A 112,043-nucleotide genomic window follows, 5' to 3' on the forward strand; every position below is an offset into this window, starting at 1 on the left:
GGACTCGCGGCTCGTCACGAGCAGCGCCGTGCCGAAGGGCGCCGACAGGAAGGGCCGGACCTGCGTCAGATCGGCGGCGTCGTCCAGCAGGATGAGCAGGCGCTTGTCGTGCAGCCTGCTCCGCCACAGCGCGGCCGCCTCGTCGGCCTCGGCGGGGATGGCGTCGTCCGGCGTGCCGATGCCGCGGAGCAACCGGCTGAGGATGTCGTGCGACGAGAGCCGGGCGACGTTCGGCGTGCCGCCGCGGAGGTTGACGTACAGCTGCCCGCCCGGAAAGCGCTCCTTCACCATGTGCGCGACGTGGACGGCCAGCGCCGACTTGCCGACGCCCGGCGGCCCGGAGATCACCACGAACGGATGCGGCGGGCCGTCGCCCTCCGGCACCAGCAGGGCCTTCAGGCGCGCGCTCTCGTCCGCCCGGCCGACGAAGCCGATGAGGTCGCGGGGCAGCTGCCGGGGAACGGGCGGGGCCGGCACCGCGTCGCCGCCCGTGCCGGACAGGACGAGCTGATGCGCCCTGCGCAGCCCGTCGCCCGGGTCCACGCCGAGCTCCTCGGACAGGAGGCGCCGGGTCTCCTCGAAGACCGCCAGCGCTTCCGCCTGCCGGCCGCATCCGTACAGAGCGAGCATGAGCAGCTCGCGGGGGCGTTCCCTGAAGGGGTGATGGCGGCTCAGGTCCTGGAGGCCGGTGAGCGCCTCCTGCGGGCGGCCGAGCCGGATGAGGGCGTCGGCCCGGTCCTCGGCCGCGGTCAGGCGAAGCTCTTCCAGGCGGGCGCGCTCCCTCTCGGCGAAAGGGCCTGGCACGCCGCTGAGCGCCGGACCGCGCCACAACGCGAGAGCCTGGTGGAGGTGGCGTAACGCGGCGACATGGTCGCCGACTCTCCCCGCCTCGCCGGCCGCGTCGAGGCGCTCGGCGAAGACGCGGGAGTCGACCTGACCGGGATCGACCTGTAATCGGTAGCCGCCTGCCGCGCCGATCAGCAACGTCGACGGCTCTCGCCGTCCACGGCCGGGTTCGAGGACGCGCCTCAAACCGGCGACATAGGTGTAGACACTCTGTTCGGCGCTGGCAGGCGGCGCCTCGCCCCACAGGCCTTCGATCAACTGGCTCATGGTGACGACTCGCCCCGCGCGGGTGGCGAGCATCACCAGGACGGCCTGCTGGCGCGGCGACCCCAGATCGACCTCGTCGTCGTCCAGGGCGCCGGCCACCGGCCCCAGGAGGCGGAGAGTCAGGCCCGCGGCCGGTACGTCTCTCGCATGATCACGGTGGGGAGCCACTCAGGCAGCTTAGTCATCGTCACCACGACGTGAAGGGCCTGTAGATCAAATGTAGACAGGCCCGGTACCGTCCGAGTCTCTCCGGAAGAAAGGGGGGTTGTTTCCGTCGGGCCAGGGGAGACCGTGCCCGTTGCATGGAGACCTCAACTCCACACTGGCGGGCGCCTGCGCCAGGACCCCTGTCTTTCAACCGGCGGCGATGGTCAGCAGCAGGCTGGAGTATCGAACGCAATTTGGAGAGGCGAATCCGCGTTTGCGGCCGTAGCATTGCCTCCAACGGTCGTAACGACCGCAATCAAGGCAGCAAGTGCGGACAGGGCAATACGCGTAAACATGGGGTTCTCCCTCGACTAATCGTGTTGCTCGGGCGCAATCATCTCAGGGAGCGGCAGCTGTGACCACATCTGACCTGGTGGGACTCCGAATCAAGACGGTCAGGCGACAGCGCGGCCTATCTCAGGCGCAGCTCGCGCACCCTGAATTGTCTGACAGTTACGTCTCCTTGATCGAGAGTGGCAAGCGTACCCCCACCCCGGCCGTGCTGGAGCTCCTGGCCCAGAAGCTCGACTGTTCGCTCTCCTATCTCGTGAACGGCGTGACCGCCGAGCAGATGGAGAACATCGAGCTCGCGCTCGGCTACGCGCGGCTGGCGCTGGAGAACGGAGAGATCTCCGAGGCGCGTACCCGCTTCGCTGAGCTGCTGGCCGACAACAACCTGACAGGTCTCACCAGGCTCCGTCAAGATACGGAATTCGGCTTGGCCCTGGCTACGGAGGCGGCAGGCGACCTCGACGAGGCGATCTCCATCCTCACCCGGCTGCGCGAGGAGGAGAACACGCCGGAGCGCGAGATCGAGCAGGCCATCGCGCTGTGCCGGGTCTACCGCGACAGCGACAGGCTCACGGAAGCGGTGGAAGTCGGAGAGCGGCTCCTGCGCGGCCCGTCCCGCCCGGCCTGGACGGACCTGCTCGTCGAGCTGGGCGCCACGCTCCTGTCCGCCTACCTCTTCCGCGGCGACCTGCTCAGGGCCAGGCAGTTCGCCGCCGAGCTGCTGAACGCCGCCGACATGCTCGGCACGCCCAGGTCGATCGTCGCCGCCTGCTGGAACGCCGCGTTGGTGGCCGAGAGCACCGGGCACGGCGAGGAGGCGCTCGCCTTCGCCGAGCGCGCCCTGGCCGTGCAGTCCGAGACCGGCCAGCCGCGCAACCTGGCACGCATGCGGAACGCGTTCGGCACGCTGCTGCTGCGGGTGCGTCCCCACCAGGCGCGGGAAGCGCGCGACATCATGCAGCGGGCCGCGGAGGAACTGGCGCAGACCTCGGCGAGCACGACCGACCTCGCCCGGTGCCAGGTGGAGATGGCCCGAGCCGAGATCATCCTGGGCCAGCCCGACAAGGCCATCGGCCACGTCCAGGCCGGGCGGCGGGTCCTTCCGGGCAACGTGCGCGCTCTCGGCGCCGAGGCCGACCTGCTGATCAGTCGTGCGCACGCGGCCCTGGGCGACCACGCCGTGGCCGGGCTGCACGCGCACTCGGTGCGCGACAGGCTCACGCCGCTGCCCGACTCCCGGCGGGTCGCCAGCACCTGGTACGCCGCCGCCGAGACCATGGAGCAGCTCGGTGACGTCGACGGCGCGGTCGAGGCCTATCAGCGAGCGCTGGCCTGCACGGGGCTGTAGCGCGGAGTCGGGACCGGGTGACGGCGTCGGTAGCCTTGGGGATGTCATGAAGAGATCCCCGCTCGCGGTCCTGACCGCGCTTCTCGCCGCCCTGCTCGTGCTCGGCACCGCCGGGCCCGCGCTGGCGCACGACTCGCTCAAGAGCAGCGACCCGGCCAAGGGCGCCACGGTCGGGAGCCTCGACCGGGTCAGGCTCGAGTTCAGCTCGAAGGTGCGCATGCCGTTCGTGATCGTGCGCGGCGCAGGCGACCAGACCGAGCACCAGCTCGGCCGGCCCGCCCTCGACGGCGCCGTGGTCACCCAGGACCTGAAGGGCGAGCTGCCCAGCGGGAAGTACACGATCGCCTACCGCGTCGTCTCCTCCGACGGCCACCCCATCGAGGGCGAGATCCCCTTCAAGGTCGAGGGCCCGACACCAGGCCCCACAGCCGGCCGGCCCGCCGAGGCCACGGCTTCCAGCCGGCCCGTCCCGAGTCAGGTCTCCACGGCTTCCGCTCAGCCGCTCCCGAACCAGGTCAGCTCTGCTCCCGCGACCCCGCTGGCGGCGGAGGGAGGCGGTTCGGCGTCGTTCCCCGTCTGGCTGCTGATCGTCGTCGGCGCGCTCGTCGGCGTCGGCATCGGCTTCCTGCTCAGCGTGCGAGGTAAGAAGTCGTGACCAGGGCCGCGCGTCTCGCGTTCGCTGCGGCGGCGGCCGCGCTCGTCGCGCTGGTGGTCGCCATGGTCGCCGGCGGCTCGGCGTTCCCGCGGATCATCCCCGGCCTGCCCGACGCGGGGGCGCTCACCCGGTGGGCGCTGCCGGCGTCGAAGCTACTCTCCGACGCGGCCGGGGTGGTCACCGTCGGGCTGCTGCTCGCCGCCGCCTTCCTGCTGCCGAACGACAAGGGCATGCTCGGCAAGAGCGCCCTCGGCTACGTCAAGGCCGCCTCCTGGAGCGCGCTCGGCTGGGCCGGCGCGGCCGTCGCCACGATCGTCTTCGAGACGTCCGAGACCTGGGCCAGGCCGATCACCGAGCTGGGCGGCGACGGCAACTACCTGACCGGCTTCGCCACCCAGACCAGCCAGGGCATCGCGCTCACGCTGGTGGTGCTGTTCGGAGTGGCGATCGCGCTGTTCTCGCGCGGCGCCATCACCGCCGGAACCTCGGCGGGGCTGCTGGTGTTCGCCCTGGTGACGGTGCTGCCGCCCGCGCTCACCGGTCACTCGTCGTCCTCGCCCAACCACGACCTGGCCACCTCGGGCCTGTCGCTGCACCTCGTCGCGGTCGTGCTGTGGGTCGGCGGCCTCGGCGTGCTCACCCTGCACGCCGTGCGCGGCCAGCCGCAGCTCGCGATCGCCGCCGCCCGGTTCTCCCGGATGGCGATCTGGTGCTTCGTCGTGGTGGGCCTGTCCGGGGTGTTCAGCGTCCTGGCCCGGCTCTCCGACATCACCCAGCTCTGGACGACCGCGTACGGGGTGCTGCTCGTCGCCAAGACCGTCGCGTTCGTGCTGCTCGGCTACGCGGGCTGGTGGCACAGGCAGCGCACGCTGAGCGGCCTCCAGGCGGGCAAGCCGGGCGCGTTCACCCGGATGGCGATCGGCGAGCTGCTGGTCATGTCCGCCACCGTGGGCCTCGCGGTCGCGCTGTCGCGCACCAAGCCACCGGACGTCTCACTGCCCGCCGACCGGGCCTTCGAGCTGCTCGGTTTCCCGATGCCGCCGCCGATCTCGATGGCCAACCTGGTGTCGATGTGGTGGTTCGACCTGTTCTTCGCGATGGTGGCCGCCGTCCTGGCCTGGCTCTACGGGGCCGGGGTGGTCAGGCTGCTGCGGCGCGGCGACCGCTGGCCGTGGGGCCGCACGGCCGCCTGGTTCGTCGGGGTCGCGGTGCTGGTCGTCGCCACCCAGAGCGGCCTGTCCCGGTACGCCAAGGTCATGTTCGACGTCCACATGGTGGAGCACATGACGCTCTCCATGATCGTCCCGATCTTCCTGGTGCTGGGCGCGCCCGTCACGCTCGCGCTGCGCGCGCTCAAGCCGGCCGTCAGGCGCGGCGACAGGGGGCCGCGCGAGTGGCTCACCACGATCCTGCACAGCAGGTTCGTCCGGGTCGTCGGGCATCCGGGCATCGCCACCGCGATCTTCATCGCCTCGACGTACGCGCTGTACTTCACGCCGCTGTTCGCCTCGGCCATGGAGGAGCATCTCGGGCACATCTGGATGACCCTTCACTTCCTGATCAGCGGGTCGCTGTTCTTCTGGGTCATCGTCGGCGTCGACCCGGCGCCGCACAAGCTGCCGTACGTGGGCAGGCTGCTGACCCTCTTCGTCACCATGCCGTTCCACGCGTTCTTCGGCATCGCGCTGATGATGACCGGCACGGTGATCGCGTCCAGCTGGTACGAGCAGCTCAACCGTCCCTGGGGCGGGTCGCTGCTGGAGGAGCAGCAGAACGGCGGCGCGATCGCGTGGGGCTTCGGCGAGATCCCGACCCTGATCGTGCTGCTGGCGATCGCCGCGCAGTGGTACCAGGACGAGGACAGAAAGGCCAGGCGGGAGGACCGCAAGGCCGACCGCAGCCCCGCCGGCAAGTCGGAACTCGACGCCTACAACGCCTATCTCGCCCGGCTCAACCGCATGGACGAAGGCGCCGAGTAGCCGTTCGGCCATGGCCTTCTATCTTCGCTCCACGAGGTCAGAGCCCGGCGGCTAGGCTAGCTCACAGGGGATAGGGGCATCACTCCATCAGGTGTATGCGCGGACCTTGAGGGGGGTTGCGCATCGCAGAGGGAAGCGTCGGCTTGGGGACCGGCGCGTGCTCGCGGTGCTCGGGAAGGCGACATTCAGTTGGCGGAAGAGACGCGCATGCGCGGGGGACGAAGTCTGGCCGAGGCGCTGGAGAGCTGCCTCGCGGAGTGGTCGGAACGCACGGGCATCGCCGTCGAGATCTGGGCCCTGCCCGCCACCGACGTGCCGCAGCGGATAGCGCGCGGCGTGCTGGCCACCGTCGGCGAGGCGCTGTCGAACGTGGAGGCGCACAGCGGCGCCGCCACGGTGTCGGTCGCGGTCACTGTGGGCCGCTCCGGCCTGCGGCTGACCATCAGCGACCACGGCCGGGGGTTCACGAGCAAGCCGGGCCGGGGCATCGCGCGGATGCGGGCGACCTTCGCCGAACTGGGCGGCAACCTGTCGGTGACCAGCGTGCGCGGTGAGGGCACGACGGTCACCGGTGTGCTGCCTAAGGGAGGGTGAGGATCTCGCTGCCGGTGTCGGTCACCACGATCGTGTGCTCGAACTGGGCGGTGCGCTTGCGGTCCTTGGTCACGGCGGTCCACTTGTCGGGCCAGATGTCGTACTCGATCGTGCCGAGCGTCAGCATCGGCTCGATCGTGAACGTCATGCCTTGCACCAGCTCGACGCGGAGCGACGGGTCGTCGTAGTGCGGCACCATCAGCCCGGAGTGGAACGAGGTGCCGATGCCGTGGCCGGTGAAGTCGCGCACCACGCCGTAGCCGAACCGCTTGGCGTACGCCTCGATGACCCGGCCGACCACGTTGAGCTGCCTGCCCGGCGCCACCGCCTTGATCGCCCGCATCATCGCCTCGCGGGTGCGCTCGACCAGCAGCCGCGACTCCTCGTCGACCTCGCCCACCAGGAAGGTCGCGTCGGTGTCGCCGTGGACGCCGCCGATGAAGGCGGTGATGTCGACGTTGACGATGTCGCCGTCGCGCAGCACGGTGTCGTCGGGGATGCCGTGGCAGATCACCTCGTTGATCGAGGTGCACAGCGACTTGGGGTAGCCCTTGTACCCGAGCGTGCTCGGGTACGCGCCGTGGCCGATGAGGAACTCGTGGCCGATCCGGTCGAGCTCGTCGGTGGTGACGCCCGGCCTGACGTGCCTGCCGACCTCTTCGAGGGCCTGGGCGGCGATCCGGCCCGCCACGCGCATCCGCTCGATCGTCTCGGGGGTCTTCACGTCGGGCTCGCCGGTCTTGGGCCGCTTCTTGCCGACGTACTCCGGCCGCTCGATGTGGGCGGGAACCTTCCTGATGGGCGAAACTCGCCCTGGCTGGAGCAGTGTCGTCATGAAACACGAGTCTACGGGGCAGAATTGACCCCGTGAGCGATGGCCAGTGGTGGTTCTGCCTCAAGCACATGCGAGTGGAGCCCGACGAGGGGTGCCCCAACAAGGACCGGATGGGTCCTTACCAGACCGAGCAGGAGGCCGCCGGCGCGCTGCAACGCGCCGCCGACCGTAACAAGGCGTGGGAAGAAGCCGACCAGGACGACGACTGACGGGCGGCGCGCCCGCTAGCCGGTGCTGTCGCGGACCACGAGGGTTCCCGGCAGGAGCAGCCCCGCGGGTGGAGGCTGCCCGCCGTCGATGACCTGGAGCAGGCGCGTGACCAGGGCGTTGGCGATCTCCGGCAGGGGGTGCCGCACCGTGGTCAGCGCCGGTTGCAGGAACGCGGTGACCGGCAGGTCGTTGAACCCGCTGATCGCCAGGTCGGCGCCCACGCTCAGCCCCTCCGCCCTGGCCGCCGCGTAGGCGCCCATGGCCAGCCAGTCGCCTGCGGCGACCACCGCCGACGGCCTGGCCCTGGCGGTGAGCAGCGGCCTGAGCGTCTCGGTCACCGATCCGGGGTCCCGTGCGGGGGAGACGACCTCCAGCGCGGGGGAGGTGTCGAGCCCGAAGCGGCGCACGCCCGCCTGGAAGCCCTCGTGCCGGTGGCCGACCCAGGGCCGTTCCGACTCCAGCCCGAGGAAGGCCACCCTGCGGTGCCCCTTGCTCGCCAGCAGCCCGACCAGGTCGATCACCGCCTGGACGGTGTCGACGTCGACCCAGGTCTGCGGCTCGCCAGGGGCGGTCCGGCCGAACCCGACGAAGGGGAATCCGACGGCGCTCAGGTGTGCCACGCGCCTGTCGTCGTGCATGACGTCCGCCAGGACGAACCCGTCGACCGTGCGCGAGGCGATCACCTCGTCCATCGCCTGCTCCTGGCTCTGGCCGGGACGCGGACGCACCAGCAGGACCTTGTATCCGGCCTCGCCCGACACGGTGACCATGGCCTCCAGGAAGCCGCTCATCACCGGGTTGGGGTTGGCCGGATCGTCGGCGACAGGCGTCAGATAGGCGATGATCCGCTTGGTGCCGGACTTCAGGCTGCGCGCCGACTGGTCGGGCCGGTACCCCATCTCCTCGATGAGCGCGCTGACCCGTTCCAGGGTTTCCGGTTTGAGCCTGTAGGGGGCGTTGAAGACGTTGGAGACGGTCTGTCGGGAAACTCCGGCCGCGCGTGCGACATCCTCGATGGTGACCCCGCGCGACCTGCGCATTCAGCCCTCCTGGTTGGTACGGCGTAGCCGCAGCAAGCCGCCCGTCGGCACGTCCACGGTCGTCACGCCGGGCCCCAGGCTCAGCGTGGCGGACGAGACCAGCGCGCCCTCGCAGTCGTGGACGCTCGCCGCGACCTGCTCGTCGGCCTCGCCGATGAGCAGCACGGCGGGGTCGGAGTCGGCGTTGGCGACCAGGAAGTCCTGCCACCCCTCGCCGGGGACCCGCACCGGGAGCGGCGCGTAGCGAGCGATGATCGTGGTCTTCTCATCATAGGCTCGCACGAGCGGGAAGCCGTGCTCGGCGCCCGTCGGCTCCAGGGCGCCGAGCTGCAACGTGTCCAGGTGCTCGCGGAACACCCCCAGCCAGAACGCCAGCGCCGCCCGCTGCGCGCCGGTCTGCCTGGTGAGGTCGACGGAGATCTGCGGCACCGAGAACAGCGCGTTGATCAGGTGCACGGCCACCTGCTGAGGCGGTTCCGCGGCGTGCCAGAGGATCATGTCGGAGTGCACGGCGAGCGGTCCCCCGAGCAGGCGCAGGTCGATCGTCCGCTGGCGGTTCTCCTGCGGGCTGAGCGGGCAGTCCACGGCGCGGATCATGTTGGCGTACGGCCACAGGCCGGGGCTGGTGTAGGGCTGCCTGTGCTCGATCAGCACGTCGGGCTTGGCGCGGCGCAGCCGTGCGTCGAGCGCGTCGAGCAGGCGGCGCACGCCCTCGGCGACCTCGGGGCAGTCCATGCCGTCGCGGGCGGGCGGGTTCGCCCTGGCGAACCAGTCCACAAAGTCGATCTTCAGGCCGTCCATGCCCCACGCTTCGACGGCCTGTGAGAGGCGGTCGACGATGAACTCGCGCACGTCGGGGAAGCGGGGGTCCAGCACGCCCGCGTCCATGTAGTCGGCGTACATGAGCAGCTTGTCCTCGAACCGGGCGAAGGCGGCGTTCTCCTTGCCGACGAACGGGATGGCGTACCACAGCAGGTAGGACAGCCCCAGCGCGTGCACCCGCTTCACATGTTCCGAAAAATCGGGAAATGCTGCTGGGTTCGGCTCCCAGTCGCCGCAGAAGGCGTAGCCCCGGCCGCGGTCCGCCGTCTGCCAGCCGTCGTCCACGATGATGGTCTCGCAGCCCAGCTCGCGGGAGAGCCGCGCCTGGACCTCGACCGACTCCTCGCTGATCTCCTGGTGCATGCTGTACCAGGTCGAGTAGGCCGGCAGCCTGGCCGCCCGAGGCGTCGGCGGCAACTGCCTGCCCTGCCCCCACCAGGCCGCCACCTCGGCCAGCGCCGCGGAGAACGGCCGGTCCGACAGGTCGATCCGGAGGCTCAGGCTCCCGCTCGCCTGCTCCACGATGAACAGGTACTCGCCGGTCTCCTCGACCACCCCGCCGCTGAAGCGCACCTCGCCGACCCCGTCGGCGAGCGCCACCGTGCACACGTTGACGTCGGCCGTGCCGATCAGGGAGATCGCGGGCGCGCCCAAGGCGAGAGAGGACGTCTTGGGCGCCCGCCAGCTCGGCGGAACCCAGCGGTGCGTGCCGCTGTCCGGCGTCCAGAAGGCGCTGACCGACACGCACGGGATCCGCCACTGGGCGCTGATCCCCTCAGCCGACCGCGCCTCGATCAGCCACACGTCCTCGCCCACCCGGGTGGAGGTGGCCTCGGAGGCGCCGGAGAGCTCGACGACCACGTCGCCCGCGGTGCCGGAGATCGACACCGTGGTCGACGCCGTGGGCGCGGCGCCGGGGGCCGTGTGGGGCTGCCACAACTGCATGTCTATCCCTTCGTGGCTCCGGCCAGCAGGCCGGAGATGAACTGGCGTTGAAGAACGAGAAAGAGGATCATCATGGGCAGGGACGAGATCGCCGTGCCCACCATGACCTGGCCGAAGTCGGTCTTGGCCAGACTCTGCACGCTGGCCAGGGCGACGGGCAGCGTGTACATCTCGGGGGTGCGCAGCGCGATCAGCGGCCACAGGAAGTCGTTCCACGCCCCGAGGAAGAGGAAGACGGCCAGCGCCGCCAGCACCGGACGCATGACGGGGATCACGACCCGCCACAGCACCCGCAGCTCGCCCGAGCCGTCGATCCGCGCCGCGTCGAGCAGCTCGTCGGGCAGGGCGAGCAGCGACTGGCGCATGAGGAAGATGCCGAACGGCACCGACAGGTTGGGCAGGATCAGCGCCGGATAGCTGTCGATCAGCCCGATCTCGTTCATCAGCTCGAAGACCGGGATGATCGTCACGCCGGTGGGAATCACCAGGGTCGAGAGCAGCAGCACGAAGAACACGTTGCGTCCGACGAACTGGAACTTCGCGAAGGCGTACCCCGCCAGCAGCGACACCACGATCGCCCCCGCGGTCTGGACGGTCGCCACGACCAGCGTGTTCTGCAGGACGTTCGCCAGCCCGATCGACTGGTCGAGGGTGGCGAGGTTCTCGCCGAGGTGGTTGCCGGGGTAGAGCCTGGGCGGCCAGGAGAAGATGTCGGCGTTCGCGTGCGTGGCCGCCATGGCCAGCCAGTAGAACGGTCCGACGCAGAGCGCGAACACCGCGGCCAGCGCGAAGGTCAGCGTCCAGCCCTTCATCGACGGCCTCCCGTCAGCTTCAGCTGCAGGATCCCGAACCCGGCCACGATCAGGGTGAGCGCGTACGCGATCGCCGCGGCGTAGCCGAAGTCGAAGTAGCGGAAGCCGTTCTGGTACAGGTACAGCGAGATGGTCAGCGTGGCGTTGTCGGGGCCGCCGCCGGTGAGCACGAACGGCTCGTCGAACAGCTGCAGGGTGCCGATCGTCGACAGCACCACGGTGAGCAGCAGGATCGGGCGCAGCTGGGGGATCGTGACGGAGAGGAAGCGGCGTCCGGCGCCCGCGCCGTCCACCATCGCGGCCTCGTAGAGCTCCTTCGGGATGCTCTGCAGCCCCGCGAGATAGATGACCGCGTTGTAGCCGGTGTAGTGCCAGGTCAACGCGATGATGATGGAGATCCGCGCCCAGAAGGGGCTGCCCAGCCAGTTGATCGGATCGATCCCGACGAAGTCCAGGAGCCAGTTGAGCAGGCCCGTGTTCTTGTTGAGGATCACCGAGAACATGACGCCGTAGGCCACCAGGCCGGTCAGCGACGGCATGAACACGCCCAGCCGCCACAGGCCGCGCAGCCGTACGGACGCGGAGTCGAGCCCGAGGGCCAGGAGCAACGCGAGCAGCAGCATCAGCGGGACCTGCACGATCAGGATCTGCGCGGTGTTCCACAGCGAGGTCCAGAACAGCGGGTCGTTGACCAGGCGGACGTAGTTGTCCATGCCGACGAAGTGGCGCGCCGCTCCCGCCCCCGTGGTCAGGCTGATGTAGAGCGCCGCCAGGATCGGGTACGCCTTGAACACCACGAAGCCGAGCAGCGCGGGGAGGATCAGCAGGTAGGGGATGTTCCTCCGGGTGACGAACGATCGGCGGGGGCGAGCCGACCGGGACCCGGCGGCCCGCCCCCGTGTCATGGTGAGGGTCATCCCGCGAGCTTCCTGCCGGTCTGCTGGACGAGCTGCTGGGCGGCCTCCGTCAGCGCGGTCGCCGGGTCGGCGCCCTTGAGCAGGACCTTCATCTGGGCGTCACTGGCGATCTTCAGGGCCCGTGCGTAGTCACCCGAGTAGTAGGTGGCGTCCGCGCCCTCGGTGAGCGAGTCGACGAACGTCTTCAGGGCGGGCTGGCCGCCGTAGAAGTCCGACGGCGCCTTGAACATCGGGTCGGCGTAGGCAGCGGTCAGGGCGGGGAAGACGCCGCCCTCCTTGAAGGCCTTGTTGATGGCCTCGGGCCTGGTCAGGGCGTACTCCACGAACGTGTACGCCTCCTGCGGGTGCGGGCTGGTGCCCGAGACCGACAGGTAGGTCGCGTTGACGATGGCGGCCCGCTTGCCGCCCTGGGTGACGGCGGGTGGCTGCATGACCCGCCATTTGCCCTTCTCGTCGGGGCGGTTCTCCTGGAGATAGCTGACCGCCCACGCCGGCCAGGGCACGACGGCCAGCTTCCCGGCGCTGACCAGCTGCTTCCAGGTGCCTTCGCCGGAGGTGTCGGCGACGATGCCCGCGTCGTTCATCTTCTTGATGAGCGACATGGCCTGTACGGCGGGCGCGGCGTTGAGCGTGACGTTGCCCTGGCCGTCGAAGTAGAACGCGCCCTGCTGCTGCAGCAGTGCCTGGAAGAAGTCCATGTCGACGGCGCTGGCCTTGAGGCCGATCAGGTACGCCCCGGTCTTCTCCTTGATCTTCTTTCCGGCCTCGATGGCGTCGTCCCAGGTCTTGATCGACGCCGGGTCGACGCCCGCCTTGTCGAAGATGTCGGAGCGGTAGAAGAAGCCTGCGGGGTTGACCTCCCACGGCATCGCGTAGACGCCGCCGTCCTTGCCGGTGACGGTGGGCCACAGCCCCTTGGCGAAGGCGTCCTTGTGCTTGTCGGCGCCGAACTTGCGCAGGTCAGCGAGGCCCCCGGGGAACTTGTCCACGTACCCGGGCAGGTAGTCGACGCCGATGTGCATGACGTCGGCCAGGCCCTTGCCGCCCGCTGCCATGCCGATCGTGATCTTGTCCCAGATGGCCGGCTCGCCGATGTCCTGGACGGCCACCTTGATGTTCGGGTGGTCCTTCTCGAAGTCCTTGGCCACGGCGGCGAGCCCGGCCGAGGCGGGCTTCCAGCTCCACACGGTGATCTTGACGGGACCTGCCTGTGCTGCCGGACCGGAACCGCCGCACGCGGCGGCGCCCAGGGCGAGCGCACCGGTGACGGCGAGGCTGAGGAAGCTGCGACGGTTCATGGGGGGCGTTCCTTCCGAGATATGAACGTTCATATTTGAGCGTTCATATCGGACATTTGGCAAGACACGGAAGGGTAACGGTGGCGTCCCAAAGCGTGGTGTCCCAAAAGGAAGAGCGCCTCCCCGTGCAGGGGAGGCGCTCAACGGGTGTGATGTCAGTACTCGGTCGTGAGGCGCACGCCGCTGAAGTCGGTGACGCCGTACAGGCTGATGTAGTTGTCGTGGCCCGGCGTGAGGTCGGTCACCGTCAGGGTCTCGCTGTTGTCGGGGTTGGTGGACCGGCTCTGGTTGGCCTCTGTCGTCGCCCAGGCGGACTTGTTGAAGTAGAGGTCGGCGTTGCCCGTCCCGCCGGTTGCGGTGATCTTGAGCTGTTTCACCCCTTCGGGAATCCTGATGTAGAAGTAGGCGTAGTCACCCTTGACTCCCTTGAGCTCGCTGCGGGTACAGTTGCGCGCCATGGCCCTGGTGTCGGGGTTGGAGCACGGCGTCGAGGGGTCCTGGCCGCCATCGCCGCCGCACGCCCCGGCGGCGCAGGCCGTGAGCCAGGTGTCGAAGTCGGCGTCGTGGTTCAGGGACTTCAGGAACGTCCGCGCCGCGTCCCACTCGCCCTTGCGGTAGTGCGAGAGCAGGGTGGTCACCTCGGCGGGATTCTTCTCGAACATGTAGCGCACCGCGAGATACCCCCACGGGTAGACGCGGGTCTGCCCGTCGCCGTACGCCGTGTCGAACAGCGCGCTCAGCGGGTAGGTGTGCTTGCCCGCCTCGGTGGCGGCGTTGGTGTTGTCAAGCTTGCGGTAGGACCACGAGACGTACTCCGCCACACCCTCGACCCACCAGACCGTCGGCGTCTTCGATCCCTCCGCGAAGTCGCCGAGCATGTCGAACCGGCCGTCGAGGTAGTGGGTGTACTCGTGGTTGAGGTTCCAGATCTCGAACGAGGGGCGCGTCCACTCGGCCTCGTAGGCGATGAACCTGGGCTGGTTGCCCGCCGTGGCGGGGTCGCCCTCGAGATACATGCCGCCGTTGTTGGTGTCGATCCCGTAGATCACGCCGGCGTAGGTCTGGTAGTCGGTGGAGGAGTTGAAGACGACCACCTCGAGGGTGGTGTTGTTGTCGTTCGCGACCGGCCCCGAGTCCTTGACCAGGCCGTGGAAGTAGGCGTCCTGGTTCTGCAGGCTGGTGCAGGCCCCGGCGAGCTGCTCGGCGCTGATCTCCTGGGCCACGATGCGCAGCGTCGGGCCGCAGGTGTGGCTGACGGGCAGCACCGCCTCCTTCACCCGCTTCTGCAGGTCGCAGGTGCCGTAGTCGGCGCAGGCGGCCTTGTCGTAGGCGTCGGCCATCTCGGCCAGGCCGACCCACAGCCGCGCGGTCTCTCCGGTGATCGAGGTCTTCCCGAGCAGCGAGACGACCTGCGGCTTCACCTTCGGCAGCAGCGAGGCGTGCTGGAGGAACCGGCCCAGTTCCCGGCCCGCGTTGACGGTGAGGAACGCCGAGTCCGTGCCCAGCAGATCGAGGTGCTTGGCCGCGAACGACTGCAGGGAGTCGAGCACGCTGCCGTCAGCCTCCACCGCCGAGACGAACTCCGGCAGCTGGTGGCCGCGGAACAGCACGGTGAACACCGAGTTGACCGCGTTGCGCATCCACCACAGCTTGTCGTAGGAGCCGTCGAACGCCTCGAGGAACCGCTTCACGACCGGGAGGAAGGAGGCGTTCTGCTGTGCGCTGTCGATCAGGACGATCGCTTCGCCGAGGGTCTCCCCGTTGGCGTCGGTGACGTCGCCCGAGTGGCTGTTGGCGAAGAACGCCTCGAGCGCGGGTTTGATCGCGTTCTTGAGTGCGTCGCCGTACGGGCCGACGTCGTTGGGATGGTACCACTGCACGTAGTAGCCCGCGCGGAGGTAGAGGACGAGCTGCGCGGTCGACGTGCTGTTGTCGCCGGGGTAGGCGGTGGCGTTGGCCCGGAAGGCGTCGGCGACGGTGACCATCTTCGACTCGCCGAAGGCCGCGCCCGCGTCGCCGCCGGTCAGCGTGAACAGGGTGTTGACGCAGGCGGTGTCGGCCTTCTTGATCGCCTCGATCAACGCCTCGCCGGTCTTGCCGGTGAACTCGGAGACCACGCACTCGGGGGCGGCCGCGGTTCTCCTGTTCAGCGACGGTCTCTTCTGGGTCTTCAGGGTGTTCGGGGTGTCGTAGTCGCGGCGCGTTTCGCGGTTCGACGCGGGCAGCGGCGCCCGTTCGTCGATCGGCAGCGGCTTGTGCTGGCGGTGGTCGGGTTCGCCGCCGAGGTCCCGCGCGGGTGCAGGGTCCGCGCTGTGAGCAGGGGTGACGGAGCCGGCCTTGACTGGGGTGTGGGCTGCCGCGGCGGCGGGACCCGCGAGTCCGGCGGACACGCTCTGTGTCGCCAACGCGATCGAGGCAGCGATGAGTAATGAGGTGACGGTTCGCATACCACTCCTTGGGGGGCTGGAGCGGGCTAGGCGGCCCCCGATTCCTGGCCCGCCGTTTCACGTTGTGTAATGTAAAATGTCACACATTTTCGGCATTCACAAGCCTAAATTTATGAACGTTCATAACACCTGGTGAGGCCCCTTGTTTGGGGCGGTGGTGATGCGCGGGGCGCGTGTGGTATGGCCGTGCTCGACGATGTCCGGGCGGGTCTGCCGGGAGCTCAGGCGGCGAGCGCGCTCTCCCTGACGTGACGGCCGGGCTCGGCGGTCATGTGGCGATGCCCAGGCGGGCGAGCTTGACGAGCGCGACGACGCCGATCGCGGCCCACACCAGGTTGAGCCCGACCGACGGCCAGGCGGCGTTGTAGGCGCTGTTGATCATCAGGCCCACCGAGCCGACCAGGTTGATGACCTGGTACCTCGCGCCGCCCCCCGACATGCGGGACGTGGAGACCATGCCGTAGCCGAACAGCAGCAGGGCGGCGCCGATCCAGCCGACGGCGGCGAGAAGGAGATCCATGCGCGCCATTGTCAGGAATTCCTGCTTTGACGTGCAATTAAAGGTATCTAATGCGAGGCGTAAGCTGCCCTTTATGGACATCGACCCCCGGCGGTTACGCATCCTGCACGAGGTCGCCCGCCGCGGCGGAGTGATGCGCGCGGCCGAGGCGCTGTTCCTGACTCCGTCCGCCGTGTCGCAGCAGCTCGCCCAGTTGGAGCGCGAGGTGGGGCTGGCGCTCATCGACCGCTCCCAGCGCCGCGTCTCGCTCACCCCCGCCGGACGGGTGCTCGCCGGCTACGCCGAACGGGTCGAGGACGAACTGGCCGAGGCCAGGCGCGAGCTGACCCGCTTCACCGAGCGGCTCGCCGGGCCGGTGCGCATCGCGGCGTTCCCCACGGTGATCAAGCACATGCTGGTGCCCGCCATGCGCGACCTGGCCGCCCGGCATCCCAAGATCGTCCCGGTCATCCACGAGGTGTACGGGCAGCCCGCGCTCCAGGAACTGCGGCTCGGGTCGGTCGACGTCCTGATCACCGAGCAGGACATGAGCCTGCCGGTGCTGACCCAGCCGTCGCTGGCCACCCGTCCCCTCTACGTGGACGAGTACCGCATCGTGGTGCCGCCCGACTGGCCGGAGCCGCCGCGCACGGTCGCGGACCTGGCGGACGTCCCGTGGGTGGCGGGCGAGCCCGACCAGTCCTGCGGGCAGGCGCTCGACCGGCTCGCCGGGCTGCACGGCTTCGAGCCGCGCAAGGTGCACGTCATCACCGAGTTCGGCCCGGCGCTCGCGCTGGTGGCAGCGGGGCACGGGGTGGCGATCGTGCCGACGCTCGCCCTGCTGGACGTGCCGGAGGGGGAGGTGCGGGTCAGCGAGGTCCGGGACGTGGGCGCGAGGCGGCTGGACGCGGTCACCCGGGTGAGCCGTACCAGGTCGGGCGAGCCGGACCCCGTCCAGGCGGTGCTGATCGCCGCCATCGAGGACGCCACCGCCGCCCTGGACGCCACCCTGCTGGGCCACCTGGACGAGCGGCGTCCAGCACCGGACCCGAGCCAGGTGTAGGCCGAAGGCGGTCAGTCGGCCAGTTGGGGCCCGCTCACCTTCTCCAGGAGGCGGGCGAGCCGCTCGCGCAGGTTCGGACGCTGCGGGAGCTCCCCGGCGGCGGCGCTGACCAGGTGCTGGGCGCCGTCGAAGGTGATCAGCCCACGCGGCGGCACCGCGATCGCGTCGTGGGCCAGCCCCGTCAGCTCCGAGTCGGCGCCCTCCAGCGCCAGGATCGTCGCGCCGGTGCGCCGCGCGTCGTCGACCCGTTCCAGCAGTGGCACCGGCGCCTGCTGCTCGGCCAGCACGAACAGGGTCTCGCCGCGCCCGGCCCGCTGGACGCGGTCGAGCCCCACCCGCAGGTGCGGGGGCGCGTCGGCGGGCGGTGACCAGCGGACCAGGGTGGGCGCGAGCTGCGGCAGCTCCGACAGCCGGGCCTCGTCGGCGAGGTGCGCGGTCAGGTGCCACGGCTCGTCGTCGGGCGTGCCGACCAGGAGCAGCCCGCCGGGAGAGCGGGTGGCGCGCAGCGCGAGGCCGAGCTCGCGGGTGCGTTCCACCCAGCCGGTTTCTGCGAGCAGTTCGCGGAGGAAGTCCACCGACCCAGAATCCATCCCCCCATAGTGCATGACCAGCGGCGCTTCGCCCGCGGTTTCCGCGCGTCTGACTCCGGACATTTCAGGGGCTTGACAGCGAGTTACTCGCGGGTAACGATCCATTCGCGGCGCCGCCGTCCCCAGCGTGATCCCCCACCCGAGAAGGGGCGGCCCATGAGAGTACGTGTGCGCGTCAGCATGTCCGTGATCCTGTTATCGATCATGTCGATGTTCGTCGCGACACCGGCCCGCGCGGCGGTCGCCGGCGACGTCGTCTCGGCCCAGCCGACCACGGTCTACCTCCTGCCGGGCAAGCTGCTGGAGGTTCCGGTCAACGCCTGGCACCTGCTCTACCACTCCACCTCGGCCACCGGCTCGGCCAACGCGGTGTCCGGCACGCTGCTCGTCCCCAAGGCGCCGTACGCGCTGGGCAGGCGGCCCATCATCGGGTACGCCGTCGGCACGCACGGCCTCGGCGACCAGTGCGCCCCCTCGGCCAGCATGAGCCAGGGCCGCGAGGCCGAGCTGGCGCTGGTCAGCCTGTTCCTGCTGAAGGGCTTCGCGGTGGCGATCACCGACTACGAGGGCCTCGGCACACCCGGTCAGCACACCTACATGGCCGGCGTGTCGCAGGGCCACGCCGTCCTCGACTCGATCAGGGCCGCCACGCGGGTCTCCGGCGCCGGCCTGTCGGCGCAGGCGCCGGTGGCCGTCATGGGCTACTCGCAGGGCGGCGCCTCGGCCGCCTGGGCGGCGCAACTCCAGCCGTCGTACGCGCCCGAGCTCAAGCTCAAGGGCGTGGCGGCGGGCGGCGTGCCCGCCGACCTGCACGCGGTGGCCGACCACCTGGACGGCACCGCGGACTTCGGCCTCGCAGCCGCGGCCGGGGTCGGTCTCGACGCCGCCTACCCCGAACTGGACCTGGAAGCCGACCTCAACGACCGGGGCCGCGCCCTGCTGGCGCGCGCCGCGGACGCCTGCGTCGGCGACCTCGGCGAGCTGACCGGGCTGCGCTTCTCCGACATCAGCCCGGTGGACCTGCTCAACCAGCCCAAGTGGCTGGCCCGCCTGGCGGAGAACCGCCTCGGCGCGACGCCCCCGCGCGTGCCCATGTTCCTCTACCACGCCAAGGGCGACCAGACCATCCCGTACGCGGTGGGCGCCGGCCTCCGCTCCGAGTACTGCCGGGCGGGCGTGAACACCCGCTGGACCTCGCTGCCCGCACCCGACCACGTGACGGGCGCCATCGAGGGCGGCCCCCTGGCCATCGAGTGGCTCACACTGCGCGTGCTCGGCCTCCCGGCGATCGGCAACTGCTGACCGCCGCCCCCGGCCCGGCGCACGCCGTCCGGGCCGGGGACCGCTCGGCGGCGGCCAGGGCACGAATCCGGCCCCGGCACCTGGCCGGGCACGTCGGCAGCCTGGCGGCAGCGTCGGCGCCGGTGCCCCCCTGCCGGTCCGGCGCGGAGCAGGCGGGTGGCATGATCTGGCCTATGACAGATGTGAACGGGCTTTCCATCGCCATCCTCGGCGGCACCGGCGACCAGGGGAAGGGGCTGGCGCGCAGGTTCGCGCTGGCCGGGCATCCGGTGCTGATCGGCTCCCGGAGCGCTCAGCGCGCCCAGGAGGCCGCCGAGTCGATCGGCTTCGGGGCCAGGGGCGCGGAGAACGCCGTGGTGGCGTCCGAGGCCGACATCGTGATCGTCGCCGTTCCGTACGACGGGCACAAGGCGTTGCTGGAGTCGCTGCGGGCGGAGCTGGACGGGAAGATCGTCGTCGACTGCGTGAACCCGCTGGGCTTCGACAAGCAGGGCGCGTACGCGCTGCCGGTCGAGGAGGGGAGCGCCGCCCAGCAGGCCGCCGCCGTGCTGCCCGGCAGCCGCGTCGTGGCCGCCTTCCACCACGTGTCGGCCGTGGTCCTGATGGACCCGTCCGTGGACAAGGTGGACCTGGACGTGCTGGTGCTCGGCGACGACCGTGAGGCGACCGACACCGTGCAGGCGCTGGCCGACGTCATCCCGGGCGTGCGCGGCGTCTACGGCGGGCGGCTGCGCAACGCCCACCAGGTGGAGGCGCTCACGGCCAACATCATCTCGGTCAACCGGCGCTACAAGGCGCACGCCGGCATCCGCATCACCGACATCTGACCGGCCTCCCGCCCAGCCGTCCTTCCAGCGGCTGTCCGCCGCACGGCCGGGGGCGGCCGGTCAGAGCCAGCCGGCGTCCTCCGCGACGCGGATGGCGTCGATCTTGTTGCGGGCGCCCGTCTTCGTGATCGCGGCCGTCAGGTAGTTGCGGACGGTCCCCGGCGAAAGGTGCAGCCGGGAGGCGATCTCCTCGGCCGAGGCGCCCCTCGCCGCTGCCCGCAGCACCGCCGTCTCGCGCTGGGTGAGGGGGCTCTCACCGTACTCCATGGCCGAGGCCACCAGTTCCGGGTCGAGGACGCGCAGACCGGCCGCCGTCCGCCTGACCGCGTCCGCGAGGCGGTCGCCGGGAGCGTCCTTGACCAGGAACGCCTCGATGCCCGCCGCCAGCGCGCGGCGCACCTGCCCGGGCTGGCCCATCGCGGTGAGGATCAGGACGCGGCAGGACGGGAGCCGCTCGCGCAGCGTGGCGGCGGCCGTGATGCCGTCCATGACGGGCAGGTCGATGTCCACGATCGCCACGTCCGGGCGGGCCCGCAGAGCCGAGGGGACGATCTCGTCGCCGCGTGTCACCTCCGCCACCACCTCGATGTCGGGCTCCAGCCGGAGCAGCGCGGTGAGCGCGGACCTGATCATGAGCATGTCCTCCGCGAGGAGCACCCGGATCACCATGACCTCCGGAGGAAGCCCGGCCCTTCAGGGCTGGGAGGAGTCCGGGTCCCGCAAGGGGTGGCCCGGCGGAGTCGGGACAACGCAGGGTGTGAAGCGCACATAACATCACCTTCTCCCGTTCGCTTACGGATCTTTCTGTGCTGCGGCAGGATGCGATCGTGCGTACGGCGTACAAGGTGCGGGTCTACCCCACTCCCGAGCAGGCTGCCGTGCTGAATCGCACGTTCGGCTGCGTGCGTCTGGTGTGGAACAAGGCGCTGGCGTGGCGGCAGCACCGCTATCACGCCGATGGGGCCACGACGTCTTACGCGCAGAGCGACCGGTATCTGACCGAGTTGAAGCGTGACCCTGAGTTCGGGTTTCTGTTCGAGGTCTCCTGTGTGCCGTTGCAGCAGACGTTGCGGCACCAGTACGCGGCGTTCGTGAACTTCTTCGCCGGACGCGCCCGCTATCCCCGGTTCAAGTCCCGGCACGGCAAGCAGTCGGCGACCTACACGCGCTCGGCGTTCCGCTGGAAGGACGGGCGGCTGTTCCTGGCGAAGATGGACGCGCCGGTCGCGTTCGTGTGGTCCTGGCCCGAGGTGGACCCTGCCACGCTGAACCCGACGACGGTGACCGTCTCCCGTGACCCCGATGGCCGCTGGCACGCCCCCCTCGCCGTCGAAACCGCCGACACGACCACCGTCCAGACCGCCGTAGAAGGTGGGCAGGCCCCGGCCACCGGCTCGGCGGTCGGTGTGGACCTGGGGGTCAAAGACTTCGCGGTCCTGTCCACCGGGGAGCGCATCGCCAATGCGCGCCATCTGGAACGCAAGGCGAAGAATCTGGCGCGCTACCAGCGGCGCATGGCCCGCAAACAGCGCGGCTCGAACAACAGGAACAAGGCGAAGGCGAAGGTTGCCCGCGCGCACACCAAGGTCCGTGACGCCCGCGCCGACTTCCTGCACAAGACCAGCGCCCGCCTGGTACGCGAGCACCACCTGATCGTGATCGAGGACCTGGCCGTGACGAACATGGTCCGCAACCGCCGCCTGGCGCGGGTCATCTCCGACTGCGGATGGGGCGAGTTCCGGCGCCAACTGCAGTACAAGGCAGCCAGGCACGGGCGGCACCTGATCGTGATCGACCGCTGGCACCCCTCCAGCAAGACCTGCTCGGCGTGCGGGCACCTGCTCGCCGAACTCTCGCTCGACACCCGGGCGTGGCCATGCCCGTCCTGCGGCACCCGGCACGACCGGGACATCAACGCCGCCAAGAACATTCTGGCCGCTGGTCAAGCGGTGTCCGCCTGTGGAGCTGACGTGAGACATACCGGGTCCTCCCGGGTGCGGTCGGCTGTGAAGCAGGAAACCTCACTCGTGAGGGTGGGACTCCCCCTCCTTTAGGAGAGGGAGGAAGTCAAGTGGGAACCTCCATCGCCAGGCGGAAGCCGCCCGCCCCCGTGGCGGTGGCCTCCACGCTCCCGCCGGCCTGCGCCGCCCGTTCCGCCAGCCCCGTCAGCCCGCTGCCCTGACCGGTGCCGCCGTCGGTGGGGACGCCGTCGTTGACGACCTCCAGGTGCAGGGCGCCGGCCCGCTGGGACGTGCTGATCGTGCAGGTGGTCGCCCGGCTGTGCCGCAGGACGTTGGTGACCGCCTCCCTGACGGCCCAGGCGAGCACCTCATCAGAGCGCCTGGGCAGCGTGACGTCGGCGAGATGCACCTGGCAGCCCACCCCGGACGACTCCAGCAGCGCCACCGCCCTGTGCACCTCACCTGTCAGCGACAGCTCGCGGTACCCGCGGGCCACCTGCCGGACGTCCTGCGCCGCCTCCCTGGCCACCTGGACCAGCTCGCTCACCTCGCCGCGGGCCGAGACGGGGTCGCGCTCCATCAGCCGGGACGCCAGGTCGCCCTTGAGCGCGATCGCCGTCAGGCTGCGGCCGAGCCCGTCGTGCAGGTCGCGGGAGATGCGCAGCCGCTCCTTCAGCACCGCCGCCTCGGCCAGTTCGGCCCTGGCCTGCTCCAGTTCGGCGGTCGCCCGCATGAAGCGGACCAGGGCGTAGATCATGCCGCCCGTGGTGGCCACGGTGACGCCGTAGAACAGCGCCACCACCAGGTTCAGGTTGACCAGCGAGACGAACTCGTACCCGGCTATCACGCCCACCAGCGGGCCGCCCCAGCGCAGCGGCAGGAACACGAGCACGGTTCCGGCGAGCATCGGGGCCGCCACACCCGACCAGCCGCTGGGCAGGAACGGGTCGGGCAGGAAGGTGGCGACCGCCTGGAGCACCACCGTCGCCGGGAACAGCGGCGGCCGCTCGCCCCGCAGCCCTGCACGCATGTTGAGGAAGTGGGTGGCGACGACGCCGAGCATCGCCACGGCTGCCACGACCCCGCTCGCCGGGGAGAAGGCGAAGTAGAGCAGCCCGATGACCGTGTACGCGACGGACACGACGGTGATCAGGACGATCGCGAGACGCCGCGCGGAGGTGGAAGTCATGGCCGGACCATTATGACCGGCCCGTCATGACCTGCGCGGTTCCCACCGGAACCACAGCCTGATGGCCACCACCCCGATGACGGTCCACACAGCCAGGTTCACCGCGGGCAGGACGACCTCGCCGGTCCTGATGGCGTGCACCACGGCGGACGTCGGCAGCAGGTCCAGCGCGGTGCCGGCCCAGCCGGGCAGGATCTCCCTGATCGGTCCCATCCCGCCGGACCCGATCCCGGACAGCAGGAACACCGGCATCGTCGCCGCGGCGGCCAGCTCGCTGCGCGGGATCGCCGCCGTGTAGGCGGCGCCCAGCAGCGCCAGCACCGCCGAGCCCGCCACGATCGCGGCGGCGAACAGCACCGGGTTCGCCGGGAACGGCACGCCGGCCAGCAGGCGCACCGCCACCGTGCACGCCGCGATCAGGGCGACGGTCTGGGTGAGCGTGCTGGCGATCTGGCCGAGCAGGATCTGGCCGTCGGTCAGCTGGGTGGCCCGCAGCCGCTTGAGCACGAGCTGGTCGCGGCGGGTGGTCAGGGCCACGGTGATGTTCATGAACACGGTGATCGACAGCACCACGGCGATCGTGCCCTGGAAGATCGACGTCGCCGCCGCGACGCCGTCGGCCAGGACGTTGCGCATCAGCACCGGCATCCCGATGGCCAGCCCCACGGGCGTGACCACGGAGCCGAACAGCATGGCCCGGTCGCGCCAGAACAGGCGGGTGCCGAGACGGTAGGTGGCGGCGAGACTCATCGGGCGCTCCTGTCGAGGAAGAGGTCTTCGAGCGTGGCGGCGCGCACTTCCAGCCCCGCGAGGCGCAGGCCGCGCTCGGCGGCCCAGCTGAGCAGGGTCTGCGCGGCCAGGTCGGGGTCGTCGGCGCGGCAGATCGCCGTCTCGCCCTCCAGGGTGACGGGCAGCGGCAGGTCGTCCGGGTTCACCTGGGCGGGCAGCCGGAAGGCGACCCGTCCGCTCTGCGTGGCGAGCGTCTCGGCCATTCCGCCGGACGCGACGATCTCGCCCGCGTCCATCAGGGCCATGGACGTGGCCAGCCGCTGGGCCTCCTCCAGGTAGTGCGTGGTCAGCAGGACCGTGGTGCCCTGCCTGGCCAGGTCGCGTACGACGTCCCAGGTGTTCCTGCGCGCCTCGGGGTCCATGCCCGTGGTCGGCTCGTCCAGGAACAGCAGGTCGGGGCGGCCGAGCAGGGCCAGCGCCAGGTCGAGCCGCCGCTTCTCCCCGCCGGAGACCTGCCGCACCTTCGTGCCCGCCTTCGCCTCCAGCCCCGCCAGCTGCAGCGCCTCGTCGCGGGGGCGCGGAGTGGCGGTGAAGTCGCGCCACGTGTCGACGGTCTGCGCGACGGTGAGGTCGGGGAAGAATCCGGCCTCCTGGAGCATGACGCCGGTGCGCTGCCTGACGGCGGCGCGCTGGGTGACCGGGTCCAGCCCGAGCACCCGCACCTCACCGGAGTCGGGGCGCTGGAAACCCGCCAGCATCTCGATCGTCGTGGTCTTGCCGGCGCCGTTCCTGCCGAGGAGCGCGAAGATGGCGCCGGTGGGCACCTCGAACGAGATGCCCTTGACCGCCTCGAAGCCTCCGTAGCTCTTCCTGAGCCCGTTCACCTGGATCGCTGTCATGCGTCCGACTCTGCCGGGACGGGCGGCGGGGCGGCAGTGAAGAATTCACGACTTCCGCGAGAGCTTCAGCAGCGCGTCGGCCACTCCCTCGGGATCGACGACCTGGTGCAGGTGCGCGCCGGGCAGCCGGGTCACCGGCCAGCCCCGCCGCGCCGCCTCCTCGGCCACCTGCTCGTACGGGGGGCCGAACCACAGGCAGGAGCAGCGGACGTCGTCCCAGCCCGCCGGGACCGGGAGGGGCTGCGTGTAGTAGTCGAGCGGGAGCCGCGCCTGCTCCGCCACCACCCGCGCCCGCGTCCGCGGGTCGGGCAGCAGCTCCGCGACGTCCTCGGCGCTCCACCAGTCGGTCCAGCGCGGCAGTACGCCGTCGGCGTCGGCCAGCTCGCGCAGGAACGGCAGGAAGCCCTCCTCGGCGGTGCGCACCAGCCCCTCGCGCGGCGGGATGTGCGCGTCGGCGAACACGCACGCCACCACCCTGTCGCCCAGGCCCTCCTTGACCACCGGCAGGAAGAAGCCCGCGTTGCTGTGCACGACCAGCACGATCCGCGTGTCCGGCGCCGCCGCGCGCACCGCCTCCACCACACGCGGCCAGTAGGGCGGGCCGCCGGAGGACACCCGGGTGAGGTCGGGCACCACCGCCGCGTGCCCCCGCCGCTCCAGCGCCGCGGCCACCGGCAGCCAGGTCGAGGGGCCCACGGAGGGGCTGTGCACGAGCAGGAACGTCGTCGTCATGCCGCCTACGGTGGCGCAGGGCACCGGCGGACGGCCAGGTTGTCAGCTCAGGGCGGAGCGCCGGGCGCCGGTCAGATGAGCAGGGCGGGACGGGAGGCGGGGCGGCGGCTGCCGTCGTAGGCGTGCCAGGCCGCCGCCAGGTTCCGCACCGCCCGCGAGAGCTCCTCCTCGGGGAACAGGTAGTGCAGCCGCAGGTGGTCGGCGTGCCCGCCGAGCGGGTCGAACGAGCGGCCCGGCGGCACCGCCACGCCGTGCCTCAGCGCGACCTGGGCGAAGGAGTCGGCCTCCCCGTGCGGCAGCCGCACCCAGATCGTCTGGCCGCCCCGCGCGGGCTCGAACGTCCACGACGGCAGGTGCGCGCGCAGCTCGGCGCAGAGGTGGTCGTGGCGCTCGCGCAGCACGCGGACGCGGGCCCGCCTGAGGTCCCCCAGCCGGCGCAGCAGCGCCGTGGCGGCGAGCTGGCTGACCACCTCCCCGCCCAGGTCGGTCAGGGCCCGCAGCCGGGCCAGCCGCGCGATCAGCGGGGCGGGGGCACGGATCCAGCCCACCCGCAGGCCGCCCCACACCAGCTTGCTCAGCGACGCGATCGTGACGACCTGCTCGCCCGCGGCGTAGGAGGCCAGGGGCGGCGGGGTGTCGCCGGTGAAGCAAAGCTCGGCGCAGACCTCGTCGTCGACCAGCGGCACGTCGTGCTCGGCGGCCAGCGCGGCCAGCCGCCTGCGCGAGGCGGCGTCCATGACGGAGCCGGTGGGGTTGCTCGCCGTGGGGACCGCGTAGACCAGCGCGGGCCGCTCCCGCATCGCCACGCCCACGTCCGCCATCTCGTCCCGCCTTCCCGGCGCCGCGGGGTGGTCGAGTGTCACTGGACGGATCGCCGCCGCCGCGTGCCTGAAGACCTCCAGAGCGCCGGGGTACGTCGGCGAGCCGGTCAGCACGGTGTCGCCGGGGGAGATCAGCAGGCCGGTCAGCAGGGTGAGCGCCTGCTGCGCACCGGAGGTGACCAGGATCTCCTGGGACGTCGTGGGCAGGCCGCGGTCGCGGTAGTACGCGGCCACGGCCTCGCGGAGCGCCGGATTGCCCGCTGGCTGGTAGCCCAGGTCGCGCAGGCCCGTCAGCCGTCCGGCGGCCTCCTGGTAGGCCTCGGCCAGTTCGGGCGGCGGCTCGTCGGGGGCGGCGCAGGTCAGCAGGGACACGCCGTCCGGCGGGTGGAGGATGTGCAGGAGCAGCGGGTTCGCCACCACGCTGTCGGCTGTGCGGGTGGCGGGCAGCTCGCACGGGGCGACCCTGGTGCCGCTGCCCTGGCGGCGCACCACGCGTCCCTCCTGCTGGAGCAGGTCGTACGCGGCGACCACGGTGCCCCTGCCGACCGCGAGCCGCGTGGCCAGCGTCCTGTCAGGGGGGAGCGGCGAGTCAGGGTGCAGCACGCCGTCGTCGATCAGCGCCCGCAGGCGGGCGGCGAGCAGCAGGTAGAGCGGTCCGCGCCCGGACGCCCACCGGCCCAGCAGATCGACGAGGTCGTCGAGATTGGACCCATTCATGGGCCAATTTTCCCTCATTGGCTCTGACTATGGATGAATTATCGGGACATCCTGGGGCAATGACCCACCTCCGACCCGAGACCCGTACCGTCCACCTGCCCCAGCCGAGCGTCGAGGGCAGCCGCCCGATCACGATGCCGATCTACCAGACGTCCGGGTTCGTCTTCGACGACCCGGCCGTGATGGGCGACGCCTTCAGCCGCCCCGACGGGCCGTTCGTGTACGGCCGCTACACCAACCCGACGGTCCGCTCGCTGGAGCAGGCCGTGGCCGGGCTGGAGGGCGGCGCGGCGGCCATCGCCACCGGCTCCGGCATGGGCGCGATCAACACCGTCCTGCTCGGGCTGCTCAGGCCGGGCGACCACCTCATCGCGCAGAAGGCCCTGTACGGCGGGACGGCCGCGATGATCAACGACCTGGTCGCCAGGTTCGGCGTCACGGTCACCCACGTCCCCGAGGACGACCCCGGAGCCCTGCGCGCGGCCGTGCGTCCCGAGACCAGGCTCGTCTACCTGGAGACCATCACCAACCCGATGGGTCAGGTCGCCGACCTGCCCGCGATGTGCGCGGCGGCTCGCGAGCTGGGGCTGACGTCCGTGGTGGACAACACCTTCGCCACGCCCCTGCTCTGCCGCCCGTTCGAGCACGGCGCGGACATCGTCATCCACTCCGCCACCAAGTACCTGTCGGGGCACACCGACGTCGTCGGCGGCCTCGCGGTCTTCGCCGACGACGCGACGTACAAGAAGGTCTGGCACTACGCCGTCGAGCTGGGGGCCTCGGCCGACCCGTTCGCGGCCTGGCTCACCCTGCGCGGCCTGCAGACGCTGGGGCTGCGCATGGAGCGGCACTGCTCGAACGCCCGCCTGCTGGCCACCCGCCTGGCCGAGCACCCCGCGGTGTCGGCGGTGCACTGGCCGGGCCTGCCGTCGCACCCGTCGTACGAGCTGGCGGGCAAGCTCCTGTCGGACTTCGGCGGCGTGCTCGCCTTCGACCTGGCCGCCGGACGGGAGGCGGGCGAGCGGTTCATGAGCTCGCTGAGCGTGGCGCTGCTCGCCCCCTCGCTCGGCGGCGTCGAGACGCTCGTCATGCAGCCCGCGACCACCTCGCACCGCGCGCTCAGCGCCGCCGAGCTGGCCAGACACGGCATCGCGGAGGGCACGGTGCGCATCGCGGTCGGCATCGAGCACCCCGAGGACCTCTGGGCCGACATCTCCCAGGCATTGACATAGCCGTTAGGCAGTTAGGAAACTGCCTAAGTGCTAGCCGGACTGCGGGCGGTGGCGAGCGGCCCCCGCCTGCTCATCCTCCAGTGGCTGAAGGACCCCACCGCCCACTTCCCGCCGCAGACCGACGGCGACCTGGTCGACGACGGCGTGTGCTCGCTGTTCATCGCGACCAAGCTCGGCATGACCCAGCCCAGCGCGACCGGCCACCTGAAGGTCCTCGAACGGGCCGGGCTGATCCGCGGCAAACGGATCAAACAGTGGGTGTTCTATCGGCGCGACGAGGCCCGGATAGCCGAGCTGAAACGGATGATCGAGGGGGAGCTGTGACGACGGTGACATACCAGGACGTGGTGGCGGCGGCCGGCCGGATCGAGGGGCACGTGCTGCGCACGCCGGTGCTGGAGATCTCACCGGGGCTCTTCCTGAAGCTGGAGCAGCTGCAGCACGCCGGGTCCTTCAAGGTGCGGGGCGCGTTCAACCGGCTGCTGTCCGCCGGGAAGCCGCCGGCCAGCGGCGTGATCGCGGCCAGCGGCGGCAATCACGGGCTCGCGGTCGCGTACGCGGCCCGGGCGCTGGGGGTCCGGGCCGAGATCTTCGTCCCGACCATGACGAGCCCGGTCAAGGTGGCCGGAATCCGGGCGCTCGACGCGCTGATCCGCCAGACCGGGGCGATCTACTCCGAGGCGGCGGAGGCCGCGGCCAAGCGCGCCGCCGAGACGGGCGCGCTGCAGGTCCACGCGTACGACCAGCCGGAGGTGGTGGCGGGCCAGGGCACGACCGGTCTGGAGATCATGGCCCAGACGGGTGGCGTGGACACCATCGTGGTGGCGGTCGGCGGCGGCGGCTTCGCCGCCGGCATCACCCTCGGCACCCGCCCGGACGGCACCCATCCGGACAGCACCCGGTCGGAAGGCACCCGCCCAGATGGGACTCGGTCGGAAGGCGCCCGCCCGGACGGGACTCGCCCGGAAGGCGCCCGGTCGGAAGGCGCCCGGTCGGAAGGCGTTCGCTCGGAGGGCGGCGATCCCGGCAGCGCCCGTTCCGGCGGCGGTCAGGCCGGCGGCACCCCTTACGGCGGGCCGCGGATCGTCGCCGTCGAGCCGGAGCTGAGCCCCACCCTGCACAGCGCGCTGCGGGCCGGGCGGCCGGTGCCCGTCGAGGTGGGCGGGGTGGCGGCCGACGCGCTCGGCGCCTCCCAGCTCGGCGACCTGGCCTACGACATCCTGTCGCGGCCGGGGGTGGAGAGCCTGCTCGTCCCCGACGACGCCATCGTGGCCGCCCGCCGCACGCTGTGGGAGAGGCACCGCGTCGTGGCCGAGCACGCGGGCGCGACGGCGTACGCCGCCCTGCTGTCGGGCGCGTACACGCCCGCCGAGGGCGAGCGGATCGCGGTGGTGGTCTGCGGATCCAACACCGACGTGACAACCCTCGCCAACCCCGACGCCTGACCCCCGCCACACCGCACCTCCACAACGCACTTCCCGGAGGGCACCGGGACGTCCAGCAGGTCCGGTCGGCGCAGCGCCGCCGACGCGAGCAGGGCCACCCCGGTGTCCTCCGCCGCACTTTCCGGAGGGCACCGGGACGTCCGGCAGGTCCGGTCGGCGCGGCGCCGCCGACGCGAGCAGGACCACCGCGCGTTCTGGCGGGCGCCTGCGTCTCCGCGACGCCCGCCGACGCCGGGCCGCAGCAGGTTCGCCTGCTGTGGCGGGAGACAGGGGACGGGTCAGCTGTACGTGTGTTCGGGGGTGGGGAAGGCGCCGGACGCGACCTCGTCGGCGAAGGCGCGGACCGCGCGGTCCATCTCCTCGGCCAGGTCCGCGTACTTCTTGACGAACCTGGCGGGGTGCGGCGTCAGGCCCATGAGGTCCTGCCAGACCAGCACCTGCGCGTCCGTGGCCACGCCCGCGCCGATCCCGATCGTCGGGATCGCCAGCGACGCCGTCACCCGCTCGGCGAGGTCGGCAGGCACGCACTCCAGGACGACCGAGAACGCTCCCGCCTCCTCCAGGGCCTTGGCGTCGGACATGAGCTCCTCGCCCGACTGCCCGCGCCCCTGCACCCGGTACCCGCCCAGGACGTTGACCGACTGCGGCGTCAGCCCCAGGTGGGCCATGACCGGGACGCCCGCCGCCACCAGCGCCTCGACCTGCGGCAGGACGCGACGCCCGCCCTCCAGCTTGACCGCGTGCGCGCCCGCCTCCTTCATGAAGCGGGCCGCCGACTCCAGCGCCTGCTGCGGCGACGACTGGTAGGAGCCGAACGGCAGGTCGGCGACCACGAGGGCGCGGGACGAGCCCCGCACCACGGCCGCCGTCAGCGGCAGCAGGTCGTCGACGGTGACGGGCAGCGTCGAGTCGTACCCGTACACCACCATGGCCGCGGAGTCGCCGACCAGCAGGACGGGGATGCCCGCCTGGTCGAACACGCGGGCGGTCATCGCGTCGTAGGCGGTGACCATGGGCCACTTCTCGCCGCGTTCCTTCGCGGCCGCGAGATCACGGACAGTGACTCTCCGGCCTGTCAGGCCGCCATAGAGAGAGGACATGGGTTAACCCTCCAGAAGTCTCGAGGCGCCCCGCTGGCGTCCCCGGACCCTTTCGATGATGCCAGTCTCACCCTCCGAAACCCAGTGGCGAAACTGTCAGTGCCCCTTGCCAGAATAGACGAGGAGGTAAGCAATCAACATGGCTATCGAACCTTACCGGCGTCTGTTCCGGCTGCCTGGGGTGCGGGCGTTGCTGTTGGTGGGCCTGCTCGCCCGCGTTCCGGCCACGGCCACGGGCATGGCGCTGACCCTGCACGTGGTCAACGGCCTCGGGCTGGGATTCGGTAAGGCGGGGCTGGTCACCATGGCCAGCACGATCGGCATGGCGGTCGGCTCGCCGTTGTCGGGAAGGTTCGTCGACAGGCACGGGCTGCGTCCGGTGCTGACGGTCACCACGGTGGCGCAGGCCGCGTTCTGGGCCGGCGCCTGGGCGCTGCCGTTCCCCGCGCTGGTCGCGGCGGCGGCGCTGGCGGGGCTGCTCGGGCTGCCGGTGTTCAGCGTGATCCGTCAGTGCCTGGCCGCCCTGGTGCCGGTCGAGCAGCGCCGCCTGGGTTTCTCGCTCGACTCGATGATGGTCGAGCTCTCCTACATGGTCGGCCCCGCGCTGGCGGTGGCCGGGGTGACCACGTTCGGCAGCGGGCCGACGCTGCTGGTCATCGCCGTCGGCATGACAGGCTCCGGAGTGGCGCTGATCGTGCTCAACCCGCCGACCCGCTCGACCGAGGAGCTGGAGGCGTTCGCGGTGAAGACTCCACGGCGGGAGTGGCTCACGCCCGGGTTCGTGGCGCTGCTCGGCACAGTGGCCGCGGCCACGTTCGTGCTGACCGCGACCGAGCTCGCGCTGGTCGGCACCATGGAGCACGCGGGGCAGACCCAGTGGGTCGGGCTGGCCGTCGGCATCTGGTGCCTGTACTCGCTGCTCGGCGGGTTCGTCTATGGCGGGCTGTCCAGGGGCTTCTCGCCGCTGCTGCTCATCGCCGCGATGGGCGCGCTGACCGTGCCCGTGGGGCTGGCCGGGGGCGACTGGCGATGGCTGATCCTGGCCCTGCTGCCCGCGGGCGTGCTCTGCGCCCCCGCGCTGTCGTCCACCGTCGACACCGTCAGCCGCTGGGTTCCCGCCGGGGCCAGGGGAGAGTCCATGGGCCTCCACGGCACCGCCCTGCTGATCGGCGGCGCGTCCTCCGCGCCGATCGCCGGGGCGATCATCGACGCGCACGGCCCCGCCTGGGCGTTCGTGGTGGCGGGCCTGGTCGGGGTGGCGATGGTGGTGATCGCGCTGCCGTTCTGGCGCCGCCGCCCCGCGCAGGCTGACGCGTCTGTGCGAGTCCCGGACACCGTTCCTGACGGCTTGGAGGCCGACGGGGCAGGTCGCGTGGCGGATCCGGCGGCCGGCGGATGGCCGGACGACGTGTCGGAGCGTGCGGCAGAGGGTGTGGCGGCGCGGCGATCCGTGCCGCCTTCCGACGCGGGAGACGTCGCGCCCCTGCTGGAAACCGGCTCGTAACCCGAGGGGTCCGGGCCCTTCATCTGAGGGGCCTAGCCTGGCGGTGGAAGCTTACGAAACGACACCGTTGCGTATCGGAATAGCTTGCGATACGGTGTCGTTGCGAAACTTAAGCGTATCGAAATTAAGGGTGCATTCATGGATGCGAACACAGGTCACCCGCGCCGCTGGGGAATACTCGGCGTGCTGGTGTTCAGCCTGCTGGCGGTCGTGCTCGACAACACGATCCTGAACGTGGCGATGAAGACCATCGCCGATCCGAAGGTCGGTCTGGGGGCGACGCAGAGCCAGCTGGAGTGGGCGATCAACTCCTACACTCTGGTGTTCGCCGGGCTGCTGTTCACCTTCGGCGTGATCGGCGACCGCACCGGCCGCAAGCGGATGCTCTTCATCGGCATGGCGCTGTTCGGCCTGGCCTCCCTCGCCAGCGCCTACGCCCAGGATCCGATGCAGCTGATCCTGGCCAGGGCGGCGATGGGCATCGGCGGTGCGGCGATCATGCCGGCCACGCTGGCCATCATCTCCAACGTCTTCCCGCCCAGTGAGCGTGGCAAGGCCATCGGCGTCTGGGCCGGTGGCGTCGGCCTCGCGGTGGCGGTCGGCCCGATCACCGGCGGGGTGCTGATCGAGCACTTCTGGTGGGGCTCGGTCTTCCTGGTGAACGTGCCGATCGTGGTGATCAGCATGATCCTCATCGGGACGATCGTGCCGGAGTCGCGTGACCCGAAGCCGTCCAAGCTCGACCCGATCGGCGTCCTGCTCTCGATCGTCGGCCTGGTCGCCATCGTCTACGGCATCATCCGCGGCGGCGAGCTGGCCACGCTGGCCGACGTCCAGGTGCTCGCCCCGACGCTGATCGGCGTGGCGGTGCTGGCCGCGTTCATCTGGTGGGAGCGGCGCACTGACCACCCGGCCTTCGACGTGCGCAACTTCAGCAACGTCCGGTTCACCTCGGCCATCGGCATGATGGGCGTCGTCTTCTTCGCGATGATGGGCGGGATGTTCTTCCTGACCTTCTACATCCAGATCGTGCTGGGCTTCACCCCGGTCCAGGCCGGCGCGCTGATGATCCCGTTCGCCGCGGCGCAGCTGATCTTCGCGCCGCTCAGCCAGCGGGTGAACCAGCGGTTCGGGGCCAAGCTGTCGGCCTCGGTCAGCATGCTCGTGGTCGCCGCGGTGCTCGCCAGCTACGCCCTCTTCGACCAGAACACCCCGGTCGTGCTCATGGAGCTGATCTTCTTCGTCCAGGGCGCGGCGATGGCGAACATCATGCCGCCCGCCACCACCGCGATCATGGAGGCGCTGCCCAGGGAGAAGGCCGGTGTCGGCTCGGCCATGAGCAACACCGTCCGCCAGGTCGCCGGCGCGCTCGGCGTGGCCGTGCTCGGCTCGGTGCTGTCGTCCAGCTACCGCGGCGAGATCGCGCCCGCGCTGTCGGGCCTGCCGGCCGGCGCGCAGCACGCGGCCGGTGAGTCGATCATGGCGACGGTCGGGGCCGCGCACGCGCTCGGCCAGCAGGGGCTGGCGCTGCTCAAGCCCGCCTACGAGGCGTTCATCCACGGCATGCACATCACGGCCATGGTGTCGGCCGTCATCGCGCTGCTCGGCGTGCTGGTGGTGGCGAAGTGGATGCCGGGCAAGCCGCGTCCGGTCGAGCAGGCGGAAACGAAGGAACCAGCGGTAGTGTGAGGCCGCGATGACGATCCAGGAAACGGCGACCGCCCGCCCTGCGGGCCGTCCACGTAGCGAGAAGGCGGAGAGGGCGATCATCGAGGCCACTCTTGACCTGATCGGCGAAGGCATGGGCGTGTCGGAGCTGTCCATCGAGGCGATCGCCTCGAGGGCGGGTGTCGGCAAGACGACCATCTACCGGCGCTGGTCGAACAAGGAGGACCTCGTCGTCGACGCTCTTGCGACACTCAAGGCGCCGCCGCCCCCGGTCAAGGGCGAATCGGTGCGCGACGACCTGATCACGCTGCTCGACGCGATGCGCGGCGAGGCTGACCAGGCGCGCACCCGCTGCGTCATGAACATCGCGATGAGCGAGTCCGACCGCTACCCACGGCTGATGGAGCGCTTCTACAAGGCCGCCATCGAGCCGCGCCGGCAGGCGATGCGCGACGTGATCGCGCGCGGCGTCGCCAACGGCGAGCTCAAGCCCGACCTGGACGTCGAGATGGTGATGCGCATCCTGTCAGGGTCGATGATGATGTTCAGGAAGTGGGGCGAGCCCATCGAACTCGCCCCCGATCTGGCCGAGCGCCTCGTCGACACGGTGATGACCGGGATAGCGCCGTAGCCCATCGGGCTCCGTGCTCAAGGGGAGGGCGAGGATCGCCCTCCCCTGCGCGTGGGTGGAGACACCTCAGGGCCTAGGCGGAACATGAGCATTGCTCTAGTCTCGCGGCCATGCCCCCCTTACGCAGGATCGCGATCGTCGTCTCCATGGCCTTGGCCCTGCTGTTACCCGCGAGCGCCGCGTTCGCCCACGAGGAGCGCCCGGTGACGCTGCCCGACGGGAGCGGGAGTGTCCCGGCTCCTCGGGCCGGCGAGCCGGACCTGCTGGTCTGCAAGACAGATAAATCCGACTTCGAGCGTCGAATCGCGACATTTCCTGCTGAGCTCCGGCAGCGCAACCTCCGCCTGTTCGCGAAGTGCCAGGCCGGCGGTTTCAGGAACCTGCAGGACGCCGTCGACAAGGTCGACAGGCCGGGGCTGACCATCGTCATGCTGCCCGGCCTCTACCAGGAGGAGCCCAGTCAGGCGACGCCCACGGGCGACTGCGCCAAGCTGCCCGCCCGCTGGTCGTCCTGGGGTTACCAGATCCTCTCCTTCGAGCAACAGCAGCAGTGCCCGCACAACCAGAACCTGGTGGCGATTCTCGGCAAGCAGAACCTCCAGGTCGAGGGCACCGGCGCGAGCCCCCTGGACGTGATCGTGGACGCCCAGTACCGCAAGCTCAACGCCATCCGCGCAGACCGCACCAACGGCGTATATTTCCGGAACTTCACCGCGCAGCGCACCACGTTCAACTCGCTCTACATCCTGGAGGCCGACGGGTTCGTCATCGACCACGTCCTCACCCGCTGGAACGACGAGTACGGGTTCCTCACCTTCGCCAGTGACCACGGCCTCTACACCGACTGCGAGTCGTACGGCAACGGCGACGGCGGCCTCTACCCGGGCAGCGCCTCCAACATCAACAACGGCCGCGGCCACGACGTGCCCAGGTACGCCGTCGAGATCCGCCGCTGCAAGAGCCACGACAACGCGCTCGGCTACTCGGGCACCGCGGGGGACTCGGTGTGGGCGCACGACAACGAGTTCTACGACAACATGGTCGGCGCCACGATGGACAGCCTCTGGCCCAGCCACCCCGGCCTGCCGCAGAACCACGCCAGGTTCGAGAACAACGACGTCCACGACAACAACAAGGACTACTACCGCTACACCAGGGACGGCACCTGCGCCAAGCCGCCCGCCGAGCGCGGCTACGAGAAGGGCGTGGTCTGCTCCCAGGTGGGCGTGCCGCCGGGCACGGGGCTGCTGGTCGCGGGCGGCAACTACAACCTCTTCAAGGGCAACCGCCTCTGGGGGCATGACAGGGCCGCCTTCCACCTGTTCGGCGTCCCGGCTTTCATCAGGGGCGAGAACTCGCCGACCAAGCAGGCCGACACGTCCAACTTCAACCGCTACGAGGGGAACGTCTTCGGCGTCGGCCCGACGGGGGAGAAGCGTCCCAACGGCCTGGACGTCTGGTGGGACGGCCAGGGCGAGGGCAACTGCTGGCAGGGGGACGCGGGCAGGTCCTCGCCGGCCGTGCTGCCGGTGTGCGCGGCGAAGGCGCCCGCCCTGTCCGGCGGGTCGAGCCGGTTGCTGGCCGAGCCGGTGAAGATCGTCAAGCTCTACCTGTGCGCCGACTTCAGCGCCTCCACGGCACGCCTGCCCGCGGGCTGCGACTGGTTCGGCGCGTCCGGGCTCGGCAAGGTCGAGGCGCAGCTCGCGCTGGGCGGCTCGCTCGTGCCGGCGCTGCTGGCGGTCCTGTTCTGGCGGCGGTCGAGCAGGGAGGCACGGCTGCACGCCGATGACCCGCGGCTCGCGGCGGGCCACCGGCGCAGGCACCGCCTCGTCGTGGCCGGCACCGTGGCCGGGCTGCTCGGGCTGGCCCTGGACGTGGTGGCGGCCGTCGTGGACGGCACGACGCTCGCGGCGGCGGCCCTGCTTCTCATGGCCGCCTGGTGGCTGTGCCTGGGCGTGGCGCTGCGGCCGGACCGGCGGGTGTTCGGCTGGTTCACGATGCTTCTCACCCTGCTGGCCTGCGCCGACGCCTTCGACCGGGCCGTGTACCTGATCCCGGCCGTCCCGCTCGGGCCGGGCTGGATCCGCGGCCTGCTGACCGGGCTGTGGGTGCTGGCCGCCGTCGTCGTCCTCGCGCCCCGGCGCGGCGGCGCCGTCGAGCGGAGCGCGCGCGAAGCGGAGGTGCCCGCGTGAGGCGTGCGGGCTGGCTGCTGGCGTGCGTGCTGGCGGCGGGCTGCGGCCCGCTGTCGCAGACGCACCACAATCCGGGCAACAGCCACGAGGTGGCGACGGCGGCGGCGAGCCCGGCGCCGGGGGAGGCGCACACGGACATCACCGTCGTCGCCGGACGGGTCAGCCCGCCGTCCGGCTGGCTGGAGGTGGCCAAGGGGCAGCAGGTCAGCATCACGGTCACCAGCGACGTGCCGGACGAGCTGCACGTCCACGGCTACGACCTGGAAGCCGAGCTGCCGGCGGGGCGATCGGTGACGATCCGGTTCAAGGCCGGGCTGACCGGGGTGTTCAAGGTGGAGACCCACAAGTCCGAACTCGTGCTCACCCAGCTGGCGGTGCGGTGACCGTGGCGCCGGGCGGGAGGGCGCCGTGGGCGGGGCGCCCAACGGGACCGGTGCGGTGGGCGGGGCGCCCGGCGGGACCGGTGCGGTGGGTGGGGCGTCCAACGGGAGCGGCGCGGTGGGCGGGATGCTCGGCGGGAGCGGTGCGGTGAGCGGGGTGCTCGCGCACGGTGTCGGAAGCCGGAGCGACCTGCCGATCCCGCTGTTCTACGCCTACGCGGGCGCGTTCGCGGCGCTGGTGGTGTCGTTCCTGGCGCTCGGCCTGCTCTGGGCCGACTCCCGGTTCCGCGGCGACCACGCCGGACGGGTGCTCGCGCTGCGCCCGCCCGCGCGCCCCTTGCGCGTGCTCACCCTCGTGGCCGCCGTCTACACGCTCGGCTGGCTGGTGGTGGGGCCGGAGGAGGGCAACGCCGGCCCCTACCTGGTGTACGTGCTCTTCTGGGTCGGCCTGGTGCCGGTGTCGCTGCTGTTCGGGCCGGTCTGGCGGCTGCTCAACCCGTTCCGGCTGCTCCCGGACCGGCCGCGCCGCCCACTGCCCCGGCGGCTCGGCTACTGGCCCGCCGCCGCGGGTCTGCTGGCCTTCACCTGGATGGAGCTGGTCGCCCCCGAGCCCGCCGCCACCGGCACGCTGCTGGCCTTCGCCGCCGTGTACGCTGCCGCGCAGGTGGCGGGCGCCCTCAGGTACGGGCACGCCTGGCTGGAGCGCGGCGACCCGTTCGAGGTCTACTCGACCCTGGTCGGACACCTGTCGCTGCTCGGCAGGCGCGCCGACGGCAGGCTCGTCCTGCGCAGCCCGTTCGACGGCCTGGACGCCGTCCAGTCCGCCCCGGGCCTGGTCGCCACCGTGTGCGTGCTGCTCGGCAGCACCGGCTACGACGGCTTCTCCTCGGCCCCGATCTGGGTGGACGCGCTGCAGTCCGGCCCGCTCGGCCGCACCGGCCTGGGAACGCTCGGCCTGCTGGCGGCGGTCGCGGCGGTGGCGGCGCTGTACGGGGCGTGCCTGTGGCTGGCCGGGCTGATCGGCGGCGCCAGGGGACTGGCACCGCGGTTCGCCCACTCGCTGGTGCCGATCGCGATCGGCTACCTGATCGCCCACTACTTCTCACTGCTCGTCTTCGAGGGCCAGCGGGCGGTCATCCTGTCGCTCGGCCTCGACGCCGAGGTGAACCAGAACGTGGTGGGCCCGGCGACGATCGCCACCGTCCAGGTGGTGGCCATCGTGGCCGGCCACGTCGTGGGCGTGGTGGCCGCGCACGACCGTTCCGTCCGCCTGCTGCCGCCCGCCAGGGCGGTCGCGGGGCAGATCCCGCTGTTCGTGCTGATGGTCTGCTACACGCTCGGCGGGCTGACGCTGCTGTTCGCGGCCTGACCTCGGTGGCCGGCACACCTAGCCGGTGCTCTCGCGCCACCGGTTGGTGATGGGCAGGCGGCGGTCGCGGCCGAAGTTCTTCGGCGTGATCTTCGGGCCAGGCGGGTACTGCCTGCGCTTGTACTCGGCCAGGTCCACCAGCCGGATGATGCGCGTCACCAGCGCCGGGTCGTGGCCGGCCGCGATGAGCTCCTGCGAGCCCATGTCCTTCTCCACGTAGTCGTCGAGCAGCCGGTCCAGCACCTCGTACGGCGGCAGCGAGTCGGTGTCGCGCTGGTCGGGCCGGAGCTCGGCGCTCGGCTCCTTGGAGATCGAGTTCTCCGGGATCGGCCGGTCGACGTCGAGCAGGAACGCCGGGTCGCGATGCGAGTTGCGCCACCGCGACAGCTCCCACACCATCGTCTTCGGCACGTCCTTGATCGGCGCGAAGCCGCCCGCGGAGTCGCCGTACAGCGTCGAGTAGCCGGTCGCGAGCTCGCTCTTGTTGCCGGTGGTGAGCACCAGGTGCCCATGCTCGTTCGACAGCCCCATCAGGATCATGCCGCGCACCCGGGCCTGCAGGTTCTCCGCCGCCAGCCCGGACAGCTCGATCTCCTTCTCGAAGGCGTCGACGATGTCGGCGATCGGCACGATCCGCGAGTGCAGGCCCTGCCTGCGCACCAACTCCTCGGCGTCGCCCACCGAGTGGTCCGACGTGTAGCGCGAGGGCATCAGTACCCCGTGCACCCGCGACGGGCCGATCGCGTCGGCGGCGATCGTCGCGGTCAGCGCCGAGTCGATGCCGCCCGACAATCCGAGGATCACCGACTCGAACCCGTTCTTGGCCACGTAGTCGCGGACCGCGAGCACCAGCGCCGCGTACACCTCGCCGTGCAGGTCCAGCCGCTCCGCGATGCGCGCGGGCTGCGGTGGGTACGGCTCGACCGGCTCGGACGACAGCTCGAACCGGTCCACGGTGATCATGGACCCGTCGCCCATGTCGTACGGGAACGTCCCGGTCTCAGCGGAGGAGACCGGCAGGTCCAGGTCGACCACCAGCAGCTCCTCCTTGAACTGCCCGGCCCGCGCCACCAGCTCGCCCGCCGCGTCCACCACGATGGAGTCGCCGTCGAACACCAGCTCGTCCTGCCCGCCGACCTGGTTCACGTAGACGAGCGCGCAGCTCGCCTCGCGTGCCCTGCGCGCACACAGCTCCAGGCGAACGTCGTCCTTCTCCTTCTCGTACGGCGACGCGTTCGGCACCACCAGCAGCCCGGCCCCGGCCCGGCCGACCACGGCCACGGGGCCGCCCTCCTGCCACAGGTCCTCGCAGACCGCGATCGCGACGTCCACGCCGTGCAGCCGGAAGATCGGCAGCCGGTCGCCGCGCACGAAGTAGCGGTACTCGTCGAAGACCCCGTAGTTCGGCAGGTGGTGCTTGGCCGTGCGGGTGACCACCTCGCCCCGGTACAGCAGCGCGGCGGCGTCGAGCGGCGCCCCCTTGGGCTGGCCGACGCGCGGCGCGAGACCGGCGCGGTCGACGTAGCCGACGACCACCGGCAGCTCGCCGAGCCCCTCCGTCACCAGCCGGGCCGCCGTCTCCTCCAGGGTCCGGACGCTGGCGTCCACGAAGGACGTGCGGAGCACCAGGTCCTCGACGGGGTAGCCGGTGAGGAACATCTCGGTGAAGACGACCAGGTGGGCGCCGTGTTCGGCGGCGTCGCGGGTCCAGGTCACCAGCTTGTCGGCGTTGGCAGACAGATCGCCTACGGTCGCGTTCGTCTGTGCCAGGGCAATGCGCAGTTGTGCCACGCGAACAGCCTAGTACGGCCTGATTTTTATCTTCAAAGCGACGAAAAGTGGTGCTTATTTCTCCGTGACCGTGCCAGGTGTGACCAGTCCGGACTCGTAGGCGGCCACGACCAGCTGCGCCCGCTCGACCAGCCCCAGGTGTTCGAGCAGGGCCGCGACGGCGACGGACACCGCCTGTTCCGTCAGGGCGAGGGTGCCGGCGATCTGCTGGTTGGTGAGCCCTCGCGCGACCAGTTTCAGCACGTCGAGCCGGGCGTCGGACAGCCCTGCCAGCGCCGGGGGCGAGCCGGGGTCGTGACCACCCGCGAAGGCCGAGATCAGCCGGGTGGTGACGGCCGGGTCGATCAGCGCGTCGCCCGCGGCGGCGGCCCTGATCGCGGCCACCAGCTGCTCCGGCGGGGACGTTTTCAGCACGAATCCGCTCACGCCCGCTCGCAGCGCCGCATACAGGTTCTCGTCGCTGCCGAACGTGGTCATCATGATCACTTTGGGCGGGCGGGGCTCGGCCAGGATCCGCCGCGCCGCAGCCAGCCCGTCGAGGCGCGGCATCTGGATGTCGAGCAGCGCCACGTCCGGCCGGGACGCGCGGGCCGCCGCGATCGCCTCCTCGCCGTCGCCCGCCTCCCCGGCGAGCTCCAGCCCCGGCTCGCCGTCCAGCATGGCCCGTAGCCCGGCCCGCACCAGCGCCTGGTCGTCGGCCACGAGCACCCGCAACCCCCCGGATCGGGCAGGTGCGGGCGCGCCGGCGCTCGCCGGCTCCGGGAGCCGCTGGGCGAGCATGTCGGCTTCCAGGCGTCGCAGGCCGCTGGTCAGGTCGAGGCCCAGCTCGTCCCGCCAGTGGGCGCGGGCCCTGCGCAGGGCGGCCAGCGCGTCGCCCTGGCGTCCCGTCCGGTAGAGGGCGAGCGCCAGCAGCCGCCAGGCCTCCTCGCGCAGCGGGGACGCCGTGGCGTGCGCCTCCAGGTCGGGCACCAGCGCGGCGGCCTTGCCCAGCAGCAGCCCGGCGTCGGCGCGGCGTTCCACGGCGATCAGCCGCAGCTCCTCCAGCCTGCCCGCCTCGGTGGCGGCCCAGGCCAGGTCGGCGAACCCCGCCAGCGCGGGCCCGCGCCACAGCGCCAGCGCCGACTCCGTCGCCTCCCACACCTCGGCGGGCTCGCCCTCGCCCTTCACCAGGCTCTCGAACCGCCACGCGTCCACCTGCCCGGCGGCGGCCCGCAACGCGTACCCGGGCGGCGCGGAGACCAATACCTCGGCCTGCTCGCGCGGCGCCCTGCCGGGTTCCAGCGCGCGCCGCAGCCGGGACACGTACCCCTGGATCGTGGACAGCGCCTGCGCGGGCGGCGTTCCCGGCCACAGCTCGTCGATGAGCGTGGCGATGGGGACGGCCCGGCCGCCGGCCACGAGCAGGCGCGCGAGCACGGCCTGCTGCCGCCGGCCGCCGAGGTCGAGGGGGACGCCGTCGTCGCGGACCTGGAACGGTCCGAGCATGGTGAAGGTGAGCATGGCAGGCGTAAGCGTAGAGCCGGACCGGGCTTCCGGTACATGGCATGTGTTCACAGGGGGCGGCCCATCCGGCACGCCCCGCCGTGTGGCTCCCGTCAGAGGTCGTCCGCCGAACGCCGCCTGATCGCCGGGCCGAGCGCGAGCATGCCGGCGGCCGAGACCAGGCCCACGCCGCCGACCGTGAACCAGAGCGCCTCGCGCCCGGCCTCCAGGAGCGCGCTGCCGGCCAGCGGCGCCAGCATCGAGGCGGCCGACCAGGCGAACCCGAACAGCCCCGAGTACCTGCCGCGCAGGTGGGCGGGGGCGAGCGAGGCGACGACCGTCCCCGCGATGCCGGCCGTGACGATCTCTCCGGCCGTCCACACGGCGATCGTGACGGCCAGCCAGAACGTCGTGGTGACGAAGGCGGTCAGCGCGAAGCCGGCGCCCATCACGGCCAACCCCAGCGCGAACATCCTGGACGCGTCCCTGCGGCCCAGCCAGGCGGACACCAGCGGCTGCACGACGACGACCAGCACCCCGTTCAGCGCCATGGCCAGCCCGTACTGCCCCGTCGTCAGCCCCACCAGCTCGGTCATGGCGACGGGCAGCATGGTCACGGTCTGCATGTACATCAGCGCGTTCCCCAGGACGACCAGGGTGAAGCCGACCATCAGCCGGTCGCGCAGCACCATGCCGAACCCGCCCGTGCTCTCCCTGGCGACCGGCCGGGTCTCGGGCACGGCCCGCCAGACCAGGACGCCGAAGGCCACGCTGGAGATCGCGTCGATCCAGAACAGCCAGCCGAACCCGAGCTGCGCCAGCCAGCCGCCCGCCGTCATGCCGACCGCGTAGCCGAGGTTGATCGCCCAGAACAGCAGCCCGTACGCCTTGGGCCGCTCGGCCGGCGACACCAGGTCGGCCACCAGCGCGCTGGACGCCGGACGGTAGGCGTCGATCACCAGGCCCAGGACGAACATGACCGCCGTGATCGCGGGCAGCGACGTGCTGTAGCCCAGTGCCACCATCGCCGCCGCGGTGGCCAGCATGCCGCCCGTCAGCGTGGCACGGCGGCCCACCCTGTCGGCGAGCACCCCGGCCAGCAGCTGCGAGAACAGCGATCCCGCGCCGAAGACGGCCATCACCAGCCCGGCCGCCGCCACCGGCAGGCCGCGGGCCTGGGTCAGGTAGACGCCGGTGAACGGCATGACCATCGTGCCCAGGCGGTTCACCAGGGTGCCGCTCCACAGCGCCCAGAAGGGCCGGGGCAGCCCTCCGATCTTCGACTGCAGGAACGAGGGCTTCTCAGGGGCGATCGTCGTCACCCCTGAAGGGTGATGTTCCGCCATTTACCGCGCGAACGATTTAGTGCACACTAAAACGAGTGAGCGTGACCTGGACGTTGAAGCCCGAGGACGTCGCCCGCATCAGGTTCGCGTTCTCTCCCCTGTGGGAGCTGGTCGCCAGCCTGCGCACGCTTCAGGGCCCGGCCAGGCAGTCCATCCACCTGCCGTGGATCAAGTGCGTCCGCCCCCGGCTGGCCGGGCTCGACCTCGCCGAGCTGTTCGCGCTCGTGCCGCCCACCGGCTACCTCGCCGACTTCCTCACCCCGCCGCCCGACACGCCGCTGCCCGACTTCGCCGCCGAGCTCGACAGGGTCCGGCGCGCCTCTCCCGAACGTGCCCTCGTGGAGGCCCGCACCGTGGCGGGCGCCGACCGGGCGGTCCTCGACCGGTTCGTCTCCGACCCGGTGGCGGGCGTCGCCAGAGTGGCCGACGCGCTGGAGGCGTACTGGGAGACGTGCTTCGCCGAGTTCTGGCCGCGCGTCTACGGCCTGCTGGAACGGGACGTGCTGCGCAGGTCGCGGCAGCTCGCCCAGGGCGGCGCCCGCGAGCTGTTCGCCGGGCTCGACCCGGCCGTGGAGTGGACCGGCGAGCACCTGTACGTCGACCGGCCCTGGTGCCTCGTCAGCGAGCTGCACGGAGACGGGCTGGTGCTGGTGCCCAGCGCGTTCTACTGGCCGTCGGTGGCCGTGATGTCGGCGCCGTACCAGTCGATGCTGGTCTATCCGGTGCAGGGTGTCGGGACGCTCTGGGAGCAGGGACCGCCGCCCGCCCCCGCCGCGCTGTCGGCGCTGCTCGGCAGGAGCAGGGCGCAGATCCTGCTGGCGCTCGCCGAGCCCAGCACCACCACGGCGCTGGCCGGGCGCATGTCGCTCACGCCCGGCGCGGTCAGCCAGCACCTCGGCGTGCTCAGCGACGGCGGGCTGGCCGTGGGCATGCGCGTCGGCAAACAGGTCGTCTACCGGCGCACCCCGATCGGCGACGCCCTGGCGAGCAACTCGGCCTGACCCGCTCACGGCAGGCTTGTCATGTCGGGAACGAAGGCCGACGTCATGGTGATGAACGTTGGCCGTATCTTTCGCCGCCATATGCCAATCGTCATCGTCACAAACTGACGATCTCCATAGCATGGCCGGTGATCTCGCAACGGAAAGAACGCGCCGCGTCGTTGGTTCCCAGCTCCGTAATTCGCGGCGGCACAGCACAGGGGAGTGGAACCGCGAAATGCAGATGAAATCCGCCGAGCAGGTGAACGGAGGCCGTTTCGCGTTCGGCGACAACTGGCTTGACTATCTCAACCTGGTGGACGAGCCGCGAATCGCGCAGGCTCAGGAGTCGCTGACCAGGGCGTTGGGAGTCAGCGATCTCAGCGGTCGTTCGTTCCTCGACATCGGCTGCGGAAGCGGCCTCTTCTCGCTCGCCGCCCACCGGCTCGGCGCGAAGGTCCGCTCCTTCGACTACGACCCCCAGTCGGTCGCCGCCACGGCGGAGCTGCGGCGGAGGTTCGCGCCGGACAGTGACTGGCAGGTGGAACAGGGCTCGATTCTCGACAACGCCTACATCAGCGGTCTCGGCCGCCACGACATCGTGTACTCGTGGGGGGTCCTGCACCACACCGGCGCGATGTGGCAGGCCATCGGCGCCACCTCGGCGCTGGTCGCGCCGGGCGGGCTGATGTTCATCGCCATCTACAACGACCAAGGCCTGGCGAGCCGGCTGTGGTGGCGGGTCAAACAGCGCTATGTGCGTTCGGGCCCGATCGGGCGGCGGGCGATCGTGCTGGCCAGTGGCGTGTACCTCGACGGCCGGGGGGTCGTGGCCAGGGCGGTGAAACGGGTGTGCGGTCATCCGGTGCCACCCCCCCGGGGCCGGGGGATGTCCGCCCGTCATGACCTCGTCGACTGGATCGGGGGATTCCCGTTCGAGGTGGCCACGCCCGAGCAGATCTTCGACTTTCACCGGGAGCGCGACTTCGAGTTGCGTTTCCTGAAGACCTGCCAGGGCGGTATCGGCTGCAACGAATTCGTCTTCGTCCGTTCGGCCGCTCCGTCCGGTGGGCCGCGCGTATAAGCATTCCGTTATGCCGGGGATTCGCCCGCCGGAAGGGCGGGCGAATCCCCGGTGGAATGTGGAACGCGGCAGACGACTTCCCGGCGGGGATTGAAGGGTGATGTTCGCGCTTTCGCCGCGCGAACGCCGGCCTGTGCGCCCACCAGGGCCCGGCCGGGCGGTCCATCCGCCGAACTCGGCCGCGAGACGAGTGCCGTCTCGCGGCCACCTGCGTCCATCACGTGTAGCGGGTGGACTCCAGCAGCCAGTCCAGGTGCGCGCGCGGCGCGGCCAGGTAGGCGCAGGCGACCTTGCTCACGTCCCTGGCCGCCTTGGGCGCCAGCGCGTCGAGCGGCAGCCGCCTGACGGCCCTCTGCATGTCGTGGCAGCGCTCGGCGATCCGGTCGAGCACCCAGGCCGTGGCCTGGCGCTCGTCCAGGCGGAGCTGGTGCGAGGCGACCACCACGAGGTTGTGCGTGTCGCCGCGCTCCTTCGGCCTGGACGCCACGTCGTTGCACCAGGCGTTGACGTCGTTGCACGCGTCGACCAGCGCCTGCCACGGCTCGCTCTCGTGCAGCCACGGCGGGACCTCCACCCGCAGGCACGGCTCCACCAGGTCGTACAGGTAGGGGCCGATCGTCGCCCTGCGCAGCGACGGGTACTCGGCCAGCGACGGCACCCGGCCCGCCGCCCGGTTCTCCGCCTCGATGCGGCAGGCGTCGTGCTGGCGCTTCAGGTTCACCGCGAAGCGGGCCCGCCACTGGTCGCTCATCCGCGCGGACGTCACCCGCCACAGGTCGGCGAACGCCGCCTCCAGCGGATGGTCCGAGGCGCCCTCCAGCAGGCCCTGGAACACGCTCAGCGGGCACGACCCCTCGTCGAGCTCGTCGTCCAGATGGAACAGCCAGGTCAGCCACTGCGCGAACAGGGCCGCGGCGGCGGCGTCGAACTCGGCGAACGCCCGCCCGGCCATCCGGTGGAAGCCGACGCCCGGATCGGCGTTCAGCCCCGTGCGGCGCGCCCAGTCGATGACGGCCGCCTCGATCGCGTAGACGGACGGATGCATGCGGCACGTCGTCGCCATCGCGGGCACCCGCTCGGTGAGCGGCAGCAGCGCCTCCGCCGGGCAGCCGCCCCTGCGCGGCGCCGGCAGCAGCGGTTTCCAGCCGAGCACTGACCGCAGCGCCGACCTCACGGTGGCGATCACGTCGGTGCTCACAGCGGACCGAAGAGCCAGTTGCCGGCGGCGTTCGGGTCGTCGCAGGCGTAGAACTGCCAGGCGGCCAGGACCAGCTCGTCGCGGGTGAGCGCGCCCCTGCCGCTGCGGTCGAGCCGGTCGAACGCAGCGTCCACGTCGTCGTAGGCGGTGCCGAACGCGCTCAGCAGGGTACGGAACTCGCCGGGCCCGATCAGGCCGTCGCCGTCGTGGTCGCACAGCTCGGCCACCGTCACGGTGGCGGGCTTGAACACCGGCTCGTACCGGTCGCCCTTGACGAACGCGGACGTCATCGCGATCCGGAAGTCCTCCCGCGAGAACCGGGCGTCGGCGTCGCGGTCGAGCGCGGCGGTCAGGGTGGCCCAGATGCCGTCGAAGCTGTCGACCAGGCCGTTGCCGGCCCTCGAGGTCGGGGACTCCCCGAATCCCACCAGGATGCGGGCGCCCAGCCCCAGCAGGTCTTCACGCTCGACCACGCCGTTGCCGCTGGCGTCGATGTGGTCGAAGGCTCGATCGAGCTTGTGATTGAGCAGGTCGATAGCCACCAATGCCTCCCCCGAGACTGACTGAGTGATCACATTAGGTCCGGCCGGACGCTTTGTCAGCGAGGCTCGCACCGGCACCCGTCGTAACCTGTGCGAAACACGGACACGGCATCCTGATAGGAGACCAGCACTGTCACCACTAGGGGATGCTTTGGACCGCCAGCAGGAGTTCGTGCTCCGCACGCTCGAGGAACGCGACATCCGGTTCATCCGGCTCTGGTTCACGGACGTGCTGGGTTTCCTCAAGTCCGTGGCGATCGCCCCCGCCGAACTCGAGGGCGCCTTCGCCGAGGGCATCGGCTTCGACGGCTCGGCCATCGAGGGCTTCGCCCGCGTCTACGAGGCCGACATGCTGGCCAAGCCCGACCCGTCGACGTTCCAGATCCTGCCGTGGCGCAGCGAGACCCCCGGGGCCGCGCGCATCTTCTGCGACATCCTGATGCCCGACGGCTCGCCGTCGCACGCCGACCCGCGCTGGGTGCTCAAGCGCACGCTCGCCAAGTGCGCCGACATGGGCTTCACCTTCTACACCCACCCCGAGATCGAGTTCTTCCTGCTGAAGAACCGCCCCGAGCCCGGGCAGCGGCCCGAGCCGATCGACTCCGGCGGCTACTTCGACCACACGCCGCACAGCTCCGGCCACGACTTCCGCCGCCAGGCGATCATGATGCTGGAGTCGATGGGCATCTCGGTCGAGTTCAGCCACCACGAGGGCGCGCCCGGCCAGCAGGAGATCGACCTGCGCTACGCCGACGCGCTCACTACCGCCGACAACATCATGACCTTCCGGCTCGTGATGAAGGAGGTGGCGCTGGAGCAGGGCATCTGGGCGTCCTTCATGCCCAAGCCCTTCACCGAGCACCCGGGCTCGGGCATGCACACGCACATGTCGCTGTTCGAGGGCGACAGGAACGCCTTCTACGAGGCCGGGGCCGACTACCAGCTGTCCAAGATCGGCCGCTCGTTCATCGCGGGGCTGCTCAGGCACGCCGCCGAGATCACGGCCATCACCAACCAGTGGGTGAACTCCTACAAGCGGCTGTGGGGCGGCGCCGAGGCCATCGCGGGCCAGGGCGGTGAGGCCCCCTCGTACGTGTGCTGGGGCCACAACAACCGCTCGGCCCTGGTGCGGGTGCCGATGTACAAGCCGCACAAGGGCGGCTCGACGCGCATCGAGTTCCGCTCCCTCGACTCGGCCTGCAACCCGTACCTGGCCTTCGCGCTGATCCTCGCGGCGGGGCTGAAGGGCATCGAGGAGGGCTACGAGCTCCCGCCGGCGGCCGAGGACAACGTCTGGACGTTGACCAGCGCGGAACGCCGAGCCCTCGGCATCCGCCCGCTGCCGCAGTCGCTGGACGAGGCGATCGGCGTCATGGAGCAGAGCGAGCTCGCGGCCGAGACGCTGGGGGAGCAGGTCTTCGACTTCTTCCTGCGCAACAAGCGGACGGAGTGGCGCGAGTACCGCCGCCAGGTCACCGAGTTCGAGCTGGGCCGCTACCTGCCGGTGCTGTAAGCGGATTCCTACTGGACCTCGTACTGGCCACTGATGAATTGGCTCTCACCAGAGCGCGGCAAGGGATTGGCCGCCATGGCCTCCATGTACACCTCCACCTTGTCCCGTCTGTCGTTCTTCCAGATGACCTTCGGCGCGGCATCTGAGGCAGTGGCATGTGTAACGTTTCCGACCGGCTCGAAGTCGCCGAGCGGGTCTTGCGCGTAGGCGATGAATTTTCCCTCGGTGAGGGTTCCACCACCGGTGGCGACCTTCACCGTCAGGCTTTCCCCTGGGCCGACGGTGATCGTAGATGCGCCGCTGGGAGGGCACGGCCCGCCTGGTGCTGACCTGATGCGGCAGCGAAAACCAGGATCCGAACCCTGTACTGCGGCGACGCTGGAAGAAGGACCCTGCGAAGCCTGCGCCGGAATGGCGTTGAACGCCGGGAGGGCCAGCAACCCTGCCACGCATGCCAGTCGTTTGCGCATGACGCACCTCCGATATGCGGAGGGGAGAGGCGAGAAGACCTGACCCCTTCAGGGGATCAAGCATCTCCTCTCGGGCGTCGTCGCAGCGTGACGGGAACGTGACGGAGGACCCCGGGGCGGAGACCACAGCACTCGCTTACCGTGCTGCGATCCCCGTGCTGTCCCGCCATGGGGCTGGATTCCGATGGCCGGCATGGCCTGGCCCGCGCCGACCCTGCGACGTGCCCGCGTCCTGTCGCGTTGGGGCCGGTAACAGCGTGATCAATGTCACTTCCGCTCGTATGTAACGTGCGCGCAAAGTGAGGCCCGTATCTTACGGAGATGCCGGGCGCGCCGCCGGGCTGCGGCGCCATGCGAGGCCAGGCCCGTTGGCCGAAACTGCGCGGACGGACCGTGTGCGGGCGATACTGCCACACTGCGCGGCGGCGGGAAGTTTCGGCCGTACTTGTGGCGTTATGCGTGCGGGCATGGCGCCGACCGGCACCCCCCTGGGCGTTCGCGATACCGCACGTCCGGTAAAATCGGGCTGTTTTTTATCTAGATTTTCGGACTTCTCGCCTCATGTGGCGATATGGGAGGGTGTGGCATGACGACGGCTGCCCTGCAGACCGTGTTGACCGTTCCCGAGCGCTTCCGTGGCCCCGCCGGGGTCGCCAACGGCGGCTGGATAGCCGGCACCATGGCCGACGCGCTCAACGGCAACCGATCACCGGTCGAGGTCACGCTGCACGCGCCCACCCCGCTGGACACCGAGCTGTGCCTGGAGCACGTCGGCAACACGGTCACGCTGTCCGACGGCGAGAGGCTGCTCGTCGAGGCGTTCCCGGTGGCCGAGGACCTGACGGCCCCCGACTTCGTCCCGTTCACCGACGCCGCCCGCGCCGAGAGCGGGTTCCCCGGCTGGCAGGGCCACGCCTTCCCCGAGTGCTTCGCCTGCGGCCTGCGCGAGCCCGGCGACGGCCTGCGCATCTTCCCCGGCCCGGTCGAGGGCACCGACCTGGTGGCCGCCGGATGGCGGGTGCCGTTCACGGTGGCCGACGAGGACGGCGTCCCCGCCTCGATCGTGGGCGCGGCCCTCGACTGCGTCACCGGCTGGGCGCACTTCAAGCCCGGTGAGTCGGCCCTGCTCGGACGGCTGGCCGTGCAGATCCACGGGCGCGTCTACCCGGGCGGCGCCTACTCGGTGGTGGCCCGCGCCACCGGCCGCGAGGGCCGCAAGCTGTTCGGCGAGAGCGCCATCTACGACGTCAACGGCACCCTCGTGGCCGCGGCCCGTGCCACCTGGATCGCTGCACGCTGACCCGCCCACGCACGGACGGCCCCTCGCGCTCCCACCGGGAGAACGAGGGGCCGTCCGCCTTCCCGGACCAGCCGAGGTCGCGGCGGACGGGCCGCGCTGATCAGCGCGCCGAGGTGAGTCTTTCGGCCACGAGGGACGCGCAGCGGTCGGCGAAGAGGATCGTGTAGTGGTTGCAGTCGGGGACCAGCTCGTCGGCCAGGTGCGGGAGCCGGGCCGTCCACTCGGCGGCCAGCGCGTCGGGCAGCATGCCGACGTTCTGGTCGAGCAGCCCGCGCGGCGCCCTGAGCAGGGAGAGCGGGGACTTGATCGAGGCCAGCGCGGCCCCGATCCTGCCGGACTCGACGAGCAGCCAGCGGCCGTCCTCGCGCACCGCCTCCCCGGCCGCGCGCGAGCGCAGCGCGCCGTCGGGCCCGGTCAGGTCGTACCGGACGTACGCCTCGACGTCGTCGGTCCAGGCGTCCGCGAAGGCCGGGTGCGCCTTGAAGAAGGCGACGTACTCCTCGGGGGTGGCGAACGTCTGGGCGAGCCGGGCCAGGGCGGGGCCCAGCGTGGCCGCCAGCACCTCGTCGGGGTCCGCGCCGGCGGGCAGCGGCATGGGCAGGCCGCCGTCGACCAGCACGACCCGGGCGAAGTCCCGCTCGGCCGCGGCCAGCGCCGCGACGTACGCGCCCATGGAGTGCCCGGTCAGCACCGCCTCGGGCCCGGCGCCCACATGGTCGGCGACGCGCAGGACGTCCTCGGCGTGCCTGGGCAGCCCGTACGGGCCGGGCAGCGCGGCGCTGTGCCCGCGGCCCGCCAGGTCCATCGCGACCAGCGACCACCCGTCGGGCAGCCGCCGCGCCACCGCGGCCCAGGCCATCAGCGAGGCGGAGATCCCGTGGACCGCGATGACCACCTGCGGGCCGCCGCCGAACGTGGCGATCCGCAGGCCGTCGACATCCTCAACTCTCATAGCCGGAGCTTACGGACACACCTTCAGATAGGGCACCCCCGTGACGTAGTCGCGCCACTCGGCGGGGCTCAGCGGGCGTCCGGCCCGGGAGCAGATGGCGGCCGCCATCCGGCCCGGCTCGACGAGTTCCTCGCGCACCACCCCCGTCGAGTCGAGGGTGAGCACGCTCGACCCGTCGGCGGCGAACGCCATCCCGTACAGCTCGCCCTGGCTCCCGTCCCTGAGCAGGCCCAGGTCGGCCCCCGTGGCCAGGTCGAACAGCTGCACCCGGCCGCCGGCGGCGACCGCGATCACGTCCTCGCGCGGTGACCTGGCCGCGACGTTCCCGCCGTTGAGCCTGCCGCGGGCCGGCTGGCCGACCTGGCGCCGGGTGGCGGCGTCGAAGACGGTCACCCGCCCGCGCGAGTCCACCGCGGCCACCGACCTGCCGTCACGGGTGAAGAGCACATCGCTGATCGTCGTCCCCTGTCCTGTGCCGCCGAACACCTTGCCGAGCTGTTTGCCCGACGCGACGTCGAACAGGCGCTGCTCGCCCGTCGCCACGGCGAGCACCCTGCCGTCGGGGGAGAAGTCGGCGTCCCGCACCTCGCCCACCCGCGCGGACCACAGCAGGCGGCCGCTCTTCCAGTCCCAGACGCCCAGCGCGAAGTCCGATGCGCCGTCGTCAACGGCCCGCATCCCGGCGGCCAGCTTCGAGCCGTCCGGGCTGAAGGTCAGGAAACTCGTCTCGTAGGACTCCAGTTCGCCGCCAGGCACCAGCTCCGCCGCCGCGCGCCGCGAGCCGGTGTCCACGACCGTGATGCCCTTGAGGCCGCCGACGGCCGCCAGCCGCCCGTCCGGGCTGACCGCGGCGGCGTCGACCGCCTCGGAGTCGGGCTTCTTCAGCACGGGGCTGCCGAGCGGTCCGCGCGGGTCGGCCAGGTAGACCTTCTGGCCGTCCTCCGACGCGAGCACCTGCCGCGCGCCGGGGCCCAGCGTGGCCCACATCCACGACGGCTCCGCCTTCGGCTCGCGCATCGCCAGGTCGCTCAGGTCGACGGTGACGACGTGGTCCTCGCTCAGGTAACGCAGCGTGTGCCCGTCGAAGCCGACCTGGGGCAGCAACTGGGCGTCGTCTTCCGCGCCGCCGGGCAGGGACAGCGTGGTCAGCAACCGGCCGCCGGAGCGCCACACCTGGATGCCCGTCCGCGTCACGGAGGCGAGCAGCCGGCCGTCGCCGCTGAAGGTCAGCTCGCCGCGGTTCCAGGTGGGGCGGTCCTGGCCCAGGGTCCGCGAGGAGCCGTTCCTGAGATCGGTCAGCTGGACGCCGCTGCGCAGCGGCTCCACCAGCGACTTCCCGTCCGGCGTGAGCGCGAGCGGGCGGCCGCAGTCGCCGCAGTGGTCCGCCGGGGCGCGCGACCCCCGCGGGGTGAGCCCCGGCAGGCGCAGCCGCTCGATCCGCCCGCCATCGGTGGCCGCGTACGCCGCGTCGCCGGAGGGGGTCATGGCACCGATCCAGGCGGAGGTCTTCACCCGGCCGCCGCGTTCCAGGTCCCAGACGTAGGTCTCGTCGTCGAGCCTGAGCAGCGCATAGCGGTCAACCGTGCCGTACATCACGCTGACCGGCGTGCCCGTGTCGTCGCCGACTTTCCGGTCGAACCTCCACGTCCTGACGGTCGCGCCCGTGCTCAGGTCCCGTACCTGTGCCTGCTTGGCGGTCACCACCAGCACGGTCCGGCCGGTGGGTGAGAGGGCGAGGCCGCGCAGCGGCTCGCCGGCCATGCCGAGCCGGGCGATCCCGCCGGTCCGCCGGCCGTTGCGCACGTCCCACAGCCTGACCGCGTCGTCGCTCGCGCTGACGAGCGTCCTGCCGTCTGCGCTCAGCGTGCGCAGCGTGTCGCCCGAGCCGGTGGGATCGCGGAACGTCGCGATCTCCCGCTGGGCGAGCGACGCGGTCAGCGCCGCCCTGGTCCGCGGGGTTCTGTCCATCCGCCAGGCGGCCACGCTCAACTGCATGGCCGCCCGCGGGTCGCTCTGCCGCAGCGTGCCCGCGAACTGCGCCAGCCGCGCCGCCTCCGCCTGGTCGCGCTGCCTGGCCACCTGCCCGGTCCGCTCGTCCGCGACCATGCTCTGCTGGACGGCCAGGCCGCCCGCGACCAGCGAGATCACCAGCAGGCCCGCCAGGCTGACCGAGACCAGCCGGTTACGCCTGGACCTGCGCCTGGTCAGGTGCGCGCCCGCCTCCAGGAAGTCACGCTCGGCGGGGGACAGGGTGATGTTCTTGCGCGCGGTGGCCGCCCACTGCAGCGCGTTCTCCAGGCTGGTGCCCTGGAACAGGTCGCCGTCCCTGCGTCCCGCGCGGTCCCAACGGCTCGCAGCGGACGTGATCTCCCTGTGCGCGGCCAGGCCGTCGCGGTTGGCGTCGATCCAGCGGCGCAGCCGCGGCCAGGCGTGCGGCAGCGCGGGACGCGCCAGCCAGACCTCCTCGCCGTCCCTGGCCAGCAGGTAGCCGAACACCTCCATGATCCGGGTGATCGACGCCACCTCGGGGAGCGGGCGGCCCTCGACCAGCTCGGCGAGCGCCGCCCGGCGCACCTCGAGCCGGCCCTGCTCGGTCACGGTGACCAGCCGGAGGAAGACGTCGGGCGCGTGCTCGCGCTCGTCCGAGGAGAGCAGCGCGTACGCCTCCTCCGCCAGCGTGCCCAGCGCGGGATCGTCCGCCTGCGTGGCCACCTGCGCGGCCTCCCTGCCGCCGCGCGCGAGCAGGTGCGCGGTGTCGAGCCCGCCGTCGCCGCTGACCAGGGCGAGCAGCAACTGGCGCGCCGTCGGCCGCTCCGCCGGGTCCTTGCTGAGCGCGGACGCCACCAGCGGGCGCAGCGAGCCGGGCAGCACCTCCAGGTCGGGGGTGGCCGACAGCACCCGGTGCATGACGCCGCCCAGGCTCTCCGCCTCGAACGGGTCGGCGCCGGTGGCCGCGAAGAGCATGATGCCCCCCCAGGCGAACACGTCGGCGGGCATCCCGGCCCGCTGGCCGGTGAACACCTCGGGCGCCATGTACGTGGGCGTCCCCGTGACCAGGCCCGTCGCGGTGAGCGACATCTCCGCCGTCCTGGCGATGCCGAAGTCGATCACGCGTGGGCCGTCGGGGCCGAGCAGCACGTTGTCGGGCTTCAGGTCGCGGTGGATCACCCCGGCGTCGTGGATCGCCGTCAGCGCGGTGGCTATGGCGGTCGCCAGCCGGTGCAGGTTCCCGCCGTCGAAGCGGCGTCCCCGCGAGACGGCCGTGCGCAGGCTGGGACCCTCGACGTACTCGCTGACGATGTACGGTCTGGGCCCGTCCAGGACGGCCTCGACGACGGCGGCGGTGCAGAACGCGGCCACCCGCCGCGCCGCGGTCACCTCCCTGGACAGCTGGGCGGCCTGGTCGCCGTGCAGCACCTTGATCGCGACCCGCCTGCCGTCCTCGGCGTAGGCCTCGTAGACCACGCCCTGGCCGCCGGCGCCGAGCCGGCCGGCCAGCCAGTATCCGCCCAGGCGCTGGGGGTCCCCGTCGAGCAACGCTTCCATGGGCGGTTTGATGCGGATTTTCGGGCGAAAGTTCCGGATAATTACGCTCATGCGAATTACCGTGATCGAGCACGAGGCCGGGGCCGGACCGGGGTACCTCGAGCGCTGGCTGGCGCCGTCCTGCGAGGTCGTCCGGCCGTACCTGGGCGAGCCGGTGCCCTCGCGCGCGGCCGACGGGCTGATCGTCCTCGGTGGCGAGACGGCCGCGTGGGAGGACGAGCGCAGCCCCTGGCTGCCCGCGACCCGCGACCTGCTGCGCAGGTCCGTCGAGGAGGGCACGCCCACGCTCGCCATCTGCCTGGGGGCGCAGCTGCTGACGATGGCCCTCGGCGGCGCCGTCGGGCGGGGCGCCGACGGGCTGGAGGTCGGCGCCTGCGAGGTGGTCGCGCTGCCCGCCGCCGCCTCCGACCGGCTGTTCTCGGGCGTCGAGACGGCGGTGGCCGTCCAGTTCCACCAGGACGTGATGACGCGGCTGCCGGAGGGCGCGGTGCCGCTGATGACCGGCTCCCCGTACCCGAACCAGGGCTACCGCGTGGGGGAGAGCGCGTGGGCGGTGCAGTTCCATCCAGAGGCGACACCGGAGATCTTCACGTCCTGGGCCGCCGACTCGGGGCTGGAGACGGCCGAGGAGCTCATCGCGGAGGTCAAGAGAGCTGAAGCCGCGCTCGTCGCCACCTGGCGCCCGGTGGTGCAGGCGTTCGGCGAGGTCGTCAAGGCGGCCGCGCGGTAGGAGGGCCTGACGGCCCGTCAGGCGGGGCGCTTGGGGCGGCGGCGTCTGGGGGTGGCCAGGGTGCGGGCGAGGGCCTGGACGGCGCCCGCCACGAGGGGGAAGGCCGCCACGGACGCCAGGGCCGTCGGACCCGTCCTGGTGGGGACGCCTGCCGCCTTGAGCCGCCGCCAAGCCCACACCGAGAACGGGATCACCACCACCGGGGCCGTCAGGACGCCGGGCGTGTAGCCCCGCCACACGGCGGCCTGTGCCAGGTGGACCGCGCCGTGCACCCCGAACGCCGCCAGCACCGTCTGGAAGACCGGGCTGCGCCCGCCGCTGCGCGCCCCCAGCGCCGACGCCCCCGCCATCACCCCGGCCATCAGTCCCAGCGCCACGTTCACCTGCTTCTGCGACATCTCGAACCGCTCCCATGGCACCGCCGGATACCGCCGCTCCAGCCGCGGCCGGGCGGTGCGAGTCCACCGTGCCATGGTCGCCAGCTCCTCCGCGTCGTGCACGGCCCACGCCGCGAGCAACCCCCACGTCACCGTCGCCGGAACCTTCTCCATCAGCAGCCTCCCACAGAAACGCAACGCAACGTTGCGTTACAATCTTCGGCCTATCGCCGGAGGGCTGTCAAGATGGAGGGGTGCCAAGGATCGAGTCCACCGCCGCCCGGCTGGCCAAGCTCGGCTTCGCCGACGGCGCGCGTGCGGCGCACCTGGTGCGCCAGTCAGGGGTGGAGCTTGACGACCTCCTCGAAGGGCTGGTGAACGTCGCCGATCCCGACCTGGCGCTGGCCTCGCTGACCCGGCTGGCCGAGCGTGACCCCGGAGTCCCCGCACTGCTGCGCGCAGACGGGCGGCTGAACGCCAGGCTGCTCGCCGTGCTCGGCGTGAGCGACGCCCTGGGCGAGCACCTGGTGCGCCACCCCGGACAGGTCGGCCTGCTGGCCATCCCCGAGCTGGGGGAGGCGCGCGCCGAGCTGCTGCGCGCGGTCGGCGCGGACCCCACCGCGGCGGAACCCCGGGCGGAGGCGGCCGACGCGCTCGTGGCCCTGCGCATCGCCTACCGCGGGCGGCTGCTGCACCTGGCGGCGCGCGACCTCAACGGCGAGGCGACGCTCGGGGAGGTCACCTCCGAGCTGTCCGACCTCGCGGGCGCCGCGCTGGAGGCGGCGCTCGCCATCGCGCGGGCCGAGACCGGCTCCGACGACGTCCGGTTCGCGGTGATCGGCATGGGCAAGTGCGGCGCGCGCGAGCTGAACTACATCAGCGACGTGGACGTGATCTTCGTCGCCGAGCCGCGCGACGGCGCCGACGAGACCAAGGCGCTGCGCACCGCCACCCGGCTCGCCCAGGCCATGATGCGCGCCTGCTCGACCGCCACCTCAGAGGGCTCGCTGTGGGAGGTCGACGCCGGGCTGCGTCCGGAGGGGCGGTTGGGCCCGCTGGTCCGGACCCTGGCCAGCCACCTGGCCTACTACCGGCGCTGGGCCAAGACCTGGGAGTTCCAGGCGCTGCTGAAGGCCCGTCCGGTGGCGGGCGACATGGAGCTGGGCGCGGCCTACGTCGAGGCGGTCAACGAGCTGGTCTGGTCGGCCGCCACCAGGGAGAACTTCGTCGAGGACGTCCAGGCCATGCGCCGCCGCGTGGAGGCGCACGTGCGCGCCGAGGGAGAACGGCAGATCAAGCTGGGGCCCGGTGGGCTGCGTGACATCGAGTTCGCGGTGCAGCTGCTCCAGCTCGTGCACGGCCGGCTGGACCCGCTGCTGCGCCGCCGGGCCACGCTGCCCGCGCTGGCGGCGCTCTCACGCGGGGGCTACGTGGGCCGCGACGACTCGCGCGGCATGGCCGAGGCGTACGCGTTCCTGCGGAAGGTCGAGCACCTGCTCCAGCTGCACCGGCTGCGCCGCACCCACGTCCTGCCGTCCGGCGCCGACGACCTGCGCAGGCTCGGACGGGCGCTCGGCATGCACGCCGACCCCGTGGGGGAGTTCACCGCCCGCTGGCGGCGGCACGCCATGGAGGCGCGGCGGCTGCACGAGAAGCTGTTCTACCGGCCGCTGCTGCATGCGGTGGCCAGGCTGCCCGACACCGAGGCGCGGCTGTCCACCACGGCGGCGGTGGCCAGGCTGCAGGCGCTCGGCTACGTCGATCCCAACGGCGCGCTGCGCCACCTCGCGGCGCTGACGTCGGGCGTGTCCAGGCGGGCCGCGATCCAGCGGACCCTGCTGCCCGTGATGCTCGGCTGGTTCGCCGACACGCCCGACCCCGACGCCGGGCTGCTCGGCTTCCGCCAGGTCAGCGACAAGCTCGGGGCCACGCCCTGGTACCTGCGGCTGCTGCGTGACGAGACGGCGGTGGCGGCGCGGATGGCCCGCGTCCTCGGCTCCAGCCGTTACGCCACCGGGCTGCTCATGCACGCGCCCGAGGCGGTCGCGCTGCTGGGCTCCGACGAGGACCTGGCGGTGCGCTCGGCCGAGTCGCTGCGAGGGGAGGCGTCGGCGGCGGTGTCGCGGCACGACGGCGACGCGGAGACGGCGGTCGCGTCCGTGCGCGCGTTGCGCAGGCGTGAGCTGTTCCGCATCGCCGTCGCCGACATTTCCGGACTTGTCGATATAGAGCAGGTCGGGGTGGCGCTGTCGTCGCTGAACGACATCACGATCCAGGCGGCCCTGGACGCGGCGGCGAGCAAGGTCCGCGCCGAGCTGGGCGCCGACCTGCCGACCCGGTTCGCGGTGATCGCCATGGGGCGGCTGGGCGGCCTGGAGTCGTCCTACGCCAGCGACGCGGACGTCATGTTCGTCCACTCGCCCGAGCCCGGCGCCGCGGAGGACGACGCCACCCGGGCCGCGTTCGCGATCGCCAACGAGCTGAGACGGCTGCTCGCCCTGCCCGCGCCCGACCCGCCGCTGCTCATCGACCCCGACCTGCGTCCCGAGGGCCGCCAAGGGCCGCTCGTCCGCACCCTGGCCTCCTTCCGCGCCTACTACGCGCGCTGGTCGTCGCCGTGGGAGTCGCAGGCGCTCCTGCGGGCCCGCTTCTCGGCCGGAGACCCCGACCTGGGCAGCGCCTTCGTGTCGATGATCGACGAGCTCCGGTACCCCGCGGCGGGGCTGCCCGAAGACTCCGTCCGCGAGATCAGGCGGCTGAAGGCCCGCATGGAGGCCGAGCGCCTGCCCAGAGGCGCCGACCCCGCCCTGCACACCAAGCTCGGCCCCGGCGGCCTCTCCGACGTGGAGTGGGTCGCGCAGCTCCTGCAGCTGCGCTTCGCGGGCTCCGTCCCGTCGCTGCGCACCACCCGCACCCTGGACGCGCTGCGCGCGGCGGAGCGCGAGGGCCTGCTCGCGGCGCCCGACGAGGTGGTGCTGGGGGAGGCGTGGCGCTTCGTCTCCCGCATCAGAGACGCGATCATGCTGGTGAAGGGCCGCCCCGGAGACAGCGTCCCGGCGGTCGCCAGGGAACGCCGGCTGATCGCCCAGACGCTCGGCTACCCGCTCGACGGCTCCGAAGACTTCCTCGACGACTACCGCCGCGTCACCCGGCGCGCCCGCCAGGTGGTGGACCGGGTCTTCTACGGCTCCTGAACCGCCGGGCGTTGCGGCGGGCGTGCCGGCGGGTGTATCAAGGCGCGGGGTGATCAATGGTGTTATCCGTCTATGTCGACCTGGCGCTCGGCTTGGTGATCTCGTTCCTGCTGCTCTCGCTGCTGGTCAGTGGGCTGAACGAGGCGTTCGTCCGGCTGCTGTCGATCCGCAGCAAGTTCCTGTGGGCGTACCTGCGCGACACCATGGACGGTGTCGACGCCAAGGGCAGGTCGTGGCTGCCCGCCACCGTGCGGGAGGTGTTCACGGCGCTGCCGTTCGCCCGCGACCCGCGTCCCGCGCACAGCGACCAGCCCGCCCCGGTCGAGGCGGAGGTGCCCGCCCACGAGGACAAGGCCGAGGACGCCATGACGAACCTGCTGTACCAGCGGGTCCGCGAGATCGACCACCCCAAGACCGGCCGCACCAGCATCGCGAACCTGCCCCCCGGCCGGTTCGCCGGCGCCGTGATGGAGATGGCCGCCGGTGAGGACGGCGGGGTCGAGGCCCTGCTGGAGAAGCTCAAGGCGATGAAGAGCCCGCTCTACGGCCACCTCAAGGGCGCCTGGGAGGGCGCGCAACGCGACCTGGACCGCTTCAGGCAGGGCGTCGAGACCTGGTTCGACGGCGAGATGCAGCGCCTGTCGATGCTCTACAAGAGGTACGTGAAGTGGGTCGTCGCCGTCCTCGGCCTGTTCGTCACGCTGCTGTTCACCATGGACGGCCTGGAGTACGGCAAGACGCTGCTGCTGGACAACGCGTTCAGGGCGTCCGTCACCGCCGTGGCCGGATCGGGGTCCGACGCGTACGACGAGCTCAAGGAGCGCTGCGAGCAGACCGACCCGGTCGCCTGCATGACCGACACGCTCAGCCAGCCCGCCCTGGTCAAGATGTTCGACCACGCGCTGGTCAGCGTGACGATCCCGGCCGGCGGCGACCCGAGCGTCCACTGGAACGGCGGCGTCTGGTGGAGCCGCATCACCACGCTCAGCCACTGGCCCGGCTACCTGTTGACGTACGTGGCGCTGCTGTTCGGCGCGCCGTTCTGGTGGGACCTGTTCCGGCGCATCACCGGGATCAAGTCCCGGCGCTGAGGAGCCGTTCGCGGGCGGCGATCGGCCATCGCGACCGCCGTGCCGGGAAGGCTCAGGCGCTCATCGCGTAGAGCACGTCGCGCAGCGACTGCTCGCGTCCGCGCTGCCAGACCAGCCGCAGCGCCAGGCGGGGCGCGTCGAAGTCCAGTCGCACGAGCGCGCCCGACTCCACGTCGGAGCCCAGCGCGAAGTCGGGCAGCAGCGACCGGCCCAGGCCCTGCCTGGTCCACGCGCGGGCGGTGGACAGGCTGGTCAGCTCCCTGCGCGGGACGTCGGCGCCGAACGTCTGCTCCACCGCCATCCTGATCGAGCACTCGGGCGGGGTCACCAGCAGGGGGCCGTCGTCGCAGCCGGGGGCGGCGACCAGGGACAGGGCGACCTCGTCCACGTCCAGGAAGGCCAGGCCGGGAGGCGGCGTGAAGCCGAGCGCGCCGACGCGGGCGCCGGAGTCGAGCAGCAGGGCCGCGTCCAGACCGCCGTCCGCCACCTCGGCCAGCAGCTCCCGCCTCTGCAGCGTGCGGACGTCCACGTCGAGGTCGGGACGGCGCTCCGACAGGCGGCGCAGCACGCCCGGCAGCCGGGTCGCGGCCAGGGTCTCCAGCGCGCCCAGCGTGACCCGCCGACGCTCGCCGGTGACGGCCCGCCGCACCTCGTCCGCGTGGTCGAGCAGGCCCTGCGCCCGGCTGAGCAGCGCCGTGCCCTGGGCGGTGAGCCGCATGCCCTGCGGGGTGCGCTCGAACAGCGTCACTCCCAGCCCCTGCTCCAGCCTGCGCACCTGCTCCGACACGGACGCGGGCGCCAGCCCGAGCACGTTCGCGGCCGCGGTGACCGTGCCCGCTCCGGCAACCGCCACAAACCCCCGCAACTGACGCAGCTCCACGCGACGAGCATACGGCTTTCCCGAACGCTCCCTCCGGCCTGGCCTGTTGAGCGTCAGGAGGGCCGGAGAGCAGCCTGACGGGCATGAACTCTCCCCGGCGGCTCCTCGGGCTCAGCCTCGCCTACTTCCTCGTGCTGCTCGACACCACCGTCCTCACCATCGCCCTGCCCGACCTGCGGGCGAGCCTCGGCGGCACCCTGGCCGGCCAGCAGTGGGCGGTGAACGCCTACACGGTCGCCTTCGCCGCGTCGCTGCTCACCGGCGGCGCGGTCGCCGACCGGTACGGCGCGGCCAGGGTGTTCAAGGCCGGAGTCGCGGCCTTCGGCCTGATCTCGCTGCTCAGCGCCGCGTCACCGCTGCTGGACGTGCTCGTGGTGCTGCGCGCGCTGCTCGGCGTGGCAGGCGCGCTCTGCCTGGGCGGCTCGCTCGGCCTGATCGCCCACCTCCACCCCGGCGCCGCCGAACGGGCCCGCGCGACGGGCGTGTGGGCGGCGGTCACGGGGACGGCCCTGGCCGCCGGCCCCCTGCTCGGCGGCCTCCTCGTGGACGCGTACGGCTGGCGCGCCGTCTTCCTGATCAACCCGCCGCTCGCCCTGATCAGCCTCCTGGCCATCCGGGACGTCCGCTCGCCCAGGGGCACCCGCGCCATTGACTGGACGATCCAGGCTCTCGCCTGCCTGTTCCTCGGACTGCTCGCGGAAGCCCTGATCGGCTCCTCCCTCGTGGCCGGAGCGCTGGCGTGCGCCGCGCTGGTCGCGCTCATCCTCGCGGAGCGCCGCAGCGCCGCCCCCGCCCTGCCCGGCGGCCTGCTCGCCGCGACCTGGCCGGAGCTCCTGGCGGGCACGGTGGCGAACTTCGCCTTCTCCGGCGCCCTGTTCGTCCTCACCCTGCTGCTCCAGGACGCCCGCCATCTGACCCCGCTGGCGACGGGCCTGGCCTTCCTGCCGCTCACCCTCCCCATGGCGATCAACCCCGTCCTCACCGGACGGATCGTCGCCCGCGTCGGCCCCCGCCTGCCGATCCTGGGCGGCCTGGCCCTGCTCGCGACCGGCCTCGCCGGGCTGGCCCTGACGGACCTGCTCGCGCCGTGGCTCCTGATCATGGGCTTCGGCCTGTCGTCCTGCCTCCCGGCGCTGGTGGCAGGGACGGTCGCGAGCGCCCCGCCCGGCACGGCGGGCACGGCGGGCGGCGTGCTCAACGCGGCCCGCCAGACGGGCGCCACCCTGGGCGTGGCGATCCTGGCCACTCTCGCCCACCCCCTGCCGGCGGCGGCGATCCTCACCGCCGCGACCACCGCCTGCTACGCCATCACCTCGCGCCGCGCTCCTTCACGTCCAAAGGCATTGACCTGAGGCGTGCGTAACGGAGCCGGTCAGACGGCGCTCCAGCTCTGCAGGAGCTGCAGCGCCTGTTCGGTGGGGGAGCCGGGTTCGACGTTGTAGACGCACAGGGTCTGGTCGGGGTCGCCGGGCGGCTGGAGGGATTCGTAGGAGAAGACCAGGTCGCCGGCGAGGGGGTGACGGTAGTGCTTGGTGCCGTGGGTGCGGCGCAGCACGCGATGGTCGTTCCACCAGGTGGTGAACTCGGGCGAGCGCAGGGTGAGCTCACCGACGAGGTCGGCGAGCCGGCGGTCGTCGGGGTGCCGGCCGGCTTCCAGGCGGAGCATGGCGACGGTCTCGGCGGCGATCCGCTCCCAGTCGGTGACGCGTTCGCGGGCTTCGGGATCCAGGAGGTAGTAGCAGGCGAGGTTGCGGCGCGGGGCCGGGAGCGCGTCGAAGTCGGTCAGCACGGCGCGGGCCAGGCGATTGGCGGCGAGCACGTCGGTGCGCCGGCCGAGGATGAAGGCGGGCACGTGGTCGAGGGTCTGCAGCATCAGATACAGGCCGGGCCGTATGCGCTGCGGGGCGCTGGGGGCGCGGCGGCGGGAAGCGGGGCGGGCGAGCAGGTCGGTGAGGTGCTCGCGTTCGGTCGCCTCCAGTTGCAGGGCGCCGCCCCAAGGCGTCGATCACCTCGGGGGAGGGGTTACCGGCGCGGCCCTGTTCCAGCCGGGTGTAGTACTCGGTGCACGTCGCCCAGACCATCGGCTTCCTCGCCGCCCTGCCGCCACGGGCCAACCTCCAGCAGGTCACCATCATGCCCACCAAGCAGCCCAGCTGACCGGGCCGCTGGTCAGGGGGCTCGGCGGATCGCCCTCGCTCGACGGGCAGGGAGATCGTCTGCTGGTTCTTGCGTGTCGCCGGGTCCGGCCCGGCGAGCAGCCGCGCCAGTGTCTGCGTACAGTTCCAGGGCGGTGCGCACGAAGAGCGCTACGGGCTGCGAGCGGGTTCCCTCGGCCCACGCCACCGAGATCGTGTAGGGCTCGGCGTCGCTGACCGGCCGGTAGACGATGTCGGGCCGCGGGTTGGCCTCGGCCAGGTAGCGAGGGACGAGCGCGACGGCCTGTCCCAGGCCCACCACCTCCAGCAATTGTGCGCTGTCGCGGACGACAGGTCCCGGGCCGTCCTCACCGGGGCCCCGCGGCACGGGCAGCCCCTCGAAGTCGGTGCGGTGCAGTTCGGGTCGTCCGGTCAGGTCGTGTCCGGCGGGCAGGGCGGCCATCCGCGGCTCTTCGGCCAGTGCCTCCAACTCCAGGCCGCGGGCGTCGTAGGGCGGTGTGAGCAGGGCGACGTCGGCGCGCCCGTCGCGGACCATGGCGGCCTGTTCCATGTAGCCGCTGACCAGGATCTCGACGGCGGGCGAGCTGGGCACTGCGGCGTAGTGTTCGGCGATGGTGCGCAGAATGCCGCCGGCCATGCCGGCCTTGGCCGTCACGCGCAGTGGTGTGTCCGGCCGGGCCGCGCGGCGGATTCTGCGGGTCAGGCCGGCCATCACGGTCAGCATGTGCCGGGCTTCGTCGAGCAGGGCGAGGCCCGCGGGCGTCGGGACGACCTTGCGGGTGTCCCGCTCGAACAACCGCACGTCGAGCCGGCGTTCGAGCTGCCGGATGGCCCTGGACAGCGGAGGCTGGGCGATGCCGAGCCGTTCGGCGGCGCGCGAGAAGTTGAGCTCTTCGGCGACCGCCACGAAGTATCGCAGCTCCCTGATCTCCACCTCATTCATACCTCAACGGTATAAGAGGCCACCCAGTCGGTGTTTCCCCTCAGCCTGGTCCCGCTGGTCGGATGAGGCCATGCAAGTGGCAATGGTGACCGGCGCGGGCAAGGGCATCGGACGAGAGATCGTCCGGCGGCTCGCGACCGAAGGCATGATCGTATATATGGGAGCGCGCGACATCGCACGCGTGCGGGAACAGGCCCGCGACCTGCCGGGCGAGGTTCGCCCGCTACGGCTGGACGTGACCGAGCAAGAGCAGATCGAGGCGGCGGCCGCCCGGGTGACGGACGAGTGCGGGCGGCTGGACGTGCTGGTGAACAACGCGGGTGTGATGCTGGAATGGCAGCACACGGCGACCGAGGTGCCCATGGAGCTGGTACGGCGTACCTACGAGGTGAACGTGCTCGGCGCCGTCGCCGTGACGCAGGCGTTCGTCCCCCTGCTGCGGCGCGCGCGGCCGGGCAGGGTGGTCAACGTCTCCAGCCCGCTGGGGTCGCTGAGCCTGCTGAGCGACTTCGGCACGCTGATCGCCCAGCGGTCCCACCTGGCTTACGGCTCCTCCAAGGCCGCGCTGAACGCCGTGACCCTGCTCTACGCCAAGGCCCTGGTCGGCGACGGCATCCTGGTCAACGCCGCCAACCCCGGCCTGGTCGCCACCGATCTGAACGGCGGTAACGGCGGGCTGAGCGTGGAGCAGGGCGCCGAAGTCCCGGTAAGGCTCGCGCTCCTCGGCGAGGACGGCTTCACCGGCCGTTTCGTCGGCGACTGGCGCCGAGGCACGCCAGTGGAGGAACCGGAGGCCTCTCCCGACGCCCTCGTCCCCTGGTAGGAAACCTCACCACATTCGCACCGGCCCGGACGCCTACCGCCGCGGCAGCAGCGTGATCGACGACAGCTCTCCTTGCCGGATCGAAATCGCGACCATCATCAGGCCTGCCAGTGATCCTCCAGCAGCCGCCAGTCGATCGGCTCGCCGGACATCCATGGTCGCGTCAGGTGGGCACGGCGGGAGTGGGCGGCGGGCGGTCGGGATGGGCCGCCCGCCGCACGGGTCATCGGGTCTCGCCCTTCAAGATGCGATCCCATAGCCGGTCGATGTCGGGCACCACGGCCCACTCTGTCTCCCGGACGGTGCCTTCTTCGTCGCCCTGGATGATGCGCCGGACGAATGCGAGCCCTCCGGCGTGGCACAGTTCGAAGTACACGGCGAGGCAACTGCACGTGTGCTTCACGACTCGTATCCGGTCGGTCCGGTTGAGTGGCTTGTGCTATCTCAGCACGAGGCCGAGCGGGGCGCGGGGTGGATCCCGTGATACTCAGCCAACGAGGGCATGTCAGTCCTGCCCATCGCGGGCATCGACGAGGCCGCCAAGGACGGCTTCTCGGCCCGTCGCCTGCTTGAGGATCCCGAACGCGGCGGCCGCCGGCGTCCACGTGACCCGCTCGCGATCGGTGGGGGATATGGCATGGTGATCCATGGGTCAGGACCTCGATTCCTGATCAAGAGCCCGCCCGGCGCTTTCATCGCTGTGGCGGGCTCGCCTCGTTCGGGGCCTCCTATCGTATGCTCGTTCATACTCGTACATACTCGTATCCGAAGATTGACTCTTGTTCATGGTCGCCTACGGTCGGATCGTGATCGAGTTCGCTGCCGACCGTCCCGTGTGGAAGCAGGTCGCCGACATCCTGCGAGGGCGTATCCGCAACGGGAGCTATCGGCCCCGACAGCCCATCCCGAGTGAGACCCAGCTCGTGGGAGAGTTCGGCATCGCGCGGGGGACCGCCCGGAAGGTCGTGGCCGCACTTCGTGACGAAGGGCTGATCTACACCGTGCCTCAGATGGGCTCGTTCGTCTCGCCGTCTGATGGCGAGGAATCGTCGGGCGAGTAGACGCGGAACAGCCCGGAATCGTGGGCATATTCGGACGGTCGTCGCAACACAGTGATTACTTACTGGTGGCGAGAAGCATGGCGAGACGGGACGATGCGCGTGTGATCCCTGAAGAGCTGCTTCATGTCCGCCGCTGGCTGGAGGCGCTAGGCCAGGCCCAGTGATCTGACCAGGTCATGCATCTCGGCGCGGTGCAGCGCGGCCGGGTTGCCTGCGACGGGATGGATGTGGCCGTCGATCTCCAGGGCCACCAGGCCGTGCATTCGGCCCCAGACGCGCAGCGCGAGCGCTGCCGCAGCGGGTGGCACGTCCGGGAGGTCTGCCTGGATCTTCGCGACGTAGTCCGGGTGAAGATCAGACCAGGAGGTGTCCTCGGGCTGGTGGTGCCGGGCGTGGGGCCAGGCAGTGGCCGCCAAGCTGGTGAGGTCGCGGCACACCCGGCGTGCCGTCTGGTCCACCGGCCCGTTCTTGGGGGGCTGGTAGCCGGGGATGGGCTGGCCGTAGAAGAGTCGAAAGCTTTCCGGGTGGGCCAGCGCCCATTCCCTTAGGGTTTGGCCCCAGGCCATCAGCCTGCCGCCGGGATCGGTGTCGGGCACGGCGTTGCTGGCGGTCTCCAGCGCGTCCGCGAGCGAGGCGGCGATCTCGCTGATCAGTGCCGTGATCAGGTCGTCTCGGGTGGGGAAATAGCTGTAGATCGCGCGTGCGGTCATCCCCATCTCGCGGGCGATGCCGCGCAGCGAGATCGCCCCTGGCCCTCCGTCGGCCATCTGCCGCAGCGCGATGGCCTTGATCTCATGGCTCGTCTCCGCACGCAGACGCTCCCGGCGGGTCATCACGGCCGCGACGCGTTCGCCCTCGTCCTTGCTCACGTTGACCAGGTTACAGGAGCACATTAGTCTCCGGTGTAACAAAAGTACACGCCGTGTCCAAAGGAAGCAGGGGAACACATGTCCGCGTACGTCATCGTCGGAGTCGACGTGCTCGACCAGGAGGCCGGCCTGGCCTACGCCGCCGTGGCCCAGCCGTCCATCCTCAGCCACGGCGGGCGATACCTCGTGGCAGGCCCAACATCCGAGCCAGTCGAGGGCGCCTGGGACTTCTCGCGGCTCTTGGTCATCGAGTTCCCCGACATGGAGCGAATCCAGGAGTGGTACGACTCTCCCGAGTACCGGCGCGCCCGGGAGATGCGGAAGAGCACGGCTCGGGTACGGATGTTGTTCGCCGAGGGCTCCCCGCCCGAGGGCTTCTCCCTCCCGGCGTAGCCGGTGCGGTGACGGACGGGATTGCCGACGTCTTGCACCAGACGCCGCACGCTGATCCGCCGAGATCGCTCGATCAGGGCCGCATTGCTGGTGGAGAGAGACACGGCGAGCCGCTCGGTTGTGTATCCCGGATCGACGCCTTTCCCGCACCCGGTCGGCAATGTGGATCCGCTCGGTCTCGTTAAGGTAGCGGCCACGCACGTCTGGGGGCGCCACCGAGGTGATCGGTGGCGCCCCCGAGTGCGTTCCCGGCCCTTCCGGATCCATCCCCTCATCTGGGGTGTTGGGGCGACCGATAGAAGAAGGGGTGGTCGGCACGCTTACACGTCGTAGTACAGCTCGAACTCGTGCGGGTGCGGGCGGAGACGGATCGGGTCGACCTCGTTCTCGCGCTTGTAGGCGATCCACGTCTCGATCAGGTCGGGCGTGAAGACGCCGCCCTCCAGGAGGTAGTCGTGGTCGGCCTCCAGGGCCGCCAGCACCTCGGGGAGCGAGCCCGGCACCTGCGGCACCGCGCGGGCCTCCTCCGGCGGGAGGTCGTAGAGGTCCTTGTCGACCGGCTCCGGCGGCTCGATCTTGTTGCGGATGCCGTCGAGGCCCGCCATCAGCATCGCCGCGAACGCGAAGTACGGGTTGCACGACGGGTCGGGGACGCGGAACTCGATGCGCTTGGCCTTCGGGTTGGAGCCCGTGATCGGGATGCGGACGCACGCCGACCGGTTGCGCTGGCTGTAGACCAGGTTGACCGGGGCCTCGTAGCCGGGCACCAGGCGGTGGTAGGAGTTCACCGTCGGGTTGGTGAACGCCAGCAGCGACGGCGCGTGCTTGAGCAGGCCGCCGATGTAGTAGCGGGCGGTGTCGGACAGGCCCGCGTAGCCGACCTCGTCGTAGAAGAGGGGCGAGCCGTCCTTCCACAGCGACTGGTGGCAGTGCATGCCGGAGCCGTTGTCACCGAAGATCGGCTTGGGCATGAACGTGACCGTGTGCCCGAACTCCAGGGCCGTGCTCTTGATGATGTACTTGTAGAGCATCAGGTTGTCGGCCGTCTTGAGTAGCGTGCCGAACTTGAAGTCGATCTCGGCCTGGCCCGCGGTGCCGACCTCGTGGTGCTGCATCTCGACGTCGATGCCGCACTCGATGAGGTTGCGGACCATCTCCGAGCGCAGGTCGGTGAAGTGGTCCATCGGCGGGACGGGGAAGTAGCCGCCCTTGTAACGCGGCTTGTACCCGAGGTTGCCGCCCTCGGTGGCCTTGCCCGTGTTCCAGGCGCCCTCGATGGAGTCGATGTAGTAGTACCCGGCGTTCGCCCTCGTCTCGAAGCGGACGTCGTCGAAGATGTAGAACTCGGCCTCGGGGCCGAAGAAGACGGTGTCGGCGATGCCGGTGCCCTTGAGGTACTCCTCCGCCTTACGGGCGACGTTGCGAGGGTCGCGGCTGTAGGCCTCGCCGGTCAGCGGGTCGTGCACGAAGAAGTTCAGATTCAGCGTCTTGTGCTGACGGAACGGGTCGAGCACGGCGCTGGACGGGTCGGGCAGCAGCAGCATGTCCGACTCGTGGATGGCCTGGAAACCGCGAATCGACGAGCCGTCGAACATGAGGCCGTCGGTGAAGACTCTGGCGCCGAAGTTCTCTACCGGGAAGGTGAAGTGATGCGTCGTCCCGGGCAGGTCGGTGAACCTGACATCGACGAACTGCACCCCTTCGTCACTGATGAACTTCAGGACGTCGTCGGCGGAGTTGAACACTCTCGAACCTCCCTGGGGACATGGCTATCAGCCCGAATGTAGGTCGGGGCGGTTTCCAGGTGGTGTCTCGTTTGTTTCGCACGTGTTAAGCAGGCTCACGTCCCCTTGGACACGCCGCAGTCGCCGTGGGTGTCCCTGTCGAGATCGTAGGGGTCCTGGGGGAGGCCCTTCCCGGACACCTTGTCCGGTGGGGAGTCGGGATACTCCGGGTGGAGGTAGCCGTCCTTCACGTCGCAGCGCGCGGGGGTCAGCTCGGTCCCCCAGCGGTGGAGCCAGGTGACGACACCGTCCGGACCGTGGGCGAACCGCACCTGGGCGCGGTGGTGCGCGACGATCCGCACCGTGGAGGCGGGTTGTCCCGGCCGCTGGACGGCGTAGACGACCAGGTAGTTCACCTTGGCCTGCACAGCGGTGCGGCTCCGCTCCTTGACGACCGACAGTTTGGTCGTGCCGTGCACCTTGATGGTCTTGCTCGCCAGCTCGGCGGTCTTCGGCGCGAAGCTGATCACCCAGGCCCGCGTGTTGAAGCGGCCCTTGCCCGGCTTCCGATAGTCCAGGTTCTTCCAGAAGAAGGAGCGCTGTTCCGGGTCGAGGGCCTTGGCGAACGCCTCCGGCCTGCCGCCCATGAGCGTCTTGGGGTCCAGGAAGGCCGCCACGAGCAGGTCGCGGGTCCGCTTCAGGCCCTTGGCCACCTCCTTCTTGGACAGCCCGCCGAGCGCCTTGGCCTTCGGCATGGCGAAGCCGGACGCGCCCTCGGCGTACTTCTCCGCCGGTGAGCCGGCGAACGGGCCGGGGGCGGGCTCCTCGGCGGGGGCGGGAGTCACGGGCAGGGTCTCCTCGGGCACCGGGCCGGCCGTAGGCCCCGGATCGGGGGTCAGCAGGTCCGGACGGAACACCATGACCGAGGTCGCGGCGGTCAGCACCGCGACCACCAGGCCGATGGCGAGCGGCCACCTGCGGCTGCGCCGGGGCTGCCGGGGCGGGCGCGCCGCCTTGGTGGCCGCCGCGGTCATCCTGCGCTGTTCGTCCGCGTCGAACTGCGAGATCAGCTCCTTGAACCGTCCGTCGAGATCATCCACGAGGAGACATGATGCGGGGCGAATTGCGGGGGTTGAAGCGCGATTGGGTCACAATCGCGACCGCGGGTCCCGCCGGATACCGTTGAGGGCATGAGCAGGAGCAACGAGCCGCGCTGGACGCAGACCTGGCTGGGCGGCATCAGGTCCGCCGGGGTGGATCTCGGCTACCCCGGCCAGCGTCTGGGGCTGCCCGAGGAGGGCAGCGGCGCGATCGCCGGATGGGGCAGGCGCATCGCCGCCCTGGTCATCGACTGGATGATCTGCACGTGGGTGGTCGTCCAGCTCCTGCTCAGGATGAACCCGGCCGAGGCGCCGTGGGCGCCCGTCGCCGTCTTCGCCGTGCAGTACCTGCTGCTCGTCGCCTTCATGGGGCAGACGTTCGGGCACCGGCTGGCCGGGATCAGGGTCGCGGCGATGGACGGCGGCAACCCGCGGCTGCTGCCGGTGCTGGTCCGTACCGTGCTGCTGTGCCTGGCCGTGCCGGCGCTGATCTGGGACCGCGACCACCGCGGGGTGCACGACCGGGTGTCCAACACCATGGTCGTCCGCATGTAGGACCGTCCGCGAGGGCGTTGACAGCGCCGCCGCGATCTTCTGTTGCCAGCGTTGTCAGCAGGGTCTCCTCCCTCGAGACCGGCGACCCGCAGCCCACCTGGGTGAACACCGTCGAGCACGGCAAGAAGGCCGAGGGCGGCGCGAAACGCCTTTGAGGTTGTCGCGAGCTGCCGTCCCTACCTTGATCAGCGCGTCGAGATCATCCCACGGTCGCTGACAGCTCTGGGAGCAGGCTCCCAGGGGGAATCCTCCACGAGGCCGAAGATATCCGGCGCACGGGAGACGAAGCTATCGGCATGATCGCAAAAGCCTTGGGATTTGCACTGGCCGCGGCCCTGTTGCCCGGCACCCCAGCCGCTTCGACCGACCTGCATGACTGCCGCAATGCGGCCACGCGCTGCGACGGCAGCATCGATGTCCCCCTCGATTGGGAGAATCCCTCCTCCGAGCGCATTTCCGTGGCCTTCGCCTGGATTCCGGCCAAGGAAGCCGACGGCACCGTGGTAGCCAATCTCGGCGGGCCAGGGCGGACTCTGTCGACCATACCCGAGATGCAGCAAGCTCTCGGACCTGTGCTCGAACGCAAGAACCTGCTGGTCATGGACCCGCGCGGAATGGGGAAGTCCTCGCCGCTGCTCTGCCCGGGAGGCGGCATCGACAAGCCCGAGACCATCGCCGCCTGCGCCAAGAGCGTGGGGCCGCGGGGCGCGTACTTCACGGCTGACCAAGCCTCGCACGATCTTGACGCGATTCGGAGGGCGCTTGGTCTGGGCAAAGTCAGTTTCTACGGCAACTCCTACGGCACGCTGTACGCCCAGGCATACGCCGCTCGGTATCCAGACAGCCTGAACGCGATCTTCCTGGACAGCTCTGTGATCGTGGACCGCGCCGGATACGCGAGCTGGAAGGACTACTGGTCCAGGTTCCGCCAACTCGATCTCGTCTGTAAACGGTCGACGGCGTGCGACGCGTTGCCGGGCACGGCCTCCGACACCTGGACTCGATTGGTGGACCGGTTGCGGGAGCGGCCCGATCCGCAGATGTCAATGTTCCAGACCTTCGCTCTCAGCCGGGTGTCTGAACCAGTGTTCGGCCGGGAGGCCACTGCGGCCGCGGACGCCTATCTGCGCGGCGACCCGGCTCCGCTTCACCGCCTGGCCCGGTTGATCCCCGCGACGCTTCCACCGGTCAGTGATCCGGATTTTGCCGGGTATCTGGGTTTTCGCTGCGGCGACGGTACCTTCCCCTTCGACCGCCTGGCCTCGGCGGCCGAACGCCAGGCCCAGGCCGAGCGCTACTACGAGCGGGTACGCCCGCTGGCGCCCAATCAGATCAGCGACATCTTCCCTGGGATCGGCAGTGTGGAGCCGTGCATCAACTGGCCGACTCCGCGCCACAGTCCGCCTCGCCCGCCTGGACAGGCGCTGCCCGCCGTGCCCGTCCTGGTGATGGCCGGGGAGCTTGACATCAACAGCCCCGCCGAGGTGGCCCGATCGCTGCGGGCCTTTCCGAACGCGACCGTCGTGCGGGTCCCCTTCGGGCCGCATGGACTGACCGCGTCCGCCTCGCCGATGGGTGATTGCGTGCGCGGCATGCTGCGCACCTTCCTGACCACCAAGCAGGTGACCGACCAGAAGTGCACCGGCGAGAACTATCGCGCCCTCGGCGCCTTCCCCCAGACCGTCGAGGATGTGCCGCCGTATCCAGCCCATGAGCTCAGCACCGCCCAGCAGCGGGTGCTCGCGGCCACCTTCGCCACCGCGTCGGACGCCACCGCCCGCCGCAACCCCAACAGCAACGTCTACACAAGAGTGCAGAACGAGCCAGGGCTGCGCGGCGGCCAGGTCACCTTCGGCCAGGACATCACCCTCGACGAGGCGCGGTTCGTGCGCGACCTGTGGGTCAGCGGACCGATCAAGCTCACCCCTGACGGCCACGCCACCGCCACCCTCACGGCCGAGACCGGCGGACGCACCCACGAGGTGACGCTGACCTGGACGGCGTTCTCCACCCGCCCATCCCTCTCAGGCACCTTCGACGGCATCCCCTTCGACTAGCTGCCACGCCACGGCTCTCGGCTTCAGCGCGAGGGCGGTACTGCCGCGCGTTCGGGATGCGCTGCGTGGACGTAGCGCATCGCCGTGCCGACCGAAACGCCGAAGACGCGAATGAGGTGGACGGGGTCGGCCGGTTGCGGCTGGACCGGCAACGCCCGTCCCGTGGTCGCCGCCAGCACCGCTGACCTGCACAGGAAACGCCCCGGAACCCGCCGGCAACGGCCTCGCCAACACGGTCGGCGGGCCTTCGTCGGGGCAGTGCGGGGGGTCCTGACGAAGTAAAAAGCGTACCGGGTTTAAAAACAAACCCGGTACGCTTTATGCTGTTCGCATGATGGCGGGGCTCAGGGAGCGGAAGAAGGAGCAGACGCGGCAGCGCATCTGCGAGGTGGCGCTGCGGCTGTTCGACGAGCGCGGCTACGAGGCGGTGACGGTCAACGAGATCGCCGAGGCGGCCGGCGTCGCGAAGGTGACCCTGTTCAACTACTTCCCGACCAAGGAGTGCCTGGTCCTCAGCGGCATCGAGGAGGACTACGCCCGGATCGTGACCGAACGGCCGCCGGGCCAGTCGCCGCTCGACGCCTTCCGCGCCCACTACCGGGCGATGGCCGCCGGCGGCCCGGCAGAGGCCGACGTCGGCGCGCTGCTCGTCCGGGTGCGGGTGATCACCGCCAGCCCCGAGCTGATGGCCGGCGTCCACAAGTCCCACATCGGCCAGCGGTACGCGCTGGCAGCGGCACTCGGGGCCACCACGGGCGCCACCACGGGCGACGTGACGGCTCACCTCATGGCCGCCCAGATCACCGCCTCCATCACCACGCTCCAGGAGACGTTCTTCCACCGGCTGACGTCCGGGATGCCCATCGAAGAGGCCGGGCGGCTCCTGGCGCAGGAGGTCGAGGTGGCCTTCGACCTCCTGGAGCACGGCTTTTCCAGCAGACGAGGGGAAGATTGTGAAAAAGGGAATCAACTATGACACCGGGTTCCTGCCCGGAGCGGACAGCAGCCGCAAGGTCTTCGACGTCGAGGACGTCCGGCGCGACATGCGGGTGATCGCGGGCGAGCTGCACTGCACCGCCGTCCGCGTCTCGGGCCGCGACCCCGAGCGGCTGGGCGTCGCGGCCCAGGAGGCCGCCGCGGCCGGTCTCGACGTCTGGTTCGCGCCGTTCCCCGTCGACCTGAAGCCGGACGAGATGCTCCCCCTCTACGCCGAATGCGCCCGCCGGGCGGAGGCGTTGCGGCGCGGCGGAACCGAGGTCGTGCTCGTCACCGGCTGCGAGACCAGCGCCTTCGGCCACGGCTTCATACCGGGCGACAGCTACGGCGAGCGCCTCGACGCGATGATGAAGGCCGACATGGAGTGGTGGCAGTCGATCGGGCGCACGCTGGTGCCGAGCTTCAACGCCTTCCTCGCCGAGGTCGCCGAGACGGTCAGGCCGCTGTTCGGCGGCCGGTTGAGCTACGCGTCAGGCCCGTGGGAGTTCATCGACTGGAGCCCGTTCGACGTGGTCGGCGTCGACGCCTACCGCGCCGCCTACAACGCCGCCGCCTTCACCGAGGAGGTTCGGGCCCACTTCAAGCACGGCAAGCCGGTGGCGGTCACCGAGTTCGGCACCTGCGCCTACCAGGGGGCGGGGGAGCGGGGCGGCAGCGCCTGGGTGGTGCCCGACGGCGCGGTGCGCGACGAGGGCGAGCAGGTCCGCTACCTCACCGAGCTGCTGGACGTCTTCGAGCAGGAGGGCGTCGAGGCCGCCTTCTGGTTCACCTTCGCCGGCTTCAACCGGCAGGGCGAGGACGACCTCGGCTCCTACGGCGTCGTCAGGATGATCGACGACTCCCGGTGGGAGCCGAAGGAGGTCTTCCACGCCATGGCCGCTAGGTACGGCCGCTAGGTACGCGCGCAGCTGAAGACGGCGGTGCCCGGCAGGAGCCGGCCGCGCAGCGGGCTCCACCCGCCCCACACCCGCTCGTGCCCCTCCGGCCACTCCGGCTCCAGCAGCCCCGTGACGGTCAGCCCCGAGGCGACGATCAGGCCGACCCAGTCGCCCATCGTGCGGTGGTGCTCGACGTAGCTGACCGTGCCGTCCTCGTCCCGCTCGGTGTACGGGGTGCGGTCGAAATAGGAGCGGTCTGATGTCAGCCCGCGCGGGCCCGGATCGTCCGGGAACGCCCACCTGATCGGATGGCTGACCGAGAACACGAACCGGCCGCCCGGCCTGAGCACCCTGCGCACCTCGCGGAACACCGCGAGCGGGTCGGCCACGAACGGCAGCGCGCCGAACGCCGAACACACCAGGTCGAAACGGGCGTCGGCGAACGGCAGGGCCTCGGCGTCGGCCTGCACGACGGGGACGTGCAGGCCGGTGTCCAGGTCGATGCGCTGGGAGTGGCGGAGCTGCCGGTGCGACACGTCGAACGCGGCCACCCGCGCCCCCTGAGTCACCAGCCAGCGCGCGCACTGCGCCGCGCCGCAGCCGATCTCCAGCACGTCACGCCCGCGCACCTCGCCGAGCAGGCGGGCGTCGGCCTCGTCGACGCCCTCGGGGCACCAGACGAAGCGCGCGTCGCCGAGGAACTCGCCGTGCTCCACCTGGTAGTCGTCGGCGTTGCCGTCCCACCAGCCGCGGTTCGCCCGTGACGACTGCGACAGCATCTAGCGCATCTTGGGGCCGCGCGGGATGCGGGCGCCCTTGGGCATCGGGCCCTTGGGCATCGGCATGTTCTTCGGCAGCGACCCCAGGCGGTCCTTCACCTCGTTCACCGCGGGCTTCTTCAGGTTGCGCGGCAGCTTCATGATGTGACGCTGCAGCTTGGCCAGCGGAATCTGGCCCTCACCGTCGCCGCACTGGATGTCGTAGATCTCGATGCCCAGCACCACCCTGGCCACCCGCTTCTTCTCGGCCGCCAGCATCCGCGCCACCCGGTTGCCCGGGCCCTCCGACACCAGCACGACACCCGGGTGGCCGACCAGGAGGTGGATCAGATCCTGGTCGCGGTTGACCGCGATGGCAGGGGTGACCTGCCAATTGCCCCGCATGCCCTGCAGCACCGCCGCGGCGGCGCCGGTCTGGCCGTGCAGGATCGAGTACTGCGCCTTCTGCGCCAGCTGCCCGAACACCACGAGGCCGACGGTGAAGGCCGCGAGCACGCCGAGGAACACCGAGTACCACAGGTAGTCGGTGACCAGACCGATCACGACCACCAGAGCCAGCGTGCCGACCGCCGAAAGGAAGACGATCGGCAACCCCTTCGGGTTGGACTGCTTGATGATCTGAGCGATCATGCGGAGCTGCTTGATGCGCCCCGGCTTCTCTGGGTCCTCGGACTTCGCCATGTTGAGAAGGATACAAACCAACTAGTCGTGTAAGGAAAACGAGACCTGGCCCAACACCGAGATCCACCGACGGCGCGCCATCGGGGTGCGTCCCACTGAGAGGCCGTCCCTCGGATGGAGGGACGGCCTCTGTGAGAGGGCGCGCAGACGTCGGCGAGAGCGGGAGCCTCACAGGAGCCCGCCCGGGGCGGGAGCTGCGGCCTCAGGCCGTCTGGCGGGCCTCGATGGCCTGCTTGTAGAGCTTGCCCGCCCGGTACGACGAGCGGACGAGCGGCCCCGACAGGACGCCGGCGAAGCCGATCGCCTCCGCCTCGGCCTGGAGCTCGACGAACTCCTCCGGCTTGACCCACCGATCCACCGGGTGGTGGCGCGGCGTCGGGCGCAGGTACTGGGTGATGGTGAGCAGGTCGGTGCCGGCGGCGTGCAGGTCGCGCATCGCCTCGACGATCTCCTCGCGCGTCTCGCCCATCCCGAGGATCAGGTTCGACTTGGTGACCAGCCCGGCCTCGCGAGCCATCGTGATCACGTCCATCGACCGCTCGTAGCGGAACGCGGGACGGATCCGCTTGAAGATCCGCGGCACCGTCTCGACGTTGTGCGCGAACACCTCGGGCTTGCTGGAGAAGACCTCTTCGAGCTGGTCGCGCTCGCCGTTGAAGTCGGGGACGAGCAGCTCGACCCCGCAGCCCGGCAGCAGCGCGTGGATCTGCCGCGCGGTCTCGGCGTACAGCCAGGCGCCGCCGTCGGGCAGGTCATCGCGGGCCACGCCGGTCACGGTGGCGTACCGCAGGCCCATCTGCTGGACGGACTCGGCCACGCGACGCGGCTCGTCCCGGTCGTACTCCTGGGGCTTGCCGGTGTCGATCAGGCAGAAGTCGCAGCGGCGGGTGCACTGCTCGCCGCCGATGAGGAAGGTCGCCTCGCGGTCTTCCCAGCACTCGTAGATATTGGGACAGCCCGCCTCTTCACAGACCGTGTGCAGGCCCTCCCGACGCACCAGCGATTTCAGCTCGGTGTACTCGGGGCCCGTCCTCAGCTTGGTCTTGATCCACGGGGGCTTGCGCTCGATAGGGGTTTCGGCGTTACGCACCTCCAGGCGGAGGAGCTTTCGGCCTTCAGGAGCAACGGTCACGAAAACAGCTTACGTCTCGCGGGAACCTGGCTCCGTCGGGGGTCAGCGTCAGGGGTCAGCTGATGAGCCCGAAGCCGCGGATCGCCCTGGTGTAGTGCGCGAGCAACTCGTCGTCGATGCGGGCGGACTCGGCCGCGCCGAGCAGCTCGGAGCCGGGCGGGGTGGTGAGCACGCCGTTGTCCGTCAGCAGGCAGTCGGCCAGCGCGCCGTCCCTGATCGACGGGACGCCCTCGCCGCGCAGCGCCGCCGCCTGAATCGGCACCAGGTACCGCCTGCTCGCCACCAGCTCGTCCAGTTCGGCCAGCTCGTCCGGTGGCAGCACCAGCTGCGCCAGCGCCGTCCGCCGCTGTCTGCCACGGCTCTCGCCCGAACGGGCCAGCCGCCTCAGCGCGTACTCCAGCAGCAGGACGGGCCCGCCGAGCACGCGGCCGAAGATCCGGCCTATGAGGCCCACGGCCTCGTAGGCGGTGCCGGGGTGGTACGCGCCGACCGAGGACATGGCGATCTTGGTCTGCGCCTCGTCCCGCACCTTCGACGGCTCGGCGCCGAGCAGGCTCTCCCGCCACTCGCCCAGCGTGAACAGCGCGCCGTTCACGATGATCTGCTCGCCGGTCGGCGTCTCCGCGTACGCGCAGGCCAGCAGCCCGGCGCGCTGGCGCGGCGTCAGCGCCAGCCACAGCGGCAGGCCCACGACGAGCACGGGGGTCCTGAGCGGCCCTGCGCGGAAGTAGTGCGCGGACGGCTCCAGGTCCCTGATCGCCACCTTCCTGGGACGCTTGACGCCGACCTTGTCGGCCACCCGCTCGGCCGCCGCGTACAGCTCCTTGGCCGAGGAGCGGTCGAGCACCTCGGCGTCGGCGGGCAGGCGTCCGAGGCGTGGCCGCAGCGCCCAGCCGATCGCGATCAGCACGCCGCCGATCAGCCACCCCCCGAACTCGGCGTTGATCACGATCGTCCAGCCGCCCAGGACGACGAAGGCCAGCGTCAGCGCGTGCACGAGCAGTGCCAGGACCAGAGCGATGAGGCGTTTCACGACCTGATGGTAAATGTGGGGAAGGCCGGTTATCCCGCTTACCAGATGCCGATTCGGTTACCTGCGGAGCAGGTCTTCCTCGTGCATCTCGAAGGAGTGCATGCCCAGCGCCTCGGCCAGCCGCTTCTCGGCGATCGGCATGACCTCCTCGGCCACGATCCGCCTGCCGGTCTCGGCCGAGAGCGAGGAGACGCCCACACCCGGGATGCCGCAGGGGACGATCCGGTTGAACCACCGCGGATCGTTCGCGCAGTTGAGCGCGAAGCCGTGCATGGTGACGCCGTTGGAGACCCGGATGCCGACCGCGCCCAGCTGCCGGTCGGGCAGGCCGAGCGTGGTGTCTCCGGCCGCCCAGACGCCGCCGCGGCCCTTGGCCCGCCTGGCGGTGACGCCGAAGTCGGCGCAGACCTGGATCATCGTCTCCTCGAGGCGGCAGATGTAGTCGATCACGTCCGTGACGCCGACGATCGGGTACGCGACGAGCTGGCCGGGACCGTGCCAGGTGACACGCCCGCCGCGGTCGACGTCGACCACCGGCGTGCCGTCGGCGGGCCGCTCCCCGGGCAGTGTGCGCTTGCCGGCCGTGTAGACCGGCGCGTGCTCCAGGAACAGGACCGTGTCGGTCAGTTCACCCGCGACCCGCTTGCCGTGCACCCAACGCTGGAGTGCCCAGGCCTGCTCGTAGGGGACGTCGACACCGAGGCGGACGATGGCCAGTGCGTGGGGATCGTCCCCGTGGATGGGGCGCATGTGCCAATTGTGCCGTTCCCTCACCCATCCAGGGTAATTCAGGAAGTCAGCAGCCGAGGCTCGATCCTGAACTCCTTGGCCCCTCCGGCGCCGTCGTGCTCCACCTTGTAGGCGTACCCGCCCGGCTCGGCGGTCACGGCCTGGATGAACTCGGTGCCGACGTAGTGCAGCGCGACGCCCTCGTCCGCGGCGTAGCCGTCGGGCAGCTCGCCGCTGGCCACCGACGCCTGCAACAGCGGCCTGCGCTGCGGCTCGGCGTTGTAGTGGACGCCGCACGAGTACGGCAGGAACGCCAGCCCGTCGGCCCAGACGCGCAGGTCGGGGCCGAAGGAGTCGGTGTTGCCGCCCACGTGCCAGCACAGCGCGCCCGCGCTCTGCCCGGACAGCACGACCCCGGCGCGCCAGGCCTCCTCGAACGCCTCGTCGAGCCCGTGCAGCCGCCACAGCGCCATGAGGTTGGCCACGCTGCCGCCGCTGACGTAGATCATGTCCTGCTCGAGCATCCACGCCTGCGGATCCTCGACGTTGGGCATCGGGAACACGGTCAGGTGGCTGAGCTCGACGTCCCAGCCGGCGAACGCGCCGTACATCTTCAGCAGCCACTCGGAGCTGTCGCCGGTGGCGGTGGCGAGCAGGCCCAGCTTGGGACGGTCCTGGCCGGTCAGGTCGAGGCCGTAACGCAGGAGCGGGCTCGCCTCGATGAAGCCGAAGCGCTTGGACGGACGGAACGAGCCGCCGCCGATGGCAAGGATGTGCGACTGGCCTGACCTGGTCATGTCGGTATCTCCCGCGTGGTGAAGGACGAACGGCACACTAGAGTACGGCCCGTAGCGCCTCGTCGAGACCGGTATGCGTGAAGCCGTACGCGCTGTCCAGGAGCTTTGCTGGCGAAATGCGGTGACTTGACAGCAAACCTTCCCGAGCGAACTCACCCAGCCCGAGGCTCAGCGCGAAAGGCGGCACGGGCATGGGCAAGGTCCCTTTACGCATCGCTTTTCCGAGGGTTCGGGTGAAATCCACGTTCGTGATGGGTGAGGGCGAGGTCAGATTGACCGGCCCGGATATTTCCCGATTTCTCAGGATATGAAGGACGGCCCGGACCCAGTCGTCCTCGGTGATCCAGGACCACCACTGCCGTCCCGTCCCGAGAGGGGCCCCGAGCCCGAGGCGGAAGATCGGCAGCATCCGCCCGAGAGCGCCGCCCCGGCTGCTCAGCGCCAGCCCGGTGCGCAGCTGCGCCGCCCGGACCCCGAGCTCCCCGACCGTGCGGGCCTCGCCCTCCCACTGCTCGCACAGGTCGGAGAGGAATCCCGTGCCCTTCCCGGCCTGCTCGTCGATGACGGTGTCGCCGGTGTCGCCGTAGAAGTCCACGCCGGACGCCGACACGAACACCTCGGGTCGCCGCGCGACCTCACGCATCGCCCGGACCAGCGTCCGCGTGCTCTCGACCCGGCTGCGCACCAGTTCCCGCTTGTAGGCGTCGGTCCAGCGCCGGTCGGCGATGGGCGCCCCGGCGAGGTGCACCACCCCGTCGGCCCCGTCGAGCACGGACGGATCGAGAATCCCCTCGGCGGGCTGCCAGAACGCCTCCTGCGTGCCCTGAGGGGCGCGCCGCACCAGCCTGACGACCCGCTCCCCCTCGCCCTCCAGCGCGCGAACCAGGGCGCTCCCGAGCAGCCCTGACGCCCCCGTCACGATGATCGTCATGCCCTCACAGTACGCCGCCGGCCCGCCATCCCGAAGGACGCGGCGCGGCGCCCGCCACCCCGTCCGGCCGCATCGCCGTGACGCGCGGGTGGAAAAGCCGTCGTGAACGCGCCAGGCGGCGCGGGAAGGACCCGCGCCGCCTGACCACGTGGCGAACGACCGCTTACGCGAGGCCGAGCTGGGCCTCGAAGCGCCCCTCCTCCAGGCGGCGCTTGACCGTCGTGAGGAAGCGGGCGGCGTCGGCGCCGTCGACCAGGCGGTGGTCGTACGTCAGCGCCAGGTACACCATCGAGCGGACCGCGATGACCTCGCCGTCAGGCGTGTCGACCACCACGGGACGCTTCACGACCGCGCCCGTGCCCAGCATGCCGACCTGCGGCTGGTTCAGGATCGGCGTGTCGAACAGCGCGCCGCGGCTGCCCGTGTTGGTCAGCGTGAACGTGCCGCCGGTGATCTCGTCGGGCGTCACCTTGTTGGCGCGGGTGCGCTCGGCCAGGTCGGCCGTCTTGCGGGCGAGCCCGGCCAGGTTCAGGTCGCCGGCGTTCTTGATGACCGCCGCGATCAGGCCGCGCTCGGTGTCGACCGCGATGCCCAGGTGCTCGACGTCGAAGTACGTGACCTCCATGGTCTCGTTGTTGATCGTCGCGTTGAGCTTCGGGTGCTGCTTGAGCGCCTCGATCGCGGCCATCTCGAAGAACGGCATGAACGACAGCTTGACGCCCTCGCGGCGCAGGAAGTCGTCCTTCGCCTGCGCGCGCAGACGAGCGATCTTGGTGACGTCGACCTCGACGACGGTCGTGAGCTGCGCCGCGGTCTGCAGCGACTCGACCAGCCGCTTGGACATGGTCTGCCGCAGGCGCGACATCTTCTCGGTGCGGCCACGCAGGGTGGTGTCGACCTCGACCGGCTCGGGCGCGGCGGCGACCGGGGCCTGGGCCGGGGCGGCCGCGGGAGCGGCGGCGGGCGCGGGCTGGGCGGCGGCGGCGGCGGGAGCGGCAGCGGCCTCGCGCTGCGCCTTGGCGGCCTCCAGGACGTCCTGCTTGCGGATCCGGCCGCCCACGCCGGTGCCGTTGATCGAGTCGAGGTCCACGCCGTGCTCGGTGGCGAGCTTGCGCACGAGCGGCGTCACGTACGGGCTCTCACCCGAGGAGGGCAGCGGGGTGGGCGCCGCGGCGGGCGCAGTCGCGATCGGCGACGGGGCCTGCGGCGCGGGAGCGGGAGCCGGGGCCGGAGCAGGAGCCGGGGCGGCCTGCGGGGCCGGGGCCTGCGGGGCCGGAGCGGGCTGCGGGATCGAGGAGGCGGGAGCGGGAGCCGGGGCGGGCTCGGGCTTCGGCTCGGGCTGCGCGACGGGGGCCGGGGCGGCCTCCTGCACGGGAGCGGCGGCGCCTGCCTGGCCGCTCTCGTCGATGATCGCGAGCTCGGAGCCGACCTCGACGGTTTCGTCCTCGGCCACGACGATCTTGGTGATGACACCGGAGGACGGTGACGGGATCTCGGTGTCGACCTTGTCAGTGGACACCTCGAGGAGCGGCTCGTCGGCCTCGACGCGCTCGCCCTCCTTCTTGAGCCAACGGGTGACCGTGCCCTCGGTAACGCTCTCGCCGAGCTGGGGCATCTGTACGGAGACCGGCATCGTTATCTTCTCTCGCGTTCTGAGTTCTCGAGGGCTGGGACTAGTTGTGCACGTGCAGGGGTTTGCCGGCCAGGGCCAGCATCGCCTCGCCGACGGCCTCGGACTGGGTCGGGTGTGCGTGGATGAGCTGGGCGACCTCCGCGGGGAGCGCCTCCCAGTTGTAGATCAGCTGCCCCTCGGTGACGAGCTCGCCGATGCGGCGGCCGACCATGTGGACGCCGACGACCGGCCCGTCCTTCTGGGCGAGGACCTTGACCGCGCCCGCGGTGCCGAGGATCTGGCTCTTGGGGTTGCCCGCGAGGTCGTAGACCTGCTCGACGATCTCGATGCCGCGCTCGGCGGCCTGCGCGGACGTGATGCCGACGGAGGCGACCTCGGGGTCGGAGTAGGTGATGCGCGGCACGCCCGCGTAGTCGATGGGCGGCGGGTTGAGCCCGGCGATGTGCTCGGCGACCAGGATGCCCTCGGCGAACCCGGCGTGGGCGAGCTGGAGGGTCGGGATCAGGTCGCCGATGGCGTAGACGCCGGGGACGCTGGTCTGGCAGTGCTCGTCGACCACGACTGCGCCGCGCTCGATGGCGATGCCCTGCTCCTCGAAGCCCATGCCGGCGGAGACGGCGCCGCGGCCGACCGCGACGAGCAGAAGCTCGGCGTCGAGGGTCTTGCCGTTGGCCAGGGTGACGACCACACCGGTGTCGGTGGTCTTGACGCTGTCGAAGAAGACGCCCAGCTCGTACTTGATGCCGCGGCGGCGGAAGGCCCGCTCGAGCAGCTTGGAGCTGGACTCCTCCTCGGTCGGCAGCAGGTGGGGCAGGGCCTCGACGATCGTGACCTCGGCGCCGAACGAGCGGTAGACGCTGGCCAGCTCGACGCCGATCACGCCGCCGCCGAGGACGACGACGGAGGTGGGCACGCGGTCCATGGTCAGGGTGTGCTCGCTGGTGATGACGCGGCGGCCGTCGATCTCCAGGCCGGGCAGCGACTTGGGCGCGGAGCCGGTGGCCAGGACCAGGTTGGCGCCCTCGTACACGTCGGCGCCGACCTGGACCTGCTTCGGCCCCACAAGGCGGCCCTCGCCCTCGACGATCGTCACGCCCGCGGCCTTGAGCAGGCCCTGCACGCCCTTCCAGGCACGGGTGACGATCTTGTCCTTGAACGCGTGGACGCCGGCGACGTCGATGCCGTCGAAGCGCGCCTTGACGCCGAACGCCTCGCTCTCGCGGGTCTCGTCGGCGACCTCGGCCGAGTGCAGCAGAGCCTTCGTGGGGATGCATCCCCTGTGGAGGCAGGTGCCGCCGATCTTGTCCTTTTCGATCAGGGCGACGCTCTTGCCCAGCTCAGCCGCCCGCAGCGCGCAGGCGTATCCGCCGCTGCCGCCACCTAGGACGACGATGTCGTAGGCCACAGGAAGGCTCCTTGTCGGGGTGTTCGTGATGCCGTCATCTTTTCATTTGTTTCAGGTGCTCGCGTGCCGCTCTGCGAGTCCGATGAGGGTGCGGGTGATGGCGCCGGTGCCGCCCTTGGGGGTGTAGCCGTGCGGTTCGCCCTTGTTGAAGGCCGGCCCGGCCATGTCGATGTGCGCCCAGCGGACCCCGTCGGGGACGAACTCCTTCAGGAACAGGCCCGCGGCCAGCATGCTGCCCCAGCGCTCCGGCTGGAGGTTGGCGATGTCGGCGATGGGGGAGTCGAGGCCCTTGCGCAGCTCCTCGGGCAGCGGCATGCCCCACGCGCCCTCGCCCGCGGCGCCGGCCACCTCGACGACCAGCTCGCGGACCTCGTCGTCGTTGGACATGACGCCCGAGGTGCGCCAGCCGAGCGCGACGATCTGCGCGCCGGTGAGGGTGGCGACGTCGACGATCAGGTCGGGCTGGTCCTCGGCGGCGCGGGCGATGCCGTCCATCAGGACGAGGCGGCCCTCGGCGTCGGTGTCGAGCACCTCGACGGTCTTGCCGCTGTAGCTGTGGATGACGTCGGACGGGCGCTGCGCGGTGCCGCTCGGCAGGTTCTCGGCCAGGCAGAGGTAGCCGACGACGTTCACGGGCAGGCCGAGCCTGGCGATGCCGATCAGCGCGCCGAAGACCGCGCCCGCGCCGCCCATGTCGGACTTCATCCAGTCCATGGACGCGGACGGCTTCAGCGACAGGCCGCCGGAGTCGAAGGTGATGCCCTTGCCCACGAAGGCCAGCGTCTTGCGGGCGTCGGGGTGGCTGTAGGAGAGGCGGACCAGGCGCGGCGGGTTCGCGGACCCCTGGCCGACGCCGATCAGGCCGCCGTAGCCGCCGTCCTTGAGCTGCTTCTCGTCGAGCACCTCGACGGCCAGCCCGGCGGCGGTGCCGGTCTGCTCGGCGATCTCGGCGAACTTGGCTGGCCACAGGTCGGACGGTGGCGTGTTGACCAGGTCGCGGACCAGGGTGACCGCCTCGGCGAGCACGGAGGCGCGCTCGGTGACGCCGTCGGCCTCGGCGGACAGCACGGTGAGCTCGGCCACCGGGTTCTTCTGCTCGCCGTTGGTGCGGTAGCGGGAGAAGGCGTACGCGCCGAGCAGCGCGCCCAGGGCGACGGCCTCGGCCTGCTCTGCGGTCTCGGCGGGCAGGGCCAGCGCGGCGCGGGACGTGCCGACCAGCGAGCGCACGGCGGCGCCGGCGGCGCGGCGCAGGCTCTCGGTGTCGTCGGACTCGCCGAGGCCGACGGCGACCAGCAGCGGCGCGGTGATGGCGCCGAACGAGGGGATCTTGGCGACCTCACCGGACTTCCCGGAGAAGCCGACGGCGGACAGGGAGGCGGCGAGCTTGCCGTCGAAGGCCGTCTCGAAAGACTCGGCGCCCGTGGCGGGGCGGGGGCCTTCGGGGCCGGAGCGGAACCCGACGATCAGTGCGTCGGTGTCGAATGAGCCTGGATCTGCTGAGTTCAGCCGCACAGTGGTCACGTAAACCGATGCTATCCACGGTTTCCAGGTACTCACAAACAGGGGTTCATCCTACCAATCAACCGAGTGTGTTCATGACGTCATGGTGCTAGTGTCATTAGCACCATGTTGCTCACGCTCGATCTCAACGACGCGCGCCCCCTGCACGAGCAGGTCGCGGCCGCGATCCGCCGCGCCATCGGCGAGGGCTCCTACGCGCCCGGAGACAGGCTGCCGCCGGCGCGCGACCTCGCCGAGGCGCTCGGTATCAATCCCAACACGGTCCTGCGGGCCCTGCGCGACCTGCGCGACGAGGGGCTGCTGGAGTTCAGGCGGGGGCGCGGCGTCAGCGTCGCGGGCCGCGCCGACGGGCGCGCCCTGCTCATGCAGCGGGCGCGAGATCTGCTGGACGAGGCCAAGAGATACGGCTACCGCCGTGAGGACCTCATCACCATCCTGGAGGATCTGGCATGAAAGCCCGAACCGTCACCGCGGCGTGGGGCCTGATCGTCGCTGCCGCGATCACCGGGGTGCCGCTGGCGCTGCGCGACCGGCTGCCCGACCCGATGGCCGTGCACTGGGGCCTGGAGCTGGTGCCCGACCGTGCGGCGTCGCTCACCTCCAACGTCCTGTCGAGCCTGGCGATGTGGGGGGTCTTGTGGCTCTCCCTGCTGGGCGTCGCGCTGCACGGCAAGGTGTTCCAGCGCAGGCTCGGCCGCATCTACTTCTGGGGGGCGCTGTTCGGCTTCGGCGTGCTGGCCCTCGGCACGGTCGGCTCCACCCTGCTGACCAACCTCGACGCGCCGTCCTGGACGCAGGCGCGCCTGGAGGGTTGGCAGGTCGGCCTGGTGGTCTGCGCCGCCCTCGGCGCGGCCCTGCTCGCGGGCTACCTCGGCAGGGGCGGGCTCGACCAGCGCCCGCCCGAGGGCGAGCAGCCGCCCCGGCTCAGGCTCCGGCCGGGCCAGCGCTCGGCCTGGGTCAGCCGTGTCGCCAATCCCTGGCTGGTCGGGCTCAGCGTGGCCGCGGCGGCCGGCATGGTCGTCACCGGCGTGCTGGAGCTGAGCGGGGTCAGCGGCGGCGTGACCCTCGGAATCCTGCCGGGGTTCGTCATCGTGCTGCTGGCAGGGCTGTTCACGTCGTCGCTGAGCGTGCGCGTCACCCAGGACGGGCTGGCGATCGGGTTCGGCCCGTTCGGCTGGCCGGTGCGCAGGATCAGGCTGTCGAAGATCGACCGCGCCTGGTCGGAGGAGCGTTACCCGAGCCAGGTCGGCGGCTGGGGGTTCCGCGGCCTGCCGGGCAGCGCGACCCTGATGCTGCGCGGCGGCGACTGCCTCATCCTGCGCTACCGCTCCGGCGGGCAACTCGCCATCAGCATCGACGACGCCGAGCGCGGCGCGTCCCTGATCAACGCCCTCATCGCCGAGCGAGTCGCCGCGTGAGCGCGCTCCCCGCCGCCCCTCGAGGCGGGCACGCCCTCCCGGCCTTCCTCGTGACCGCCTTCGGGCTGTCCTGGCTGGTGGCGCTGCCCCTGTGGCTCGGCGACGGGCTCGGCTCGCCGCTGGTGCAGGTGCTGGCCACGCTGATGATGTTCACGCCGTCCGCCGGGGTGCTGGCCGCCTGGCTGGTGTCACGCGTCCCGTTCCGCCAGTGGGCCCGCGAGACCGGGCTCACGCTGGGCGAGCGGAAGGGACGCACGGGCCTGCTCGTGCTGACGGCCTGGCTCGGCATCCCCTTGCTGGCGTTCCTGGCGCTGGCGGCCAGCGCCGCGCTCGGGCTGGTCTCGCTCGACCTGAGCGGGTTCAGCCTGCTCCGCGCCGGGCTGCGGGCGCAGGGCGCGCCCGAGCCGGCCGTGCCCGGCCTGCTGGCGGCCACGCAGGTCGCGGTGGCGGTGCTGGCCGGGCCGGTGCTGAACGCCGTCCCGTCGCTGGGCGAGGAGTGGGGGTGGCGCGGCTGGTTGCTGCCCAGGCTGGTGGCCTCGCGCGGCGTCCTCGGCGGGCTGCTGCTGTCGGGCCTGGTCTGGGGGCTGTGGCACGCGCCGCTCACCCTGCTCGGCTACAACTACCCGCGCCTCGGCCCGTGGGCGGCGGCGCTCTTCGTCGGGTTCTGCGTGCTGGCCGGGGTCGTGTTCGGCTGGCTCCGGCTGCGCTCGGGCAGCGTATGGCCCGCCGTGGTGGCGCACGGCTCGCTGAACGCGATCGTCGGGAGCGTCGTGCTGCTGGGGGACGCGTCCGCGCCGCCCGACCTGGTCGTGGCCGGGGTGACGGGGCTGGTCGGCTGGGCCCTGCTCGCGGTGGTGGGGGTGGTCCTGCTCCGGCTCCTCCCGGTACGCCAGGCGGAGCCCGTCGCATGACCCGCCTACCCCGCCACGCCCGCCTACCCCGCCACGCCCGGCACTCCGCCACGCCCGGCACCCGGCACCCCGGCACCTGGTCGGTCGGGTGCTGATCAGCCGAGCATCGCGCACGCCACCAGCGCGGTCGCCGAGGCCGTCTCGACGAGGGCGCCCAGCACGTCCCCTGTGACGCCGCCCAGGCGCCGCCTGGCGTGCCGCAGCAGGAGGAGCGCCGCCCCGAGCCCGGCGAGCAGGCTCGCCGGCAGCACGACGGCGGAGGGCACGCCCGGGGCCGTGGGGGCGGCGGCGCCGAGGGCCGCGACGGCGGCCAGGCAGGCCAGGGTGGCCGGCCAGGCGGCGGCCGGACGCACCGTCCCGGCCGCGAGCGCGCCCAAGCCGTCGGAGCGGGCGGCCGGGACGCCGGACCGGCAGGCCCAGGTGAGCGCCAGGCGGCCGGTCACGCAGGCGGTCACCAGGGCGTGCCAGCCCGTCGCCGACAGCGCGCCCGCCTGGATGAACAGCGTGAACACCAGCGTCATCACGCCGAACGGCCCGATGTCCGACTTTTTCATGATGTCTAGCGCCTGAGCGGCGGGCTTGCCGCTCCCCAGGCCGTCGGCCAGGTCCGCGAGCCCGTCCAGATGCAGGCCACGGGTCAGCACGGCCAGCGAGCCGAGCGCCAGGCCCGCGCCCAGCAGCGGCGGGCCCGGCAGCAGCAGCGCCAGCCCCGCCAGCGCGCCCAGCGCCAGCCCCACGGCCGGGGCCAGCACCATCGCCTGCCCCACGACCTCGCGATCGACCCGCGTCACCCGCACCGGGAAGACGGTGAGCATGCCGAGCGCGAAGCGAACCCCGTGCGTCACGCCGCGCCACCTGCCGCGCCGCCCATCACGTCGCCTGCCGCGCCGCCCATCACGCCGTCCATCAGCGGGCCCCGATCCGTCAGAACAGCTCGTCCAGGAGCCGGTAGTAGTGCAGGCGGCGCCGGTCGGGCTCGGGGAGGCCGTAGGCGTCCAGGAAGCTCGCGACGGCCGGGCCTTCCAGCTCGCGCAGCGCGATGGCCAGGTCCGTGTAGCGGTCGGCCACGCCGAGCGCGCTCACGTCGATCAGCACGGGATCGCCGGTCAGCGGCGCGAGCACGTTCCCGGGCGTGAAGTCGCCGTGCGTGACGACCAGGTCCTCCTCGGCGGGACGCTCGGCGACCAGCCGCTCGTAGACCTGCTCGGGGGTGAGCCCGGCGTGGTCGTCGTCGAAGTCGCCCGCGTCCACCAGCCCGGCGCGGACCCGCTCGCGGGCCTGAGGCAGCCTGACGTCCAGGCGCGCGTCGAACGGGCACTCGCGCACCGGGATGCCGTGCAGGGCGCGCAGCGCCGCACCCATGATCGTCCCGGCCCGTGGGGACGCGCTCTCCCGCTCCAGGCTGCGCCAGCCGACGTCCTGCAGCACCAGCGCGTCACCGTCGAACGCCACGACGGGGGGCACCTTGGCCCAGCGCTCCAGCCAGCGCAGCCGCTCGTGTTCCGCCCGCGCCAGCGGCCCCTGCTTGACGTAGAACACGTTGGACGGCGAGGTGACGCGCAGGGTCTCGCCACTGAGGCCCTCATGGTCGTCCGACCAGATGGCATTCTCTCCAAACAGGTCCAGGATCCGCCCGGGAAGTCGCATAACGGTCGATCCTATGGCAGCCCACTAGGGTGGCCGGATGCACGTGGTTCAACTCGAAGGCGTAGGAGTCCGGGTCGTCGGCAGGACACTCCTCAGCGGAGTCGACTGGCGGGTGGAGTACGGCGAGCACTGGGCGCTCCTCGGCCCCAACGGCGCGGGCAAGACGACGCTCCTGTCGCTGGCCGCGGCCGTCCGGCACCCCAGCGAGGGCACGGTCAGCGTCCTCGGTCACCGCCTCGGCCGGGTGGACGTGCGCGCCCTGCGCCGCCACATCGGCCTCGTGGCGGCCAGCCAGCGGCTCATCGACGAGCAACTGCTGGAAGAGGAGGGCGCGACGGCCCACACGGTGGTGCTCACCGGCCACACGGGCACGAGCGCGCCACTCTGGGACAGCTACGGCGAGGCCGAGCGGGAACGCGCGCTCCGGCTTCTGGCGGACCTCGGCTGCAAGGACCTCGCCGACCGCCCGTTCCAGGTGTGCTCCCAGGGCGAGCGGGCCCGGGTCCGGATCGCCAGGGCCCTCATGGGCGACCCCGCGGTGCTCCTGCTCGACGAGCCGTTCGCCGGGCTCGACCTCCCCGCCCGCGAGGACCTCGTCGAGGCGGTGGAGGACCTCGCCGTGACCCGTCCGGTGCTGACGACGGTGACGGCCACCCACCACCTGGAGGAGGTCCCCTCGACGACGACCCACGCCATGCTGCTGCGCGACGGCCGCGTCCTGGCGGCAGGGCCGGTCGCGGAGGTCCTCACCCCGGCCAACCTGTCCGACTGCTACGGCCGCCCCCTTCACGTGGACCGCCTGGACGGCCGCTGGCACGCCCGCGCCGTCCGCTCCTGACCCCGCCAGCGACCCCGTCAGCGACCCCGCCAGCGACCCCGCCAGCGCGGGCCTCAGAGGGGGAGGAGGCGTCCCGCGATCACCACGCAGACGTCCTCCGACTCGGCCGCCAGGCGTTCGTTGAGGCGGCCGAGGGCGTCCCTGAAAGCCCGTCCGCTGGACGTGGCGGGCACCACGCCCATGCCGACCTCGTCCGACACGGCCACGATCCGCTGGGCGGCGTCACGCCACGCCGCGGCCAGCTCGTCGCAGCGGCCCTCCACCGGGGCGCGGTCGCCGTCCCAGGCACCGTGCTCGTCGAAGACGGCCGCCAGCCACGTGCCCAGGCCGTCCACCAGCAGGGGCGTGGTGGCCGCGCGGATCGCCGCCGCCAGGTCGGTCGTCTCCAGCGTCGTCCAGTGCGCGGGCCTGCGGCCCCGGTGCGCGGCCACCCGCGCCGCCCACTCCCCGTCGCCGTCGCCGCTGGGACCGGTGGCGACGTACGTGACGTGCGGCTCGGCGGCGAGCCGCAGCTCCGCCTCGGCGGATTTGCCCGACCGCGACCCGCCCAGCACCAGCGTCCGGCGAGCCTGTCCGGCGGGCGGTGGCGGCGGTTGGGCGGTGTCGATCGTGGTCCCGTCCGGGACGGCCCTGGCGCCCCACAGCCCGAGCCGCCGGACCAGCTCGTCCTCGGACCGGACCCGGTGGTCCAGCCCGACCGCGACCACCTGGGTGTCTCCGGTGACGACGCCCGCCCGCCGCAGCAGCCCGAGCCGCTCCGGCCTGTCGAGCAGGTCGATGAGCACGACCTCGCACGGCCCGGCTCCCTGGGGGACGGACGCCCCGGACGGGACGCACAACAGCCGGTGCCCGTCAGGCCCCGACAGCCCGTACCCGGCGGCGAACGCCAGATACCCGTCCGGCACCCCGTGGAAGGGGAACCGCCGCACCACACCGTCGACTACCAGCGCGAACGGACGCCGGTGCGCGGACGGCAGCCGCCCGCACGAGGCGCACCGGCACCCCGCCTCCGGCCACCCGCCGTCGCCCGCCGTCCCGGGGAGAAAGACCTTCACCGGGCAGAGCGTACAAACCCTGGGGGCCGACGCCGCAACACGATGTGCGCGCAGCATCGATCAATCTCCGAGCTCGGGAGTAGGGTTCCAGTGCCGTCGGAGGGCGCGTCGGCGAAGCTGCGGAGAAGGAGCGTATGGCATGACATGGCGGTGGCGTTTTGAGAATGCGAACGGTGCCGAGGTGACCGATCGTCCTTTGCCGCGAGAGGTTTTTCCGAGCCAGGCCGACGCGGAGTCCTGGCTGGGCGAGAACTGGCGTGAACTGCTGGATTCCGGGGTCGAGCAGGTGGCCTTGCTGGAGGAGGAGCGGGTGGAGTACACCGGATTGTCATTGCGCCCGGAGTGAGGTCCGGAGAGACGAAAACCCCTTGAGCGCCGTCGCGGCTCAAGGGGTTTCTGGTGCCCGGGGTGGTTACGAGCGCTTCGCCGGGCTGGCCGTCCTGGACGGGTCGCGCTCCACGAGCGAGCCGAGCACGCCGTCGATCCGCTCCAGCACCTCCGGCTCCAGCTTGACGCCCACCGCCTTCACGTTGTCGCGCACCTGCTCGGGACGCGACGCGCCGACGATGGCGCTGGTGACGTTAGGGTTCTGCAGCACCCAGGCCACCGCCAGCTGGGCCATGCTCAGCCCCAGGTCGGCGGCGATCGGCTTGAGCTCCTGAACCTTGGTGAGCACCTCGTCGTCCATGAAGCGGGCGATCATGCCGCTGCCGCCCGGGTCGGTGGCCCTGGAGCCCGCGGGCGGCTGCTGGCCCGGCAGGTACTTGCCGGTCAGGACGCCCTGCGCGATCGGCGACCAGACGATCTGGCTGACACCCTCCCGCTCGCTCAGCGGCACGATCTCCGGCTCGATGACCCGCCACAGCATCGAGTACTGCGGCTGGTTGGACACGATCCGGTCGAAGCCCATCTCGTCGGCGATCTTCAGCGCCTGGGCGATCTGGTCGGCGGTCCACTCGCTGACGCCGACGTAGAGGACCTTGCCCTGCCGGACGAGGTCGTCGAACGTCTTGAGCGTCTCCTCCAGCGGAGTCTCGTGGTCGAAGCGGTGGGCCTGGTACAGGTCGACGTAGTCGGTCTGCAGGCGGCGCAGCGAGCCGTGGATGGACTCGGTGATGTGCTTGCGCGACAGGCCGCGGTCGTTCGGCCCGGAGCCGGTCGGGAAGTAGACCTTGGTGAAGATCTCCAGCGACTCGCGCCTGACGCCCTTGAGCGCGCGGCCGAGCACCTCCTCGGCCTTGGTGGCGGCGTAGACGTCCGCCGTGTCGAAGGTGGTGATCCCCTCGTCGAGGGCGGCCTGCACGCACTGCTTGGCGGCATCCTCCTCGACCTGGGAGCCGTGGGTGAGCCAGTTGCCGTAGCTGATCTCGCTGACCATGAGACCGCTGCGGCCGAGGTGACGGAATTCCATGCACCCGACCTTAGGCCGTCGCGGGAATCGGTCCGATTCGGGATAGGGTGCGCGACGTGCTGAAGCTCGTACGGGGGGCGCTGACGGCGGCCGTCCTGACCGCGATCGCGGTACGGCTGCGCCGCCGTGCCCGCAGGGCCGCGACGGAACCGGAACCGCACGGCCCCGAGCCGATCCTGGGCCGCCCGACGCGGGCGGATCCGGCCCGTGCCGCCGTACGCGGGAAGGCGCGGCCCACGCTGGCCCTGTTAGGCGTGGGCGCGCTGGTCGCGATCGTCTTCGGGGTCTTCACCCTCACCTGGACGCCCGGTCGTGATCGGGAGGAGGACCCGATCGGACAGCAGGCCCGCGACGCCGTGCGACGGTCGGCCATGGCCGCCACCAGCACCGCCGCGCCCCCTGCCGTCCAGTGGACACCGTCGCCGGAGGTCCCCGACCCGAACTGCCGCCCGGAACGGCGCCCCGTCGCGGTCCGGCCGCTGGACCCGAAGGTGAAGCGCGCGGTCGACCGTCAGTGGCGGCGCATCGAACGCTGGCTGAAGTCGCACGCGCCGCGCACCTACGCCACGCTCGGCCGCCCTGGCCGCGCCAGGACCATCGCCGTCGCCGAGTCGCAGATGGGCGTGCACTTCCCCGACGACCTGCGCGCCTCTCTGCTGCGCCACAACGGGGCCCGCGCGTTCGGTCTCGCGCCTTGGCACGCCGGCGCCGGCAACCTCGGCATCCGCGAGATCAGGGACACCTGGCGGCACCTCTGCCGGAGCTCCCCCACCGACACGGGCGCGGACCCGCGCGTCCAGGAGTGGAACGGCCGGATGATCCCGTTCCTCTCCTTCCAGGAGCGCCAGGACGGAGACATGGAGTACGCGCTGGTCGACTCCGCCGTGGGCGACGTCGGCTGGGACGACACGGTCTCCGGCATGGCCTTCCCCCGCATGCCGTCGTACTACGCGCTGATGCGCGCGGTCGCCGACGCCCTCGAGCGAGGCGGGCCCGTCTGCGGGGCCCGGCCCCTGGTCGAGCACGGGACGTTGCGCTGGACGGACGCCGACCTCGACGAGGCCGCCGAAGCGGGCTGCTGAGCGGCTACTTCTTCGGCGGCACCGGCTTGCCGCCCGGCAGCACGGCGGGCGGGGGGAAGCGCAGCTTGCGGATCTGCAGGGCGCGCATCGCCGCGTAGAACCCCACACCCCGCAGGCTCTCGTTCGGGTGCTTCTCCGCCACCAGCTTCTTCACCCGCCAGGCCACGTAGACCGAGGTGAACAGCACACCGATCATCATGATCGGCCAGCCGATCGTGATGACGTAGCTGAGCACGATCGGGCGGATGTCGGCCGGCCACGGCACCCAGGTGGCGAGCAGGATGAGTAGCGAGAAGGGAAGGAAGTACTGGCTCGGCAGCCGCCTGGAGTCGACCCAGTCGCGCGCGAACTTGCGCGCCGGGCCCTTGTCGCGGGCGGGGAAATACCGCTCGTCACCGGCGAGCATGCCCTTGCGAGCGCGCTCGCGCTCGGCCGCCTGCCTGACCTTGGCCTGCTGGTACGCCTCTTTGCGGTCCTTGGGCGCGGTGACGGGCTGGCGCCGCCTGCCTTCGGCATCCCGGCGCTTGGGTGTGGGACGACCCTTACCCTGGGGCTTAGGATCGTCAACGGGGACGGGGGTGTCGTCCACGGATGTTTGGGAACGGCGTCGCAACACGCGTCAACCCTACCTGGACTGCAACTTAGTGACGCCCCCGTGCGTTATGCGTAGGGTAATCCCAAGGTGGCTGTGATGCCTTGGGTGAACACCAGCACGACCTAGAAGGGGACGGCCGACGCGCATGAGCGTGATGAAGAGACTTTCAATGATCTTCAAGTCCAAGGCCAACAAGGCCCTGGACAAGATGGAGGATCCGCGCGAGACCCTTGACTACTCCTATCAGCGGCAGCTCGAGCTGCTGCAGAAGGTGCGCAGGGGCGTGGCGGACGTGGCGACCTCGCGCAAGCGGGTGGAGCTGCAGATCAACGGCATCGAGCAGCAGGCCAAGCGGCTCGAGGACCAGGGCCGCAAGGCGCTGTCCGTCGGCCGCGAGGACCTCGCCCGCGAGGCGCTGCAGCGACGTTCGAACCTGCAGACGCAGATGGCCGATCTGAAGATCCAGCATGACAACCTGCAGGCCGAGGAGGAGAAGCTCACCACGGCTTCCCAGCGGCTGCAGGCCAAGGTCGACTCCTTCCGCACGAAGAAGGAGACGATCAAGGCGACGTACACCGCCGCCGAGGCGCAGACGCGCATCAACGAGGCCTTCTCCGGCATCTCCGAGGAGATGGGCGACGTCGGCCTCGCGATCCAGCGCGCCGAGGACAAGACCGCGCAGATGCAGGCCCGCGCCGGCGCCATCGACGAGCTGCTCGCCAGCGGCGCGCTCGACGACTTCAGCGGCACCCGCGGCGACGACATCCAGGCCGAGCTCGACCGCATGGGCGGCGGCATGGACGTCGAGCTGGAGCTGGCCCGGATGAAGGCCGAGCTCGGCCAGGGGCCCGCGCCGAAGAGCGCGATCGAGCAGGGCCAGCCGCAGCAGCAGGCTCAGCCGCAGCCGCACACCCAGCAGCTACGCCAGCCGGGGGAGGGCGCATGATTGTCCGGATCATGGGCGAGGGGCAGGTCGAGATCTCGACCGACGACATCGCCGTGCTCAACGAGCTCGACAGCGAGCTCGAGTCGGCGATCGACTCCGACGACGAGGCCGCCTTCCGCGTCAAGTTGCACGCGTTGCTCGACAAGGTGCGCCAGGTGGGCAAGGCGCTTCCCGACGACAGCCTTGAGCCGTCCGAGCTGATCCTTCCCCCCGCGGACGCCTCGATCGAGGAGGTCCGGGAGATGCTGGGCGACCAGGGCCTCATCCCGGGCTAGAGCGTGGGCACCCGGTTCGCGTCCGACCACGGCCTCACCAGCCGCATGGTCGTGACGATGTTCCTGCTCGGGCTGCTGTACGTGGCCTTCGTCGGCGTCCTGATCAGCCTGGGCGTGCAGGCGGTGACCGTGCTGGTGATCGCGGGGGTCCTGCTGTTCGCGCAGTACTTCCTGTCCGACCGGATCGCGCTGTTCGCGATGGGCGGGCGGGAGGTCTCGCCGCAGGAGGCCCCCGAGCTGCACGGTCTGATCGACCGGCTGTGCGCGCTGGCCGACATGCCCAAGCCACGGGTGGCGATCGCGGATTCCGACGTCCCCAACGCGTTCGCCACCGGCCGCAACCAGAAGAAGTCGGTCATCTGCGTGACGACCGGAATCCTGCGCCGCCTGGAGCCCCAGGAGCTGGAGGGCGTGCTGGCCCACGAGCTGTCGCACGTCGCCCACCGCGACGTCGCGGTCATGACCATCGCCTCGTTCCTCGGCATCGTGGCCGGCCTGATGACGAGGTTCGCGCTCTACACCGGTCTGGGCCGCAGCCGCGACAGCAACACCGGCGGCGTGCCGGTCGGGCTGATCATCATGCTGGTCTCGATCGTGGTGTACGCGATCAGCTTCCTGCTCACCCGAGCGCTCTCGCGCTACCGCGAGCTGGCCGCCGACCGGGCCGGGGCGCTGCTCACGCAGCGGCCTTCGGCGCTGGCCAGCGCCTTGACCAAGGTCACCGGCGACATGGCCAGGATCCCGACCCAGGACCTGCGCGAGGCGGCGCCGTTCAACGCCTTCTACTTCGCCCCGGCGCTGGCCAAGGGCGAGTCGCTGGCGAACCTGTTCTCCACCCACCCGTCGCTCGAACGCCGGCTCGAGCAGCTGGCGAAGATCTCCGCCCAGCTCGGAAGGGGCTGACCGCATGGGCTGGCTCGACGCTCTCCTCGGCCGGTCGAAGCCGGTCAAACCCAACCTCGACGCGCTGTTCGCGCTGCCGTCCGCCGCCGTGACGCTACAGGCCGCGACCGGGCTCGTCCCCACCGGCCTCGGCTCCGTCGCGTTCCGGGCCGCGGAGGGCGGCGCGTTCGCCACCCTGGAGCGGGACGTCAAGGCGCTGCTGGGCGAGCGGGTGGAGGAGTCGTCCGACGAGTACGGCTACACCTGGCTGCTGGTGCGTCGCTCGCCCGACGCGCTCGGCGACCTGGTCACCGAGCTGCACGCGGTCAACTCCTCGCTGGAGGGCGAGGGGTTCGGGCCGTCGCTGCTGTGTTCGCTGGTGTCGTTCGCCGACGACAAGGGGCGGCGGCTGGCGGTGGTCTACCTGTACAAGCGGGGCACCTTCTACCCGTTCGCGCCGCTGCCGGGCCAGCGCCGCGACAACGCGCTGGAGCTGCAGGCCAGGGGGGCGCTGGAGGGCGAGCTGCCTCTGGAGCAGGATCTCGGCCGCTGGTTCCCCGTCTGGGGCGCCCCCGGCCTCTGAACCTTCCCGCCACCCGGGCGTCCGTGCCTTCCATCCGGACGTCTGCACCTCCCGTCTCCGCCTTCCATCCGGGCCTTCGCTGTCCATCCGGGCCTCCGCCGTCCATGTGGGCGTCCGCGCCTCCCGTCTGGGCCGCTGCGCCTTCTCGGTCGTGTGCCCCTCTGGGGAGGGGCCTTTCGCCTCTCCTCTGGGCCGCTGTAATGTGACGAATGCGTAGAGTGTTCTAATGCTCACGTGGAGCGAAGGTTGTTCGTATTTGCGGCTTCTGCGTTCATCGTGGGGGCCGTCCTGTACAGCGCGTGGGTCACGGGCCAGTTCACGACTCCCGAGGTCGACAGGACCGACGGCTTCGTCAGCGAGCTGGCGGCCGGCGACCAGCCCTGGACGCGCCTGTTCAGGGTCAGCGGCGGCTTCTCGGGGCTGGCCTGCCTGGCCGGGGTGGCGCTGGCGCCCAGGACGCGGCGCGGGTGGCAGGGCTGGCTCGCGCTGGCCGGCTTCGCCGTCCTGACGGTCGCGCAGAGCCTGTTCCCGCTCGACTGCGCCGCGCTCAGCGACCCCGTCTGCGGATTCGGCGAGTTGTCGCCGGCGCACTACCTGCACCTGGCGGCGAGCACGCTGGCCACGACGGTCGTGCTGGCCGCCATGGTGCTCCTCAGCCTGCGCTGGCGCGCACGGGTGGCCTGGGGCATCACGGGCCTGACACTGGCCGTCACGCCCGCCGTGCCGGTCGCCGCCGCGGCGGGCCACCTGGCTGGGCTGGCCGACCGCGCGCAGGTGACGCTGGTCGCGATCTGGCTGGTGTACGTCGCGCTCCGGCTGCTCCTGCTGGACGATCCGGTCAGGACGGGCAGACCGCACGTGCGGGAGCAGGGCTCGGGCCCCGCGGTGATCATCATTTCCGGCCTGGCAGGAGCCTGGTCTCCCTGGGACCGGGTGGCCGACGGCCTGGCCCGCAGCCACCGGGTCGTCCGGTTCGACCGTCCGGGGATGGGGCTCAGCCCGCCCCCACCCGAGCCGTCCACCCTGTACGACGAGGCGGCCAGGCTGGCCGCGCTGGCGCCCGCGCACCCCGAACAGGTCACCGTGGTCGCCCACGCGATGGCCGCCTGGCACGCGGAGGCGTTCGCCAGGCTGCACCCGCTGCGCGTCTCCAGGCTCGTCCTGGTCGAGCCCGCCTGCGCGGACCGGCGTGGGTCGGCCACCTCGAGAAGGGCGATCGTCGCCTGGCTGCCCGCGCTCGGCGGCACGTGGGGCGCGGCGGCGCTGGCCCGGGTCGCGGGCCCGGCCGCGTACCGGCTGCTCACGGGCGCGCCCGACAGGGAGGGCGCCTTCCGCAGGGGGCGGGTGCTGGCCGGCGTCGCGGGGGAGTGGCTCGCCTGCCGCGACATGGCCGCCGACCTGCGCCGCATCAGGGCCGCCCACGCCTTTCCCGACGTGCCGGTGACGGTGATCAGTGCCGGGCGGAGGTCCCACTGCCATGAACGGCTGGCGAGCGAGCTGGACGCGAAGTACATCCGGCTGCCCGACTGCGGCCACCACGTCCAGCTGGACGATCCCGACTCGATCATCGCGGCGGTGATCTGACGACGCACCCAGGCGGGTCTCCGGGGGCCCAGGGGAAGAGCTGACGCCGGCCGTCGCGAGCCACCAGAATGGCGAAAAAGAAGCCATATATGGGGGTTTGTAATGCCGGACCTCGCGGCCCTTCGGCCAGGGGATCCCGAATCGGTGGGGAACTACACCCTGACGGAGCGGCTGGGCGAGGGCGGGCAGGGGTCCGTCTATCTCGCCACGGCCCCCGACGGGTCGCGGGTCGCGGTGAAGCTGCTGCGAGCCGACCTCGCGGGCGACGAGGAAGCATCGGTGCGGTTCGTCCGCGAGGTCGCGCTGGCGAGGCGGGTCGCGCCGTTCTGCACCGCCCAGGTCATCGAGACCGGGCTGTCCGATGGACGGCCGTACATCGTCAGCGAGTACATCGACGGGCCGAACCTCGCCGACGTGGTGCGCGCGGAAGGGCCGCGGACGGGGGCCTCCCTGCACCGGCTGGCCATCGGGACGGTCACCGCGCTCGTCGCCATCCACCAGGCCGGGATCGTGCACCGCGACTTCAAGCCGTCGAACGTGGTACTCGCGTCCGACGGGCCACGAGTGATCGACTTCGGCATCGCCCGAGCCCTCGACCTCACCTCGACGCTGACCGACGCGGCGATCGGCACGCCGTCGTTCATGGCGCCCGAGCAGCTCACCGACTCCAGCCCCGGGCCGCAGTCGGACATGTTCGCCTGGGCGTGCACGCTGCTCTACGCCGCCTCCGGGCAGCCGCCGTTCGGGCAGGACAGCCTGCCCGCCGTGGTCAACCGCATCATGCACACCGAGCCGGACCTCGGGGTCGTCGACGACCCCGCCCTGCGCTCACTGATGGCCGACTGCCTGGCCAAGGACCCGTCCAGGCGGCCCTCCGCGGGGGGCGCGCTGATGCGCCTGCTGGGCCAGTCCCGCCCACCAGGCCCGGTGGCCGGTCCACCACTGAGTCCACCACTGAGTCCACCACTGGGCCCCGCGCCCGGCCTGCTCCAGCAGGGCACCGCCATGGCCGCTCCCGGCGCCCACGGCCCGGGGCCCGGGCTCCAGGCCCCGCCGCCTCCCGTGCCGATCCCCTCGGGGCCGGTCTCCTCGGGGCCGGTCTCCGGGCCTTCGTACGCCGGCGGCGGGCAGCGTCCGCCGCACCTGCCGCCGCCGACCCGCCCCCAGCCCTTCTACCAGCCGCCGCCCGTGCGGCCCGCCTCCGGCAAGGCCACCGGGTGGATCATCGCCGTGGCCGTCGTCGGTGCGATCGTGCTGGTGGCGGCGGGCGGGTTCGTCGCGGTCCGGCTGGCGGCGCTGTCCGGCTCCACCACGGCGTCCCCATCCCCCTTGCCGAGCACGTCCAGCGCCCGGCCGAGCGTGAGCGCCAGCGCGCCACCCGCCGCGCGCCGCGCCATCGCGCTGCCGGGCACCTCCGTGCGGATCCAGGAGCGCGCCGACGACCCGCTCAAGCTGGCCTCCTACAGCGTCGACGGCGGTAAGCGCGTCTACGTCAGGAAGCCGGGAACCGACGACTTCGCGCTCAACACCCGCTACTACGAGTACGCGCTCAACGCCGACGGGACCAGGGCGCTGGCCACCGACGTCAACTACACCAGCGACCACTACGCCCAGGTGTCGGTCGTCGACCACCGGACGGGCGCCAGACGCACGATCAAGCTCAGCCTCGCGCCCGTCTACCCGACCACGCCCCGCTGGTCGCCCGACGGCAGGCTCGGGCTGGTCACCCTCTACAGGGCCGAGGGCAGCACGAGCGTCGAGTACGGCTACGGCATCATCGACGTCGAGCAGGGCACCGGGCAGACCTTCCAGGTCAAGGAGAAGGGCGCGGGCGTGTGGCGCTTCTTCTGGGACGCCGACGGCCGCTCGGTCGGCACCTGGGCGGGCGGCGCGATGACGTTCTACGACCTGAACGGCCGGGTGGTGCGCACGCTGCCCCGCGTGGGCTCGCCGGTCTGGGTGGAGGGCGACGACGTCTCGCCGTCCGGCAACCGGTTCCTGGCGTACTGCACGTCCGCGGGCGCCAGCGTGTGCGCCCGCTCCACCTCGGGCGGCGACGCCGTGCCGGTCACGATCCCGGTCATCAGCAAACGGCTGATCGGCTGGTGGGACGACGAGCACCTGGCCGTGTGGCGGTCAGGGGCCGGTGGGTACGAGGCCGTCGTGGTCGATCTGCGCGGCCAGGCCGGGCCGGTGGTGGCGATCGCGTCGAAGCCGGCCGAGTTCGACAAGATGGGCTTCCGCTACACCAGGGGAACGCCCTGATCCCCGAGGAGGTGCACGTGGACACGGAACAGCAGCGGATCTCCGTCGTCGGCGAGGGTGCGGTCGAGGCCGCCCCGGACGTGATGCGGCTGAGCGCGGGAGTCGAGGTGCGCAGGGGGACGGCCGCGGAGGCGTTCACGGCGGCCAGGAACGCCGCCGCGAGGCTGGTGCGCGCGCTGCGCGGGGCCGGGATCGCCGACGAGGACCTGCGCACCAGCGCGCTGTCGCTGGGTCCCGAGTACGAGGCGTATCCGAAGGTCGCGGCCTACCGGGCGGCGCAGGGCGTGGAGGCGCTGGTGCGTGACCTGTCACAGGCCGACAGGGTGATCGACGTCGTCGCCGGGGTGGGCGAGGAGGCCAGGCTCAGCGGCGTGGCGTTCGAGCTGTCCGCGCCGGGGGAGGCGCTGAAGCAGGCCAGGGCCGGCGCGTTCCGCGACGCCGCCGCCAAGGCCGCGCAGTACGCGGAGCTGGCCGGACGTCCCCTCGGCCGCGTCGTCTCGGTGACAGAGGAGGCGCGGGGCGGCCCGCAGCCGATGGCATACGCCACGCTGGCCGCGGAGGAGAGGGCGTCGGTCAGTCCCGGACGCCAGACCCTGTCGGCCGGCGTCCGGGTGGTGTACGCGTTCGGCGACCTCTGACGGCGACCTGGCGGCCGGTCGAGACGGTCGAGACGGTCGAGACGGCCGCCGTCCGGGCGGCCGGTTAGGGCAGCGCGAGCATGCGGTCGAGGGCGACCCGGGCCCAGTGGGCGGTGCTGTCGTCGACCGTGATCTGGTTGACGACCTCGCCGAGCACCAGCGACTCCAGCGCCCACACCAGGTGCGGCAGGTCGATCCGGTTCATCGTCGAGCAGTAGCAGACCGTCCTGTCCAGGAACGAGACGTTCTTGTCGGGGAAGCGCCGGGCCAGGCGCTTGACCAGGTTCAGCTCGGTGCCGATCGCCCAACTCGAACCGGCGGGCGCCGCCTCGAGGGTCCTGATGATGTGCTCGGTGGAGCCGACGTGGTCGGCCTTGAGCACCACCTCGTGCCTGCACTCGGGGTGGACGAGCACGTTGACGCCGGGGATGCGGGCGCGCACGTCGTCGACGGAGTCGGCGGTGAACCGCCCGTGCACCGAGCAGTGGCCCTTCCACAGGATCATCCTGGCGCGTTCGAGCTGCTCCTGGGTGAGGCCGCCGTTGGGGCGGTGCGGGTTCCACACCACGCAGTCGTCGAGCGACATGCCCATCTCCAGGACCGCGGTGTTGCGCCCGAGATGCTGGTCGGGCAGGAACAGCACCTTCTCGCCCTGCTCGAAGGCCCACTCCAGGGCCTTCCTGGCGTTCGAGGACGTGCAGACGGCGCCGCCGTTCCTGCCGCAGAAGGCCTTGATGTCGGCGCTGGAGTTCATGTACGTGACAGGAATCACCTGATCGGCCAGGCCCGCGTCCTCCAGCGCCTCCCAGCACTCCTCAACCTGGTCGAACGTGGCCATGTCCGCCATCGAGCAGCCGGCGGCCATGTCAGGCAGGATCACCCGCTGCCGGTCGGAGGTGAGGATGTCCGCCGACTCGGCCATGAAGTGCACGCCGCAGAAGACGACGAACTCCGCCTCGGGCCGGGCCGCGGCCTGCTGGGCCAGCTTGAACGAGTCGCCCGTCACGTCGGCGAACTGGATGACCTCGTCCCGCTGGTAGTGGTGGCCGAGCACGAACAGGCGGTCGCCGAGCGCCTCCTTGGCCCTGCGCGCCCGCTCGACCAGCTCGGGGTCGGAGGCGGGCGGCAGCTCGCCGGGGCAGTCGACCCCCTTCTCGCTGTGCGGATCCGCGCCCTGGCCGAGGACGAAGAGCGGCAGCCCAGTCTGGGTGGCCATGGCCACACCCCCTTATCGTCGAAGTGACGACTAATGATGACACACGGAATCGGGGCATTTATTCCGGGGCCGGGGCGACGGGAATGTGTGGCAGAGGGCCGGTGTTGGTAGCGTCTAAGTAGGACGTCGAAAACAGACAGCCGGTTAGGGAGTCAGCAGATGACGGTTGAGAGCAGCGAGACCACGGCGCAGGGCCTGATCCTGACTGACGCGGCCGCCGCGAAGGTCAAGAGCCTGCTGGAGCAGCAGGGCGAAGAGGGCCTGCAGCTGCGCGTGGCCGTGCAGCCGGGGGGCTGCTCCGGCCTTCGCTACCAGCTCTTCTTCGATGACCGCTCGATGGACGGCGACGTGGTGTCCGACTTCGGAGGCGTCAGCGTGGTCACCGACAGGATGAGCGCCCCCTACCTGATGGGCGCCTCGATCGACTTCGTCGACACGATCGAGAAGCAGGGGTTCACCATCGACAACCCCAACGCCACGGGCTCGTGCGCCTGCGGCGACTCGTTCAACTAGGCGGCACGCCCAGGTCCCGCTCGCCTTTGTGCGGGCGGGGCCTTGGCGTATTCTCGTGTGGCTCTGCTGACAACGAGGAAGAAGAATCCCGTGCGCATTGCCGTCACCGGCTCAATCGCGACCGACCACCTGATGACCTTTCCCGGGAGTTTCGGCGACCAGCTGATCGCCGAGCAACTCGATCGGGTGTCGCTGTCATTCCTGGTCGACGACCTGCAGATCCGCCGCGGCGGTTGCGCGGCGAACATCGCGTTCGGCATGGGCTGTCTCGGCCTGTCGCCCGTGCTGGTGGGCGCCGTCGGCACCGACTTCGCCGACTACCGCTCCTGGCTGGAGCGCCACGGCGTCGACTGCGGCTCCGTGCACATCTCGGAGAACCACCACACCGCCCGGTTCCTGTGCACCACTGACGAGCACCACAACCAGATCGCCTCGTTCTACACGGGCGCGATGGCCGAGGCCCGCCTGATCGAGCTCCAGCCGGTCGCCGACCGCGTCGACGGCCTCGACCTGGTGCTGATCAGCCCGAACGACCCCGACGCGATGCTGCGCCACACCGACGAGTGCCGCCAGCGCGGCATCCCGTTCGCCGCCGACCCGTCGCAGCAGCTCGCCCGCATGGCCGACGAGCAGATCCGCGAGCTGGTCGACGGCGCGGCCTACCTCTTCTCCAACGACTACGAGAAGGGGCTCATCGAGCAGAAGACCGGCTGGTCCGACGAGGAGATCCTGCAGCGGGTCGGCGTCCGCGTCACCACGCTCGGCCCCAAGGGCGCCGTCATCGACCGCAGGGGCGAGCCGGCCATCACCGTGGCCCCCGCTCCCGAGCGGGGCAAGGCCGACCCCACCGGCGTCGGCGACGCCTTCCGCGCCGGCTTCCTGTCGGGCCTGGCGTGGGGGCTCCCGCTGGAGCGCTGCGGCCAGATCGGCAACCTGACCGCGACCCACGTGCTGGAGCGCGTCGGCGGCCAGGAGTACGAGCTCGGCCAGCGCGTCTTCCTCGAGCGTTTCGCTGGCGCCTACGGGGCCGAGGCGGCCGACGAGGTCGCGGCCTTCGTCCGCTGCCACCACGCCTGACACCGGGCCTGACACCGGGCCTGACACTGGGCCTGACGCCGGGCGGTGCCTGCCCCGCCCGGCGGCGGGGCAGCGATCATCCGCTGGCGTAGACCCGGTGGATGAACTCGGCGAGCTGGGCGTCCGGCAGGTGCATGGCCAGGTCGGCCTCGCTGATCATGCCGATGATGCGGCCGTTGTCGATCACGGGCAGCCGCTTGATCTGGTGCTCCTCCATCCGCGACAGTGCCTCCTCGACGGTCGCGTCGGCCGGCACCCAGACCAGCCCGGTCGTCAGGTCGCCCGCCCGTACCCTGGCGGGATCGTGGCCCTCGGCCACGCACCTGATGACGATGTCGCGGTCGGTGATGATGCCTGTGACCCGGCCCTCGGCGTCGCACACCGGCAGCGCTCCCACGTTGCTGTCGCGCATCATCTGGGCGGCCCGGTCCAGGCTCTCGTGCGAGGGAACGCACTGCGCCCCCGGGTGCATCAGGTCACGGGCGGTCTCGTGTGGGTTTCCCTTGATCATGGTGACTTCCCCCCGAAAGTCGGTTTTTGTCCGGAGGGTTCCTACCCGGGGGGCAAGGGTTAATAGTTCCGTCTCACGTGGATCGCCCAGCCGCCTCCCGGCAGCTCGTACGAGCCCACGTGCCGGTGCGACTTCAACCGGCACCAGGCCGGGACGTCCGTGTAGGCGGCGGGATCGTCGGCCAGGACGGAGACCACCGCATTGAGCGGAACATAGTTGATCTGCTCGGCGAGCATGATGATCGGGATCGGGCACTTCTTGCCCAGCGCGTCGATCGTCAGTGCCGGCTGGGTTACCTCGGTCATGCGACTCCTGCGTCCTGACGGATCCTCAGCACCGCCTCGGGCAGCACGGCGAGGAATCTGTCGACCTCCGCCGCGGACGTGCCCCTGGGCAGCGAGACCCGGACATTTCCATGCGTGAGCACACCCATCGCCTCCAGGACGTGCGATGGACGAAGCGTACTCGCGGTGCACGAACTCCCTGACGATACCGCGAAACCGGCCTTGTCCAGCTCTGTCAGCAGCGCCTCGCCGTCGACGTAGAGGCAGGAGAAGGTCACGATGTGCGGAGCGCGCTCGACGGGGTCGCCGATCACCTCCACGTCCGGGACGATCTCCGGCACCGTCCGCCTGATCCGCTCGACGAGCCCGCTGAGCCTCGCCCCTTCCTGGGCCGCGTCCGCCGTCACCGCGCTCAGGGCGGCCGCCGCCGCGACGATGGCGGGGACGTTCTCGAACCCCGGAACCCTGCGGCGCTCGCGCTCGTCCTCCGGCAGGAACGAGCGGAACCGCGTGCCCTTGCGCACGGCCAGCACCCCCACGCCTGCCGGGCCGCCCCACTTGTGCGCGCTGGCCGTCAGCACCGACCAGCCGGGCGGGATCGGCATCCTGCCCGCCGTCTGCGCCGCGTCGACCAGCAGCGGGACGCCGTGCTCCCGGCAGGCCGCGGCGACCTCGGCCACCGGCTGGAGCGTGCCGACCTCGTGGTTGGCCGTCTGCAGGCAGGCCAGGGCTGTGCCCTGCGCCGACACGGCCGCGGCGAAGGCGGCGGCGTCGACCCGGCCGGTCAGGCTCACCCCGATCTTCTCGACCGTGCCGTCGTCGCGTTCGTGCACGTCGGCGGCGTGCAGCACGCTGGAGTGCTCCACCGCGCCGGTGACCAGCCTGCGCCCCGCGCGTCTCCTGCCGTGTAGGGTGCCGAGCACGCCGAGGTGCACCGCCTGCGTGCCAGAAGAGGTGAACGACACCTCGTCAGGGCGCGCGCCGAGCGCCTCGGCCACCTCCGTGCGGGCCTGCTCCAGTAGCAGGTGGGCACGTCGGGCCTGGCCGTAGAGCCTCGCGGGGTCGGCCCAGCCGGAGTCGATCGCCGTCAGGAGCGCCTCGCGCGCCTGGGGGTGCAGCGGCTCGGTCGAGGCCGCGTCGAAGTACGCCACGTCTCTTATCGTCCCACTTGCGGCACGCCATCAAGGGGGCGCGCGGGAGGGCGGGGTGCCTTCACGCTAGTGTGTCTGCAATCAGCTGTGCATGTTGGAATACGAGCGCCCAGGAGCGAATCCTGGGCTTCATCTGTGGGGTAGGCGATCCGTGAGTCCGACTCGCCGTTCGACGCGGCGTTCGTTGGCCCGGCGCAGGGTGCCGCGCGCCGCCGCTTTGGCGTTGCTGCTGGCCTCTGCCACGGCGTGTGCAAGTGACGTTCCCAAGGCCGATTGGTCTCGTGGCCTCCTTCCGGAGCACGTCACCACCCAGGGTGACGCGATCCAGAGTCTGTGGAACGGGGCCTGGATCGCCGCACTCGCCACGGGTGCCGTCGTCATCGTCCTGATCGTGTGGGCGTGCATCTTCCACGTCAAGCGCAGGGCGCGGGCCGAACTGCCTCCGCAGGTGCGCTACAACCTGCCGATCGAGATCTTCTACACCTTGGTCCCGCTCGTCATGGTGTCGGTGTTCTTCTTCTTCACCGCGCGTGACAGCCGTGACCTCGAGCACCTGTCGGCGAACCCCGACGTGAAGGTCAAGGTCGAGGCGTTCCAGTGGAGCTGGCGTTTCACCACCACGACCAACGGCAAGACACTGCCGCAGGTCGTCGGCCAGCCGGTGAGCGACTACCACCAGGGCCCCCAGCTGGTCCTGCCCGTCGGCAAGAAGGTGCAGTTCGAGCTCGAGTCGCCCGACGTCATCCACTCCTTCTGGGTGCCGGCGTTCCTGTTCAAGCGCGATGTCATCCCCGGCATCCCCGCGAACAACAAGGGCCGCTACTTCGAGATCACCACGCTCAACAAGCCCGGCGTCTACGCCGGCCGCTGCGCCGAACTGTGCGGAGTCGACCACAGCCGCATGCTGTTCTCGGTGAAGCTCGTTCCGCAGGCTGAGTACGACCAGTACGTTTCCGCCCAGGCTGGGAGCCCCCAGTGACCGCCATCCAAGAACCCCTCTCGACGACGGCCAGGCCCATCACCAAGGGCCAGGTGATCGCGAAGTGGCTGTCCTCCACTGATCACAAGATCATTGGGCACCTCTATCTGATCACCTCGTTCGTCTTCTTCCTGATCGGCGGCGTCATGGCGCTGATCATGCGGGCTGAGCTGGCCCAGCCTGGGCTCCAGTTCACCAGCAACGAGCAGTTCAACCAGCTGTTCACCATGCACGGCACGATCATGCTGCTGATGTTCGCGACGCCGCTGTTCGCCGGCTTCGCCAACGAGCTGATGCCGCTCCAGATCGGCGCCCCCGACGTGGCCTTCCCGCGTCTCAACATGGTGAGCTACTGGCTGTACCTGTTCGGCAGCACCATCGCCGTGTCGGGCTTCTTCACCCCCAACGGCGCGGCCGCCTTCGGCTGGTTCGCCTACACGCCGCTGTCGAGCGCGATCAGCTCGCCGGGCATGGGCGGCGACCTGTGGATCATGGGTCTGGCCCTGTCGGGCCTCGGCACGATCCTCGGCGCCGTCAACTTCATCACCACGATCATCTGCATGCGCGCGCCCGGCATGACCATGTTCCGCATGCCGCTGTTCACCTGGAACGTGCTGCTGACCAGCATGCTCGTGCTGATGGCCTTCCCGGTGCTGGCCGCCGCGCTGCTCGCCCTCGAGGCCGACCGCAAGCTCGGCACGCACATCTTCAGCACCGAGACCGGCGGCGCGCTGCTCTGGCAGCACCTGTTCTGGTTCTTCGGGCATCCCGAGGTGTACATCATCGCGCTGCCGTTCTTCGGCATCGTGACCGAGATCCTCCCGGTCTTCAGCCGCAAGCCGATCTTCGGTTACATCAGCCTCGTCGGCGCGACGATCTCGATCGCCGGTCTGTCGATCACGGTCTGGGCGCACCACATGTTCCCGACCGGGCAGGTGTTGCTACCGTTCTTCTCGTTCATGACCTTCCTCATCGCGGTGCCGACAGGTGTGAAGTTCTTCAACTGGGTCGGCACGATGTGGCGAGGGCATCTCACGTTCGAGTCGCCGATGCTGTTCTCGATCGGCTTCCTGATCACCTTCCTCCTGGGCGGTCTGACGGGCGTCATCCTGGCCTCGCCGCCGCTCGACTTCCAGATCAGCGACAGCTACTTCGTCGTCGCGCACTTCCACTACGTGGTCTTCGGCACCGTGGTGTTCGCCATGTTCGCGGGCTTCTACTTCTGGTGGCCCAAGTTCACCGGCAAGATGCTCAACGACAAGCTCGGCAAGGTGCAGTTCTGGCTGCTGTTCATCGGCTTCCACACCACCTTCCTGGTGCAGCACTGGCTGGGCGTGCTCGGCTTCCCGCGCCGCTACGCCGACTACAGCGCGGCCGACGGCTTCACCGACCTGAACCTGATCTCGTCGGTCGGCGCGTTCGTGCTGGGCCTGTCGGTGCTGCCGTTCATGTACAACGTCTGGACGACCTGGCGCAACGCGCCGAAGGTCACCGTCGACGACCCCTGGGGGTACGGCGGCTCGCTCGAATGGGCGACCTCCTGCCCGCCGCCGCGGCACAACTTCACCAAGCTGCCGCCCATCCGGTCCGAGCGTCCCGCGTTCGACCTGCACTACCCGCGCGTGTCCGCCAAGGCCGCTCAGGAGGTTGAGGCCTGATGAAGGTTCAGGGTTGGCTGTTCCTGCTGTGCGGCCTGTTCTTCGCCGGCGTCGACATCGGCTACTGGTTCTGGACGAAGGCGGCCACCGGCCACGGTGAGCCGGTCGGCACCACGGCCATGGCCATCTCGGTCGGCTTCGCGTTCATGATCGGTTACTACCTGATGTTCACGGCGCGCCGCATCGGCGCCCAGCCGGAGGACAACAAGCAGGCCGACATCAGCGACGGCGCGGGCGAGATCGGCTTCTTCAGCCCGAGCAGTTGGTGGCCGCTGTTCCTCTGCCTGGCGGCGGCGTTCGCCTTCGCCGGGTTCGTGGTCGGCTTCTGGATGTTCCTGATCGGTCTGTTCGCGGTCATCATGGCCATGATCGGATTCGTGTTCCAGTACTACCGGGGTAACTTCTCCCACTAACGCCGTACTGCCTGAGCGGGTGCCCTCCTGTCCGGAGGTCACCCGCTTTTTGGCGTTCTTTACCAGGTCACGGATGTGGCCAATCGATCACCCTGGGTAATAAGGGAGTGAACAGCTCGAACTCGGACTGGGGAGGACTCGTGGGGCGAGTCGCTTGTGGATCGGGAGGCCTGCTGCTCTTGGCGCTGCTGACGTCGTGCTCGACGAACAGCAGCTCCGCGGACGAGACGGGCCAGGCCCCGCTCGCCGACGCATCGGTAACCGTCGCCCCCCTGGACAAATCCCAGAACGTGCCGACCGACCAGACAGTGGTCGTGGCCGCCCAGGGAGGCACGCTGAAGAGCGTCCGGGTCGAGAGCAAGGCGGGAGGCCTGCGGGGCGTCCTGAGCGCCGACAGGACCCGCTGGCGCAGCAGCCGGACCGCCACCCCCGGCACCACCTACACGATCAGCACGGTCGCCGTGAACGCCGACGGCAAGCAGAAGGAGACCACGAGCACGTTCACCACGGTCAAGGCCACTAAGACCTTCGACGTCGAACGCGTCACGCCCAACAAGGACGACACCGGGCTGACCGTGGGCGTGGGCATGCCCGTCATGATCACCTTCAACCAGCCGATCACCGACCGCGTCTCGGTCGAGCGCAACCTGTCCGTCCGCAGTACCAAGCCGGTCCAGGGGGCCTGGCACTGGTTCGACGACCGCCACGTCGACTTCCGGCCGAAGAAGTACTGGCCCGCCCACACCGACGTCCGCGTGGACGCCCGGCTGGCGGGCGTGCGCGGCGGTGAGGGGCTGTACGGCAAGCGCGACCTCGCGGTCAAGTTCAAGATCGGACGCTCCCAGATCACCAGCGGCAGCACCAACGAGCACGTCCTGACGGTCAAGCGCGACGGCAGGACGGTCCGCACGATGCCGATGAGCGCCGGCCAGGGAGGCGAGTGGAAGTACTACACGACGTCCGGCATCCACCTGGCCATGTCCAGGGAGCCGGTGACCGTCATGGTCTCGCCGGGCATCGGACCGGGCTCGCCCGGGTACTACCAGCTGACGGTGTACAACACGGTCCGCATCTCCAACAGCGGCGAGTACGTCCACAGCGCGCCCTGGTCGGTGGGGTCGCAGGGCAACTCCAACGTCAGCCACGGGTGCGTGAACGTCAGCCCGGAGAACGCGGCGTGGTTCATCGAGAACACGCTGATCGGGGACCCGATCATCATCACCGGCTCGCCCAGGAAGCTGGAGCCCACCAACGGCTGGGGGCACTGGCAGGAGAGCTGGAAGGAGTGGCTCAAGTGGAGCTCGCTGAAGGCCGCCTCCACCGACGACCTCTGACCGGCCCGTCGGCCGCGCGGCGGGTCAGGAGGCGCTGACGGCGCGGCTGACCTCGACCCAGCGGTCGAGGGTGGCCGCGGAACGGCCTGAGTCGAGCGCCTGGACCGCCTTGGCGTAGCCGTCGGCCATCGCGCTGTCGAGGTCGTCTCCGGGGCTGTGGAGGGCCACCAGGGCCGCCGCGGCGTTGAGCAGGACGGCGTCGCGGATCGGGCCGGTCTTGCCGTGCACCAGGTCGTGCACCGCCTGGGCGTTGAAGGCGACGTCGCCGCCGCGCAGCGCGCCCGCGTCGGCCCTCGCGATGTCCAGGACCGCGGGGTCGAAGACGGTCTGGGTGGCCGCGCCGTCCTTGACGACCCACACGGTGGACGTGGTCGCGATCGTCAGCTCGTCGAGGCCGTCGTCGCCGCGGAACACCAGGGCGGAGACGCCGCGCTCGGCGAACACGCCCGCCAGGACCGGCAGCATGGCGGCGTCGTAGACGCCGATCGCCTGGGCGGCGGGCCGCGCGGGGTTGGTGAGGGGACCGAGGAAGTTGAAGACGGTCGGGACGCCGATCTCCTTGCGCGGAGGGCCGGCGAAGCGCAGCGCGGGGTGGTAGACGGGGGCGAAGCAGAAGGCGATGCCCGCCTCGCGCGCCACGTGGGCGGTCTGCTCGGGCGTGAGGTCGAGCCGGATGCCCAGGTGCTCCAGGACGTCGGCGGCCCCGCACGAGGAGGACGCGGCCCGGTTGCCGTGCTTGACCACCCTGGCGCCCGCCGAGGCGGCCACGATGGCGGCCATCGTGGAGACGTTCACGGTGTGCGCGCGGTCGCCGCCGGTGCCGACGATGTCGACGACCGGGCCCTCGACGCTCAGCGGCGTGGCCAGGTCGAGCATGGTGCGGGCCAGGCCGACCACCTCGGCGACGGTCTCGCCCTTGGCACGCAACGCGACCGCGAAGCCCGCGATCTGGGCGGAGGTCGCGGATCCGGACATGATCTCCCGCATCGCCCAGGCCGTCTCGTCGGATGTCAGGTGCTCGCCGGACAGGAGCGCCGACAACAGGGCAGGCCAGGTCGTACGGGAGTCCACGCAGGCACCTACTTCGCGTTGAGACGGGTGGAGGAGCGTCGGCGCATCAGGTCGGCGACGGTGTCGGCCAGAACCATGGGCTCGAGGGGCTGGGAGACGACGGCGTCGGCCTTGGACCAGTCGGCCAGCCAGCGGTCGTCGCGCCTGGCGATGATCAGGCAGATGGGCGGGCAGTCGTAGACCTCGTCCTTGGCCTGGCGGGAGACTCCCATGCCGCCGGCGGGCTGGGTCTCGCCGTCGAGGACGGCCACGTCGATGTCGCCCGAGCCGAGCCACTGGTGGACCTTGGGCTCGGTGGCGCACTCCACGATCTCCACGAGAGGGACGTCGGCGGCCGGCCGCCGGCCGATCGCCTGCCGTACCTCCTGACGGGTGGCGGCGTCGTCGCTGTAGACGAGGACCCTCATCGTGTCGTCGGTGCTCACGGTCGCGCTCGCTATCGGTCGAAGCGGTATGGTCACTCTGGATCGTACCGGTGCTCCGGTGTGCAATCCCAGGCCACCGTCCCTGGGGGGCGTTTTGCCCTGATTGTCCCAGGTTGGAGGCCGGTTTGTACCTCCTAACGGGGGGGCGTGCACTGGACCGACCACCGGAGCCGCAATAATGCTGCACGTGGCGACAGCATCCGCAATAACTTCGACGACAGCTCATTCGTCCCGCAGACCGAACCT

The 112,043-nt window shown here is 71.2% G+C and carries 108 protein-coding genes (2 of these 108 cut by a window edge); 53 read left to right on the forward strand and 55 right to left on the reverse strand.

Annotated features, from left to right (window positions below):
* On the reverse strand, positions 1-1,281 hold the start of the coding sequence (locus ABT294_RS15650; protein WP_350806277.1) for an AfsR/SARP family transcriptional regulator. It extends 1,569 nt beyond the left edge of the window; the window shows 1,281 of its 2,850 coding nt (coding positions 1-1,281); the start codon lies at positions 1,279-1,281; the stop codon falls past the left edge of the window.
* A 412-nt stretch (positions 1,282-1,693) separates the two neighbouring features.
* On the opposite strand from ABT294_RS15650, the gene ABT294_RS15655 reads away from it, so the two are divergent.
* The 4 genes from ABT294_RS15655 (at position 1,694) to ABT294_RS15670 (ending at position 6,187) form a co-directional block, all read left to right on the forward strand.
* Entirely contained in the window at positions 1,694-2,959 is a 1,266-nt protein-coding gene (locus tag ABT294_RS15655; protein WP_350806660.1) for a helix-turn-helix domain-containing protein, read from the forward strand.
* A 46-nt stretch (positions 2,960-3,005) separates the two neighbouring features.
* Positions 3,006-3,614: a copper resistance CopC family protein gene (locus tag ABT294_RS15660; RefSeq protein WP_350806278.1), complete on the forward strand. Its 609-nt coding sequence runs from the start codon at positions 3,006-3,008 to the stop codon at positions 3,612-3,614.
* A complete protein-coding gene (locus tag ABT294_RS15665; RefSeq protein WP_350806279.1) occupies positions 3,611-5,593 on the forward strand; it encodes a bifunctional copper resistance protein CopD/cytochrome c oxidase assembly protein in 1,983 nt (660 codons plus the stop codon). The genes ABT294_RS15660 and ABT294_RS15665 overlap by 4 nt, the downstream gene beginning before the upstream one ends.
* A 207-nt stretch (positions 5,594-5,800) precedes the next feature.
* Entirely contained in the window at positions 5,801-6,187 is a 387-nt protein-coding gene (locus ABT294_RS15670; RefSeq protein WP_350806281.1) for a sensor histidine kinase, read from the forward strand.
* Here ABT294_RS15670 and map read toward each other — a convergent pair.
* A complete protein-coding gene (map, locus tag ABT294_RS15675; protein WP_350806282.1) occupies positions 6,174-7,022 on the reverse strand; it encodes a type I methionyl aminopeptidase in 849 nt (282 codons plus the stop codon). The genes ABT294_RS15670 and map overlap by 14 nt on opposite strands.
* Positions 7,023-7,054: 32 nt before the next feature.
* Between map and ABT294_RS15680 the strand changes: the two genes are divergently transcribed.
* Positions 7,055-7,231: a hypothetical protein gene (locus ABT294_RS15680; RefSeq protein WP_350806283.1), complete on the forward strand. Its 177-nt coding sequence runs from the start codon at positions 7,055-7,057 to the stop codon at positions 7,229-7,231.
* Positions 7,232-7,246: 15 nt separating this feature from the next.
* Here the strand turns inward: ABT294_RS15680 and ABT294_RS15685 are convergent, their stop codons facing one another.
* From ABT294_RS15685 to ABT294_RS15715, 7 genes are all read right to left on the reverse strand, one after another.
* Positions 7,247-8,272: a LacI family DNA-binding transcriptional regulator gene (locus tag ABT294_RS15685; RefSeq protein WP_350806284.1), complete on the reverse strand. Its 1,026-nt coding sequence runs from the start codon at positions 8,270-8,272 to the stop codon at positions 7,247-7,249.
* Positions 8,273-10,039: a glycoside hydrolase family 36 protein gene (locus ABT294_RS15690; protein WP_350806285.1), complete on the reverse strand. Its 1,767-nt coding sequence runs from the start codon at positions 10,037-10,039 to the stop codon at positions 8,273-8,275.
* 2 nt (positions 10,040-10,041) lie between these two features.
* Positions 10,042-10,851, reverse strand: coding sequence for a carbohydrate ABC transporter permease (locus ABT294_RS15695; RefSeq protein WP_350806286.1), 810 nt, complete (start codon positions 10,849-10,851; stop codon positions 10,042-10,044).
* Entirely contained in the window at positions 10,848-11,768 is a 921-nt protein-coding gene (locus ABT294_RS15700; protein WP_350806287.1) for a carbohydrate ABC transporter permease, read from the reverse strand. Before ABT294_RS15700 ends, ABT294_RS15695 begins: the two co-directional genes overlap by 4 nt.
* Positions 11,765-13,066: an ABC transporter substrate-binding protein gene (locus ABT294_RS15705; RefSeq protein ID WP_350806288.1), complete on the reverse strand. Its 1,302-nt coding sequence runs from the start codon at positions 13,064-13,066 to the stop codon at positions 11,765-11,767. Before ABT294_RS15705 ends, ABT294_RS15700 begins: the two co-directional genes overlap by 4 nt.
* Positions 13,067-13,221: 155 nt before the next feature.
* Complete coding sequence (locus ABT294_RS15710; protein ID WP_350806289.1) at positions 13,222-15,456, reverse strand: M9 family metallopeptidase; 2,235 nt, start codon at positions 15,454-15,456, stop codon at positions 13,222-13,224.
* Between the two features lie 325 nt (positions 15,457-15,781).
* On the reverse strand, positions 15,782-16,033 hold the full coding sequence (locus ABT294_RS15715) for a CBU_0592 family membrane protein (RefSeq protein WP_350806291.1): 252 nt from the start codon (positions 16,031-16,033) through the stop codon (positions 15,782-15,784).
* 73 nt (positions 16,034-16,106) lie between these two features.
* Here ABT294_RS15715 and ABT294_RS15720 point away from each other — a divergent pair, with 73 nt between their 5' ends.
* A complete protein-coding gene (locus ABT294_RS15720; protein WP_350806292.1) occupies positions 16,107-17,075 on the forward strand; it encodes a LysR family transcriptional regulator in 969 nt (322 codons plus the stop codon).
* Positions 17,076-17,086: 11 nt separating this feature from the next.
* Here ABT294_RS15720 and ABT294_RS15725 read toward each other — a convergent pair whose 3' ends face one another.
* Positions 17,087-17,665: a hypothetical protein gene (locus ABT294_RS15725; protein ID WP_350806294.1), complete on the reverse strand. Its 579-nt coding sequence runs from the start codon at positions 17,663-17,665 to the stop codon at positions 17,087-17,089.
* Between the two features lie 156 nt (positions 17,666-17,821).
* Here ABT294_RS15725 and ABT294_RS15730 point away from each other — a divergent pair, with 156 nt between their 5' ends.
* Together ABT294_RS15730 and npdG are read left to right on the forward strand one after the other, a co-directional pair.
* Positions 17,822-18,967 (forward strand): lipase family protein, encoded by a 1,146-nt coding sequence (locus ABT294_RS15730; protein ID WP_350806296.1) that lies wholly within the window; start codon positions 17,822-17,824, stop codon positions 18,965-18,967.
* Between the two features lie 173 nt (positions 18,968-19,140).
* Positions 19,141-19,794: an NADPH-dependent F420 reductase gene (gene npdG / locus ABT294_RS15735; RefSeq protein ID WP_350806298.1), complete on the forward strand. Its 654-nt coding sequence runs from the start codon at positions 19,141-19,143 to the stop codon at positions 19,792-19,794.
* A 60-nt stretch (positions 19,795-19,854) separates the two neighbouring features.
* Here the strand turns inward: npdG and ABT294_RS15740 are convergent, their stop codons facing one another.
* The gene (locus ABT294_RS15740) at positions 19,855-20,460 is read right to left on the reverse strand and encodes a response regulator transcription factor (RefSeq protein ID WP_350806661.1); all 606 of its coding nucleotides are present in this window, start codon (positions 20,458-20,460) and stop codon (positions 19,855-19,857) included.
* A gap of 161 nt (positions 20,461-20,621) precedes the next feature.
* Between ABT294_RS15740 and ABT294_RS15745 the strand changes: the two genes are divergently transcribed.
* On the forward strand, positions 20,622-21,848 hold the full coding sequence (locus ABT294_RS15745) for an RNA-guided endonuclease InsQ/TnpB family protein (RefSeq protein ID WP_350806299.1): 1,227 nt from the start codon (positions 20,622-20,624) through the stop codon (positions 21,846-21,848).
* A 13-nt stretch (positions 21,849-21,861) separates the two neighbouring features.
* On the opposite strand, the gene ABT294_RS15750 is transcribed toward ABT294_RS15745, so the two are convergent.
* The 5 genes from ABT294_RS15750 to ABT294_RS15770 form a co-directional block, all read right to left on the reverse strand.
* On the reverse strand, positions 21,862-22,944 hold the full coding sequence (locus ABT294_RS15750; RefSeq protein ID WP_350806301.1) for a sensor histidine kinase: 1,083 nt from the start codon (positions 22,942-22,944) through the stop codon (positions 21,862-21,864).
* A gap of 24 nt (positions 22,945-22,968) precedes the next feature.
* The gene (locus tag ABT294_RS15755; protein ID WP_350806302.1) at positions 22,969-23,694 is read right to left on the reverse strand and encodes an ABC transporter permease; all 726 of its coding nucleotides are present in this window, start codon (positions 23,692-23,694) and stop codon (positions 22,969-22,971) included.
* Positions 23,691-24,572: an ABC transporter ATP-binding protein gene (locus ABT294_RS15760; RefSeq protein ID WP_350806305.1), complete on the reverse strand. Its 882-nt coding sequence runs from the start codon at positions 24,570-24,572 to the stop codon at positions 23,691-23,693. Before ABT294_RS15760 ends, ABT294_RS15755 begins: the two co-directional genes overlap by 4 nt.
* A gap of 45 nt (positions 24,573-24,617) precedes the next feature.
* Complete coding sequence (locus ABT294_RS15765) at positions 24,618-25,304, reverse strand: alpha/beta fold hydrolase (RefSeq protein ID WP_350806306.1); 687 nt, start codon at positions 25,302-25,304, stop codon at positions 24,618-24,620.
* 71 nt (positions 25,305-25,375) lie between these two features.
* On the reverse strand, positions 25,376-26,842 hold the full coding sequence (locus ABT294_RS15770) for an aminotransferase-like domain-containing protein (protein ID WP_350806307.1): 1,467 nt from the start codon (positions 26,840-26,842) through the stop codon (positions 25,376-25,378).
* A 59-nt stretch (positions 26,843-26,901) separates the two neighbouring features.
* On the opposite strand from ABT294_RS15770, the gene ABT294_RS15775 reads away from it, so the two are divergent.
* Genes ABT294_RS15775 through ABT294_RS15785 form a run of 3 tightly spaced genes read left to right on the forward strand, consistent with a single transcriptional unit; the run spans position 26,902 to position 29,519 of the window.
* A complete protein-coding gene (locus ABT294_RS15775) occupies positions 26,902-28,074 on the forward strand; it encodes a trans-sulfuration enzyme family protein (protein WP_350806309.1) in 1,173 nt (390 codons plus the stop codon).
* A 27-nt stretch (positions 28,075-28,101) separates the two neighbouring features.
* Positions 28,102-28,398 carry an ArsR/SmtB family transcription factor gene (locus ABT294_RS15780; protein WP_350806311.1) on the forward strand — a complete coding sequence of 99 codons (297 nt, stop codon included), beginning with the start codon at positions 28,102-28,104 and terminating at the stop codon, positions 28,396-28,398.
* Entirely contained in the window at positions 28,395-29,519 is a 1,125-nt protein-coding gene (locus ABT294_RS15785) for a threonine/serine dehydratase (protein WP_350806312.1), read from the forward strand. Before ABT294_RS15780 ends, ABT294_RS15785 begins: the two co-directional genes overlap by 4 nt.
* Positions 29,520-29,797: 278 nt before the next feature.
* Here the strand turns inward: ABT294_RS15785 and panB are convergent, their stop codons facing one another.
* On the reverse strand, positions 29,798-30,619 hold the full coding sequence (gene panB, locus ABT294_RS15790; protein ID WP_350806314.1) for a 3-methyl-2-oxobutanoate hydroxymethyltransferase: 822 nt from the start codon (positions 30,617-30,619) through the stop codon (positions 29,798-29,800).
* Positions 30,620-30,758: 139 nt separating this feature from the next.
* On the opposite strand from panB, the gene ABT294_RS15795 reads away from it, so the two are divergent.
* The 6 genes from ABT294_RS15795 (at position 30,759) to ABT294_RS15820 (ending at position 38,363) form a co-directional block, all read left to right on the forward strand.
* The gene (locus tag ABT294_RS15795; RefSeq protein ID WP_350806315.1) at positions 30,759-32,123 is read left to right on the forward strand and encodes an MFS transporter; all 1,365 of its coding nucleotides are present in this window, start codon (positions 30,759-30,761) and stop codon (positions 32,121-32,123) included.
* Between the two features lie 138 nt (positions 32,124-32,261).
* The gene (locus tag ABT294_RS15800) at positions 32,262-33,812 is read left to right on the forward strand and encodes an MFS transporter (RefSeq protein WP_350806317.1); all 1,551 of its coding nucleotides are present in this window, start codon (positions 32,262-32,264) and stop codon (positions 33,810-33,812) included.
* Positions 33,813-33,819: 7 nt separating this feature from the next.
* Positions 33,820-34,422, forward strand: coding sequence for a TetR/AcrR family transcriptional regulator (locus ABT294_RS15805; RefSeq protein ID WP_350806318.1), 603 nt, complete (start codon positions 33,820-33,822; stop codon positions 34,420-34,422).
* A gap of 110 nt (positions 34,423-34,532) precedes the next feature.
* Positions 34,533-36,614: a right-handed parallel beta-helix repeat-containing protein gene (locus ABT294_RS15810; protein ID WP_350806320.1), complete on the forward strand. Its 2,082-nt coding sequence runs from the start codon at positions 34,533-34,535 to the stop codon at positions 36,612-36,614.
* Positions 36,611-36,997 (forward strand): cupredoxin domain-containing protein, encoded by a 387-nt coding sequence (locus ABT294_RS15815; protein ID WP_350806322.1) that lies wholly within the window; start codon positions 36,611-36,613, stop codon positions 36,995-36,997. The genes ABT294_RS15810 and ABT294_RS15815 overlap by 4 nt, the downstream gene beginning before the upstream one ends.
* A 25-nt stretch (positions 36,998-37,022) precedes the next feature.
* Positions 37,023-38,363, forward strand: coding sequence for a hypothetical protein (locus tag ABT294_RS15820; protein WP_350806323.1), 1,341 nt, complete (start codon positions 37,023-37,025; stop codon positions 38,361-38,363).
* 18 nt (positions 38,364-38,381) lie between these two features.
* Here the strand turns inward: ABT294_RS15820 and ABT294_RS15825 are convergent, their stop codons facing one another.
* The 3 genes from ABT294_RS15825 to ABT294_RS15835 form a co-directional block, all read right to left on the reverse strand.
* Entirely contained in the window at positions 38,382-40,154 is a 1,773-nt protein-coding gene (locus tag ABT294_RS15825) for an NAD+ synthase (RefSeq protein ID WP_350806326.1), read from the reverse strand.
* 54 nt (positions 40,155-40,208) lie between these two features.
* Positions 40,209-41,654: a BTAD domain-containing putative transcriptional regulator gene (locus ABT294_RS15830; RefSeq protein ID WP_350806327.1), complete on the reverse strand. Its 1,446-nt coding sequence runs from the start codon at positions 41,652-41,654 to the stop codon at positions 40,209-40,211.
* A gap of 95 nt (positions 41,655-41,749) precedes the next feature.
* The gene (locus ABT294_RS15835) at positions 41,750-42,958 is read right to left on the reverse strand and encodes an MDR family MFS transporter (RefSeq protein ID WP_350806329.1); all 1,209 of its coding nucleotides are present in this window, start codon (positions 42,956-42,958) and stop codon (positions 41,750-41,752) included.
* A 65-nt stretch (positions 42,959-43,023) separates the two neighbouring features.
* Here ABT294_RS15835 and ABT294_RS15840 point away from each other — a divergent pair, with 65 nt between their 5' ends.
* Positions 43,024-43,983, forward strand: coding sequence for a DUF5937 family protein (locus ABT294_RS15840; RefSeq protein WP_350806331.1), 960 nt, complete (start codon positions 43,024-43,026; stop codon positions 43,981-43,983).
* A gap of 121 nt (positions 43,984-44,104) precedes the next feature.
* A complete protein-coding gene (locus ABT294_RS15845) occupies positions 44,105-45,046 on the forward strand; it encodes a class I SAM-dependent methyltransferase (RefSeq protein ID WP_350806333.1) in 942 nt (313 codons plus the stop codon).
* Between the two features lie 217 nt (positions 45,047-45,263).
* Here ABT294_RS15845 and ABT294_RS15850 read toward each other — a convergent pair whose 3' ends face one another.
* Together ABT294_RS15850 and ABT294_RS15855 are read right to left on the reverse strand one after the other, a co-directional pair.
* On the reverse strand, positions 45,264-46,232 hold the full coding sequence (locus ABT294_RS15850; protein ID WP_350806336.1) for a terpene synthase family protein: 969 nt from the start codon (positions 46,230-46,232) through the stop codon (positions 45,264-45,266).
* Positions 46,233-46,240: 8 nt separating this feature from the next.
* The gene (locus ABT294_RS15855) at positions 46,241-46,786 is read right to left on the reverse strand and encodes an EF-hand domain-containing protein (RefSeq protein WP_350806338.1); all 546 of its coding nucleotides are present in this window, start codon (positions 46,784-46,786) and stop codon (positions 46,241-46,243) included.
* A gap of 151 nt (positions 46,787-46,937) precedes the next feature.
* On the opposite strand from ABT294_RS15855, the gene glnA2 reads away from it, so the two are divergent.
* On the forward strand, positions 46,938-48,299 hold the full coding sequence (glnA2, locus tag ABT294_RS15860; RefSeq protein WP_350806339.1) for a gamma-glutamylpolyamine synthetase GlnA2: 1,362 nt from the start codon (positions 46,938-46,940) through the stop codon (positions 48,297-48,299).
* Positions 48,300-48,307: 8 nt separating this feature from the next.
* Here the strand turns inward: glnA2 and ABT294_RS15865 are convergent, their stop codons facing one another.
* Entirely contained in the window at positions 48,308-48,769 is a 462-nt protein-coding gene (locus tag ABT294_RS15865) for a hypothetical protein (RefSeq protein ID WP_350806341.1), read from the reverse strand.
* A 586-nt stretch (positions 48,770-49,355) separates the two neighbouring features.
* On the opposite strand from ABT294_RS15865, the gene ABT294_RS15870 reads away from it, so the two are divergent.
* The gene (locus ABT294_RS15870; RefSeq protein WP_350806342.1) at positions 49,356-50,069 is read left to right on the forward strand and encodes a hypothetical protein; all 714 of its coding nucleotides are present in this window, start codon (positions 49,356-49,358) and stop codon (positions 50,067-50,069) included.
* A gap of 100 nt (positions 50,070-50,169) precedes the next feature.
* Here ABT294_RS15870 and ABT294_RS15875 read toward each other — a convergent pair whose 3' ends face one another.
* Both ABT294_RS15875 and ABT294_RS15880 read right to left on the reverse strand, forming a co-directional pair.
* The gene (locus ABT294_RS15875; RefSeq protein WP_350806344.1) at positions 50,170-51,021 is read right to left on the reverse strand and encodes an alpha/beta hydrolase; all 852 of its coding nucleotides are present in this window, start codon (positions 51,019-51,021) and stop codon (positions 50,170-50,172) included.
* Between the two features lie 9 nt (positions 51,022-51,030).
* Entirely contained in the window at positions 51,031-54,567 is a 3,537-nt protein-coding gene (locus ABT294_RS15880; protein WP_350806345.1) for a serine/threonine-protein kinase, read from the reverse strand.
* Positions 54,568-54,616: 49 nt separating this feature from the next.
* Here ABT294_RS15880 and ABT294_RS15885 point away from each other — a divergent pair, with 49 nt between their 5' ends.
* Positions 54,617-55,297, forward strand: a complete 681-nt coding sequence (locus ABT294_RS15885; protein WP_350806346.1) for a type 1 glutamine amidotransferase — start codon at positions 54,617-54,619, stop codon at positions 55,295-55,297.
* Positions 55,298-55,314: 17 nt separating this feature from the next.
* Here the strand turns inward: ABT294_RS15885 and ABT294_RS15890 are convergent, their stop codons facing one another.
* Positions 55,315-55,848 (reverse strand): HXXEE domain-containing protein, encoded by a 534-nt coding sequence (locus ABT294_RS15890; RefSeq protein ID WP_350806347.1) that lies wholly within the window; start codon positions 55,846-55,848, stop codon positions 55,315-55,317.
* Between the two features lie 80 nt (positions 55,849-55,928).
* On the opposite strand from ABT294_RS15890, the gene ABT294_RS15895 reads away from it, so the two are divergent.
* Together ABT294_RS15895 and ABT294_RS15900 are read left to right on the forward strand one after the other, a co-directional pair.
* Positions 55,929-58,868: a bifunctional [glutamine synthetase] adenylyltransferase/[glutamine synthetase]-adenylyl-L-tyrosine phosphorylase gene (locus tag ABT294_RS15895; protein ID WP_350806348.1), complete on the forward strand. Its 2,940-nt coding sequence runs from the start codon at positions 55,929-55,931 to the stop codon at positions 58,866-58,868.
* Positions 58,869-58,924: 56 nt separating this feature from the next.
* On the forward strand, positions 58,925-59,959 hold the full coding sequence (locus ABT294_RS15900; protein WP_350806350.1) for a hypothetical protein: 1,035 nt from the start codon (positions 58,925-58,927) through the stop codon (positions 59,957-59,959).
* Positions 59,960-60,011: 52 nt separating this feature from the next.
* On the opposite strand, the gene ABT294_RS15905 is transcribed toward ABT294_RS15900, so the two are convergent.
* Complete coding sequence (locus ABT294_RS15905; RefSeq protein ID WP_350806351.1) at positions 60,012-60,839, reverse strand: LysR family transcriptional regulator; 828 nt, start codon at positions 60,837-60,839, stop codon at positions 60,012-60,014.
* 83 nt (positions 60,840-60,922) lie between these two features.
* On the opposite strand from ABT294_RS15905, the gene ABT294_RS15910 reads away from it, so the two are divergent.
* On the forward strand, positions 60,923-62,191 hold the full coding sequence (locus ABT294_RS15910) for an MFS transporter (protein ID WP_350806352.1): 1,269 nt from the start codon (positions 60,923-60,925) through the stop codon (positions 62,189-62,191).
* Positions 62,192-62,211: 20 nt separating this feature from the next.
* Here ABT294_RS15910 and ABT294_RS15915 read toward each other — a convergent pair whose 3' ends face one another.
* On the reverse strand, positions 62,212-62,712 hold the full coding sequence (locus ABT294_RS15915) for an MmyB family transcriptional regulator (protein ID WP_350806353.1): 501 nt from the start codon (positions 62,710-62,712) through the stop codon (positions 62,212-62,214).
* A gap of 296 nt (positions 62,713-63,008) precedes the next feature.
* Positions 63,009-63,938, reverse strand: coding sequence for a LysR family transcriptional regulator (locus ABT294_RS15920; protein WP_350806354.1), 930 nt, complete (start codon positions 63,936-63,938; stop codon positions 63,009-63,011).
* Between the two features lie 70 nt (positions 63,939-64,008).
* Between ABT294_RS15920 and ABT294_RS15925 the strand changes: the two genes are divergently transcribed.
* A complete protein-coding gene (locus tag ABT294_RS15925; protein WP_350806355.1) occupies positions 64,009-64,761 on the forward strand; it encodes an SDR family NAD(P)-dependent oxidoreductase in 753 nt (250 codons plus the stop codon).
* 223 nt (positions 64,762-64,984) lie between these two features.
* Here the strand turns inward: ABT294_RS15925 and ABT294_RS15930 are convergent, their stop codons facing one another.
* Positions 64,985-65,137 carry a hypothetical protein gene (locus ABT294_RS15930; RefSeq protein ID WP_350806356.1) on the reverse strand — a complete coding sequence of 51 codons (153 nt, stop codon included), beginning with the start codon at positions 65,135-65,137 and terminating at the stop codon, positions 64,985-64,987.
* A gap of 129 nt (positions 65,138-65,266) precedes the next feature.
* Positions 65,267-65,410 carry a hypothetical protein gene (locus ABT294_RS15935; protein ID WP_350806358.1) on the reverse strand — a complete coding sequence of 48 codons (144 nt, stop codon included), beginning with the start codon at positions 65,408-65,410 and terminating at the stop codon, positions 65,267-65,269.
* 157 nt (positions 65,411-65,567) lie between these two features.
* On the opposite strand from ABT294_RS15935, the gene ABT294_RS15940 reads away from it, so the two are divergent.
* Positions 65,568-65,822, forward strand: coding sequence for a GntR family transcriptional regulator (locus tag ABT294_RS15940; RefSeq protein WP_350806359.1), 255 nt, complete (start codon positions 65,568-65,570; stop codon positions 65,820-65,822).
* 146 nt (positions 65,823-65,968) lie between these two features.
* On the opposite strand, the gene ABT294_RS15945 is transcribed toward ABT294_RS15940, so the two are convergent.
* Positions 65,969-66,691: a TetR/AcrR family transcriptional regulator gene (locus ABT294_RS15945; RefSeq protein WP_350806360.1), complete on the reverse strand. Its 723-nt coding sequence runs from the start codon at positions 66,689-66,691 to the stop codon at positions 65,969-65,971.
* A 78-nt stretch (positions 66,692-66,769) separates the two neighbouring features.
* Between ABT294_RS15945 and ABT294_RS15950 the strand changes: the two genes are divergently transcribed.
* Positions 66,770-67,084 (forward strand): DUF1330 domain-containing protein, encoded by a 315-nt coding sequence (locus ABT294_RS15950; RefSeq protein WP_350806361.1) that lies wholly within the window; start codon positions 66,770-66,772, stop codon positions 67,082-67,084.
* Between the two features lie 320 nt (positions 67,085-67,404).
* On the opposite strand, the gene glnA is transcribed toward ABT294_RS15950, so the two are convergent.
* Together glnA and ABT294_RS15960 are read right to left on the reverse strand one after the other, a co-directional pair.
* Entirely contained in the window at positions 67,405-68,829 is a 1,425-nt protein-coding gene (gene glnA, locus ABT294_RS15955; protein WP_350806363.1) for a type I glutamate--ammonia ligase, read from the reverse strand.
* A 95-nt stretch (positions 68,830-68,924) separates the two neighbouring features.
* Positions 68,925-69,908, reverse strand: a complete 984-nt coding sequence (locus ABT294_RS15960; RefSeq protein WP_350806364.1) for a hypothetical protein — start codon at positions 69,906-69,908, stop codon at positions 68,925-68,927.
* A gap of 90 nt (positions 69,909-69,998) precedes the next feature.
* Here ABT294_RS15960 and ABT294_RS15965 point away from each other — a divergent pair, with 90 nt between their 5' ends.
* From ABT294_RS15965 to ABT294_RS15980, 4 genes are all read left to right on the forward strand, one after another.
* Positions 69,999-70,463, forward strand: coding sequence for an RDD family protein (locus ABT294_RS15965; RefSeq protein WP_350806365.1), 465 nt, complete (start codon positions 69,999-70,001; stop codon positions 70,461-70,463).
* A 296-nt stretch (positions 70,464-70,759) separates the two neighbouring features.
* The gene (locus ABT294_RS15970; RefSeq protein WP_350806367.1) at positions 70,760-72,520 is read left to right on the forward strand and encodes an alpha/beta fold hydrolase; all 1,761 of its coding nucleotides are present in this window, start codon (positions 70,760-70,762) and stop codon (positions 72,518-72,520) included.
* Between the two features lie 331 nt (positions 72,521-72,851).
* Positions 72,852-73,496, forward strand: coding sequence for a TetR/AcrR family transcriptional regulator (locus ABT294_RS15975; RefSeq protein ID WP_350806370.1), 645 nt, complete (start codon positions 72,852-72,854; stop codon positions 73,494-73,496).
* Positions 73,474-74,412, forward strand: a complete 939-nt coding sequence (locus ABT294_RS15980) for a glycoside hydrolase family 113 protein (RefSeq protein WP_350806371.1) — start codon at positions 73,474-73,476, stop codon at positions 74,410-74,412. The genes ABT294_RS15975 and ABT294_RS15980 overlap by 23 nt, the downstream gene beginning before the upstream one ends.
* On the opposite strand, the gene ABT294_RS15985 is transcribed toward ABT294_RS15980, so the two are convergent.
* The 10 genes from ABT294_RS15985 to ABT294_RS16030 all read right to left on the reverse strand — a co-directional run bounded on the left by ABT294_RS15985 (position 74,409) and on the right by ABT294_RS16030 (position 85,035).
* Positions 74,409-75,173 carry a class I SAM-dependent methyltransferase gene (locus tag ABT294_RS15985; RefSeq protein ID WP_350806373.1) on the reverse strand — a complete coding sequence of 255 codons (765 nt, stop codon included), beginning with the start codon at positions 75,171-75,173 and terminating at the stop codon, positions 74,409-74,411. The genes ABT294_RS15980 and ABT294_RS15985 overlap by 4 nt on opposite strands.
* On the reverse strand, positions 75,174-75,854 hold the full coding sequence (locus ABT294_RS15990) for a DUF4191 domain-containing protein (protein WP_350806374.1): 681 nt from the start codon (positions 75,852-75,854) through the stop codon (positions 75,174-75,176).
* A gap of 202 nt (positions 75,855-76,056) precedes the next feature.
* Entirely contained in the window at positions 76,057-76,986 is a 930-nt protein-coding gene (lipA, locus tag ABT294_RS15995; RefSeq protein WP_350806375.1) for a lipoyl synthase, read from the reverse strand.
* 55 nt (positions 76,987-77,041) lie between these two features.
* Entirely contained in the window at positions 77,042-78,019 is a 978-nt protein-coding gene (locus tag ABT294_RS16000) for a M48 family metallopeptidase (RefSeq protein WP_350806376.1), read from the reverse strand.
* A 57-nt stretch (positions 78,020-78,076) separates the two neighbouring features.
* Positions 78,077-78,769 (reverse strand): lipoyl(octanoyl) transferase LipB, encoded by a 693-nt coding sequence (gene lipB, locus ABT294_RS16005; RefSeq protein ID WP_350806378.1) that lies wholly within the window; start codon positions 78,767-78,769, stop codon positions 78,077-78,079.
* A 38-nt stretch (positions 78,770-78,807) separates the two neighbouring features.
* Positions 78,808-79,545 (reverse strand): Type 1 glutamine amidotransferase-like domain-containing protein, encoded by a 738-nt coding sequence (locus ABT294_RS16010; protein ID WP_350806379.1) that lies wholly within the window; start codon positions 79,543-79,545, stop codon positions 78,808-78,810.
* A gap of 37 nt (positions 79,546-79,582) precedes the next feature.
* Positions 79,583-80,476 (reverse strand): TIGR01777 family oxidoreductase, encoded by an 894-nt coding sequence (locus ABT294_RS16015; RefSeq protein WP_350806380.1) that lies wholly within the window; start codon positions 80,474-80,476, stop codon positions 79,583-79,585.
* 163 nt (positions 80,477-80,639) lie between these two features.
* Positions 80,640-82,109: a 2-oxoglutarate dehydrogenase, E2 component, dihydrolipoamide succinyltransferase gene (gene sucB, locus ABT294_RS16020; protein WP_350806381.1), complete on the reverse strand. Its 1,470-nt coding sequence runs from the start codon at positions 82,107-82,109 to the stop codon at positions 80,640-80,642.
* Positions 82,110-82,149: 40 nt separating this feature from the next.
* A complete protein-coding gene (gene lpdA, locus ABT294_RS16025) occupies positions 82,150-83,514 on the reverse strand; it encodes a dihydrolipoyl dehydrogenase (protein ID WP_350806383.1) in 1,365 nt (454 codons plus the stop codon).
* Positions 83,515-83,565: 51 nt separating this feature from the next.
* The gene (locus tag ABT294_RS16030) at positions 83,566-85,035 is read right to left on the reverse strand and encodes a leucyl aminopeptidase (protein WP_350806384.1); all 1,470 of its coding nucleotides are present in this window, start codon (positions 85,033-85,035) and stop codon (positions 83,566-83,568) included.
* Positions 85,036-85,140: 105 nt separating this feature from the next.
* Between ABT294_RS16030 and ABT294_RS16035 the strand changes: the two genes are divergently transcribed.
* The 3 genes from ABT294_RS16035 to ABT294_RS16045 are packed head-to-tail and all read left to right on the forward strand — an operon-like array spanning position 85,141 to position 87,364.
* Positions 85,141-85,488: a GntR family transcriptional regulator gene (locus tag ABT294_RS16035; RefSeq protein WP_350806385.1), complete on the forward strand. Its 348-nt coding sequence runs from the start codon at positions 85,141-85,143 to the stop codon at positions 85,486-85,488.
* A complete protein-coding gene (locus ABT294_RS16040; protein ID WP_350806386.1) occupies positions 85,485-86,453 on the forward strand; it encodes a hypothetical protein in 969 nt (322 codons plus the stop codon). Before ABT294_RS16035 ends, ABT294_RS16040 begins: the two co-directional genes overlap by 4 nt.
* Positions 86,450-87,364, forward strand: coding sequence for a CPBP family intramembrane glutamic endopeptidase (locus ABT294_RS16045; protein WP_350806387.1), 915 nt, complete (start codon positions 86,450-86,452; stop codon positions 87,362-87,364). Before ABT294_RS16040 ends, ABT294_RS16045 begins: the two co-directional genes overlap by 4 nt.
* A 95-nt stretch (positions 87,365-87,459) precedes the next feature.
* Here the strand turns inward: ABT294_RS16045 and ABT294_RS16050 are convergent, their stop codons facing one another.
* Both ABT294_RS16050 and ABT294_RS16055 read right to left on the reverse strand, forming a co-directional pair.
* Positions 87,460-88,209, reverse strand: coding sequence for an adenosylcobinamide-GDP ribazoletransferase (locus ABT294_RS16050; protein ID WP_350806388.1), 750 nt, complete (start codon positions 88,207-88,209; stop codon positions 87,460-87,462).
* 79 nt (positions 88,210-88,288) lie between these two features.
* Entirely contained in the window at positions 88,289-89,011 is a 723-nt protein-coding gene (locus ABT294_RS16055) for an aminoglycoside 3'-phosphotransferase (protein ID WP_350806391.1), read from the reverse strand.
* Positions 89,012-89,048: 37 nt separating this feature from the next.
* Here ABT294_RS16055 and ABT294_RS16060 point away from each other — a divergent pair, with 37 nt between their 5' ends.
* Positions 89,049-89,849 (forward strand): ABC transporter ATP-binding protein, encoded by an 801-nt coding sequence (locus tag ABT294_RS16060; RefSeq protein ID WP_350806392.1) that lies wholly within the window; start codon positions 89,049-89,051, stop codon positions 89,847-89,849.
* Positions 89,850-89,902: 53 nt separating this feature from the next.
* Here the strand turns inward: ABT294_RS16060 and ABT294_RS16065 are convergent, their stop codons facing one another.
* Positions 89,903-90,904 carry a bifunctional adenosylcobinamide kinase/adenosylcobinamide-phosphate guanylyltransferase gene (locus ABT294_RS16065; RefSeq protein WP_350806393.1) on the reverse strand — a complete coding sequence of 334 codons (1,002 nt, stop codon included), beginning with the start codon at positions 90,902-90,904 and terminating at the stop codon, positions 89,903-89,905.
* 139 nt (positions 90,905-91,043) lie between these two features.
* Here ABT294_RS16065 and ABT294_RS16070 point away from each other — a divergent pair, with 139 nt between their 5' ends.
* Positions 91,044-91,250, forward strand: coding sequence for a hypothetical protein (locus tag ABT294_RS16070; protein WP_350806394.1), 207 nt, complete (start codon positions 91,044-91,046; stop codon positions 91,248-91,250).
* Between the two features lie 66 nt (positions 91,251-91,316).
* On the opposite strand, the gene ABT294_RS16075 is transcribed toward ABT294_RS16070, so the two are convergent.
* Positions 91,317-92,315 carry an aldo/keto reductase family protein gene (locus ABT294_RS16075; RefSeq protein WP_350806396.1) on the reverse strand — a complete coding sequence of 333 codons (999 nt, stop codon included), beginning with the start codon at positions 92,313-92,315 and terminating at the stop codon, positions 91,317-91,319.
* Positions 92,316-92,371: 56 nt separating this feature from the next.
* Here ABT294_RS16075 and ABT294_RS16080 point away from each other — a divergent pair, with 56 nt between their 5' ends.
* A complete protein-coding gene (locus tag ABT294_RS16080) occupies positions 92,372-93,397 on the forward strand; it encodes an SMI1/KNR4 family protein (RefSeq protein WP_350806397.1) in 1,026 nt (341 codons plus the stop codon).
* A gap of 4 nt (positions 93,398-93,401) precedes the next feature.
* Here ABT294_RS16080 and ABT294_RS16085 read toward each other — a convergent pair whose 3' ends face one another.
* Positions 93,402-94,013 carry a DUF3043 domain-containing protein gene (locus ABT294_RS16085; protein WP_350806398.1) on the reverse strand — a complete coding sequence of 204 codons (612 nt, stop codon included), beginning with the start codon at positions 94,011-94,013 and terminating at the stop codon, positions 93,402-93,404.
* Positions 94,014-94,137: 124 nt separating this feature from the next.
* Here ABT294_RS16085 and ABT294_RS16090 point away from each other — a divergent pair, with 124 nt between their 5' ends.
* From ABT294_RS16090 to ABT294_RS16120, 7 genes are all read left to right on the forward strand, one after another.
* The gene (locus ABT294_RS16090; protein WP_350806400.1) at positions 94,138-94,938 is read left to right on the forward strand and encodes a PspA/IM30 family protein; all 801 of its coding nucleotides are present in this window, start codon (positions 94,138-94,140) and stop codon (positions 94,936-94,938) included.
* A complete protein-coding gene (gene pspAA / locus ABT294_RS16095) occupies positions 94,935-95,213 on the forward strand; it encodes a PspA-associated protein PspAA (protein ID WP_350806401.1) in 279 nt (92 codons plus the stop codon). Before ABT294_RS16090 ends, pspAA begins: the two co-directional genes overlap by 4 nt.
* Before the next feature lie 3 nt (positions 95,214-95,216).
* Positions 95,217-96,116: a zinc metalloprotease HtpX gene (htpX, locus tag ABT294_RS16100; RefSeq protein ID WP_350806402.1), complete on the forward strand. Its 900-nt coding sequence runs from the start codon at positions 95,217-95,219 to the stop codon at positions 96,114-96,116.
* Between the two features lie 4 nt (positions 96,117-96,120).
* A complete protein-coding gene (gene pspAB / locus ABT294_RS16105; RefSeq protein ID WP_350806403.1) occupies positions 96,121-96,678 on the forward strand; it encodes a PspA-associated protein PspAB in 558 nt (185 codons plus the stop codon).
* A 246-nt stretch (positions 96,679-96,924) separates the two neighbouring features.
* Positions 96,925-98,262, forward strand: a complete 1,338-nt coding sequence (locus ABT294_RS16110) for an alpha/beta fold hydrolase (RefSeq protein ID WP_350806405.1) — start codon at positions 96,925-96,927, stop codon at positions 98,260-98,262.
* A gap of 144 nt (positions 98,263-98,406) precedes the next feature.
* Entirely contained in the window at positions 98,407-100,527 is a 2,121-nt protein-coding gene (locus ABT294_RS16115) for a serine/threonine-protein kinase (RefSeq protein ID WP_350806407.1), read from the forward strand.
* Between the two features lie 17 nt (positions 100,528-100,544).
* Positions 100,545-101,165, forward strand: coding sequence for an SIMPL domain-containing protein (locus ABT294_RS16120; protein WP_350806408.1), 621 nt, complete (start codon positions 100,545-100,547; stop codon positions 101,163-101,165).
* A gap of 64 nt (positions 101,166-101,229) precedes the next feature.
* Here ABT294_RS16120 and nadA read toward each other — a convergent pair whose 3' ends face one another.
* Positions 101,230-102,381 (reverse strand): quinolinate synthase NadA, encoded by a 1,152-nt coding sequence (nadA, locus tag ABT294_RS16125; protein WP_350806410.1) that lies wholly within the window; start codon positions 102,379-102,381, stop codon positions 101,230-101,232.
* 159 nt (positions 102,382-102,540) lie between these two features.
* Here nadA and erpA point away from each other — a divergent pair, with 159 nt between their 5' ends.
* Both erpA and ABT294_RS16135 read left to right on the forward strand, forming a co-directional pair.
* Positions 102,541-102,894 carry an iron-sulfur cluster insertion protein ErpA gene (erpA, locus tag ABT294_RS16130; protein WP_043638338.1) on the forward strand — a complete coding sequence of 118 codons (354 nt, stop codon included), beginning with the start codon at positions 102,541-102,543 and terminating at the stop codon, positions 102,892-102,894.
* 90 nt (positions 102,895-102,984) lie between these two features.
* Positions 102,985-103,971, forward strand: a complete 987-nt coding sequence (locus ABT294_RS16135) for a carbohydrate kinase family protein (RefSeq protein WP_350806413.1) — start codon at positions 102,985-102,987, stop codon at positions 103,969-103,971.
* A gap of 76 nt (positions 103,972-104,047) precedes the next feature.
* Here the strand turns inward: ABT294_RS16135 and ABT294_RS16140 are convergent, their stop codons facing one another.
* The 3 genes from ABT294_RS16140 to ABT294_RS16150 are packed head-to-tail and all read right to left on the reverse strand — an operon-like array spanning position 104,048 to position 105,917.
* Positions 104,048-104,482: a CBS domain-containing protein gene (locus ABT294_RS16140; protein WP_350806414.1), complete on the reverse strand. Its 435-nt coding sequence runs from the start codon at positions 104,480-104,482 to the stop codon at positions 104,048-104,050.
* A 59-nt stretch (positions 104,483-104,541) separates the two neighbouring features.
* Complete coding sequence (locus ABT294_RS16145) at positions 104,542-104,787, reverse strand: sulfurtransferase TusA family protein (protein WP_350806415.1); 246 nt, start codon at positions 104,785-104,787, stop codon at positions 104,542-104,544.
* The gene (locus ABT294_RS16150; protein WP_350806416.1) at positions 104,784-105,917 is read right to left on the reverse strand and encodes a cysteine desulfurase family protein; all 1,134 of its coding nucleotides are present in this window, start codon (positions 105,915-105,917) and stop codon (positions 104,784-104,786) included. The genes ABT294_RS16145 and ABT294_RS16150 overlap by 4 nt, the downstream gene beginning before the upstream one ends.
* Positions 105,918-106,008: 91 nt before the next feature.
* On the opposite strand from ABT294_RS16150, the gene ctaC reads away from it, so the two are divergent.
* The 4 genes from ctaC (at position 106,009) to ABT294_RS16170 (ending at position 110,301) form a co-directional block, all read left to right on the forward strand.
* Positions 106,009-106,896: an aa3-type cytochrome oxidase subunit II gene (ctaC, locus tag ABT294_RS16155; protein ID WP_502912051.1), complete on the forward strand. Its 888-nt coding sequence runs from the start codon at positions 106,009-106,011 to the stop codon at positions 106,894-106,896.
* Complete coding sequence (gene ctaD / locus ABT294_RS16160) at positions 106,893-108,554, forward strand: aa3-type cytochrome oxidase subunit I (protein ID WP_350806418.1); 1,662 nt, start codon at positions 106,893-106,895, stop codon at positions 108,552-108,554. Before ctaC ends, ctaD begins: the two co-directional genes overlap by 4 nt.
* Positions 108,554-108,967 (forward strand): cytochrome c oxidase subunit 4, encoded by a 414-nt coding sequence (locus tag ABT294_RS16165; protein WP_350806419.1) that lies wholly within the window; start codon positions 108,554-108,556, stop codon positions 108,965-108,967. The genes ctaD and ABT294_RS16165 overlap by 1 nt, the downstream gene beginning before the upstream one ends.
* A gap of 140 nt (positions 108,968-109,107) precedes the next feature.
* Entirely contained in the window at positions 109,108-110,301 is a 1,194-nt protein-coding gene (locus ABT294_RS16170; RefSeq protein WP_350806420.1) for a L,D-transpeptidase, read from the forward strand.
* A 24-nt stretch (positions 110,302-110,325) separates the two neighbouring features.
* Here ABT294_RS16170 and trpD read toward each other — a convergent pair whose 3' ends face one another.
* Both trpD and ABT294_RS16180 read right to left on the reverse strand, forming a co-directional pair.
* Positions 110,326-111,372, reverse strand: a complete 1,047-nt coding sequence (gene trpD, locus ABT294_RS16175) for an anthranilate phosphoribosyltransferase (protein WP_350806422.1) — start codon at positions 111,370-111,372, stop codon at positions 110,326-110,328.
* A gap of 8 nt (positions 111,373-111,380) precedes the next feature.
* Entirely contained in the window at positions 111,381-111,779 is a 399-nt protein-coding gene (locus tag ABT294_RS16180; protein ID WP_350806663.1) for a hypothetical protein, read from the reverse strand.
* Positions 111,780-111,975: 196 nt separating this feature from the next.
* On the opposite strand from ABT294_RS16180, the gene ctaE reads away from it, so the two are divergent.
* Positions 111,976-112,043: the 5' portion of an aa3-type cytochrome oxidase subunit III gene (gene ctaE / locus ABT294_RS16185; protein ID WP_350806423.1), read on the forward strand. It continues 583 nt past the right edge of the window; only the first 68 of its 651 coding nucleotides appear in the window; it begins with the start codon at positions 111,976-111,978; its stop codon lies beyond the right edge, outside the window.

Source organism: Nonomuraea sp. NPDC000554 (assembly GCF_040300065.1).
GTDB lineage: Bacteria > Actinomycetota > Actinomycetes > Streptosporangiales > Streptosporangiaceae > Nonomuraea.

Coding starts and splice junctions, on each gene's coding strand:
- ABT294_RS16075 (WP_350806396.1), bottom strand. CDS start 92,315: ATGGAATTCCGTCACCTCGGCCGCAGCGGTCTCATGGTCAGCGAGATC.
- ABT294_RS15845 (WP_350806333.1), top strand. CDS start 44,105: ATGGCCGGTGATCTCGCAACGGAAAGAACGCGCCGCGTCGTTGGTTCC.
- ABT294_RS15795 (WP_350806315.1), top strand. CDS start 30,759: ATGGCTATCGAACCTTACCGGCGTCTGTTCCGGCTGCCTGGGGTGCGG.
- ABT294_RS15865 (WP_350806341.1), bottom strand. CDS start 48,769: ATGCGCAAACGACTGGCATGCGTGGCAGGGTTGCTGGCCCTCCCGGCG.
- ABT294_RS15800 (WP_350806317.1), top strand. CDS start 32,262: ATGGATGCGAACACAGGTCACCCGCGCCGCTGGGGAATACTCGGCGTG.
- ABT294_RS15770 (WP_350806307.1), bottom strand. CDS start 26,842: ATGAATGGGTCCAATCTCGACGACCTCGTCGATCTGCTGGGCCGGTGG.
- ABT294_RS15925 (WP_350806355.1), top strand. CDS start 64,009: ATGCAAGTGGCAATGGTGACCGGCGCGGGCAAGGGCATCGGACGAGAG.
- ABT294_RS15725 (WP_350806294.1), bottom strand. CDS start 17,665: ATGGATTCTGGGTCGGTGGACTTCCTCCGCGAACTGCTCGCAGAAACC.
- ctaC (WP_502912051.1), top strand. CDS start 106,009: ATGTTGGAATACGAGCGCCCAGGAGCGAATCCTGGGCTTCATCTGTGG.
- ABT294_RS16070 (WP_350806394.1), top strand. CDS start 91,044: ATGACATGGCGGTGGCGTTTTGAGAATGCGAACGGTGCCGAGGTGACC.
- ABT294_RS15660 (WP_350806278.1), top strand. CDS start 3,006: ATGAAGAGATCCCCGCTCGCGGTCCTGACCGCGCTTCTCGCCGCCCTG.
- erpA (WP_043638338.1), top strand. CDS start 102,541: ATGACGGTTGAGAGCAGCGAGACCACGGCGCAGGGCCTGATCCTGACT.
- pspAB (WP_350806403.1), top strand. CDS start 96,121: ATGGGCTGGCTCGACGCTCTCCTCGGCCGGTCGAAGCCGGTCAAACCC.
- ABT294_RS16015 (WP_350806380.1), bottom strand. CDS start 80,476: ATGACGATCATCGTGACGGGGGCGTCAGGGCTGCTCGGGAGCGCCCTG.
- ABT294_RS15935 (WP_350806358.1), bottom strand. CDS start 65,410: ATGGATCACCATGCCATATCCCCCACCGATCGCGAGCGGGTCACGTGG.
- ABT294_RS15670 (WP_350806281.1), top strand. CDS start 5,801: ATGCGCGGGGGACGAAGTCTGGCCGAGGCGCTGGAGAGCTGCCTCGCG.
- pspAA (WP_350806401.1), top strand. CDS start 94,935: ATGATTGTCCGGATCATGGGCGAGGGGCAGGTCGAGATCTCGACCGAC.
- ABT294_RS15685 (WP_350806284.1), bottom strand. CDS start 8,272: ATGCGCAGGTCGCGCGGGGTCACCATCGAGGATGTCGCACGCGCGGCC.
- ABT294_RS15805 (WP_350806318.1), top strand. CDS start 33,820: ATGACGATCCAGGAAACGGCGACCGCCCGCCCTGCGGGCCGTCCACGT.
- ABT294_RS16140 (WP_350806414.1), bottom strand. CDS start 104,482: ATGATCAAGGGAAACCCACACGAGACCGCCCGTGACCTGATGCACCCG.
- ABT294_RS15890 (WP_350806347.1), bottom strand. CDS start 55,848: ATGGAGAAGGTTCCGGCGACGGTGACGTGGGGGTTGCTCGCGGCGTGG.
- ABT294_RS16035 (WP_350806385.1), top strand. CDS start 85,141: ATGTTGCTCACGCTCGATCTCAACGACGCGCGCCCCCTGCACGAGCAG.
- ABT294_RS15990 (WP_350806374.1), bottom strand. CDS start 75,854: ATGGCGAAGTCCGAGGACCCAGAGAAGCCGGGGCGCATCAAGCAGCTC.
- map (WP_350806282.1), bottom strand. CDS start 7,022: ATGACGACACTGCTCCAGCCAGGGCGAGTTTCGCCCATCAGGAAGGTT.
- ABT294_RS15730 (WP_350806296.1), top strand. CDS start 17,822: ATGAGAGTACGTGTGCGCGTCAGCATGTCCGTGATCCTGTTATCGATC.
- ABT294_RS15880 (WP_350806345.1), bottom strand. CDS start 54,567: ATGGAAGCGTTGCTCGACGGGGACCCCCAGCGCCTGGGCGGATACTGG.
- ABT294_RS15965 (WP_350806365.1), top strand. CDS start 69,999: ATGAGCAGGAGCAACGAGCCGCGCTGGACGCAGACCTGGCTGGGCGGC.
- panB (WP_350806314.1), bottom strand. CDS start 30,619: ATGTCCTCTCTCTATGGCGGCCTGACAGGCCGGAGAGTCACTGTCCGT.
- ABT294_RS15985 (WP_350806373.1), bottom strand. CDS start 75,173: ATGCTGTCGCAGTCGTCACGGGCGAACCGCGGCTGGTGGGACGGCAAC.
- ABT294_RS15875 (WP_350806344.1), bottom strand. CDS start 51,021: ATGAGAGTTGAGGATGTCGACGGCCTGCGGATCGCCACGTTCGGCGGC.
- ABT294_RS15885 (WP_350806346.1), top strand. CDS start 54,617: ATGCGAATTACCGTGATCGAGCACGAGGCCGGGGCCGGACCGGGGTAC.
- npdG (WP_350806298.1), top strand. CDS start 19,141: ATGACAGATGTGAACGGGCTTTCCATCGCCATCCTCGGCGGCACCGGC.
- ABT294_RS16040 (WP_350806386.1), top strand. CDS start 85,485: ATGAAAGCCCGAACCGTCACCGCGGCGTGGGGCCTGATCGTCGCTGCC.
- ABT294_RS15700 (WP_350806287.1), bottom strand. CDS start 11,768: ATGACCCTCACCATGACACGGGGGCGGGCCGCCGGGTCCCGGTCGGCT.
- ABT294_RS15690 (WP_350806285.1), bottom strand. CDS start 10,039: ATGCAGTTGTGGCAGCCCCACACGGCCCCCGGCGCCGCGCCCACGGCG.
- ABT294_RS15760 (WP_350806305.1), bottom strand. CDS start 24,572: ATGACAGCGATCCAGGTGAACGGGCTCAGGAAGAGCTACGGAGGCTTC.
- ABT294_RS15970 (WP_350806367.1), top strand. CDS start 70,760: ATGATCGCAAAAGCCTTGGGATTTGCACTGGCCGCGGCCCTGTTGCCC.
- lipB (WP_350806378.1), bottom strand. CDS start 78,769: ATGCGCCCCATCCACGGGGACGATCCCCACGCACTGGCCATCGTCCGC.
- ABT294_RS15900 (WP_350806350.1), top strand. CDS start 58,925: ATGGTGTTATCCGTCTATGTCGACCTGGCGCTCGGCTTGGTGATCTCG.
- ABT294_RS15715 (WP_350806291.1), bottom strand. CDS start 16,033: ATGGATCTCCTTCTCGCCGCCGTCGGCTGGATCGGCGCCGCCCTGCTG.
- ABT294_RS16165 (WP_350806419.1), top strand. CDS start 108,554: ATGAAGGTTCAGGGTTGGCTGTTCCTGCTGTGCGGCCTGTTCTTCGCC.
- ABT294_RS15750 (WP_350806301.1), bottom strand. CDS start 22,944: ATGACTTCCACCTCCGCGCGGCGTCTCGCGATCGTCCTGATCACCGTC.
- ABT294_RS15810 (WP_350806320.1), top strand. CDS start 34,533: ATGCCCCCCTTACGCAGGATCGCGATCGTCGTCTCCATGGCCTTGGCC.
- ABT294_RS16145 (WP_350806415.1), bottom strand. CDS start 104,787: ATGACCGAGGTAACCCAGCCGGCACTGACGATCGACGCGCTGGGCAAG.
- ABT294_RS16090 (WP_350806400.1), top strand. CDS start 94,138: ATGAGCGTGATGAAGAGACTTTCAATGATCTTCAAGTCCAAGGCCAAC.
- ABT294_RS15950 (WP_350806361.1), top strand. CDS start 66,770: ATGTCCGCGTACGTCATCGTCGGAGTCGACGTGCTCGACCAGGAGGCC.
- ABT294_RS16055 (WP_350806391.1), bottom strand. CDS start 89,011: ATGCGACTTCCCGGGCGGATCCTGGACCTGTTTGGAGAGAATGCCATC.
- ABT294_RS15910 (WP_350806352.1), top strand. CDS start 60,923: ATGAACTCTCCCCGGCGGCTCCTCGGGCTCAGCCTCGCCTACTTCCTC.
- ABT294_RS15830 (WP_350806327.1), bottom strand. CDS start 41,654: ATGCTCACCTTCACCATGCTCGGACCGTTCCAGGTCCGCGACGACGGC.
- ABT294_RS15765 (WP_350806306.1), bottom strand. CDS start 25,304: ATGACGACGACGTTCCTGCTCGTGCACAGCCCCTCCGTGGGCCCCTCG.
- ABT294_RS16010 (WP_350806379.1), bottom strand. CDS start 79,545: ATGACCAGGTCAGGCCAGTCGCACATCCTTGCCATCGGCGGCGGCTCG.
- ABT294_RS15915 (WP_350806353.1), bottom strand. CDS start 62,712: ATGCTGCAGACCCTCGACCACGTGCCCGCCTTCATCCTCGGCCGGCGC.
- ABT294_RS15775 (WP_350806309.1), top strand. CDS start 26,902: ATGACCCACCTCCGACCCGAGACCCGTACCGTCCACCTGCCCCAGCCG.
- nadA (WP_350806410.1), bottom strand. CDS start 102,381: ATGGCCACCCAGACTGGGCTGCCGCTCTTCGTCCTCGGCCAGGGCGCG.
- ABT294_RS16180 (WP_350806663.1), bottom strand. CDS start 111,779: ATGAGGGTCCTCGTCTACAGCGACGACGCCGCCACCCGTCAGGAGGTA.
- ABT294_RS15920 (WP_350806354.1), bottom strand. CDS start 63,938: ATGAATGAGGTGGAGATCAGGGAGCTGCGATACTTCGTGGCGGTCGCC.
- ABT294_RS15705 (WP_350806288.1), bottom strand. CDS start 13,066: ATGAACCGTCGCAGCTTCCTCAGCCTCGCCGTCACCGGTGCGCTCGCC.
- ABT294_RS15695 (WP_350806286.1), bottom strand. CDS start 10,851: ATGAAGGGCTGGACGCTGACCTTCGCGCTGGCCGCGGTGTTCGCGCTC.
- ABT294_RS15975 (WP_350806370.1), top strand. CDS start 72,852: ATGATGGCGGGGCTCAGGGAGCGGAAGAAGGAGCAGACGCGGCAGCGC.
- ABT294_RS15870 (WP_350806342.1), top strand. CDS start 49,356: ATGACGACGGCTGCCCTGCAGACCGTGTTGACCGTTCCCGAGCGCTTC.
- ABT294_RS16060 (WP_350806392.1), top strand. CDS start 89,049: ATGCACGTGGTTCAACTCGAAGGCGTAGGAGTCCGGGTCGTCGGCAGG.
- ABT294_RS15720 (WP_350806292.1), top strand. CDS start 16,107: ATGGACATCGACCCCCGGCGGTTACGCATCCTGCACGAGGTCGCCCGC.
- ABT294_RS15755 (WP_350806302.1), bottom strand. CDS start 23,694: ATGAGTCTCGCCGCCACCTACCGTCTCGGCACCCGCCTGTTCTGGCGC.
- sucB (WP_350806381.1), bottom strand. CDS start 82,109: ATGCCGGTCTCCGTACAGATGCCCCAGCTCGGCGAGAGCGTTACCGAG.